Raw genomic sequence first — 115,343 nt, 5'->3', positions numbered from 1 at the left:
TTTATCACATAAATAAAGCCTAAAAGTAATGTTCCCATAAAAATGAACATTTCTATTAAGCCATTTAAACCAAACTCTCTAAAATTAACAGCCCATGGGTACATAAAAATTACCTCAATATCAAACAAAACAAACACAATAGCTACTACAAAATACTTAATAGAGAAAGGCTGACGAGCGTTACCAATTACCTCGATACCTGATTCGAAGGCGGTTAATTTAACATCTGTAGTTTTTCTTTTTGGCCCAATCATGTGCGTTAAAATCATGGTTAATGCCACAAAACCTAAGGCAACGGCTAACTGAATAATGATTGGTAAATAATTAATTGGAGTGCTTATTTGTTCCATATTCTATATTAATGTTGCAAATATAGTGTAAAGCGTACAATATGTAAAATTTGAAAGGTAAATATGTTATAGAGTTAAGTAACTATTTATTAAAATTTGATGTAACCAATCTAAATTATAAACGTCTATGGTAATAATAAACTAATATTGTGAACAAAAACAACTTCATTTAAAAAATTTATACTATGAAAAGATCAATACTTCTATTACTAATCCTATTAGGGTCTTATTTTCAAAATTTTTCACAAACGAGAAAGACAAACTTTGGATTTGAGATTGGAACTTTACAAGGAGTTTCTAATAATAAATTCACAAATCAATTTAATGCTGTTAGGGTAAAATTATCTGGGTATAGAATGACCAATACAAAATACGGCTTTGGTATATCTATAGGTACAGATGCATACCAACGCTCCAATTACAGCTTTGATTTTTATAATACTTTACCTTTTAATTTGAATGGCATTTATTTTTTCAAACCTTCGCAAAAAGGTTTTTTTACTAATGTTCATATTGGTTATGCTGTAAAACTATTCGACAATTTTGAAAAAGGATTTAATTCGGGCATTAATCTAGGGTATGGTTTTGGAATTGGGGGAAAAACAAGATTGAATATTAAAACAGGTTATAATTATCAATCTATTCATAATGGAAAATTTTCTAATTCAGCATATAATGATTTAAAACTTCACAGCATTCCATTAACAGTCGGATTAAGTTTTTAAAATTGAAATTATTATTAGAATAATACTTTTAACGAGTTTTGTTCAAAATTCTATTGGACAAAACTCGTTATATTTTAAGATAGCTAAGCAAATAATTAATGCTGAAAATTTAAGTTTTACAAATACAAAGCCTTTGAGTGCAGAGCTTAGTTATCAATAAAATAAATCTCTAACAGGGTATAGCACTTCAATAACTTTTATTGGAAATATTTATGAACAGTCTGATTTATTAAATTCAATTAATTTTTATGATGAAAATAATGTATTTGTGGTAAATGGTTATTTTGGTGTTTCTTTTGGTCCAGCTTTTAACTTTCCATTATCAAACAGTAATACACTTAGGGTTATTCATGCTTTAAATTTTGAAGCCAACTGATCCCAAATAATCTACATTTTAAACATTATGAAGTTGAAACATCATTTAGAGATGAAATGTTTTTAAGCATTAGAAATCAAATAAAACTAAATCTCCTTAAAACAAAGAAAGGCACCCTCTCGAGCACCTTCTTCCCTATTCTCAAATTTGAGAATTACATTTTTAAACCTATTTCTCTTAGTCTTTCGTCTAAATATTCGCCAGCTGTAATATCAGTAAAAGCTTTAGGATGTTCTGCATCTATACAAGATGGTAAACAAGTTAAATCCATATTAGATTTTGGATGTAAAAAGAATGGAACTGAGTATCTTGAAGTTTTCATTAACTCACGAGGTGGATTAACCACTCTGTGCGTTGTAGAACGCAATTTATTATTTGTTAAACGTTGCAGCATATCGCCTACGTTTACTACAATATCTGCTCCTTGTGCTGTAATTGCAAACCATTCGCCTTCACGGGTTAAAACTTCTAAACCATCGGCACTTGCGCCAATTAATAAAGTAATTAAATTGATGTCTTCATGCGCTCCAGCCCTTACTGCATCAGCAGGAAGCGCATCTGGGTTTTCTATAGGAAAGTAATGAATTCCTCTTAAAATAGAATTTCCGTTATGTACTTTATCTTCAAAATAATTTTCTGACAAACCTAAATAAACAGCTATCGCATTTAAAATATGCTTTCCGGCTTTTTCTAAGCTTTGGTAAGTTTCTTTGGTAACCGAGTTAAATTCTGGAAACTCATCAACTTCTATGTTATCTGGATAATCGGCCTTAATTACATCTCCGTCTTCTACATATTGACCAATTTGCCAAAATTCCTTTAAATCTGGGGTTTTAGCATCTTTTGCTTTTTCTCTTCCTTTTGAAGTATAACCTCTTTGTCCGGCTAGCTCTACTTTTTCATATTTTAACTTGCTATCATCTGGCAAAGAAAAAACATTTTTAACTTGTTGATAAAGCTGTGTAATTAAATCCTGACTTAAACCATGATTAGTAATAGTTACAAAACCAGTATCATTAAAAGCACTTCCAATATCATCAGAAAATTTTTTCTTTTGCTCTGGTGTACCGTTTAAATAATCATTCAAATCTAAACGCGGAATATTTACTTTATTAGCCATAATAAAACATTTTATATAAATTTAAATGTAGCTTAAAATTGTTAATAAGTGCAAATTAAAAAACACTTCATGTGTAAAAATAGTTGATTTATAGGTTTTTATGTTTTCCACATTATTGCAAATAAACGTTTTACTATAGATTAATGAATTTAATAGGATTTTTAAAACTAAAAAAGCCGAAATCAAGAATTATATTCTTGACCTCGGCTCACCCTAAAAATATTTTTATTTATTGTGGTAATAATACTCTATCAATAACATGTACAACTCCGTTTGTAGTTTGCACATCTGGTATTGCCATATTTGCAGCAGTTGCATTGCCTCTTCCTTTAACACTTAAAACACCTTTGTTATAAGCACCTAAGGTAATAACTTGTCCGTTTAATGCAGTAATATCGCTTGCAAATAACTCAGAAGTAAATTTACCACCACCTTGTAAATTAAACACATGTGTTAATAAAACTTGAGTTACAGTAGCTTTATCTAATTTTCTGATATCAGCTGGATTATCAATTGCCACACCTAAAATTTTCCCTAAATCTTTGAAAGCTTGATTAGTTGGTGCAAAAACTGTATAGTTTGCAGTTGGGTCTGCTAAAGCAGCTACCAAATCAGCATATACAACAGCCTCTACTAAAAAGCTTAATTCTGGATTTACAAAGCCTTTACCTTGTGCAAAGAAAATTGCAGTATTTGCAATATCAGCACCAGATGCTAAGATAACTTTATCAATTGCATGGATGGTACCATTATCTGCTTTAACATTAGTTGCGATTATTTTAGAACCGTTAACAAATAAATCACTTCCTCTACTTATGATTCTTTTAGTTGGACCTAATAAAGATGGTACTGCAACACCGTTAGTTAAAGCTGACTCTAAAGTATTACCATTGCTAACATGGTAAACCAAAACGTTTGTTAAAAATGCTTTTTGTAATGCATTTAAATCTTGAGGATTAACTAATCCTAGTTTAGCAAAGGCTTCATTAGTTGGTGCAAAAACAGTATAATTACCGCCAGAATTTGCAGCTGGATTCTTTTCTGATAGCACTCCAGCAACTCCACCCCTAATAGCGGCTGCTTCTAGTTGACTAAATCCCTTTAAGCTAACAGCTACTTGAGAAATTGTTGGGTCAAGGTCATCGTCTTTTTGACAAGATGTTACAACTGTTGACAATACTACTGCAAATAATGCAATAATGAATCCTGATTTTATAAGTTTATAATTTTTCATTTTATTTTTTTAATGAGTTATTAAATGATTGAGTTATTTCCGATAAGCAATCATTGTTTTGAACACATATACGTACGTTGTTTATGTTTAGTTTTTAGGTTTTAAAAAAAAGTTTAAAAAATAAAAACCAAATGTTTATTTAATTTCGTAATTCTGTTCAAACGATGTAATTATACGAACATACATTGAAACAAAAAATTCCGATAAGCAATAAAATTAGATTAATTATTAACAAAAACTCAAATTAAAATAAAATGAAAATATTTACAAAATCAGCAATATTAAGTACTGGCCTTATCATAGGATTAAGTATAAGTTCTTTTGCACAAACGCCATTAAGCGGTTTTATGCAAGGTAAAAAAGGTGGAGGATTAACTTTTTCTTTAACTCACGAAAATTATAAAAGTGTTTACTTAGTTCCAGAAATAGTTGATGAAACTCCAATTTTTGGATCAGTTTCTACCAATAGTTTTAATATTTATGGTAATTATGGCATATCTGATAAATTAGATGCCGTTGTTTCTTTACCTTTTATACAAACAGTTGGATCAGCAAATCCGGCAACATTACAAGGAATTCGTTCTAATGGAGGAGATTATAGCAACCAAATTGAAGGAATGCAAGATATTTCTGCCTTCTTAAAATACGAATTTGCTAAAGTTGGTAACGTTTCTTTTCAAGGATCTTTAGGCTTTACCACACCACTTGGAGATTATAAAGTTGATGACGAATTACAATCTATTATAGCAATTGGTAATAGAGCTACAACTTTAAATGGTATTTTGTTAGCGCATTTTAAAGATGAAAGAGGTTTCTTTATAACAGGACAAGCTGGTTACAGTGCAAGAACAACTGATGTGCCTGATGCAATTTTAAGCGAATTAAAAATTGGTTTTGCAGCAGATAGATTTTATATTGCAGGACAAGTAGGCAACCAAACATCAACTAGTGGTACAGATATTTTAAGACCTGGTTTTAACAACGATTTTACTGCAACAAAAGTTAATTATACTAAAGTAGGAGGAACTATTTACACTCCAATTGACGGTAATTTTGGAATAAGTGTAAGTGGTGGTGGTATTGTTGACGGTAGAAACGTTGGTAAATCTTACTATGGTTCTGCAGGTTTAACTTATAAATTCATTTACAAATCTTTAACTAAATAAGATTTAGAGTATAAAGCTAAAGGCTAAAACTTTCAATATTTTTAAAAATCCTTGGTTAGTCCCAAGGATTTTTTTTTGAAAATACTTTTATATTAATTTAATTTTAACTCAATTACTGTTATTTCTGGCCAAATACCTATTCTACCAGAAAAACCTAAAAAACCAAAGCCTCTGTTAATATATAAGTATCTATTATTTTCTTCTTTTAAACCTGCCCAATGTTTATACCGATATTTCACCGGGCTCCATTTAAAGCCAAAAGCTTCTATCCCAAACTGCATTCCGTGGGTATGCCCACTTAATGTTAAATTTATTTTCGATGCGTGATTTTTTATCTGTGCATCAAAATGAGAAGGATCATGCGATAGCAAAATTTTAAAATCATTTACCTCCGTTCCACGCAATGCTTTATTTAAATCTCCTCTTTCACCAAAGCCAATTCCCCAGTTTTCTACACCTGCTAAAATAATTTTCTGATTATCTTTTTCTAAAACTATGTGCTCATCAAGCAAAAGCTTAAATCCAATTTGATGATGATACTTTTTTAATTGATTAAGATTATCAATTTTACTTTGTGGGTTTTCCCATTGTATATAATCGCCATAATCATGGTTACCTAAAATGGAAAATTGACCATAAGGTGCTCTTATTTGATTAAAATATGGAATCCAAGGTTCAATTTCTGAAGCTTTATTGTTTACTAAATCGCCTGTAAAAACAAATCAATCTGCTTTTTGCTTATTTACTAAATTTATTCCTCTTTGTACTGCTTTTGCGTTATCAAAACTTCCTGCATGAATATCAGATATTTGTATAATCCTAAAACCATCAAATTCTTTAGGCAAATTTTCAAAAAACAACTTTTGCTTAATTACTTTGTAAGCGTACTTCCCTTTAAATATGCCATGAATGAACAAAATTAATATTATTGAAAAGCTGATAAATGCAATTACAGAAAAGCCAAATATTTTAGGTGGTAAAAAATCTCCGTTTTGATGATGGTTACCAAAAATAGCTAAGCCTAAACGAGTAATATCTCCAATTAAATTAATGATGAAAAAAATAATTTGAGCAACAAAAACTGCAAAAAAAACATGAACAGCTATTTTAAAAAACCTATCCATTCCGTTTTTAGGAATTCTAATGAGCGCCGTAATTAAAGCAATTATTATAGCTAGACAAGCAATTATATAAATTGGTTTAAACAAATAAGTTTTAAACAATACACTCATGCCTTCTTGTACATACCAACTGATGAATACTAGCAGAAAGCTAATGAGCATAAAAGGAATTAATTTAACGCTCTTTTTCAAATTTATATGAGTTGGTACAAATTGGTTTATTAAAAAATGGCATCAAATGATTATAATTTGATGGAGATAAATTCGAAAATTTAAAATTTAACGAGGTATTTTAAACATTATACCAAGTGCCAAACTTTGGCTAGATTGTATTTTGCCACTAAAATCATCATCGTATAAAGCTGTTGTAGCTACAGTAACGTTTATTAATCTATTCACTTTTGCAGTTACGGTAACATCTAAACGTTGGTCTATATTATTAAGTTTTTCGTAAGCAGCAAATAGTAAATACCTTGCCTTTAAGTTTAAGTTTGTGGCAACATCTTTATCAAAATTTGCTACACCTTGAAAAGCCAATTCGTTTCTGAACCGCTTGCCAACAGGAACACCAAAGTTTTTAGGATTGTTTCTGTAAAGTGTAGTATCTAATAAAAAAGTTTGTCTTGCGGTACCTGTTCCTAACCTTAAACTAAAAAATTTTTCGGGTTTATATTCAAAACCTACAGATTCTGTAAGGTAACCAGGTGACATAAATTTTGAAATAATTTTACGAGTTTCATTATTTGATGCATCTTTTCCATAACTAAAACCCGCATCAAATTGTGATTCAAAACTGATAGAACCAAAGAAACTCCAATTTTCTGATATGGGTAAACCAGCTTTGTTATCCCAAAATATTCGATCGTTTGTTTTTCTTTCTAACTGATCCTGATTTTTTAGCTTACCATATTGTAGTAAAACCTCAGAGGTGAAGTTTCTACCTTCTTTATTATATTCTGCTTTATAATTCAAAATGGAACTTAAAGCAATGGAATTTACTCCACCTCCGCTCCAATTCTCACTAAATGCGGCCTGATTAAGGTTAATCCCGAAATTAAGTTTGGTTTTCCAATAATTAACTTTTAGGTTAACAAAGCTTTGTTTAAGCTGTCTTTTGTAAATGAAAAAAACAGGTGGCCGGCTATAGAAAGGATTTTTTCTAATTTGAATTTCTTTTACAACAATAGAATCTACTCTGTTAGCTGTTTGTGCAGTTGCACTTTTTGTATTGCCACCTATTAAAGCTAATAAAAGGACAATACAATAAGTTTTAAAGCTATTCATGCCGCAAAAGTGTTAATTTATAAAGTTTAAAAAAAATGAAATGTGAATTTTTGAAAAAGTGTTAACGGAATTGTATGGGGTTTCTTATGAATTTTGGCAAACAAATAAATCAGGATCCTCGAAAAGAGAGACCCTTGGACAAAATCGTTTTTGATAATTTCAGTCTATAAAATTTAAAAACTAACTTTTAATCCTACGCCGTTATTTGAAATTCTAAGGTTATACTGAAGATTGTTTCTACTAGTCTGCCTTAAACCGTTATTATAGATTGAAACCGCCTTGTTAATGTGCTTTACCCTTCCGATTTCAAATGGAATGGATAATCCTAATAAAGCAGTAGCGGCACTAAGCGCTCCCCAATTGGGTGATGACCTAGTGTAGCTACTCGCTAATTGATAACCAAAAATGAAACCAGATGCACCTCCGAATATTGCCGAGAACACCCAATTAGTGTTTACTAATTTTAAATCCGCATGGGTTTCTGGATTTGAACTTAACAGCTTACTTAAGCCTCTTCCGTTACCTATGCTTTTTCCGTCTTTTAAATAAATGGTGCCAAATATGTGTTTTTTAACCTTTATGGTGTCTTTAATTACCTGAGCTTTAGAAAAGCTGGCACTAAAAGCTATTATTAAAATAATGGCTATTAAATTTTTCATACTGTTAATTAGGGTAAAAACAATTTGACTTATGGTAGGTGTTATCACCGTACCATTATATTTGAGTTATCTGAACTTAAAATCTGCTTTATTTCAAATTTTATATTCTTAATTAAAGAACAAATATTTAGTGGTGCGGTGATAACACCGACCACAAGAAGAAATAAAAGGACAATACATTAAGTTTTAAAGCTATTCATGCCGCAAAAGTGTTTATTTATAAAGTTAAAAAAATGAAATGTGAATTTCTAAAAAACTAGTAACGGAATTATGTAGGATTTTTTGTGAATTTTGTGTTTTGAATTGATGAGTTTTACACACGTATCACAAATAATTTTTCAGATTCCAAACTATTTGTTTTTTAGGTTTTGTATATCATCAATGTCCTTAGGGCGAAACGAGGCCTCTTTGGCTCTTATTAAATCATTGAAATTTATACATTTAATTAAAAGTCCATCATCTTCAAAATCCACTGCATTTGGATAACACTCTTTAAAATCTAAACCTTTTAATTTAACCATTACATCAATAGCTGATGGCGGAATACCAAATGTAAAAACATCCCAATTTGGATGAGTTAAAAAATTAGAATCGGTCATGTCAAATACAGGCATTCCGAAATTAGAGAATGCGAGTTTTATCTTTTCATAATTATCAGCACTTCTATCTACCCAAATATCCATATCCCCAGTAGTTCTAGAATATCCATGAAGAATTACTGAATACCCTCCTACCAGAATATATTTAACATTGGCATTATTTAGTGCCTCAATAAAATCTCTAAAATCTTGATTGAAAATATTGCTCATATTAACTTCTTGAGCGAGTTGTAAATTTTGTTCTATCTAACCGTGGAGGGTTATTTTCTGGATAATTAAAAGCAATACTATTTAAATAATTCGCAATCTTAATACGTTCTTGCCAAGTTAAAGATTGATAATAAGTAGCATGATTAGCCGCTTCATCAGCAGTTTGGGCTTTAAATTTTGTTCTATCTAATCTGAATGATGACATGTACAAATTTAGTTATTTCATTCATCAAATCACCACCGGATCTCTCATTTGATCCAAAGCAGAAATTGCATAGTTAATATTACTAATATCCTCTATAGCAATCCTCAAAGTATTTTTAATCTCTTTGACTTATGGTCGGTGTTATCACCGTACCATTATCTATAAATTAAGAGTTATCTGAACTTAAAATCTACTCTGTTGACCTATGGTCGGTGTTATCACCGTACCATTATATTTGAGTTATCTGAACTTAAAATCTGCTTTGTTTCAAATTTCATATTCTTAATTAAAGAACAAACATTTTAGTGGTGCGGTGATAACACCGACCACAAGGAGAATAAGTAGCATGATTAGCCGCTTCATCAGCAGTTTGGGGTTTAAATTTTGTTCTATCTAATCTAATCTGAATGATGACATGTACAAATTTAGTTATTTCATTCATCAAATCACCACCGGATCTCTCATCTGATCCAAAGCAAAAATAGCGTCATCAATATTTCTAATATCCTCAATTGCAATACGCAAAGTATTCTTAATTTCTTTTAAATTTACTTTTCTAGGGTTTTGAGCTGCAAAACTCAATATTTTACCAAAAGCATCTGTTTCAAAATATTTGGATTGTTTATCAGAAATGAAATAACCTCTTAAAATACCTTTTTTCCAACTAATTTTTTCTAAACCAATTTCTTTTCCAATCCATTGCAGCTCAACTGTACGCAATAAATCTTTCACTTGCCTTGGTAATGGGCCAAACCTATCATGTAAGCCTTTTGCAAAAATATCTAATTCGGTTTGAGTTTCAATTTTAGAAAGTTCGGTATATAAATTATAACGTTCTTGGATATTGGTGACATATTCATCCGGAATCATCAGTTCCATATCTGTATCAATTTGCGTAAAGCTCACGAAGGGACGAGGTTTTTCATCGGCAAACAAACCTTTAAATTCGTCTTCTTTTAATTCCTGAATGGCTTCATCCAAAATTTTATGGTACATATCAAAACCAATTTCGGCAATAAAACCGCTTTGTTCTGCACCTAAAAGGTTACCGCTTCCGCGGATGTCCAAATCTCGCATAGCAACGTTAAAACCGCTACCCAAATCAGAAAATTCTTCAATAGCACTCAATCTTTTTCTAGCTTCGGGAGTTAGTGTTGATAATGGCGGACTTAACAAATAACAAAATGCTTTTTTGTTAGAACGCCCAACTCTGCCTCGCATCTGGTGTAAATCACTCAAGCCAAACATGTGGGCGTGGTTAATTAACATGGTGTTAGCATTGGGTACATCTAACCCTGCTTCAATAATAGTGGTAGCAACTAAAACATCGTATTTACCGTCAATAAAATCAAGCATAATATCCTCTAATTGATCTCCCTCTAACTGCCCGTGAGCGATGGCTATACGAGCTTTTGGAACCAATTTTTGAATTAAACCACCCAATTGACGTAAATCGGCCACACGGTTATGGATAAAGAAAACTTGTCCATCTCTATCCAACTCAAATTCTACTGATTCTTTAATTAATTTCTCGTTAAAAACATGTAATTCTGTTTGTACAGGTTGCCTATTTGGTGGCGGCGTTTGCATAATTGATAAATCCCTTGCACCCATTAAAGAAAAATGTAAAGTACGAGGAATTGGTGTTGCTGTTAAAGTTAAGGTATCTACATTAGCTCTAAATTGCTTCAATTTTTCCTTTACAGTAACCCCAAATTTTTGCTCCTCATCAATAATCAGTAAGCCTAAATCTTTAAACTTTACGTCTTTGCTTACCAATTTATGCGTTCCAATAATAATATCCACCTTACCGGCTTTTAAAGCTTCTAAAGTATCTTTTACTTGCTTTGGGGTTTTAAAACGGTTTATATAATCTGTACGGACAGGGAAATCTTTTAAACGTTCATTAAAAGTTTTGTAATGCTGCATGGCTAAAATAGTAGTCGGCACTAAAATAGCGACTTGTTTTCCATCTGTTGCGGCTTTAAATGCTGCTCTTATGGCAATCTCTGTTTTACCGAAACCAACATCACCACAAACCAATCTGTCCATGGGATGCGGAGATTCCATGTCCTTTTTCACATCAGCAGTAGCTTTTTCCTGGTCAGGCGTATCTTCGTAAATAAAGGAAGCTTCTAACTCGTTTTGTAAATAAGTATCGGGCGAAAAAGCCATCCCTTCTTGTGCTTTACGGAGAGCGTAAAGTTTAATCAAATCGCGGGCTATGTCTTTAACTTTTTTTTTTGTTGTTTTCTTTAGTTTCTCCCAAACATCGGTACCTAATTTATTCATTTTAGGTGTGTGCCCATCTTTACCACTATATTTTGAGATACGATTTAGTGAGTTGATATTCACATACAGCAAATCATTATCGGCATAAATAAGCCTAATCATTTCCTGCACTTTATCGTTTACTTCCACTTTTTCTAAACCGGCGTATTTTCCTACTCCATGGTCAATATGGGTAATATAATCGCCTGGTTTTAAATCTCGTAATTCTTTTAAGGTAATGGCTTGTGATTTGGCATAACCACGTTTTAGTTTGTATTTATAATACCTATCAAAAATTTGATGATCTGTGTAGCAAGCTAATTTTTGTTCATAATCAATAAAACCTTCCCTAATAGAAATATTTATAGGGTTAAATTTTATCGCTTTATTCAAGTCATCAAAAATCGCAAACAAACGCTCTTGTTGTTTACTTGAATCTGTTAAAATATAATTATCAATTTTTTGCGCTTCGTTTTGTTGAAGGTTACGCATTAACAAAGTAAAATCTTTGTTAAATGATGGTTGCGGACGGGCATCAAAATTAATGGTATCTGTAGCATGATAAAAAAACTGCTTGCCAAACTCTACAATTGGGAAATCATTAAGCTGATCCGCCAACATTTTATCATCTGTAAAAGCAAACTTTGGGTCAATCCAATCGGGGTTTTGCTGTTTTTGTTGTGTGGATAAAGCTTTCCATAATTCATTTGATTTTTTGTAGCCCGCTTTAATTACATCCAAAGTAAAAGAGACATCTTTAAACCAAACAACGGCATCTTTATCAATAAATTCTAACAAGGAAATATTACTTTCTGTTAAAAATTTAGCTTGTACATTTGGTACTATCGTGATAGATTTTACTTGCTCTACCGATAATTGATCTTCAATTTCAAAAGTTCTGATGCTTTCTATATGATCTCCAAAAAACTCGATACGGTAAGGTAAATCATGTGAAAACGAAAAAATATCTACAATACCACCACGTACAGAAAATTGACCTGGTTCAAAAACAAAATCGGTACGTTCAAAATCATAATCAATTAAAAATTCATTGATAAATTCTATACTTAATTTATTGTTAATAGAAATTTCTAATGTATTTTTTTCTAAAGCATTTCTATCAATTACTTTTTCTGCTAAAGCTTCGGGATAGGTAACAATTAAATTCCCAAATTCTGAAGTGTGGTTTAGTTCGTTTAAAACCTCGGCTCGCATTAAAACATTTGCCGAATCTGTTTGGGTAAAATCGAAAGATTTGCGGTACGATGAAGGAAAAACCAATACATTTTTATCCATTAAACTTTCTAAATCGGCCTGAAAATAATTGGCCTCTTCCCTATCTGGCAATACAAAAACCATATTTCTATGGTTTAAAAAGTAACTAATGGCAACAGCAAAAGCATCTAAAGAACCTATTAATCCTTTTAACTGAATACGAGCCTGTTTAGCTTGCATGGCTTTGGTCAAGCTAATTAAGCGAGCATCAGTTTTATATTGCTCTAATATTGTTTTGATATTCATGTACAAAAGCAAATATAAGGAATGGGAATTATGTTTGCGGAAGATTTGGAAATTGTTGGTTTATAAAATTTTAATTTGGGTGTTTTGACAGCTGGCGAATATCTCTTTTTGCTGCTTGCTAAATGACAAATGCAAAAAGGATTTCGCTTCTATCCTTAACACACCTAAATTGAGTAATTAATTGCCTGTTGTGAATGTTAGCTAATTTAATGGGCTATAATTTTTTAAAAAAAATCAGAATGGTGTCTTTACCATATATTTCCAGTTCTCAATCAGTTTAATTAACCTAATTGAAATAAACTTGTTCTCTATATTAATCAAAACTACTAAATTTAGGTATTAAATAAAGTTATTTGACAAATGAAATGCTTTTAAATTAATAAAAAATGAAATTTCAATTGTATCCTTATTTGCCATTACATCGTATAGTCCTAAAACAATTAACTATGAAAAAACAAATTTTTAAACCTAAAACAATTCTATTCTACTTTTTATTAGGTGTTTTACCTTTCACAAGTATCTATTGTAAAAAAGAAAACAAGGAAATTTTTCCAAACAAAACAATATTGGGTAAATGGAAGGTCACTCATAACATGTTTGGTCCAGTAAACTATAATGAATATATAGAATATTTGCCAGATAGTATTTATTTAGTTCATAATATACAGGAAGATAGTGTATATAAAGGAAAATATTGGATTGCTGATTCTATACTTTATAAACGATATGTTTATTTAGACCAAAATACTGATGCCACGCTTCTAGTAGATATTCTTCCATATAAATTTGAATTCAAAGACATTAATACTTTAGAATTAAACCTACAATTTCCAGCTTTAAATCCTTATTCCCGTTATAAAAGAATAAACTAAATCATTATGAAAAAAAATCTATTTAGTTGCTTAATTACATGCATTGTTTTATTCTCTTTGAGCCAAGCACAAGAAAAGGAATAAATGCCCTTCTAGCCTTTAGATAATTAAAATTTGATAAAAATAACGAGTATGAAACAAGCTAACACAAGCACAAATCAGGCTATGGCTCTAACCAGCCCGCTAAGACTTACGCTATTGGAGGAAATACTAATTTACAATAATTTTGAGACAACAAATTAAAAGACGATGAGTAAATTAAGAAATATAAACCTTGAGCTACTTTTCTCCCTATTGATTGTAATAGCAATAGGTTGTAAAAAAAAATCTAAAGATCAATCTCAGGAACCATGTGTTGGCGGTTGTAGCTCAGCAGATTTTAACCTGATAGATTATCAGGCATCTTGGAGCCCTGACGGTAAATATATTGCTTATTTTCATATAGATGAAGCAGCAAATAAGAGTGGTATTTATCTCATTACACCTGATGGCAAAGAAAATAAATTATGGCATACAGGATTAAGTTCAGAAACTCCTAGTTGGTCTCCAGACGGCCAATGGATTACTTTTTCTCAAGGTGCACAAATATGGAAGAAGAAACTTGACGGTGACAGTTTAACCCAAATAACAAATGTTGGGAGAAACTTTTCCCCATCATGGAGCCCGAATGGAAAGTGGATATCAAATCACAGAAGTTACTCTTACCCTGAACCAGAAAGTGTGCAAGGCATTTGGGTTATGAATATCCATGGCGATGATAAAGAACAAATTTTTGCAGGGAATTCAGGTTATCCAACTTGGAATTATTTAAATGACATAATTTTTGTAAGGGGAGTAACCACATCTACAGGGGAAGTTATTGGAGATTCCTTAAAATCCTTCATGTTCATAAATAAGCGTATTATAAATCTTTTTTTTATTGCAGGAGATAACTCCTTTGCTAAATATTCAAAAAATAATAAGATAAGTTTTACTTCCCAACCGGTAAAAGGTTTACCACAAATATGGGTTATGGATGCAGACGGAAAAAACAAGAAACAAGTTACACAAACAGGTGGGTATAGCAGTGACTGGAGCCTAGATGGAAATAAAATTGTATTTACAGATTCAAGAGCAACTAATGGCAGACTGTGGATAATGAACGCTGATGGTAGTAATAAGCAGCAGCTCACTTTTAAAGAGAATTTTTAACCCTTAAATTATACTTCAATGAAAACAAATTAAATTTTACAAAATTTCTCCTGTTAATAGTTCTTTTTGGTGTAGGTGTTTTTAAAGTTGGGCATGCACAACAGAGAAACCTAAATCATGAATTATTAATTTATATCATGCCTGATTCTTTAGAAATACCTGATAATAATAAAGAAGATTTTAATTATACAAAGGCTAAAATTCTCTCTAAATCGCTTGAATCGACTTTATATAAACTTCAACCGGCAGCAATAAGTAAGGCATTTCCTAATTGGAATAAAGCAGATAGTATCAAATCCCGGACAGATGGTGCAAAGATAAGAACCCCGCAATTTGACCGTATATTTAATTTAACATTTAAAACTGAGTCAGAGGCAAATGCAGCTATTGAAATTTTAAAGAAAAATTCAGCAATACTATTTGCTGAAAAAAATTCAAAACCTCAACTTCATTCAGATCCTGAGTTCTTAAATGGTACTCAATGGCACTTGAATAATGATGGAAGAAACGGAGGGGTAGTTGGTGCAGATATAAACGCTATACAAGCTTGGAATATTTTCACGGGCAGTAATGCTGTTACTATTGCGGTTTTCGATACTGGACTTGAGTTGTCTCATGATGAATTAACTGGAAAATCCTCAGGAGACCCAAGCTTGAGCGGTACGAATGCTCAATATCATGGCACTCATGTAGCTGGTATAGCTGCTGCAAATGCTTTTAATGTAATAGGAGGAAGAGGAGTAGACTGGAATGCTAGACTCCTTTCTAAAAGAATTTTTGAGCCTTCTGGATACATTGGCGATGCTAATGTGGCGCAAAAAATAATAGATGCAGTAAATGCCGGCGCACAAATTTCAAATCATAGCTGGGGTGGGTCATCTTACAGTACAACAATAGCTATGGCTTTTGCTTATTCCTATAAAATGAATAGCACATCAATAGTTTCTATGGGTAATAATAATGGAAACACCACGCAATATCCCGCAGGAAATAACAACCTGATAGCTGTAGGTGCAACTCAAAACAATGACCAACACTCACTATTTTCAAACACGGGTAACCACATTGATGTTTGTGCTCCTGGAGGGATTACAAATTCAGGGACTGATCCAAGAGATATTCGATCGTCTGCCTTAAACAACACTTATGAATTTCACGCTGGAACTTCCCAAGCAGCTCCACAAGTTGCTGGCATTGCCTCTTTATTAAAAGGGTTTAGACCTAATCTGTTTAATGATGATATTGAAAACATTATCAAGATAAGTGCTGACGAAGTGGGTAACGACCCCTATACTAACGGCTTTAATAACACAATGGGTCATGGTCGTGTTAATGCAGCACAGGCTTTAACATTATTACAGCAAAATGCAGTCAACCACTACACTGCAACTGGTGGCACAGTTGCAAGTTCAACAGGGAATTATTCTGCTACATTTTATTCAACACTTGGCTTAGCAGCGGGCAATTATGTTGTTAAAAGACATGAAGTAATAAAAGCAGTTACTTTTCCTTATTCCTTTTGCAACGTGTTGGGAGCTTGGGGTAGGGGAGTTGGAACATCTGGACTTAGTGTTGCAAGCCCTAATTATGGTGAAGGATTTTGCGAAATAGTTCCGGGTACTTTAACAAATACAGGTGCAACATTACGAACCTATGTATATGAAGTATATAATATACTAGGTCAACAAATTGGTTTTTACCCTACTACTCCAGCGAATGTGACTTTTGCTTATTCTGTTTTAGGGAATGCTGATAATTATACAATCCAAGGCTCCAACCTAATCTGCAATACATCAGAAACTTACACTATCCAAAATTTACCAGCAGGTGCAACATTTAATTGGACGGCTAATCTACCTAGCGGTATTGTAAGTTCTAGTACTTCAGGCAATTCCATCACCTTAACAAAAGTGGGAAATGGGCAAATTACTTTAACTGCTACAGTTACTACAGCATGTGGTAATATCAATTTAACTCCTAAAATTATCGGTGTTGGTGCACCTATTCTTGGAATGCCAAATTTTACAAATTTGGATAATCAAAATCCATATTGGTGCTCTAATAATACTGGCAATTCTTTTACGATAGAAACTAATGATTTAAGTGCTACTTATGAAGCAAGACTTTTAGCTTATCCTTCTTTAAACTTATATGCAACTAATAACAATGCTTACCCCGGTAATGATGTTTTTGGTTATGTACCAGCAGGCTATTATGTATTTCAAGTAAGGGCAATTAGTGCTTGCGGTACTTCTGATTGGGTGGAAACAGAAGTAGAATCTTTGGATTGTAGTTGGAATTACCGTAGTAGTAATTATAACATTTACCCTAACCCTGCAAACAATGAACTAAACATAGAATTTCAAAATTATAATAACGCAAGAGATATACAGTTATTAAACAACAAAGGAGATATTTTAATTTCATCTCAAATTAAGAAAGGCGATAAAAAATCTGTTCTTAGCACTAAAGAAATACCAAACGGAACTTATTATCTTCACATAAATGAAGGTAAAGAAACCGTAAAAAAGCAAATTATTATAAAGCATTAGTTTTGCGTAAAATAATTTCTAAATCCTGATAATTTTAAAAATTATCAGGATTTTTCATGTAAAGAAAAAGCTATTTAATCTGAAGGAAGTTCAGTTCGAAATTTTTTACCCTTCCAATATTTTAATTAAATCGTCATTTACATAAAACACTTCTTTCCCATCTTTTCTAACGCTTAAAACTTTGTTTGCTACTAATTCATTAAAATATTTGGTGAGTGTAGTTCTTGAAGAGATATTAAGAAAGTCGCCAATTAATTTTGGTTTAATGTAAGGCTGACTGAACAAAAGTTCGTTTACTTCTTTGCTGTACCATTTTATTTTTTGTTTAGCTTGGCTTAAAGTAGACTCCATTTGTGCCAATATACTTTCAATTAGTTGACTGGTTAGTAAGGCTGTTTTTTCTACAGCATCTAAAAGGTATAAAATCCATTCTTTCCAATTGCCTCTTTGGGTAACTAAGCCTAAATTATAGTAATAATCGTCTTTGTTTAAAATAATATATTTTGAAAGATAAAGAGCCGGTTGCGCTATTAAGCCTTTATTTACCAAATAAAGTAAATTTAATATTCTTCCTGTTCTGCCATTTCCATCTACAAAAGGGTGTATGGCTTCAAATTGATAATGGGCTACACACATTTTCAACAATGGGTCTATTGGGTATTTTTCATCATCATTTAAATAATCAATTAAATTATCCATTAAGTTTTGTAAAACGTCTTCCCCGCGTGGTGGTGTATAAATTACTTCTCCGGCCCTAAATTCACTTTGTCCTCTGCGTATTACAGTTAAAGATTGTGCAGGCCTTAATCCTGCTGTTGTGTTTTTAATTTGCTTAAAAATACCTTTAATAATAGCTAAATCAATTTGCTTTTTATCTTTCATTAAAAGGTAGCCTTCCCATAAAGCTTCGCGGTAACGCAAAACCTCTTTTGTGGCAGCATTTGCATTGTCCTCTTTAATATTGTCAGAAATAGCTTTGTATAATTCATCTTCGGTAGTGAAAATATTTTCTATTGCAGTAGAAGCTTTTGCCTCTTGAAGTGCTATTGTATTAATTAGAATAAAAGGATTTGGCAACCTTTGGATACTCATATTTACTGTAGCAAGCGCTCTTGAAGTTGTAACTAAGGCTTTTAAAATAGTAATATCTTCTTCTATTGCTACTGCTGGAGGCAATAATGGTAAATTATTATAAGGTTTATTTCTATCGTAAGCCATAATATATATGTTCACTTTTTGAAGATAAATTGAACATAATTCAAATGTATTGATTAAAATGGACATATTTAGCACACATGTCCATTTTTACATTAAAAATGAACATTTAAGGTTTTTTATAAAAAATATGAACACATTATGACTATATGTTCATATTTTAATAAAAAATGAACATATACTGTATTTCACTCATTTTTTAATCGCAAATTAATTATGGCGAAAAATCCCAAAATAAATTTAAACGCTAAAAACCTTACATTAGAAAATATTTTCTGGAAACAAATATTTGATTGAATGACTATAGCTAGAAAAATCCCTTTAGAGCTACTATGTTTCACCACTGCTTTGGTATTACTCTATTTTATGGATACCAGCAAAGCACATGTTAGCCTTTGTCCGTTGGCATATTTTAATTTTAAATTTTGCCCAGGTTGTGGCTTGGGGCATTCGCTACATTATTTTATGCATTTTGAATGGTTAAAAGCATGGAAAGCTCACCCTATAGGTTTTTTTGCTTTTTTTGTAATAATTCACCGCATTTACACTCTAACAATAAAAACAATGAAAATATGAACAATCAATACTATTATTCTTTACCAAACATTAGCACTACAGAAATTGCTTTTTTACAACAAATTACCCAAAACTTAGATGAGGAAGGGCAAAAAAGATTTATGATGTTTTACAGTGGAAAAAGAAAAGATCCGCAACATTTATTACTTTTTACTTTATTAGGCTTTTTAGGCTTTGCAGGTATTCAACGCTTTGTTACCAACCAAATGGGTATGGGTATTGTGTATTTTTTAACTGCTGGCTTATGCTTTATTGGAACCATTATAGATTTAATAAACTATAAAAGCATGGCCGATGAGTTCAATCATAAAATGGCAATAGAAAGTCGTCAGTTTATGGATATGATGCGTTAAAAAAGCAAAAGGCTGAAAGCTAAAGGCAAAAGGCTAAAAGCAAAAGGCTAAAAGCAAAATAAATCGATACATGATACTGGTTTAGCTGATTGCAATTATTTAGGAGGTTTTAAGCCAATAAATCTTTAATTTTGGAACACATGCAAATAAAAGATTTAACAAACTATTTAGAAAGCCTTGCACCTTTAAATTATCAGGAAAGTTATGATAATGCTGGCTTAATTGTTGGCCATCCAGATAGAGAAATAAAAAAAGCTTTAATTAGTTTAGATTGTACAGAGACCATTGTTGACGAAGCTATTGCTACAGATTGCGATATTATAATTTCTCACCACCCAATAGTTTTTAAAGGCTTAAAAAAGTTTAACGGCAAAAATTATGTTGAACGAGTGGTGATTAAAGCAATTGAAAATAAAATTGCATTATACGCTATCCACACCAATTTAGACAGTATTATTGAAGGTGTAAATGCTAAAATTTGCGAAAAAATTGGTTTAACAAACTGTAAAATTTTAGCTCCTAAAGATGGCTTGTTAAAAAAGTTATCTTTTTTTGTGCCTTTGGCTCAAGCTAATGAAGTAAAAGATGCTATTTTTAATGCGGGTGCGGGTGCTATTGGTAATTATAGCAATTGTAGTTTTAGTGTTATTGGGCAAGGCACTTTTAAAGCAAATGATAAAGCAAAACCTTTTGTTGGAGAAAAACACAAACTACATACCGAAGAGGAAGTAAAAATAGAAGTTATTTTTCCTGTTCAAGCAGAAAATAAAATCATCTCTGCTTTATTAAAAGCGCATCCTTACGAAACAGTTGCTTATGACTTATATGCAATTACTAACAAAAATGAGGAAGTTGGAAGTGGAATGGTTGGTGAACTAGCAGAAGGAATTGATGCTTTAAGCTTTTTAAAAGAGCTAAAAGATAAAATGAATGTTGCTGTAATTAGACACACAGAAATTTTACCTAAAAAAATTAAACGAGTTGCCGTTTGCGGAGGCTCTGGCAGTTTTTTACTAAAAAATGCGATACAAGCTAATGCCGACGTATTTATAACCAGCGATTTTAAATATCATGAGTTTTTTAATGCAGAAGATAAACTGATAATAGCCGACATTGGACATTTTGAAAGTGAGCAATTTACACAAGATTTACTATTGGATGTTATTACGAAAAAATTTCCTAACTTTGCAATCCGAATAACTGAAAATAGTACAAACCCAATAAAATATTTGTCTTAATGGAACAAACCGTAGAACAAAAGCTTGAAGCTTTATACGAGCTACAGACCATCCACACTAAAGTTGATAAAATCCGTCAAACCCGTGGAGAGCTTCCAATGGAAGTAGCTGATTTAGAAGATGACGTTGCCGGATTAGAAACTCGTATCCAAAAGATAAAGTCTGATTTAGATGATTTAGAAGATACGATTGTTAATCGTAAAAACATGATTAAAGAATCTTTAGCTTTAGTTAAAAAATACGAAACTCAGCAAAACAACGTAAAAAACAATCGTGAGTTTGAAGCTATTTCAAAAGAAATTGAAATTCAAGGCTTAGATGTTCAAGTTTCTGAGAAGAAAATTAAAGAATATCAGTTTGAAATTAACAACAAAACTGAGGTTTATGAGAAAGCATTAGTTGCACTTGAAGAAAGAAACAAAGATTTAGAACTTAAAAAAGCTGAGTTAGAAGCTATTACTGGTGAAACTCAAAAAGAAGAAGAAGCTTTATTAAAAGATGCTAGTAAAGCAGCTGAAAAAATTGAAGACCGTTTAATTATTGCTTACAACCGATTAAGAGGTAACTTTAAAAATGGTTTAGCAGTTGTGACTATTGAGCGTGATTCTTGTTCTGGTTGTTTCAATCAAATTCCACCTCAACGCCAGTCTGATATTCGCCAACGTAAAAAAATTATTGTTTGCGAACACTGTGGAAGAATTTTAGTTGATGAAACCATGTCTGAAGAAATAAAAAGCGTAGCAGTATAGTATTTGGTATTCTTATTGCGCAATAAAAAACATCTTGAAAAAATATTTCAAGATGTTTTTTCTTTTTAAAGACATTTAAAAATACTTCTAAATAATGATAAAAAAAACACTCTTTATATTTATTTTAATAACTACAACCGCATTAACAAGCAAGGCAAATTTTGATTTTAACAGTAATTGTATTAGAGCTTACCAAGCAATTTTTGATTTAAAATTAAAAGAAGCAGAAGCAATTATTGCCCGTGAAAAAGCGCAAAATCCTAAAAATGCTATCCCTGTTTTATTAGATAATTATATTGATTTTTTTTCGCTATTAGCTTCAGAAAACAAAGCTGATTATGAACGTTTAAAAGAAAAAAGAAATGCTCGTCTTGCATATCTTGAAAAACAAGATAGAAATTCACCATACTATCTTTTTGCACAAGCCGAAGTTTATTTGCAATGGGGTTTATTAAAAAGCAGATTTCAAGATTTTATGTCTTCTGGTTTTGATGTTAAAAAAGCCGACAATCTATTAAATGAAAATCTGAAAAAATTCCCTTCTTTTTTACCCAATAAAAAAAGCGCTGGTTTAATAGATGTTGTTTTAGGTTCTATCCCATCTAATATGAAAAGCATTGCAAGTAGTTTCGGTTTTAGTGGCAACGCAAATAATGGCATTAAAACGTTGCAATATTTAGCAGATTCTTTGCCTAAAACAAGTTATAGTTTTTACAACGATGAGGTAATTTTCTTTTTATGTTATATAGAAACGGATCTTCTTCATAACAAAGCGAACTATAAAAAAACCATGGCTTACACCAATAGTTTAGGTAATGGTAGTTTATTAAAGACCTATTTACAGGGCTATGTATCCTATAAAAATGCTAAAAACGATACAGCAATTGCTTATTTGCTAAAGCGTCCTCAAAGTTCAAGTTTTATAAATTTCCCAAAATTTAATTACTTGTTGGGCAATGCAAAACTTAACCGTATGGATTCTGATGCTAATTTGTATTTGATAAATTATTTAAAAGAATATAAAGGAATTAATTATGTTAAGGATGCCTATTTAAAATTAGCTTATTATTATTTTTTACGTGGTGATAATAACCGTTATCATGCTTTTATAAAAATGGTTAAAAGCCAAGGAAACACCATTGATGAAAAAGACAAACAAGCCTTAAAAGAAGCTAACGATACGGCACCAGACATCAATTTATTAAAAGCCAGATTACAGTTTGATGGTGGTTACTTTTCTAAAGCTTTGCAAACATTAGCAGGAAAAGATGCTGGTGATTTTAAATTGAAAAGAGACCAAATAGAGGTTTATTACAGGTTAGGGAGAATTTATGATGAATTATCAAAAGATAGCGATGCTATAAATAATTATCAAAAAGCCATAAATAGCGGTAAACTTACAAGTTATTATTATGCAGCAAACGCAGCACTAAGTATTGGTAATATTTACGAAAAGAGAAATGAAAAAGCGAATGCGGCCAACTTCTATAGACAAGCTATTGCAATGAAAAACCACGAATACGAAAACAGCATTGAATCTAAAGCTAAAGAAGGATTGAAAAGAATGGGATACTAAGAAAGGTTTGAGGTTTACGGTTTAAAATTTCTAAAAAAAATTCGGCACTAAAAGAAATCTTAATTATTGACTCATGATTCTTGGCTCTTGATACTTGACACTTGATACTAAGATCTTGATACTCTTTACTAATACCCATATTTCTTCCACAAATTCTTTAAATATTCTCTAATTTTTAATTCAGCAGGGTTTTGCTGAGGGTCATATAGTTTAGTGCCACTTAATTCTTCAGGGAAAAACTCTTGGTCGGCAAAGTTGTTTTCAAAAGCATGGGCGTATTTGTAATTTTTACCATAATCCATGTTTTTCATGAGTTTGGTTGGTGCATTACGCAAATGTAAAGGCACAGCTAAATCTCCAGTTTGTTTAACCAAAGCTTGTGCTTTTCCAATTGCCTCGTAAGCTGCATTGCTTTTTGCAGATGAAGCCATGTAGGTAACCGCTTGCGAAAGTATAATTCTCGACTCGGGCCAACCAATTACATTTACTGCTTGAAAGCAATTATTAGCCAATAAAAGTGCATTAGGATTGGCATTTCCAATATCCTCGGATGCTAAAATTAACAACCTGCGGGCAATAAACTTTGGGTCTTCGCCACCTTCAATCATCCTAGCTAACCAATAAACAGCAGCATTAGGATCGCTACCTCTAATAGATTTAATAAATGCGGAGATGATGTCATAATGTTGTTCTCCAGTTTTATCATACAAAGCCATATTTTGTTGTACATGACTCAAAACATAATCATTAGTGATGGTTACTTTTTTATTGTTTGCTGCATTTACCAACAATTCGAAAATATTTAAAAGCTTACGTCCATCTCCACCAGAAAGCCTAATTAAAGCTTCAGTTTCTTTTAATTCTATGTTTTTTTGCTTAATCAGCTCATCGTTTTTTATTGCATTGTTTAACAAATTGATCAGCTCGTTTTCACTTAAATTTTTTAATACATATACTTGGCAACGAGATAATAATGCCGAAATGACTTCAAAAGATGGGTTTTCTGTTGTTGCACCAATTAAAGTAACCAAACCTCGTTCAACAGCACCTAGTAAAGAATCTTGTTGCGATTTAGAAAAACGGTGAATCTCATCAATAAACAAAACGGGCACAATACCACCTTTTTTATATTGAGCCGCTTTTTCTATCATATCCCTTACATCTTTAACTCCCGAATTAATGGCACTTAAAGAGAAAAAAGGACGGTCTAAATTTTGAGAGATAATAAAAGCTAAGGTAGTTTTACCAACTCCCGGAGGACCCCAAAAAATCATTGATGGGATATGCCCATTCTCAATAGCCTTGCGCAAAACTGCCCCCTCGCCTACCAAATGCTGCTGCCCAGTATATTGAGCTAAAGAATTTGGACGCATACGTTCTGCTAGTGGATCTGATAATGCCATTGCTTAAAATTTTATAGTTTTTTGTATGGGTTGATTGTTAAAAAGAGATTTTGTTCCTTTCAAATGATTCAATAAATTATCATCTGGTTTTTGCATATAAATAGCTACCAAATAGTATTCCGCTTTTTTGAAAGGTTGACTTGGTCTAAAAACAATGTTATTTTTTACAATAGCGTACTTACCTGCCAAAGGGTTTTCCAAATCTTGTAAATCTTCCTCTACCTTTTTATAAACTGCTATGTTGCTTTGCCATTGTGCGGTGCTTAAAGTGTCAGCAGCTAATTCTTTAATAATATATTCATCAATATTTTTTAATATTAATGCCGAAGAATCTTTAGAAACAATAATTTCAATTTTATTGGCTAATAAATTGCTAGAATTATTTTGGCAAGCAACTGCTAAGAATAAAATAATTACTAAATTGTATTTCCACATTTTATAAAATTAAAAAATGAAACTGATTATAGAAATTTTGATGATGGGATTAGCTGTTTTATTGGCAGCATATTTAATTCCGGGTGTAAGCGTAGATGGGTTTGGTAGCGCAATTATTGCTGGTATATTAATTGCCTTGGCAAATGCCACAATTGGCTTTATTTTACGACTGTTAACTTTCCCAATTAATTTTTTAACCTTAGGATTAATGTCGTTTATTATTACGGTATTAATGGTTTTATTGGTTGATAATGTGATGGATAGCTTTCATACTGCAGGTTTTTTCTCTGCAATGATATTTGCGATTGTTTTAGCAATTATTAAAATGATTTTTGGTGCCTTTAATACCGAAAAAAATTAGCATTGAAACCAATAGACGCTTTTTATCTTAAACAAGAAGAACCCATACAAAGTTGTATGATGGCATTAAGAGCTATTATTCTAAAACAAGACCAAAACATCACCACACAACTAAAGTATGGCTTACCATTTTTCTGTTATAAAGATAAAATGTTTTGTTATTTGTGGTATCATAATAAATACAGAAAACCATATATTGGTTTTGTAGAAGGACATAGGTTTGAAGAAACGTATCTGCTACAAGAAAAACGTAAAAGAATGAAAATAATGCTGATTAATTCTGATGAAGATTTACCTATCCAAAACCTTAATCACATTTTAAAACAAGCTTTAGATTTATACAGGAATGGAATTATAAGAGTTAAAGAGTAATATAACAGTACTTACTCTTTTATCATATCATCTATCAGTTTTTCAAATTCCTGAGTAAATTCAAGGTAATGTTTACCTGTACCGGGTCCGCTAAAACCAGTATGAATTTTACGGACATCTCCTTTTTTATCTAAAATAATCATAGTTGGAAAAGCAATAACTTTATTTAGCATGGGTAAACTTTTGGCAGCATCTTCCTTATCATTGGTGAAACCGGTTATCAGTAAATCATAATCCATATCAAACCTATTTTTCATACGTTCAACATTCTTTTTCGATTTCTCAAAGTCTCTTGTTCTTTCATAAGCCAAGCCTAAAATTTCTACACCTCTATTTTTATATTTACTGTAAAACTTTGCCAAATACGCAGATTCATCCATACAGTTAGGACACCATGAACCGAACATTTGTAGAATGACTACTTTATTTTTGAATTTCTCATCAGATAAGGATACTTGTTCTTTATTTAAATTAGGAAAACTAAAATGCAGTTTTTCATCATTATTTTTTAAGAATGTGAGTCCGTAAGCATCTGGTAATTTAGCTGTTGAATCTTTTTTAGCAGTAAAATTTTCAATGTATGACAATCCTGAATAGAATTTGCCATCACTTAAAGTGCTATCTGGGTTAATGGTTGCGGTAAATAAAAACGCATGTGAGCCATCAAAAGTGGATAGCGAAAGTTTATTACCGCTTACAGCGCCATCTAAATACCTATAATCACCGGTACTTGTTAAAAAAGTACCGGTTACTTTAGCTTGTTTTTGGTGAAACTCACCAACAGCATAAGTGGTGTCTTTGCCATCATCAGTAATAAAAGTGGTTGCCCATTTACCGTTAACATTAAATTTTGAAGAAGAGAGTTTTTCGCTTATGCGCCAATTGGTGTTGGTTTTGGCATAAAAAGGCATTTCAACATTGGTATCGGCTAGGAATTTTGTCCAAACACCTTCAATTTTATTGTCTTTTAGAATGCCTTTAATTTCAGAATCAAAAAGTGGCATTTTAATATGAATAGAATCTCCATCTGTAGAAATTTCTTTAACCTCAAATCTTTCCTCGCCATTAATAATATAAATAGTATAAGCATTTAAACTATCAATAACTTCAAAATTAAAAGGTATTTCTGCGCCAGAAGCAGTAATCAATGCACCACGCCAAACACCGGTACTTAATTGATGTGAAGGTTTATCGCAAGCGCTTAAGAATATAAACGTTAAAAGAAATAAACTTAGGGCATGTGTTTTTAATTTCATACCCTAAAGATTAAAAAATATTTTGTTATTATTTTAAAATGCTTCTAGAAATGACAACTTTCTGTATTTCTGAAGTACCTTCATATATCTGCGTAATTTTGGCGTCACGCATTAATCGCTCTACATGGTATTCTTTAACAAAACCATAACCACCATGTATTTGCACCGCTTCAACAGTAGTTTTCATAGCTACTTCAGATGCAAATAATTTTGCCATTGAGCTTGCTTTGGCATAAGGTAAACCTTTATCTTTTAACCAAGCAGCGTTAAAAACCATCAATCTTGCGGCCTCAATTTCTGTAGCCATATCTGCTAATTTAAAAGCTATAGCTTGATGTTCTGCAATTGGTTTTCCAAAAGTTTTACGCTCTTTAGCATATTGGGTAGCCAGTTCAAAAGCACCCGATGCAATTCCTAATGCTTGTGCGGCAATTCCTATTCGACCGCCTTCTAAAGTTTTCATCGCAAACTTAAATCCAAAACCATCCTCTCCAATACGGTTTTCTTTTGGTACTTTAACATCGCTAAACATTAAAGAATGGGTATCTGAACCTCTTATACCTAATTTATTTTCTTTTGGACCAATGGTAAAGCCTTCCATTCCTTTTTCAAGGATTAGGGCATTAATTCCATGGCTTCCTTCATTGGCATCTGTTTGTGCAATTACTATATAAGTTGATGCGCTACTCCCATTGGTAATCCAGTTTTTTGTACCATTCACCAAATAATAATCCCCCATATCAATGGCAGTTGTATGTTGCGATGTAGCATCGGATCCTGCTTCTGGTTCTGATAAACAAAAAGCTCCTATCTTTTCTCCTAAGGCCAAAGGTTTTAAATATTTTTCCTTTTGAGCCTCATTTCCATATTTTTCTAAACCAAAACAAACCAAAGAATTATTAACAGAAACTATAACAGATGCAGATGCATCAATTTTAGACAGTTCTTCCATCACCAACACATAAGAAATTGCATCCATCCCTGCACCTCCGTATTTTGGGTCAACCATCATTCCTAAAAAACCTAGTTCACCTAACTTTTTAACTTGTTCTGCAGGAAATTTCTGATGTTCATCTCTATCAATTACGCCTGGTTTTAATTCTGTTTGCGCAAAATCTCTGGCAGCTTGTTGTATAAGTAGGTGTTCTTCTGATAATTGAAAATCCATAATTTATATTTTTGGTTCTAGAGGTTTAAAGCCTAATAAAATAAGCACTATGTAAGCCTAAAAACAAATATAATGATTTTTAAATATATTATGCAAGCATAGTATATTTACGTTTTACATTATTATAATTAGAGGACTATTAAAATTTATATTAACACGCGAAAAGGAAGTAATAATTTATGGATAAATCGCATTTTTTCTACAACTAAGGGAGATATAACAAAAGGATAAACATCTGGAATACCCATTGCTCTATTGATACTATTCATTGCAAAAGAAAGTGGGACACAGGTGTTAATTACAGCATCAAAGTCATTTTTTGTGTAGGGATCAAATGTGGCTGTAGTATTCATTTTTTGCTGCATATCATTTGGCGCAACTTGTAAATTAAAGAAGTAAGCTGTTTCTACCATATCCATTATATGTAAGTAGTGTGCCCAAGTTTCTGCCCAATCTTCCCAAGGGTGTGATGCTGCATACTTACTGATAAAAGAAAGTTGCCAATTAGCAGGCGCTCCGTTTGCGTAATAATTTTGTAAGGCAAAAGAGTAATTTTCTCGTTCATCTCCAAAAACTTGTCTGAATTGATTTAGCTCATCTTGTTTGGTGAAAATCAATTGATCCCAAAAATAATGGCCCACTTCATGCCTTAAATGGCCTATTAAAGTGCGGTAAGGTTCTCTCAATTGCCTTCTAGTTTGTTCACGCAATACAGAATCTGCCTCACTTAAAAGTATGGTAATTACACCATCGGCATGCCCTGTCATTAAGTTTGGGTTGTTTTGTTTTGCCACAAAATCAAAACATAAGCCTCTTTTCTCTGCTAATTTGCTGGGTAATTCCAATCCTATTTTATGTAATTGATAAACCAAGCGATGCTTTGCAATTTCTAAATTTCTCCATTTATCAAAATTTTCTGCTTCCGCTAAATTCGGAATTGTTCTGTTGAGTTGACAGGCAGAACAAAACTCAGCTTCATCATTTTCATCTAATACCCAGTTACAAATTTCATAAGTTTTGTTTTTACAATATTTATAACCCTTATTTTCTCCATCTGCAACAAATTTACTGTTAGCCGGATTAAATGTGAGCATTTTAAGATCAGCGTCTCTGTAGCCAGATAAATGACCACAGCTTTCACATTGCACATTTTCAAAATATAAAGGGTGGTTGCAAAAACCACATTGAAATATTTTCATAAATTTTATTCTGAAGTTCACCTACATAAAACAAAGTTTAACAATTAACAACCCTGCTTTTAAAGATAAATAACACTTATGATAAATATTATACCAGAAAAGGAAATAGTGCAACAAATATAAAATACAAGTGGAAAAGGGGGTAGTTTGAGCATTGTTGCAAATACAGCTTTATATTAAAACCCAAAAGTAATATGCGCAAAGCTTAAAGCTAAAAAACTATTCTACTACATATTAACTTGATTATTATTTAATTTAATTAATAGGTTATGCATAACGCTTTAAATGAGTTTGAAAGCGATTACTCCCTAATTATGATTTTAGTTATTCTAATAAGCGAATCGTTTTTTTAAGCTGTTAGCGTGAGTTTAAGGTTAGTCTATAAATTTATTTTGATTAAAAGTGATCATCTATTTTGTTATTTAGATTTATTTACTTTAAGTTTATAGAATGCTATGCTAACATAGCAAACCAATTATAAACTAATACAATTTTATATGGAAAAATTAATACGATTTGGCGTACTCATGCTATGCCTTGTTTCGTTAGCTTTTACTTCGCTTGCGCAAAACGTAAAAGGTAAAGTAACTTCGAGTGACAACCAACCAATTATTGGCGCTAGTGTTGTATTACAAGGGAAATTTATTGGTACAACTACAAACGTGAACGGAGAGTTTGCTTTAAACTTGGATTTTCAAAACAGTCCATTAGTTGTAGTTATATCCTATTTAGGTTTCGAAACACAAAAAATTACTTTAAATGCGCCATCAACAACTATCAATGTAAAATTAATAGAAAGCACAATTTCTTTTAATGAAGTTGTAGTATCTGCTTCTAGAGTAGAAGAACGCATTTTAGAAGCACCAGTTACAGTAACTAAGGTCTCAAGTAAGCAAATTTTAAACAGTAGCGGAGCCGATATTTACGCAACACTAAGTAAATTTCAAGGTATTGATATTAATAGTTCTTCTATGTTATTAACCTCGGTTTCTACCAGAGGTTTTAACAGTCCAAAATCTGAAAGGATTATCCAATTAGCAGATTATGTAGATATACAAGTACCAAGTTTAAATTTAAACGCAGGTAATATGTTGGGCGTTGCCGAACTTGACATTAGCAATGTTGAGATTATACATGGCCCTGCATCTGCACTATATGGCGCCAATGCTTTTAACGGAGTTATCTTAACAAATTCTAAAGATCCTTTTTACACAGAAGGTTTGTCTTTAAAATTAAAAGGTGGCAACAGAAGTTTATTTGACGGACAAGTTAGGTATGCAAAAAAATTGAACGATAAATTAGCCTTTAAAATTAATGCTTCTTACTTTACAGCTGATGACTGGTTGGCAAATGATTTTTCTGCAAAAAGAATAACATCTGCAAAAAATTATCAACCGGGTTCTGGTTTTGGCTATGATGCTTTAAACAAATACGGTGAAATAAGCACAGCACAAGCCGGCACAAGTATAGTACCTAATGAGCAAGTTTACACACCGGGTTGGAGCGAAGCTGGTTTAATTGGCGATGACAATAAAACAAATTCTTACCGTATTAATCCAAGTATATCTTACTTAATTACCGATAAATTAAAAGCCACCATAGATTATAAAAGAGCTGGAGGAACTACCACTTACCAATCTACAAGTAGATATCGTTTAAAGAATTTATATGTAGATCAGTTTAAAGCCGAATTGAAAAGTGATAATTGGTTTATCCGTGGGTTTAGAACAGAAGATAACGGTGCAGATTCTTACGATTTAAGCTTTTTAGGAGCAAGAATGGCTACCATTAACCCAACTGCGGCAGGATTGCCAGCTTTACCTAATAACCCAACAACAGGACAGCCATACACCAGTTATACTCAACAATTTTTCACTACTTATGGAGGTGCTTTACAACAAGGTGCTACACCAGTACAAGCTTATGCAGCAGCAGAAGCAACTTGGCCAAAAGAAGGTACCGCAAGTTTTAACGCATTAAAAAAATACAATGCAGAACTAAACCAACCAGCAGGTTCTAGGTTACCTGTAAACTCTATCATGTCTGATATTAGTGGGCAGTATAACTTTAAATTTAAGCCAGTTGATGTTATTGTTGGTGCTGCTTACCGTTCTTTTGGTTTAGCATCTGAAGGTGCGGTATTTGAAGACACTCCGGGTGGCGATAGAATACAAAATTACGAGTATGGCTTTTACGGACAGGCTGCAAAAACTTTATTTAACGAAGCTTTAAAAATTCAAGTTGCAGGTAGATTAGATAATTTTAAAAATTTCGACTCTAAGTTTTCACCAAGAGCTTCTGCTGTTTACACATTTGGAGAGCAAAGACAAAATAACTTTAGAGCGAGTTACGGAACTGCTTTTAGAAGTCCAACACAAATAGACCAGTTTATTAGATTAGACATTGGTAGTGCATTGCTTTTAGGTAACGTAAGAAATGGTTTCCAAGGTTATAACACCACTCTTTTAACAGCTTCACCAGGTGCTGCTGCAAATATTGGCGCTGTGGCAGGTGGTTCAACAGCATTCAATTATGAGGCTAAAAAGTTAGATTTAGAACAGGTTAATACTTTTGAGATTGGTTACAAAACCATTTTATTGGACAAGCTGTTTTTTGATATAGCTTATTTCAACAGTAGATATACAAATTTTATAGGTGCCCAACCCTTTGTAGGTAATACAGATGGAACACGACCAACGGTTGGTCAGTTAGCGGTAGCAGTAGGTGCTGCACCTGGACCTGTGTCTGATCCGCAGCCAAGAAATCGCCTTAGCGACCCAACAAGCCCAACCAGAATAATACAAGTTTGGTTTAACAGCGAACAAGAAGTAACCACACAAGGTGTTAGTTTTGGTTTAAACTATAACTTTAAACGCGAACTTAACTTTAGTGGTAACTACAGCTACAATAAAATTGGCGATTTACCAGCTGGTTTCTTGGCTTTCTTTAATACCCCAGAAAACAAATTTAACTTAGGTATTGATGGTGAGTTGAAAAAGAAAATCAGTTATAACGTAAATTACAGATGGCAACAAGGCTTCATTTATGAGTTTCCATTTGATATTGGCCCTATTGACAACATAGGAACTTTAGATGCATCTTTAAGTTATAAGTTTGAAAAACAAAAATCAACCATACAAATTGGTGGCACCAACTTAACCAATTCTTACAACACGCAAATTTGGGGCGGTCCACAATTAGGCCGTATGATTTTTACAGGTATTTTGGTTGATATTAAATAATATACAAAAAAATTTAAATATTAAAAGCTGTTTCAGAAATGAAGCAGCTTTTTTTGTGGAAAATGATTTAGAAACAAAAAACCTGCAAACTTATGATTTGCAGGTTTTTATGATTAATCGTGTAGCCCGTAGGGGAATCGAACCTATGCTTTTAAACTCTGTAAATCAGTTTTTTGTGACTTTTTGAATCAAGTACTCACCAAGTACTCACTTTAATCTTGATATATTTTAATTGAAAATGTTATTAAAGCTAGCAAAATTAAGACATTAATAAAAATATTTTTGTCTGTATTTATTAATTTAGATTCAATAACTTAATGGTTTTTTCGCGAAATATGATAATAAAATAATATATAAATCCTCATTTATTTAGCTGATTATATTAGATGATACTGCACATATTTTCTCTGTAATTGTTAATTTGCTAAAAATCAAAAATAGGTTTTCTGGTTTTTAAATCTTTAAGATCCAAATCTCATTTCTAATCGAGTTATGTATGAAGAATTTAAGGAATTATCGCTAGAAAAGACATTATTTAATTCGGAAAATCAGATTACATTACCCAAATCACAATGACTTTAATCAAGAGTTAAGATTAAATATCATCTCTGATTCAAAGAGCGAACTTTTTATAGGAAATAATAGCTTCTGAAAGACTAAGTGGAACAGAAAGATTAACTAGGTGCTGTTGTTCAATTCCTTCCCAGTAAAATTCTAAATCAGAGAAAAATAGTTGAGGAAATTTATTATTTGAAAAACAATTTTCAATTCTTTTTAAGAGTAAAAACAATTTTATAGAACGGTGTGCTTTAGGAAAATTTCCCTCTGCTAAAGCAATATTCCTCAGTGCGTTAATACAAATACTAGTTAAATTATTAAAATAATCGAATTTAATTTCAGGGTCATATGAAAGAATTAGGAGTTCCAATATAGAATGTACCATTGAAATCTTTTTTAATTGATACAGAGGATTGGTTTGAGAAGAATCGTCTGGAACCTGCTTGCTTTTTTGAATATATTCGATGTAATATTTTATTCCCTTTTTATCTTGCAATTTTATAAGAGATTTTGCTAAACATAACTTTTCCTTAATATCAAGTTCGGTTTTAAAACGATTATTTAAATAGTTAAGAATGATGGAACTTTGGTGAGTAATAAATTGTTCAATGAGATAATCCCGAAAATAACCTGTAGATGAAAGTAAAACTACTTCCAGATCATCTATTTTACCACTTAGAGACAAATAACTTTTAAGGAGATCATAATTATCCTTAAAAACCTCAAAATATTTTTTAAGATAAGGCAGAGACTGAACAATTTTATGTGCAGTTACATAATTTAAGTGATTGCTGAAGCATGAGAAATTGTCTATGCCATTATGTAAATTTTGAAGAACCTGATAAGTGATTTCTGCTTTTGAACATACTGTTTCCACAAACTCAAATATCTTAATGATGGACTCTCCATATTCAGTAAATGAAAGCATATCTAGATAAAGAATTTTAGAATATGTTTGTAAATTGAATCGTCTAATAAAAAATGATAATAATAAAGCATCAGTGTTATAAGACCATTCTAATTCTGATTCCTTTATAATCGCCTTTTTAAAATCAACGATTTTTACTTTATCATCACACCAACCTACAATTTCCTCTAATTGTACATCATTTAAAACAGCCTCATTATATTGTTTAACGTATTCGTAAATTTGGAAATAATCTTTGTCAGAACTATTTATTAAACTTTGAATCACTTCTTCTAAAATAACCTCATTAGAATCTGATCGAATGTCCAAAAAATCACGAGCTACATTACAAAAGTCACTACTCCAATAATCAGGATCTGTGTCACTATAAATAGCATTTTTGTTTAATTTGTCAGTGTTAAATGCCTTAAAAATCAATTTCACTTCCTCTATAAAAATATTTTTATTAAAAAGTGCATTCAGATCTCTTTTCCTAGCCTTTTCTTCTTGTTTTTTATAGTCTGTATAATTTTTGACTGGAGTAACTTTAATATTGAATTGACTTCTTAAATAACTGATATTTTCATTTTTCGCATTGCGCATAAAATGTTCCAAACGAGTGATTGAATTTTGATCTATTAGTCCATTATAAAAATCATTCTTTAATAAATCTATAAACTTAGGGGTTGCTAACGCTCCTAATCGACTTATCATTTCTGCACTTTTAATATTTGTTGGATCATAAATCAATTTACATAGCTGATCAACACATTGAGCCTGTTTAAAAAAATCAATAAAAACTATTCTAAACTTCTCCTGATTGATTATGTAGGTTTGGTTTAGTAAGAATACCTCTTGAAGCGATCGAATCATTTCCTGACTACTGACAAATAAACTAGCACGCTCTATTGACTTGATTAAAGCGGCATTAAAAAAATTAGAACTCGCTAAAGAAACAAGCTTTGTTTTCAACGTTTCAAACAACTTTAGTAATCCTTTTTCAGAATCTATATGTTCAATACAATGCTTTATTTCTGTATTTTCATTGGAGAGTCTCAGATTTGAGGAATTGCTTTTATTGAAATTCTTCTTTTCTTCATTAATTAGGAAATTTGCCTGCGACAAAATATAATCAATATACTCATTTGCATGACCTTTATTCCAAATTGCATAGAATAAACTATACCTAATCCAGGTATCATCATGATATTTAAATTTTTGAAAAATAACCTCGAACTCTGTTGGTGTTAACTTGAAAACGCTGGTATATCCTCTTAGTGCGAGGTATTGCAAATCAACATCATCTTTGAATATAATACGTCCATAAAACTCTTTAAATCTTTGCTCATATATTGGATAAAGTTGAATCTGAAAAGAATTGATAATATCTAGAATATTGGCAATAATCTCCTTTTTACTAATGGACTTTGTTTCCCGCCATAAAAATTCTAAGGTGGATTCGCTCTCTCCAAATCTTGCTAGTTGCTCTGGTTTATAAATGGTTCTGTTGATTCTCCTTTTTTTCTTTTTGAAAAAATTGAAAATATTCTTGAATGTTTGATCCCTTAACTCATTTGTTAATAATTCAGGCTCTAGTTTAATCACCTGATCTTGATTATGTTTTGTTAGCCAAATTGTGATATTAGTTTTAAGGGTGCTATCTGTATCTAAAATGCCACTTAAAAAAGAAATGGTATTCAACCATACAGGTGATATTTTAAGTAATTTGGGCTGAATCCCAACATGTTTTTTTAAAGAGATATAATTATGGTGAGATAAAACTTCGGCTGCCAGATATTCATGAATACTTTGTTGATTGAATTTCCAGCTTTTCTCAGTTTTATCTGTAGCTTGTAGAAGACTTCCAGCTTCTCTTAATAATTTAAAATCATCTCTTGAAATAATTTCCAATAAATCCTGATTCGCTATGACGGTTTGTCCAGATGCTTTCATGGTAAAAGCAACTTTACAAAGCAAGGTTCTTAACTCCGATTCCTTTTGCTCCTGATCAGTTCTATAAACCCGATGAATGTCCTTTTTTATTAATCTACCAACTTCCCTTTTAAAAAATGCCGCTTTACTATTGGTGACTTTTCCTGTTTCTTGAAATTCTTTAGCAAATCCAATCAGATAATATGGTGTTTTGAGCGTATCAGAAAGTCCTTTTTTAACTATTTCATTCAAAAAAATTTCTTTGTTCTCATTAAGGTGTTGGTTCAAGAAGTTTTGAATGGAATCGTATTTTAGTTCATCCAGACGAAAGGAACTAAATCCTGTGACCGTATTTAGTGATTTATCCTCTTCAAAAGAAGTGTAAAAATTTGTTCTACACGAAACCACTATACTACAGTTCGGAAAATCCCCAGCAAACTTTCCGATTTTCTTTGACGTTACTTCAAAATGTAGAGATGACACTTCGTCTAAACCATCAATTAAAATCACCAGTTTATCTTGAGGAATCTTATTAATATCAGGTATATAAGAAATAATATCCTCATCTGTATAGTCCCCTAATCTAATCAGATACGGAAACATATCATCTTCTTTTGATAGTGATGCTGCAAAAAATTGTAACTCTGTCGATTTCCCATGTTGTCCCCAAGCTAATAATGCTATTCTTTTATTTTCTAAAAGTGCTTCTTTTAGTGAAGAACCTGCGTTAAATGAAGAGAGGACTGAACCTTCCTCTGTGCTAGAGACCTCTCTTGGAATGTAATCTTCGGGAAAGTCATAATGATTTCTTTTGGGATATGTTACATTAGAAAGCGAATCAGCTATACCTTTTCCACAAAAAACTCTAACCCAGTCTCTTCCAAAAAACTCATCAACGAGCTGCGGCTTTTCCCTAAGCTTATCATTCAATCTCAATGAATCCCAAATTTCAAACGTAAGATTCCGATCTTTAAAAATTTGACGCTGTCTTATTATTTCGTCTTCACGATTTCGTTTGTTAAGTGCCTCTCGAGTGCAAAGCACAAATTTTTGTGCATTATTTGCCCATTTTCCCGCAAAAAACTCCTCTCCAGCCTTTTTAATTTTTGCAGGAATAAAACCCTTTTCGTTTTTACATTGATATACAATATATTTTCCATTCCCGTCGTAAGCATAAATATCTATTCCTTCCTGTTTATCTCCTTTTGTACCATAAGACCTCACATCCTTTACGTTTCCTTCACTATTTGCAAGTCGAAAACATAATTTTTCAAAATATTCCCATGAAATTTCAGAAAATGGCAGCTCTTGTTGCCTTGTTTCGACAGGTGGTGAAAAATATTCAGGTGAAAAAGAAGCTGATAAAGAATGAATTAAGTTGTTCACAAATTTGATTTGAATAAGGAGCTAAAGATTTTATAAAGTTAATGAATAGCCTTTGAAATTATAATTGTAGTAGGCCCATCAATTTAGTGATCTTTTCATAGCCATAAGAACTCCAATTATATGATGAAAACAGATGTCTTCAATATTTATGTAGTCACTTGAACAATGTATCTTTGGGAGAAAGTCAAAATTGCAGTAACATGGTCACCTTTGAAAATCCTTTATTTAAAAAAGAATCACTTAGTGGAGATTTCGCTGAAACTGACCACCACATTTCGGTTTAAACTGACCACCTATTCCGCTGGAAATTGACCATCCGATTTCGGAGGAAATTGACCAGTTCGAACGATAGTCAAATGCAATAGCGGTAAGCCTATTTTTGATGGATATATAACCCATCGAAATGGCAAATTCCACTATAAGCATGAGCAAGATAAGACAGATACTCAGAATGTACACCCAGGGCCGTAGCAAGCTTTCCATTGCTACCCATACTGGCGTTTCCCGTAATACGGTTAAAGTTTACTTAAAGGCATTCATTTCCAGTGGTTGCAGTTTTCAGCAGATCGATGCTCTTAACGACAAGCAGCTGGAGGATTTCTTCGGCAAGAGTCGTGAGCATGTACCCAATAGCCGTTTGTTATCTCTTCAGCGCTGTTTTCCCAGTATAGACCGGGAGTTGAAACGTACCGGAGTTACCCGAATGCTGCTGTGGGAATCCTATATAAAAGAGTTTCCGGACGGCTTCCAATATACCCAGTTCTGCTTTTACTACAACCAATGGAAAAACAGAGTTAACCCCGTTATGCACCTAGACCATAAGGCTGGTGATAAGCTATTTATCGATTTTGCAGGCCAAAAGCTTACCGTCGTAGATAAAGATACCGGCGAGGTGTCCGAGGTGGAGGTTTTCGTTGCTATCCTAGCCGCTAGTCAGCTTACCTATGTAGAAGCGGTGATGAGTCAGCAGAAAGAGGACTTTATCTCGGCCTGTGAGAATACACTCCACTATCTTGGCGGTGTACCTGCAGCCATCGTACCCGATAACCTTAAAGCGGCCGTTACCAAGAGCAACCGTTACGAACCTACTCTTAACGATACCTTTGCCGATTTTGCGGATCATTACGGAACGACCATACTTCCAGCCAGAGCCTACCGCCCAAGAGACAAGGCTTTGGTGGAGGGAGCAGTAAAGATAGCCTACAGCCGTATCTACGCTCCATTGAATAAACAGGTATTTCATTCGCTATCCGAACTCAATTCAGCCATATTAGTGGCACTGGAATCTCATAACACAAAGCTACTGAAAGGGAGGAACTATAGCAGGAGGCTACAGTTCGAAGAAATTGAGCGTGAGGCACTCAATCCTCTTCCTGTACTTCGCTATGCTTTCAAAAAGCAACATTATGCTACCGTTATGAAGAACGGGCATGTGAACCTTGGGGTTGACAAACACTATTACAGCGTACCATTCCGATTCATCGGCAAAAAGGTCAAGATCCTGTACAGTAGTTCAAATGTTGAAGTATTCTACCATTATGAGCGCATTGCGATGCATAAGCGGATGAAGAGCCCATACAACTATACTACCGACCGGGAGCATATGGCTACCACTCACAGGTTCGTGACCGATTGGACTCCAGAGCGCTTTCTGGAATGGGCAACTAGCATCCATGACGATGTGAGACTCTATATAGTGAAAGTACTGGAACGCAAACAACATCCCGAACAGGCCTACAAATCGTGTGTTGGTATCCTTGGTTTTGCCAAAAAAGCTGGCAACGAGCGTTTGATCAATGCATGTAGAAGAGCACTGGGCTTTGGTATTTACTCCTACAAAACCATACAGATGATATTAGAGAAGAATATGGACCAGCATCCCGAAAGCCTTTTTGCGGATGAATTGACAATGCCCACCCATGATAATATCCGTGGCGAAGACTATTATCAATAACCCTTAAAATAGATAAAAAATGAACACGAACACACTCGACAAATTGAGAAAACTAAAGTTCTATGGCATGTTCCATGCCTTTAAGAGCAGTATAGAAACCGGGCAGACCGACCAATATACCTCAGACGAACTATTGGCGCACCTTATCGATTCCGAATGGGACTACCGCCAGAACAGACGCATCGAACGACAGATTCTGTACGCCAGATTCCGTTATAAAGCTTCGATAGAGGAACTCCATTACCATGTAGAACGAAGTATTGACAGAAATCAGGTCATGAGGCTGGCCGACTGCACTTTTATTGACCGATTTGAGAATCTGCTCATTACCGGAAGTACGGGGATTGGAAAAAGTTACCTTGCTTCGGCAATCGGGTATCAGGCATGCATGTTGGGCTACAGGGTACTGTATGCCAGTACACCAAAGCTTTTTGCCAGATTGAAAATGGCAAAGGCTGATGGTTCTTACATCAAAGAGATTGCAAAGATTGAAAAACAGCAATTACTGATACTTGATGACTTTGGCATACAACCTTTCGATGCACAAAGTAGGGCGGCATTGATGGAGATTATAGAGGACAGACATGCCAAGACTTCATTGATCATTACCTCTCAGCTACCGTTAAGTAAATGGCATGAGGTAATTCGCGAAAAAACTATTGCAGACGCTATATTGGACAGGATTGTTCATGACGCACACCGTATGGAACTCCAGGGAGAATCGATGCGAAAGAAAAGGGCTTCAGCAATAGAAAATAGCTCAAATAAAAAATACTTTTAAATCACTACTTTTATTAACGCAGCTATAGCATTTGAATCGTTCGTTCGCCAGCAAATTAGGTGGTCAGTTTGCCACGGAATCACATGGTCAGTTTCTCCGAAATATACATATTACCCTTCGATCTTCCAGCATGAGGATTCCAGCTTGAAGGTAGACAAGAGCGCCCAATAGAGATTTCTGAGCGCTTACCGTCCACGCTGATTCGTAAATAAATAGGCATTGGACCAGATAAATAATGCTTAGGCTTTTTAAGGTAAAAAAGCACTTGAAAATTAGTTAGCATAATAACATGATTTAAAGGTTAACAAATCTACATTTGCAACTATTTTTAATCAAGATGTTTAGTGATTAAACTAATTATAAATCAATTAGTTACGCTACTTCTGGTGAGTACCTTTTAAGTAATCCTAAGTACTCACCAATTACTCACTAGAATAGTGTGAAAATATGAATAATTTAGGCATTTAAGTAAAACAAAAAAGCCTGCAATCATTTGATTTGCAGGCTTTTAAGCTTTTTTGTTATTGTTATAAGTAGCCCGTAGGGGAATCGAACCCCTGTTTCTAGAATGAAAATCTAACGTCCTAACCCCTAGACGAACGGGCCATAAAAAAGAGTTGTCTTTCAAACTCCTTTTGGTAGCGGGGACAGGACTCGAACCTATGTCCGCCTGCTGGCGGATATGAGCCCGATGAGTATTTAAACTCTATCGCTGCTTTCCTTTAACCTCTCTTTGGTAGCGGGAACAGGACTCGAACCTATGTCCGCCTGCTGGCGGATATGAGCCCGATGAGTATTTAAACTCTATCGCTGCTTTCCTTTAACCTCTCTTTGGTAGCGGGGACAGGACTCGAACCTATGTCCGCCTGCTGGCGGATATGAGCCCGATGAGTATTTAAACTCTATCGCTGCTTTCCTTTAACCTCTCTTTGGTAGCGGGGACAGGACTCGAACTTATGTCCGCCTGCTGGCGGATATGAGCCCGATGAGTATTTAAACTCTATCGCTGCTTTCCTTTAACCTCTCTTTGGTAGCGGGGACAGGACTCGAACCTATGACCTTCGGGTTATGAGCCCGACGAGCTACCAACTGCTCCACCCCGCACTGTATTTTTAATCTTCTTACAGAAACTTTCTTTCTGTATTGGTATTATTTTTTAAAACCTATAGGTTTTAATTTGTAGCCCGTAGGGGAATCGAACCCCTGTTTCTAGAATGAAAATCTAACGTCCTAACCCCTAGACGAACGGGCCATTAAATGAAAACTTGCCTAGCTTCTAGCGTTTAGCTTAAAGCCTTTAGCTTTCTTTGGTAGCGGGGACAGGACTCGAACTTATGTCCGCCTGCTGGCGGATATGAGCCCGATGAGCATTTAAACTCTATCGCTGCTTTCCTTTAACCTCTCTCTGGTAGCGGGGACAGGACTCGAACCTATGTCCGCCTGCTGGCGGATATGAGCCTGATGAGTGTTTAAACTCTATCGCTGCTTTCCTTTAACCTCTCTTAGGTAGCGGGGACAGGACTCGAACCTATGACCTTCGGGTTATGAGCCCGACGAGCTACCAACTGCTCCACCCCGCACTATATTTTAACTTTTAATATTTCAAATTTTTATAAGAAACACTTTCTATTTCTTATCTTCTTAAGAACAAATACTCATTCTTAATTGGTCTGCAAAGATATAATTCGTTTCTTTGTACTCCAAATCTTTTTTAAAATAATTTACATGACACATAAAGCAGGTTTTGTTAGCATTATTGGTAAGCCAAACGCGGGTAAATCTACCCTTATGAATCAGCTTGTAGGCGAGCGTATGGCTATTATTACGCCAAAAGCTCAAACTACTAGGCACCGTATTTTAGGTATAGTAAACCATGATGATTATCAAATAGTTTTTTCTGATACACCAGGAATTATTAAACCCAACTACAAATTGCAGGAAAATATGATGCATTTTGTGGATGATGCTTTAGTGGATGCCGACATTTTAGTTTTTGTAACTGATATTAATGAGAAGCAAGACGAAGAAGATGTTTTAGAAAAATTAAAGAAAAGTACAGCTAAGGTTTTAGTAGTAATTAATAAAATTGATGAGTCTAAAAACGAATTGATTGATGAGAAAATAAATTATTGGAAAGAAAAGTTAAATCCTGAGGGGATTGTTGGTTGCTCTGCATTGCATGCCTACAACACAGAGCCAATCATGAGCTTTATATTAGAAAACCTACCAGAACACCCTGCTTATTACGAAAAAGATGAATTAACGGACAGGTCTGAACGTTTTTTTGTATCGGAGATGATTAGGGAAAAGATTTTTAAATTCTATAAGAAAGAGATTCCTTACAGTACCGAAGTATTGATTACTTCTTTTAAAGAATCTAAAGACATTATAAAAATAAGTGCAGAGATTGTAGTTGAGCGAGATTCGCAAAAAAACATTTTAATTGGTGCAGCAGGTTCAATGCTTAAAAAAGTTGGTACTTACGCTCGCCAAGACATGGAAGAATTTTTAAAGAAAAAAGTGTTTTTAGAAATGTTTGTGAAAGTGATTCCTGATTGGAGAAACCGTGAGAATTATTTAAAGAGCTTTGGATATTCGGAATAAATTTGAGTCGGAGGATGGGTGCCCGATTCCGCTGATAGAAGTCGAGCGAGCGACGCAGACCTCCTGCGGACATTTGACTATTTTCCAGTTTATAGATACATCTGACTGCCACCACGGACATCTGAGTCTTAAAAGTTAACAAACAAAACTCTGCCGTCTTCCGAGACCTGACTTCAGTCTCACCAAGCATTAAGGATAGAAATGGATACCGGCCCGTGGATAATGCTTAGAGCAGTATGAATGGATAGCCTGACCCCAGCAATGGGTTTGTAAAATGGGAAGGGAAATGCCCTAAATAAAAATCTCAGAATTTTAACTAACTTTGCAAAAAAATTATGCCGGTAAGATAAGACCGGGAAACCCCACATTATGAGTAATATATTAGCGATCGTCGGGAGACCGAACGTAGGAAAATCTACACTTTACAACCGTTTAACAGAAACTAGAAAGGCAATTGTAGATGACCAAAGCGGTGTAACCCGCGACAGACATTACGGCATTGCCGAATGGACCCATAAAAGTTTTACTGTTATTGACACTGGTGGTTATGTAGCCAACTCTGAAGATGTGTTTGAAAAAGCAATAAGAGAGCAGGTGCATATTGCTATTGAAGAGGCCAATGTGGTTCTTTTTATGGTTGATGTAACTACAGGAATTACAGATTTGGATGCAGATATTGCCCAAATTTTAAGAAAAAGCACTAAACCAGTTTATGTTGCTGTAAATAAAGTGGATAACCACCAATTACAATCAGACGCTACAGAATTTTACAGTTTAGGTTTAGGCGAGATTTATTGCCTTTCTTCTATGAGTGGTTCTGGAACTGGAGAATTGTTAGATGCGGTAATTACCCATTTTGATGAGGTTCCTGAAGAAGAGAATAAATTGCCAGTTTATGCAATTGTTGGTCGCCCAAATGTGGGTAAATCTTCAATGATTAATGCTTTGATTGGTAACGATAGAAATATTGTGACTGAAATTGCTGGTACAACAAGAGACTCTATTCATATCCACTACAACCAATTTGGGCATGAGTTTATGCTGATTGATACTGCGGGTTTAAGAAAGAAAACCAAAGTGCATGAAAACATTGAGTTTTACAGTGTTATGCGTACCATTAAAGCTTTAGAAGAAGCTGATGTTGTTATTTTAATGATTGATGCGCTAGATAATATCGAATCTCAGGATGTAAATATTTTTCATTTAGCAGAAAAGAATAAAAAAGGGGTTGTTATTGTTGTAAATAAATGGGATTTGGTAGAAAAAGACCACAAAACCATTCTTGAATTTACCGATAAGATTAAAGAAAAATTAGCTCCTTTTACTGATATTCCAATCATTTTTACATCGGTTACAGAGAAACAAAGAATTTTTAAAACAATTGAAGCAGCTGCTAAGGTTTATGTAAATAAAATCAAAAAAGTACCTACTTCTAAATTAAATGATATTTTGTTGCCAATTATTGAGAAAACACCTCCACCGGCAATGAAAGGAAAGCACATTAAAATTAAATACATTACGCAAATTAATGCTACATCGCCAATGTTTGCTTTCTTCTGTAATTTACCTCAATACATTAAAGAACCTTACAAAAGGTTTATTGAGAATAAATTAAGAGAGCATTTTGATTTTGAAGGAGTGCCAATTCAGATTTTCTTTAGACAGAAGTAAGTCCGAGGTTTAGGAGTCCGTTGTCCGAAGTGGAGAGCGACAACCTGAAATGAGGATTATAAAAGTAAGTCCGAGGTTTAGGAGTCCGTTGTCCGAAGTGGAGAGCGATAACCTGAAATGAGGATTATAAAAGTAAGTCCGAAGTTTAAAGTTTGCTGTCAAATTGCTGACTATCGAACTTAAACTTCGGACTTAAAAAAATTAATTGAAGGCAATTATAAGTATGCCCCCAAACAACGGACAGCTGACTTTTGACTGCTGACTTAACATTAATAACCATAAAACAAATCAACATGAAAAAATTTACAACCATTTTTGTACTAGCTGTGGCTTTAGCTTTTACAGCTTGTAATAGTGACAAAAAATCAGAACAAGAAATTGATTCTTTAAACCAAACTTCTGCAGATTCTTTATTGAATGCTGCTTTAGAAGCAGATACTACATTAACTGATAGTGTAGTAGTTGATAGTTTAGCTAATTAGTTAAAAACACACAACATTTTTTAATAAGAAAGCAGCTTAAGCTGCTTTCTTTATTTTATTTAAGGCCGTATTTACGAAGTCATCATTAATTGAGTAAACACTATAAAAACCAGTTTCTCCGTAATAATATCTTGCTAACATGGCTTTAATTTGACTTGCAATTAAAGATTTTGATGTTGTTGCATCTTTTAAATTAATAACCAATTTTTTATTGTTGCAATAATTTAAAAAGGCTTGATAATCTTCTGCACTAAATTTAAAATTATCTCTAAAATCTTTTAAGCTCTTGAATTTATTAATTTTTACACTTGTAGTCATTTTACCATAAACAAATTCTTGAATTAAACCCATCGTCATTATTTTCTGATACATAGGACTATATTTTGAAGTATCTAAAGAAATAAAAATATCCGGCATTATACCACCGCCTCCGTAAACGACCCTTCCTTTTGCGGTTTTAAAAATTTGTTTGTTATTTTTTTGATTAACAAAAGCACTATCATTTAAAGCGCTGTCTAAAGAAGTGTAATCTCCGTGTTCAAACCTTCGGTTAATTTCTTCTTTATAAGCTTCTTTTCCTTTACTGTAAGATTTTTGGATAGACCTACCGCTTGGGGTATAATACCTTGCAATGGTTAAGTTCATGGCAGAACCATCTCCAAAACCAAACTGCTCTTGTACTAAACCTTTACCAAAAGAACGCCTCCCAATAACTAAACCTCTATCTAAATCTTGTATAGCTCCAGCTAAAATTTCACTAGCAGATGCGGTGCCTTCGTCTATTAAAACCACCAAGCTTCCTTTTTCAAACATCCCATCAGCCGTGGCTTTATAGTCTGTACGGGGCTCATGCAATCCTTTGGTATAAACTATTAATTGGTTATCAGTTAAAAACTGATCTGCCAAGGCAGTTGCCGCATTCAAATATCCACCACCGTTTCCTCGTAAATCTAGAATTAGGTTTTTCATTCCCGCTTTTTGTAAAGCATTCAATTCATCAGCAAAATCCTCGGCAGTATTTGCACCAAACCTGCTAATTTTTATAAATCCAACTTGCGGTTCAATCATAAAAGCAACATCAATACTGCTCACAGTAATTTTTCCTCTTACAATATCTATTGATAGTGGTTTTTCTGCTCCGTAACGTAAAATACTCACATTTACTTTGCTTCCACTTTTTCCTCTCAACTTGTTTACAATCTCCGCCTGCTTCCCCTTTACTACTAAACTTTCGCCGTTTACGGCAATTATTTTATCGCCCCTATTTAAGCCCGCTTTTTCTGACGGTCCTTTTTCTCTTACATGCGTTACAAAAAGCGTATCATTTAAAACAAAATACTCTATCCCAATGCCATCAAAATTACCTTCTAAACTTTCGTTTTGAATTTTTGCTTGTACTGGTGGTAAGTAAACGGTATGAGGGTCTAAACTATTTAAAATATCGTTTATAGCTAGTTCTTGCAAAGAATCTGTATTTACAGAATCTACATAGTTACTTTTTATAACTCTTAAAATTTTATCTAGTTTTTCATCGTTTTTAAAAGAAAAATTAGGAAAACCATTTTGAAAATTATTAACCCTGTTTTGTTGATAAGTTGCACCTAAAATAACCCCAAATGTTACGGCAATAATTGTAATTAAAAAATAAGTAAAAAAGTGATTGTTTTTTGAGTTCATTTAAATACAAAATAACTAATAATTACGCTGCTAATCAGAAAATAATGCATAATTGTTGTTTTTATTTTCGTTTGTGTGCTAAAATTTGAGTTTTGAAAAAACACAGGTAATATTTAATAGAAATACTCCATAAAATCAATTATAAAAAGCAAGGCAATCAAAAATGATTTCGATGATGTTTTAAAATGTAATTAACTTAAACTTGATTATTAAGCATTAATTTCCTTCGTTTAGTAAAAGTACAAACATTAATTACCGTTAATTCGCCCTTGTCTGGTGCGGTTGAGATAAAAAAAGTAAAAGCACTTCCATTCATAGCATCAGGCGCAGGCGAGAGTTTTTGGGAACTTTTTTCGGAAAAAAGTGCCTGCCAATGCCCGGCATGAGGGCAGGAAAGCTTGTGCGGTTTTGGGTTTAACTTCAAATGTAAGATTGGTAGCACTTTAAGTATAAATTAATAATCGAACTGAGGTAATTAGCGAAAATTTGGACAGCTTATTATTAATATTTTTTTTAGTGTATATATTTTACGATTTTTGTAGCCTTATAACATCATTCTTATGACCATCGAAATTACAGAGCAGGATTCAACTTATACTGATTTAGAAAAAAAATCTACCAAAGAGATTTTAAAAAACATTAATCAAGAAGATAAAACTGTTCCATTAGCTGTTGAAAAGGTAATTTCAAAAATTGAGGCTTTTGTAGATGCCGCAGCAATTAAAATGCAGAAAGGCGGACGTATATTTTATATAGGTGCTGGCACAAGTGGTAGATTAGGGATTTTAGATGCATCTGAATGCCCTCCAACATTTGGTGTGCCTGCAAGCATGGTTGTTGGGATTATTGCTGGTGGTGATACTGCCATAAGAAAAGCAGTAGAAAACGCCGAAGATGATAAAGAACAAGCTTGGAAAGATTTATTATTATGCAATATTACCGCTAACGATGTTTTGTTAGGGATTGCTGCATCTGGAAAAACGCCTTACGTAATAGGTGGTTTAAATAAAGCCAACGAAAAGGGCATTTTAACAGGCTGCATAGTTTGTAATGAAAATAGCCCAATTGCCAAAGCTGCCCAATACCCAATTGAAGTAATTGTTGGTCCCGAATATCTTACCGGATCCACAAGAATGAAAGCCGGAACTGCACAAAAATTAGTTTTAAACATGATTAGCACTACTTTAATGATAAAGTTAGGACGTGTTAAAGGCAATAAAATGGTTGATATGCAGTTAACAAATACAAAGCTGGTGAACAGAGGAACTAAAATGATTATGGCAGAAATTGATGTTGATGAAAAAACTGCTTCAAAACTTTTAGATCAATTTGGTAGTGTTAGAAAAGCGGTTGAAGCCTATTTGGCAAGCTTACAATAAGAAAAAATATGCATGAAATAGAGCCGTATTTTAAATGGCGAGATGATTATATAGCGGCAGAAGATGAGCGTTCTCCGTTTTATGAAACCCAATACAACGAGTTTAGTTTTGATAAACAAATTTACAATTACCTACTACACCCACAGTGGGATTTCTTTGGCTCAAATACTTTATACCTAAAAATTATTTTTGTTGACTATGACCGCAATTATGCCATTATTGAATTAATTGGCGAATGGAATGATGCTATTGATAATGACATTATGTTGTTGAAAAGAGAGATTTTAGAGTCGGTTATGGGGGAAGGGATTGATAAGTTTATTTTAATTGGCGAAAACATTTTAAACTTTCATACTTCTGATGATTGTTATTACGAAGAATGGTTTCAAGAAATTGAGGACGGCTGGATTGCTGGTGTAAACTTTAGGCAACACGTTATTGATGAATTTAAAACTAATAATATAGATTATTACATCAATTTTGGTGGTGAGCTTGACGAGCTAAATTGGCGACAGTTAAAACCTTTGCAATTCTTTAAAAAAGTTGAAGAACTATTAATGAAAAGGCTGGGTTAGAAGACTGAAAGCTTATAAAGCTGAAGGCAAAAAGCTGAAGGCATAAAGCTGAAGACTTATTGGCAATTTTCTAATTTACCTTTACGAAGATAACCTTTTTATCAACTCCGCACTTTGCGCCCTCCCCTTTTCTAACAATGGTTCAAAGAAAGTTTTGGCTTGCATAAAGTGCGATTTATAACCCTCCATATCTTTATAATGGATTAAAGAAGCCCATTCTCTTACTGCGGTATGAAACTCTAAATCATCGCCCCTAATGCTTTTATCGTACAATGCTGCTTCAATAGTTCGCTCCAATAAATCATCGTTTTTAAACAAGTATTCTACAATACCCAAACGCAGTTTAAAGGGCGGCGTTTGGCAAACCATATTATCGTAAGGATTTATATTTAACTGATGCCAAGCATCAACCATAGCTAATAAACTTAAGTGAGAGTTTGCTTTTTCTAATGCTTGGTTAGTGCCAATGCTAAACTCTTTCATGATGGCATCATCAAACAAAATTAAATTAGTTTGCCCATGAAAAACAAAATCTCTGGCTTTATAAATACGTTCCCTAAAATTTTGCTCATCTTCCTGAATCATCATTTTAAATAAAGCAGATTCTGAAGCGGCATAAGCCTGTATTTGTTTGGATGCATACGGATTCAATATCGCCAAACCGGCATAAATATGTGCTTTATAGCTAAATATGCGTAAAGTGGTTAAAATTTTTACATTATCAATCCCCGATACATATGCGCCACTTTCCCAAGGATAAGTTCCTGCGTTTTTCCAAGCGGTACCCATACTTTCAAAACCCATGTGGGTAACAGCTTGCGTATCGGCCATTATTTGGTCATGCTGATGGTAATCTTCTAACTCTATAATTTCTGACTCTAATAGTCTTAAAATTTCTAAAGCTTTCTGGTAATTATCTGCACTGATGCGATGTGGCGCAACTATTAGTTTTTGTCCTTTGGTGGAAAAACCTGGTCCATGCAAAGCGTGGGTAAGTATAATTTCGGTATCGTGGTTTAAGTATTTTTCAAATGCAGCAACTTCTGGTGTTTTTACAGAAGTCATACCCGTTACTAAAGCGCCTTTTTTAACAGATAAAGCTGTTTTGGCAACTACATCCGCAATTTTTTCTGCCTCCACGGCGTAAAATATAAAATCGCTGGTTTGGGCAACTTCATTGGCACCTTTCAAAACAGTTACACCCTGTGTTAAAAGTTCTTGGTTTAATGCGTCAAATCTATCGGGTAAATCACAACCTTGTACACTTAATCCTGCTTTAGCAAAAGTAAGGGCATACAGTTTTCCCATGTCTCCTAATCCTATAATCCCAATTTTCATGTGGCTAAGATAATATAAAAGAGAAAAAAAAATTACTGGAGATGAAACTCATTCACAATATCTAAAAATATTAAGTTAATAGAAATAAAAATGTCTATTTTTTTTTATAAGATTATTTAATTAACTGTATTTTTAATAAATTTATTTATTAAAAAATGTTTTTTTTTGTAAATACCTATAATTAAGTTTGTTATAGGTTAATCATCTGGCCAGAAAAAAATTTACCTAGCTGAATCCGAAAAGCTAAAGAGTAGGAGAAAAACATTTATTAAAGAATAATGAAAAAAGTATTTATTGTAACATTTATGCTAGTAGGTTTGAGTGCTGTTTCTTTTGCGGAAGAGGTTAATAATGATCTAGATAAAAAGCATTTAAAAGAAGCTCTAAAAAATGTTCCTCTTCAAAAAGAGGACGAAGTGGATTGCGTTGCTGGTATGACAAGTTGTGGGGAAGGATATATGTACTGTGGCGATGCAATAGGAGGTAACGACGAAATTGATTTGTGGATGTGGGAAGATTTTGTACTCTGCGGATTTAACTAACATATTCTGCTAAAGCTTTAATCAAGCTTTAGCAGAATTATTAAACTAAGAAATTGACTTATGAAAAATAAAACTATTTATTTAATATTTACACTATTACCAACATTACTTTATTCTCAATCAAAAGATTCAGTTTTAGCTATTGCTTCCTATAAACTTACTCATCAATATGACACCTCCGGAATTGGAAAAGTTAATGTTGAAGTTTTTGATTTATTTATGTCAAAGCATTCTTCTCACTATAAAAGTCATGAAATTAGTATTCAAGATTCAATTATGAAATCTGAATACAACAAAAGTAAAATAATGATGCCTCCTATAAATAGAAGAGCAAGTGATGAAGAGGTGTTTACATTTACTTCAAACAAACAACAGTTTGTTAAAGTTTCAAGGATTATGGGAGATTATGTTGTTCAAAGAAGCTACCCTAACATTAATTGGAAAATTTTACCAGATATTAAAGTAATTTTAGGCTTAAAATGTCAAAAAGCTACAGGTAATTTTCATGGGAGGGAATACGTAGTTTGGTTTTCTAAGGATACACCGTTTAAACTAGGTCCTTGGAAATTAAACGGACTTCCAGGATTAATAGTTAACGCTGAAGACATTACCGGAAATATAAAGTTTGAGTTAATAGAATTAAAAAACAATAGCATTACTTCAAATCAACAAATTTTTTGGAGTAAAAAAAGCCAATTAATAGAATGGGAAGAATTTAAAAGATTAGCAAAAGCAATTGAAGATGATCCTCTTGGATTTGCAGAAAGAAAATTTGGAGGAAAAATTACAACTACTTCAAAGAACGCTCCTACAAATCATATTAACATTATGTTGCCAAGGAAATCCATAAATTTCCCACTTGAAGCGTTTGATTTTTACACAATACGATAATAAGCTAACTCGACATACTACTTCACTGTTAATATTTTATTTAAACTGAGAATTGTCTATGAAAAAACTAACACTCTACTTATTCAGCCTATTATCAAGTGCGAACTTATTTGCACAAACCCCAGAAAACATAATAGCGCAAGCGAGGTACAAGCTCACCCATTATTATGATACCACTAATACAACTTTGAATACACAAGAAAACTACGACTTACTACTTGGAAAAAATAGTTCTGTTTTTAAAAGCTATGATAAATTTATTCAAGATTCTATCATGAGGGCTGAATTTGCCAGAACAAAAGCTGTGGCACCGCCACAAGGAAGGAAAGCAAATAGAGAAGAGATTTATTTTTATAAACTAGAACAAAAACTATTTACAACTACAAGCCTACTTGTAGGTAACTATATGGTAGAACGCAGTAATCCTAAAATTAAATGGGAAATTTTGCCCGAAAATAAAGTAATTGCTGGCTACCAAGCACAAAAAGCAGTGGGAGATTTTAATGGAAGAAACTATACAGCTTGGTTTACGCTAGAGTTGCCATTTAATGCAGGGCCTTGGAAATTAAATAATTTACCTGGGTTAATTTTAGAAGCAATTGACAGTACCAATAGAATTAAGTTTGAATTGATTTCTTTCAAGAACATTAGTAATAGCCAAGAAACAACAATTTGGGACAAAAAGCTCAGCACCATCACTTGGGACGAGTATAAAAAACTAGCTAAAGCCTATCAGGATGACCCAAAAGGATTTACAGAAAAAAGGATTGGTGCCGTAATTACTTCTGTTAACGGTAAACCAATTCCTACACAAAATCCACTAATGCCAAAAAAAGCTTTCAATTTCCCTTTAGAGGCATTAGAATTTTATACTATACAACAATAAATTAACTCAATGTAATTCTTAACTATTAGTATTTAATTTGATAATTACCTATGAAAAAAATGACACTCTACTTATTCAGTTTAATGTTCTGTGTCAAATTAATCGCACAAACTCCAGAAAACATCACTGCTAAAGCTAAATATACGTTAACACATAATTATGATACTGCCAACACATCATTAATCATATCAGAAAATTATATTTTACTGCTCGGTAAAAACACCTCGCTTTATAAAAGCTTGGATAGGCAAATCCAAGATTCAATAATGTATGCAAATTTTAAGAAAACTAAATCTATGAGTCCACCTAGTGGAAAAAGATTTAGTGACGAACAAATATTTTTTAATTTTAAACAAAAGAAAATTTTTAGCGCAACAAATTCCATAGTAGGTAAATATTATGTTGAAAGAAGTTTTGAAAATATAGTATGGAATATTCAATCAGAAACTAAAATAATAAGCAATTTGAATTGTCAGAAAGCAGTAGGCGAGTTTCATGGAAGAAATTTTACTGCTTGGTTTTGTAAAGACCTACCTTTTAAAGCCGGACCTTGGAAATTAGTTGGGTTACCTGGATTAATTATCGAAGCTAAAGATATTACTAATAGAATAGAATTTTCATTAACAAGTTTTGAATCTATCGCTAATTCGTCGGAAACAACTTTTTTCGACACGAAGTTTGAAGAAATTAGCTGGGATAGCTATGTGAAAATGTCAAAATCAATTCAAGATGACCCAATAGGTTATATAGATAAAAAGTTTGGTTTAAAAACTACCTTACCTAACAATTCTCCTCTTAGCCATCATAACCCATTATTACCTAAAAAGATGATTAATTTTCCTTTAGAGGCTGTAAAGTTTTATACCATCCAATAAAATAAGGTAAAATATTATTACTTGAATAACATTGCAAAATCTATCTATGGTTAAAATTCTCCCTTCCTATAAAACTTTACTATTATCAGGTTTTTTAAGCCTAATTATCTGTTTTATAGAAGGTTTAAACGCACAAGATTTATCCATCATTAAAGGCACAGTAACAGATAACAAAAAGGTTAAGCAAGCGGGTATTTCTGTACTTTTGCTGCAAAAATCAGATTCTACCATTGTGGCTTTTAGTGAAACCAATAAAGATGGAAGTTTTCAAATTAACTACGCTTTAAAACAAAAAACCTCAGAAAACTTTTTATTAAAGGTACAGGCTTTGGGTTATGTTACTCAAATAATTAACATTGCTACAAACCAATCTGAATATCATTTTATTTTAGAAGAAGGGCTATTTGAACTAAAGGAAGTAATTGTTAAGAACAAACAACCTATTGTTAAATTTAAAGGAGATACTACCACTTATAGAGCAGATGATTTTGCCACTGCACAAGATAGAACCATTGGCGATGTTTTAAAAAAAATACCCGGAATTACAGTAGCAGATAATGGGCAATTAAAATTTAATGGGCAAAATGTAGGTAAACTGTATTTGGATGGAGATGATTTATTGGAAAGCAAGTATAATTTAGCTACCAAAACATTACCAAATGATGTGGTAAACCAAATACAAATTTTAGAAAATCACCAAAGTATAAAAGCTTTAGAAGGAAAAGTTTTTAGTGATGATGTTGACATTAACCTCACATTTAAAAATAAGGCTCAATTAAAATTATTTGGCAGGGCAGATATTGGTGCAGGCTTACCAAATTTGTACGAAGAGGAAGCTAATTTGATTTCTTTAAAAAATAATTATAAAGCAATTCATTCTGTAAAGTTTAATAATACTGCAAATTCTTTGGGTAACGATATTTTATCATTAAATGAGGTTAAAGAAAATGCAAAAAGAGGCTATGTTTCTCCAAATTCGGCGTTAAGTATAGGCGGTAATGCTAAAATACCCATTAGTGAAGATCGTTATTTATTTAACCATTCTGGTTTAGCTACAAGTGCCAACTTATGGAAATTAAAACAAGATGTGGTTTTAAAGTCTAAAGTTTATTATGAGTATGACCAAAGAAAACAAGAGGCAAATAACCAAATAAACATTTTACTGCCAAATAACTTAATAAACTATACTGAGCAAATAGACCAGTCAGTTTTGCCACAAAATTTGTACAGTGATATCATTATTTATAAAAACAAAAGTGATTATTATTTAAATAATAAAACTTCTTTTGTGTATTTCAACAAGGATGCAAATTCAAATATTTTAGCCAATCAGTTTAATAATTCGCAAAGTTATACCGCACAAAATTTTAGTTTCTCAAATGAATTTGATCAACTTAAAACACCTAAAGGAAAATTACTTGTACAATACTATTCTTTCTTAAGTTTTGAAAATAAACCAGAAGACTTTTCTATTGATAGCGGAAGATTTAATTCTTTATTTGTAACTGATGATTTATTAACTCAAATAAATCAAACAGTAAATATTCCTACCTTTTTTACCAACAACTATATCACTTTGCAAAAAGGAGGTAAACATATCATTCAAAGTTACAAAATAGGAACATCTGCTAACTTTCAAAAATTTAAAACTTCGCTACAAGCTATTGATGAAAGTATGCAAATGTTGCAACCCGATTCTTCTGCTAATGATTTAAGATGGAACGAGTACAAAATATTTTTAGAGCCAGAATTTGAATGGAAAAAAGGGGATTTTAGAATTACGGCAAAAGTTCCTTTAAGGTATCAAATAATTGAAGCGACAGATGCAAATTTCCAATCTGACTTAAATGACAACCGACTGCTAATTAATCATAATTTTAATATAAGATATAAAAGAGACAAAGGAATCTCTGCTAATTTATATTATATCAAAACAAATTCAGCAGGTAGGTTATCAGAAGCTTATGAAGGCATTGTACTAAATAATTATCGTTCTCTGTCACAAAATAAAGAGGTGTTTACTATAACAAAAAAACATATTACAGGACTTATATTGAACTATAAAAACCCTATTAAAATGATATTTTTCAACTTCTCTACGCTGTATCAGAAAAACAATTTAAATACAATAAGTGTAGGTGAAATTAGTAGAGATTTATCTTTTAATAGAACCATAAATTTGAACAACCAACAAACTACATTCAATTTCTCGGCAGATATTAGTAAATATTTTTATGATTTAAGATCATCGGTAACGCTATCTTACAGCCAAAATTTAGCGGATAGAAGCCAATTTAATAATGCGCAGCTTTACCTTTTTACCAGTAAATCGAATGTAGTTGGCGCAAAATGGAACGGTAAAATAGGTGATAAATTAAATTATGACTACGAGCTTCAATACTTTGATTATACCAACAAACCAGAGCAAACAGCAGCCAGTTTAGCACCAATAAAAACAAGTAATTTGCAACATAAAATGGATGTATATTACACCGCAACCGAGAGATTATATTTTAAAGCTAACTCATCTGTTTTCAATAACAAAAATAACAGAGGTTTAAATAGCAACTATTGTTTTATTGATTTTAAGAGTACTTATAAATTTAAAAAACATCGTATAGACTGTTCACTTGAGGTAAGAAACATCACTAATATTAAAAATTATGAAGTGGCAATTTCTTCCTTAGAAACACAAACAACTTTTCAATACCCATTACGCGGAAGAATGTTAGTATCTAAAATTCAGTTTAATTTTTAGCACAAAAAAAAGCGATTCAGTTTTAACCAAATCGCTTTAAAAATAATATTTATAACCTTACTGATATTGAATATAGATAGGTTTTGGTGTTAGTTTCATTAACTCATCAGGAGTCATCAACCTGTTAGGTGCTTTTTTCAAATCATTTTTGTAAAATATTTTAAAACCTACAAACTGCACTGGCTCTCTGTATAAATAATGACGGTAAGTCCCTTTTTTCAATTCAGGTTCGCCCCAACCGTCCATGTGCATTACAATTTGAATTTCTTTTTGCTTTTTAATATCCTGGTAATTTTTTACCATTCCTTGCGTAAAACGATGTACCACCAATATTTTAGCAGGCAAATTATTCTCCTTTACCAATTTAGCCAAATATCCGGTTACGTAATTTATATCTGCAGCATCATAATATCCTATTTTTCTACCTGGTTTGTCGCCGGTTTTCATAGAAAACTCCGGGTCTATACCTAAATGTACATGCGGCATTTTTAAATACTTTTCTAACCTTGGTAATTCTTTTTGTATGGTGCTTAAAGCAACCTGAATATCTAAAAACACAATGGCATTGTGCATTTTAGCAATAGCTAAAGCAGAATCTATTTGGCTATCTGGCATGCGGTTAATGTAATAATTATCTTTGCCTGGTGTACCACTTGCTACTGTTGCAATGTAATGGATTGCAGCAATTGATTTAATTACGGTATCTGCCTTATTCCATTTAGCTACCTCGGCATGTAGCATTTTCCACATTTCTTTGGGAGCATACTCTCCTAAAGCACCCATTTTTTTAGAATACAGGTTACCGTAGTAAACAATAATTCTGTTAAAAGGTAAAATAGCGCCATCAATTGGTAAAACATCGTTTTTTACTGGCCATTTGCCGGTGGTATCGCCATTAGCTAAATATTTTTGTAATTGAAAGTATTTTGCAGAATCAACTGGTTTAGTGATATCTTCCTGTGTTTGTCCAACATTTTCTACATTGGAAGAATCTATTTTTCCACCCGAAGCAGATTGTGAAGTTTTACCATCTGTACCATTGCAAGCGCAAAACAAAGCTGCTACAATTACCAATTGCGGCAAAAAGATGTATTTATTATGATTTAACATTCTGAATTATTTATGGTGAAAATTAAGACTAACTATTGGTGTTTTTTACAAAAGATTTCAACAATTAAATAAACTAAATTTACCAAAAACCCCTAATGGTAAGTTAATTCCGCTACGGCCTTTCAAATATAGTTCTCCAATGTTTAAATTTTGCACTTGCGGATAAGCTCCTCTAATTAAATTCTCTACAATTATGGAAGAAAAGCCTAAAGAATAAGTGTTTAAAATCAAGAAATGTTCTTGAGGGTCTAATAACTGAACCACATCTCTCATCATTTCTTTTATTAAATCTTCTAGCTTCCATTTTTCGCCTTTTGGGCCATGGCCATAAGCCGGAGGATCTAAAATAATTCCGTGGTAAGTTTTCCCTCTCTTTAATTCGCGTTGCACAAACTTTAAAGCATCTTCAACCACCCAACGGATATCTTTTAATTCAGAAATTTCTTGATTTTCATTTGCCCAACTTACCACCTGTTTAATAGAATCAACATGTGTGGTATCTGCACCGGCAGCTTTGGCAATTAAAGATGCACCACCTGTGTAGGCAAATAAGTTTAATACCCTAGGATTAGGCGTTTTAAATTTTTTGATGGAGGAGGAGATAAAATCCCAGTTTACAGATTGTTCTGGAAAAATACCGACATGTTTAAAAGAAGTTAAAGCTAAACGGAATTTAATTTTAACATCCTCATTTTTATATTCTATGTGCCAACGGTCTGGTGTTTTAGGGTTCTTTTTTACCCATTCGCCAGAAGTAGCCGACCTTCCTTTGAATTTAATATGATGCAGTTTTTGCCATTCCGTTTCCGGCAGTAACTTACTCCATACGGCTTGGGGTTCTGGTCTTATCAATATTACATCGCCAAACCTTTCTAATTTCTCAAAATCTCCACAATCTATCAATTCGTAATCTTTCCAATGTGTTGGGGTTAAGGCTTGTATATTTGGCTGCATGTTTAATTGATTTGAAAATGTGACGATTTGAAGATTTGATGATGCTTTTATTGTGTTTAATTGATTTGATGATTTGAATGTTCGATTTGAAAATGTGACGATTTGAATGTTCGATTTGAAGATTTGATGATGCTTTTATTGTGTTTAATTGATTTGATGATTTGAATGTTCGATTTGAAAATGTGACGATTTGAAGATTTGATGATGCTTGTTTTGTTTTTACTAAATGATGATGCTTATTTTGTGTTTGCATTAATGACTTTGTTCAAAATTACGCAAATCATCTTCAAATTAACTCATCTTCAAATATTCAAATTAATAATCTTCAAATTAACTCATCTTCAAATATTCGAATTGAACTATCTTCAAATTAAAACTACTTTTTCAAAAGCGTTTCCATCAGTTTAGTGGCAAAAACAAATTCATTTAACTCTTTATTATCTGTTGATGTAATTTCGTCTTTAGAACCTTCCCACCATTTTTGCCCTTGATGTAAGAAAATAATATGATCTCCAATTCCCATTACCGAGTTCATATCATGGGTAACTATAGCCGTTGTGATATCATACTCTTCCGTAATTTCTTTTATCAATTCATCAATCATAATAGAACTTTTAGGGTCTAAGCCCGAGTTTGGCTCATCACAAAACAAATATTTAGGGCGCATAGCAATAGCTCTTGCAATACCAACCCTTTTCATCATCCCACCAGAAAGCTCTGCCGGATACAATTTGTTTTTGCCTGCTAAATTCACTCGCTCCAAAACAAAATTTACGCGTTCTAATTTTTCTGCTTTAGATTGATCGGTAAACATATCTAAAGGAAAACGAATATTTTTTTCAACAGTCATAGAATCAAAGAGTGCCGAACCTTGGAAAAGCATTCCAATTTCTTTTCTAATTTCTATCCTTTCTTGCATATTCATAGAAGTAAAATCTCTTCCATCATAAGTAACCGTACCCTTATTAGGCTCATGCAAGCCTACCATGTTTTTCATCAAGGTAGTTTTTCCAGAACCCGATCCTCCAATAATTAATGTAGTAACTCCAGGTTTAAAATCGGCACTTATCCCTTTTAAAACCTCATTATCTCCAAAGCTTTTGTATATATCTTTTACCTCTATCATAATAAAAGTTGTGCAATTACATAATCAGAAACCAATATGGCAATACAGCTAACAACAACTGCTTTAGTGCTTGAAGCGCCAACTTCTAAAGCTCCACCTTTTGTATAAAAACCTTGGTAGGCAGAAACTGTTGTTATAATAAATGCAAAAATAAGTGCTTTTACCATGGCTACTACAACTGTAAACGGAATAAAATCTGTGGTTAAACCTTGAATAAATTCTGCCGCTGTAACCGCTCCAGATGCCGTACCCGCTAAGTAACCACCAGTAATACTTAATGCAATGGCAACAATAACAAGCATCGGAATCATAATTACACCGCCCAATAACTTAGGTAAAATTAAATATCCTGGTGCATTAATTCCCATAATCTCTAAAGCATCAATTTGTTCGGTAACACGCATGGTACCAATTTGCGATGCAATACTACTCCCAACTTTACCTGCCAAAACTAAAGAACAAATTGTAGGGCTTAACTCTAATATGGTTGAATCTCTGGTAATACCTCCAATAATTGATTTAGGAATTAAATCACTGGTAAGCTGAAAAGCGGTTTGAACCGTGGTTACAGCACCAATAAAAACAGAAATGATGCTTATAATGCCTAAAGAACCCAAGCCTATATCAACCATTTCTTTAAAAACTTCGTTTTTATAGATGCTCATTTTCTCTGGCCGTCTAAAAACAGCCTTAAGCATTAAAATATATTTCCCGAAACTATAAAATACCATATTATTAAATTTGTGTAAAAATAAGCTTTTTTATCAATTGCAATTATTAAACCTAAATTGCCTTAAATTAAAAAACAATGAATATTTTAATAACAGGAGCTACAAAAGGTATAGGAAAAGCCATTGCCTTAGAAATGACAAAGCAAAACCACGCCTTAGCTTTATGCGCCCGAGACCAAAAAGATTTAGATGCTTTAAAAAAAGAAATCATAACAATAAACCCTAAAAGCCAAATATACTTATCAAAAACTGATTGTAGTAATAAGGAGCAACTTTTAAGCTTTATAAGTAATGTGATAAACCAAATTGGTATTATTGACGTTTTAATTAACAATGTGGGGGTATTTTCTCCATCAAATATTTTAGATGAAGATGATGATCAATTAGATTTTCATTTTAAAACAAATGTTTTTGCCTCTTACATTTTGTATAAAAAACTAGCTCCATTGATGATTAAACAACAAAAGGGGCATATTTTCAATATCTGTTCTGTAGCCAGTTTACAAACAATTGTAAATGCTGGCTCCTATTGTGTAACAAAAGCAGCGATGCTCAGTCTTAACAATATCATGAGAGAAGAAACCAAACCATTTAAAGTTAAAGTAACCGCAATTTTGCCGGGCTCTACCTTAACTTCATCTTGGGATGGTACAACTATTTCTCCTGATCAATTTATACAAGCAGAAGATGTAGCAAAAAGTATCCATCACATTATGCAATTAAGTGATGGCGCCAATGTTGATCAACTGTTAATTACACCTCAAAGTGGACAGATTTAAATTAAAAAAATATGGAAAAGAAATTAACTAGAGATACCCATAATAAAATGGTAGCAGGTGTTGCTGCGGGTATTGCCAATTACTTTCAGTTAGATGTTACTTGGGTTAGGGTTGCCTTTGCATTAGCTGCCTTTTTTGGTGGTAGCGGATTGTGGATTTATATTATTTTATGGATTGCAGTGCCAAAAGAATACAAATCTCCTTTTACCTATACAGATTACAGGGTTGATAAAGACCAACCTTTTACTCCACCTGCATTTAAAGCAAAGAATAAAAACAACGTTAACTTCTTGTTTGGCTTTCTTTTAATTGCAATGGGTACGTATTTTATGTTAAGCGAGTTTGAACTATTACCCTACTGGTTCAAATTAAGAAAATTATGGCCTTTGGTTTTAGTAGTTATAGGTATAACCATTTTATTTAAAGGGAAAAAACTGGTAGATGTTAATAATGTGACCGAAGAAGAAAAACCAGATGAAAAACCAGATGAACCAATTGTAAATCATAACAATCCAGAAAACTATAATAAATAAGCCATGAAAGCAGACAAAATATTTTGGGGAATTGTATTCATTTTTGTTGGAACAGTTTTCCTTTTAGAAAACTTTGGTGTTATTGATTTTAGTTGGAGAGATATTTGGAGATTTTGGCCATTATTACTGGTAATAACTGGGGTAAACATTGTTTTTAAAGACTCTAAATCAAACACCGGAGTAATCATCATCGTTTTAATAACCACGGCAACCTTAGCTTTTTTAACATTTAAAGGTTTAACAGGAACACAAAAAACAGATGATGTGCCATGGGAATGGTCGCATAATGAGGATGAAGTAAATAATGAGGAAAATAAAGAATTTAGCACCAATATTTATAATGAAGATTACAATGCAAAATATAAAAACGCAACATTAAGTATTAATGGTGGTGCAAGTAAATTTAGTATTGAAAGCGGCAGCGAAAAACTTTTTGAATCTAAAATCAAAGAGACCATTAGCAGGTATTATTTAAAGAAAACCGATACCGATAGTACTGTTGTATTAAGCTTTAACTCTAAAAATAAAAAGAACGGTTTCAATTTTAAGGATACAGAATTTAGTGATGTAAAAATTAAGCTCCATACACAACCTACTTGGGATGTTAATTTAAACATGGGTGCTGGCAAAGTAAATTTTGATTTATCTAACAACAAAATAAACACTATTAATTTAAAAGGTGGTGCTGCAGATTTCAATATTAAATTAGGCAGTTTAAGTGAGCAAATTAATTTAAACGCCGAAACTGGAATTGCAAAAGTAAGTATTGAAATACCCCAAGATGCTGCTTGCGAGATAAAAACTAGTACAGGTTTATCATCAAAAGATTTTGAAGATTTTGTTAAAAAAAGTGATGGAATATATGTTTCCCCTAATTTTGATACCGCAAAAAATAAAATTTACATCAACTTAAAAGGTGGCTTAAGCGATTTTGAAGTGACCCGATACTAAATGGAAGAAAAAACATATACGCTGGTAATTAACGGTAAACCAGAAGGCCCGTTTACCTTAGCAGCGTTAAAAGAAAAAAATATAAAACCCGATTCATTTATACGTACCGCAGGTATGGACGATTATAAAGAAGCCCACGAGTTAAAAGAACTGCGGGCTTTTTTTGGGTTTAATGAATCATTTACTAGTCCGCAATATTTTGCAGGGTTTGATTTAAGGCTTTTAGCCACCGTAATAGATTGGTTTATTTTATTTGCTATTGCTGCTTTTATAGAGCTATTGCTTGCCCTTTATTTTGAGCAGCAAAGCACCACCCTTTTTATTATTTTAATGGGCGCAATTTTATTACCCATTATAAAAATGATTTATCAAATTTACATGGAACATAACCACCAAGCTACTTTTGGTAAAAAATTACTGCAAATTAAGGTGGTAAATTTGCAAGGTTTAAAACCTAGCCTTCAACAGGTTGTCATCAGAAATTTAGCTAAAATTATCAGTACCGTTACTGTTTTCTTTGGTTATTTGTATCTATTTTTAAATAAACAACAACAGGCCCTGCATGATAAAATTGCGGATACTATGGTAATTAAGGATAGGTTGATTTAGATTAAAATCAATAGCTATACTTTTTTAGCGGTTTTTCTCCGGATTTCACTTTTAAAAAAAATTGAATCGGTAAATTGAAACCTCTATCGCCAAATCTTTGGTTTGCTTAAATCCAAACCTTATAGGTTTCTAAAACCTATAAGGTTGTCCGCTATCGTTTAAAAATGTAGCCTAAGTTCACAGCCACTAAACCTGATAGGTTTTTTATAGAGCACAGCCACCCAAGCTATGATACCCGCAGAAAAAAATTACTGAATTGGCAAAAGCGAGATCCCTAAAGGTTTTTCCTCCACTAACAGAGATCTAATTATTTTGCTATAAACTGCATTCTTAATATAACTTGAACATTATTTACATAAACAATTAAAAGATGTGCAACTTACTTTGTAAATCTTAAAGGCTATTCTTTAAATTTCATCCGCAAAACCCTCAAAACTTTCTTGATCTAGTAAGTTCAGTTTTTTAAGTAAACGAGACCTAATGTTACGCACACTCTGAATAGATATACCCAAAACAGCGGCCATCTCTTTATTGGATAATTGAAGTTTATTTAAAGCCATAAACCGGGTTTCAGCAGGCGTTAGATCTGGTATTTTATCCTTTAAACGCTGGAAGTAGCCTACATGTACCTGACTAAAAATTATTCGAAAACGCTCCCAACCTTCATCAGTAATAATAGTATGTTGTCTTAGTTTTTCAAGTATCGTATTATCACTCATTTTACCAAACTCTTTCTCTAACAACTCTATCTGCTGTTTTTTTTCGATGATATTATTTGCAAAAGCATATAGCTGTTGTTTAAGGTCTTTTAGCTTTCTTTCTTTGTTCTCAAGTTCAAGGTTTGCAATTAGCGCCTGTTGTTGATGTCTTTTGGTTTGGTTATAATAAACGTAAATGGCTAATATGATTAAGCTTACCAAAATCATTAGCAATAAATTACGCTCAAAGGTTTTCATCCTTTTATCCGAAACCACTTTATCTAGCTCTAAGTGGTGTTTTTGTAATGCTAACTTTTGCTGAGCCCTAAATAATTGCATAGCACTAAATTTTCTAGCCAAACTGTCTTTAACATATATCGCAGAATCTACATAGAGATTTGATAATGATAACTCTCCTTTTGCGGCATACATTTTACTCATTACCGGATATAACGTAGCGTAACGATGGTACTGTTTAGAAAGTTCGGCATAGCTTTTAGCTTGGAAGACTAATTTTTCGGCTTTGTCTCTCAAGCCTAACTTTAAATAAATGTCGGCTAATGGAATTAACGATCCAGAAGCCAAGCCCCAATCATACCTCGCTACAGCAGCTTTCACATCAGCCTCTAATAAAGGGACGGCCTGCTTGTAATCTCCCCTTAGGTAGCAATTATAACCTAAATTTCCTTTAGCAATCGCCTCCCAGTCAGCGTTATAACTAGGGTCATTTTTGTTTAATAATTTTTTTAAATAATAATCAGAAGAATCTAATTTCCCCATTAATTGGTAGCAAAGTCCAATAGTATTACGGGCATTATTATAAGTTCCATTATTAATTAGCGCTGGTTTTAAAGCTACAGCCTTCTTACTATATGCTAAAGCTTTTTCATATTCTCCAAAGTAATAATAGCACTCTCCAATTAAATAAGTAATTACCAGTTTGTCTGGCAATTGCGCTGCTGGCACCTTTTCCAAAAATTTTTCGAGTTCAAAATACACTTCAAAACCTAGCTCATAATAGTTTTTATCCCTAAAATAGTAGTTGGCTAGTAAAGCTCTAGCCCTGGCCTCTATCACTATATTGTCCTCACCATTTGCCTTTTCTATTATAGTCTTTAAAGTTTTAACCACCAAAGCAGTATTTTCTCCTCTGTGCCAAACTACATAGTAACCCACCAATAAATCTGCTTCTAAAATCAACTCTTCATCTTTATGGGCTAGTGCAAATTTTTTGAATTTAGCAATGTTAGCAAAAGCAACTGCCGAATCTGGTACGTCCACCACATCTCCATCAATTATCGCTTTAAGCTGGAATATTCTTTGTGCGAAGGTTTTATTTAATAACTGCTCATACTTAGCTTGCGCCAATAAGGGTTGACAAAAAAAACCGTAAAAAACCAAAAAAGGTATTAATGTTTTAAAAAGATGCTTGTAAAGGTGTGTCATTAAATAGATGGCGTGATTTGGGATATCCGAACGTTGCCAAATATAATAAAACTGGGTAATATACACCACGAAAATGATATTACGGACAAAGATAGCGCATACAAACATGACAATAAGCGAGTTGTGTGCTTTAGGATGATGGATTGCTTTTAATTTTTATCTCAACCGCACCAGACAAGGGCGAATTTTACGTTAAATAAGGTTTGTACATTGACTAAAAGAAGGAAATTAATGCTTAATAATAATCGAGTTCAGGTTATTCAATAAATTTTAAATAGGCTCTTAGAATCTTCAAATATTTACGATAGTGTTATAAAACAAAAAAGCCTCTAAAAAGAGGCTTTTTTGTATTTGAAACGATTTCCTATTGTTTAATCAATAATTTGGAAACACTTTCATTATTTCCAGTCAACCTAATCAGGTAAGTACCGCTACTGAGCTGTGTTAAATTAAAGCTGATTACATCACTTTCTTTACCAATAGATTTACTTTGTAAAATTCTGCCGCTTAAATCCAGTAAAGCTACTTTTTCATATACTCCTGCAGTAAATTTTACATGAGCAATAGTTGTACTTGGATTTGGATAAATTAGCAATTCCTTACTTTGAGCTAAGCTAAGGTTTACTACTTTAACGCCTAACTGTTTTACTTTACCATCTAAATCTACTTGAACTAATTTATAGTAGTTATTGCCTTTTGAAGCTGATAAATCTAAGAAAGTGTAATTGCTTAAACTATTACTATCACCTTTTCCATTCACATTACCAATAGCTTCGAAGTTTATACCATCTATACTGCGGCTAATGATAAATAATTTGCTGTTTTGCTCACTTGCAGTTTGCCAGTTTAATCTCGCTCCATTGGCTTCGGCTTTTGCAGTATAGCTTAGTAAATTAACAGGTAAAGCACTTTCTTTTTCATAAGCACCCATATCAACAATAGTATTTAACCTTGGTTTACCAGCTAAATCAGTAGTTATTAATACTAGGCTTGGTGTTTGACCGGCAGCATAAAAGGTATTGCTACCGGTATTTAAAGCCGGACTGGCTAATTGTAAAGTATAATCACCGCCAATAAATGGTGCTGTAGAGAAATTTGGTGCATTGGTAAACATAGGGTCAACATCTAAGTTATTTCCACCATCGGTTGCTTTGCTAGCTGTCCAAGCACTGCTGCCTCCACTTCCTTGTAATATGCTGTAACTAATAATAGGTTTTGAATCGCCATTATCAACACCAGAACTATTGCCATATATGATGCTATTACGAATTTTTACGCTACCAATATGGTTAAATAAACCTCCTCCATTGGCAGCAGCATTGCCGCTCATGGTTAAATTGGTAATGGTTACTGTTCCATCTCCGTTTTGTAAACCCCCACCAGATACTCCTGCAACGTTTCCACTAATGATCGCATTTGTGATGATAATTGTTCCACTATCATTATAAATTCCTCCACCAATGTTTCCAGCTTGGTTACCACTGATGATTACATTTATAAGGATAGGATTGCTATTGGTCCCACTATATCTGTTATAAATACCACCGCCATTGCTAGCAGCATGATTACCTATAACGGTTAAGTTAGTTAAGGTTGGATTGCTACCGCTTAAAAATATTCCACCACCACTTGAGCTAGCATCTGCATTTCCACCGCTGATGGTGAAACCATTTAGCAAAGCTGTACCCACATTACCTTCAGCATAAACTACGTGTTTAGCGTTTTCTGCATTATGAGCAAATATGTCCACATCATCTCCATCAAAATCTCCACTCAAAATACTCTTGTTGGTTGAGCTTGCGCTGGTATCTCTTAAACTTGGGTTAGCTTCTGGCATTGTAGCACTAAAGCCTCCGTAAATTTTGATGTTATTTTTAAGTACAAAAGAATTATCTCTGTTTTTAGGAGTTTGTAGGGTCAAATCATTAGGAGTATAGTTAGGCATATAAATACCTGCCGCCACATATACTTTAGCAGTGGTTTGTTGTATAGCTTGTTGCAAATCTCCAGTAGCATTTGCCCAGCTGCTACCATCTCCTGTTCCTGTTGAAGCGGTTTTTACATAAACAATCCCATTTGCATCTGGTTTTAAAGCCATATCATAAGGACTTTCATAGGCTCCCAAATCTATTTTTACTTTTTGAATACGGGTATTCCCTGCTATATCTGTTGTTATACTAGAAAGGTCTGGAGTTTGTGCTGCCGCATAATAGCTGTTACTGCCTTTGTTAATAGCCGCACTATTAATCTGCAGTTGATAATCTGATGAACTCACAAACATAGGGTTTGTAGCGCCGTCTAAATTATAATTTGTGGCATCGGCAGCTAAACCTTGTACTAAACTGTAAGTAATTACAGGTGAAGAAGAATTATTATGTACACCTGTATTATTTCCATAAATAATACTGTTTTTAATTATAAGATTAGAAGAGCCCGCATTGTAAATTGCACCACCCTCACCATTACTATTAAAAAAAGAACTTGTTAATGCCGAGTTATTAGCAATAGTTACATTGGTTAAAACAGGTATAGACGCACCTTGATTATTGATGCCTCCACCTTGGCCATAACCACCAGCACCGCCAAAACCACCTTGGGCTTTGTTATTACTAACGATCACATTGGTTAAAATGGGTGATGAAGATGCAGTATTATAAATTCCTCCACCAAAACCATGGGAGCCACCATTAATATAAGAAACTCCATTAGCCTCATTGCCCTTAATAGTTACGTTGGTTATTTTGGGAGACGAATTAGAATTATATATTCCACCTCCAAAACCACTACCAGGAAATGAACTATAAGCACCGTTAAAAGCTCCATCCCCGCCCTTTGCGGTATTATTTCTAATGATAAGATTATTAAAAGTGGCTGAAGAACGGTCATTATAAATACCCCCTCCATAACCATTGCCTCCATTTCTAATGGTAGGAAAATTACTACCTGGGTTCATAGGGTTGAAAGGAGGAGATGTTATGGTACCGTTTTCTCCAAAAGCATTACCACCAGTAACAGTAAAACCATCTAAAACAGCAGTAGCATCTAAATTTAAGTTTTTAATTACCGAGGCATTATTTCCTTTTAATATAGATTCATTTGCTGTCGTATTGCGGTCTGCAAATACAGGTGTTCCTGTATTAGGGAAACCACCATAAATAGCTACACCGTTTTTCATGTTATAGGAAATCCCACTAGCTGTTTGATAAGTACCTGCCGCAACATATACTTTGCTAACACCTGTGGCATTTATAGCTTCCTGCACATTATCGGTAGCATTTGCCCAGCTGCTACCGTTACTTAACCCTGTTGCAGAAGTTTTAACATAAATAACACCATTTGCATCTGGTTTGATGACGATCTCGAAAGGACTTTCGTAAGCACCTAAATCAATTTTTCCTTTTTGGATACGGACATTTCCTGCTAAATCAAGATTAATGGCAGAAAGATTTGGAGTTTGCCCTGCTGCATAATAGGTATGGTTACCTAAATTAACAGCCGGACTACCTATTTTCACAGTAAAATCTGATACGCTTGTAAACAATGGATCATTAACTCCATCTATATTGTGGTTTACTGCATCCGCAGCTAAACCTTGTACTAAACTATACGTAATTACTGGGGTAGAAGCAGAATTAGTAATTCCTGTATTATTTCCGTAAACAATACAGTTTCTAATGATAGGATTAGATGAATTCTCATTAATTATTGCTCCGCCATTTGTATTTTGTGTCCCCCCATTATTAGTCCCCACGAGTGCTTTATTATTTACAATAGTTACATTGGTTAATATAGGAGATGAAGAGGTTTGATTTTTTATTGCACCACCATTTGCACTGCCAAAATTTTCACCACTTTGGGCTGTATTATCGCTTAGCACCACATTGGTTAAAATAGGCGAAGATGAATTGGTATTTAAAATACCTCCACCACCACCAAAACCACCACCACTTATAAAATTTCCTCCTAAAGCAGTATTGTTTTTTATAATTACATAAGTTAGTGTTGGCGATGAATTAGAATTATACATTCCACCACCTAAACCAGCACCAGGTGTTCCAGAACCATTACCTAAAAAACCATTACCACCTTTTGCAGTATTGTTGCTAATGATAAGATTGCTAAAGCTGGCCGAGGAGTTTTCATTATAAATCCCACCGCCTACACCATTCTCTCCATTTTTAACAATGTCAGGGCCAGGAAATCCAGGAAACAAAGGCGGACCAGCTGATGTTGTGCCATTTGCTCCAAAAGCATTACCACCAGTAATGGTAAACCCATCCAAAACAGCAGTAGCATCTAAATTTAAGTTTTTAATTACCGAGGCATTATTTCCTTGTAATATAGTTTCATTTGCTGTGGTATTTCGGTCTGCAAATACAGGTGTTCCTGTATTAGGAAAGCCACCATAAATAGCTACACCGTTTTTCATGTTATAGGAAACCCCACTAGCTGTTTGATAAGTACCTGCCGCTACATATACTTTGCTAACGCCTGTGGCATTTATAGCATTTTGTAAATTACCAGTAGCATTTGCCCAGTTACTCCCGTTGCCAGAACCTACCGCCGTAGCCTTCACATAAACAATTCCATTGCCATTGGGAACAATTTGTGCCCACAATGCAATGCTTGTTAAACAAATTATACAGGATAGTAGTAGTTTTTTCATCATTTGATATTGTATTTATTATTGAATTATATTTGAGCTTTAAAGCCTGTTTATTGAATTTTTACAATTAAATATTCTCATTCTTCATAAATTTTAATCATCTTAAAGTAAGATGAGAATTAGCGAATAATGGACGATTCTTCTTCTTGAATTTCATGATCAAGTTTATTCAATTGACGTTCATACCAGCACCAAATTAACCACCCTGTTAGCAATGCAAAAACAATGAACAGGATGAGGACATACTTTTTCATATAAACCCATATTTAATTATCGTTGAAAGTAAATAAAAGAGTGATTAAGTAAAATTATTAGGCAACTCAAAAACAACTCAATTTAAAAAAACAGTATTTAAACCCTTATAAACGCTATTATCCCAGTTTCTGCTGATACAGGTTTTAAAATAATATGGGTTACTAATTATTCAATTTTAGTTTATCTATAAACAAAAAAGCCTCTCCTGAAAATCAGAAGAGGCTTAAATTGTTAACATATTTGGATTATTTTTTTGTCAAAGCAGGTCTCGCTTTAACTATCTTGTGGTTTAATCCTAATGTGAGTTTTGGTTCTTTTCCATAAATAGCATCTTGCTTAAAATTATGTTAACTGGAGATTTTTCCAAAGAAAGTTCCCAAACCCGAGCGAAGCGAACCCATGAAAGCTATCAAGAAACAATATATAAATGAATAAACTCTCGCCTGCGACATTTGCTACAATGTTAGTGCTATTAGTTCTTCATCATTTCCTCCGCCGGCTGGCGGACAAGGGCGAAAAGAGCTCAATTAAGGCCAGTGCTTAGGCTGGATAACCGACAGAACCAAAACTCACGTTATCTTAGTTAAAAACACTTAAATTCTATTAAGCCTTAAATATCATAACAGGTACTTTATTTAGTCTGCCAATTGCCTACTAAAAGTCAATTGCGTAAAATCGTTGGGTTCATCCAAACAAACCGTTAAGGCCAACCTACTTGTTTTGTTTAAGATATCTTCCGCAGTCATTGTTTTTCCCAAGCCAATCTGTACTCGATAAGCATCTGCAGCGGTTTCACCCTTTAAATCTCCTGCCTCCCACAAGCCATACAAATAAATATCCACCAGATACTCCATATTTAGCCAGGTGGAATAGGTATTCGGTGCAAAAATAAACTGCTGAAACAGAAAATCCACATTACTTTTTATGGCATCCTTTACCAAAACAAAAGGCTCACCATTTAAGTTCACACTAAGGGGTGCAAATTTGGGTAAAACTGTTGTTAATTGATAGGCTAAAGACGGTTTGTAAGTGGTTCCTAAAGACTGAAACAAGGCTGCCCACTCCGCTTGCGTTTTAGCTAAGTTCACAATTTTCACTTCTGCGCTGTCAGCTGTTAAATACTTTATATTCCCTTGCGGACTAATAAACCGAAAGTAATCAGCCACTTTTGTTAAGTGATTGATGGATACTGAATGTTCCAAAAAATTAATGGTCACCAACAGTTTTGCGATCAAAGCGATATCGTTTCCCTCTTCTTGCCCATAACGCATATTCACCAATTGCAACACCACTTTATTTTGAGCTGCTACACTAAGTGAACCATCCGCTTCTGCCAGTGTGGCCAATATCACCAAATCTTCCTTGCACATTCGTTACAGATTTCATATAGCGATTCAAATCTGCTACCAATAAAGAAATTTGTGTAACTAGGACGTCTGCATTTTTTGTAAAAGCAATATTTTCTAGCTCGGTGATGTAAACACCGGGGGTTTTCCTATTCATATTCAATTTAATAGATGATAATTTATTTTACTTTTTAAACCCCGAAAAAAGCTTCCCCGCATAAGCTTCATACTCTTCAATCAATGATACGAGTTTGTGCCAATTCTGGGTTTTCTATTTCGGCAATACGTTCTGCACCTACTTGTGCCAGCCATTGTTTAAAAGGTTCGGCTTTAGGCGAAGGTATTGATTGAACGATACGCAAAAGACCTTGTTTAGTGGCGCAATCAGTTTTATATTTTTTACCCTCGTTAGCTACTAATTTGAGTTTTCGACAAATTGTCGATAAATCAAAACCAGAAACCTTTTCACGCTTTTTCATGCGGTACCAATAGTCTTTCGCATCTGCGCTATCGGTTAAAACTGCTACAACATCTACCACGGCAAAATACCACTCCTGTTCTTCTTCATTCCAATCAGAACGAATTTGCTTATTCTCAAATAACTTCAAATTTGTCATAAGTATTTTTATTTAAAAATTAAATCATCTTCCGCTATCATTTTCAATTGTACGATTTTATCGTACGATTGATTTCCTTCCTTTGCTAATTTCTTTTTTAAATCGCTCCAATAACGTTTAGGAATACTACTATCTGTTAATACTTGTATGATATCAATTACTGAAAAATATCATTTCTGTTATTCATTGTTCCATAAAGAACAGACTTGTTTTAATCTTAATAGCACAGGGTCCTCGAAAAGAGAGACCCTGCTAGGACTAAATCGTCGAAAAGACGGAGTTAAATTAATACTGCCCAGTAGCTAACATTACCAAAGTACAAGCTTCTAAAGTTTCAATACCTGCTGCATTAGCTTTTTCTTCTAATTCAGCGTTTTCTGTACCGGGGTTAAAAATGATGCGCTTTGGCTTGGTAGCTAAAATATAGTTATACAAATCTTTCTGGTTATCCGGATTTACATAAAGTGTTATCGTATCAATATCTGTATAAACAGTTTCAGGTTTTTCTATGGGTTGGTTAGCGGCTTCTCCAGTTTTAATCCCAACATTCACTATCTGGTGACCATGTAGTACCAAACTATTTGCTGCCTTATTGGCATAACGTTTAGGGTTTGGAGTTGCTCCTATTATTAAAGTCTTTTTCATAGCTATTTATTTTATCTGATTAATAAGGGTTATGTTCTTTGATAATTCTATTTAAATTAAAAATAAAGTCCAAAACCTCACAGCCTTTCCTGCCCTCATGCCGGGCAATGGCAGATACTTTTTTCATTTTTTGTTTATTTCCTTTTTATGCATTCAAGAGTGCTTCGCAATTTTTTCCGCAAAAAAGTATCCAAAACCCGAGCGAAAGCGAACACATGAAAACCTATAAAAACAATAAACAAATTGAATAAACTCTCGCCTACGCCTGATGCTGTGAAAGTTAGTGCTATAGCAGTTTCATCTGTTCCGCACCAGACAAGGGCGAATTTTGCGGTAATTAATGTTTCTACTTTAGCTAAAATTATGAAAGTTAATACTCAATAAAATTTAAAAAGTAATTATTTAACCTTTATTTTATCTGATTAAATGCCGCATCGGCACAAGCTTGCCCATCTATAGCAGCAGAAATAATGCCACCAGCATAACCCGCTCCTTCGGCACAAGGAAACATTTTTTTAATTTGTGGATGCTGTAAAGTTTCTTTATCCCTGGGAATACGAACTGGGGAAGAGGTACGAGATTCTACGCCAACCAAAACCGCCTCGTTGGTGTAATAACCGGTATTCCCAAATACACTTGGTATTTTTTTTCCAAATTGCGGTAAAGCTTTTTGCAAGCGTTTAGCAATGAAACTTGGCAAAACATCATGTAAATTAGCCGAAGTTAAACCCGGTAAATAAGAGTTTTCTGGCAAGTCTGATGAAATTTTATGGTTCACAAAATCCACCATTCTTTGTGCGGGTGCTTTTAGTTTACCTCCACCAGCGTAAAATGCTTTCTTCTCAATTTCTGCCTGAAAATTCAGCAACCTAAAAGGGTCTGTTTCTTTTCCGGCAACATCGTTTAAATTTATTTGCACCACCGTACCAGAGTTTGCATAAGGATTATTCCTTTTAGACGGACTCCAACCGTTTACCACAATTTCTTCATCAGCGGTAGCGCATGGCGCTATAATCCCGCCAGGGCACATGCAAAAAGAAAAAACACCCCTATCTTCTACCTGTGTTACCAAACTATAATAAGATGGCGGTAGGTTTGGATGGCGGGTTTCGCAGTTATATTGTGCTTGGTCAATAATATATTGTGGGTGTTCTATCCTTACGCCTAAAGCAAAAGGTTTTGCTTCTAATAAAATATCCTTTTGTTGTAAAAGATGATAAATATCTTTGGCCGAATGCCCCGTTGCTAAAATTAATCCCTCTCCCTTAAAATCGCCTTGGTTAGTAATAGCAGCATTAAATTGCTGATTTTTTAGGTCTATATCAATCAGTTTGGTATTAAAATGCACTTCGCCACCGGCATTTAAAATGGTTTCTCTAATGGCGGTTATAATTTGAGGCAATTTATTGGTGCCAATATGCGGACGAGCATCTACCAAAATATCTTCTGTTGCGCCATGAGCCACCAAAATTTGGAGCATTTTAGTTACATCGCCTCTTTTATCAGATCGGGTGTATAGTTTTCCGTCAGAATAGGTTCCTGCACCACCTTCGCCAAAACAATAATTAGATTCTGGATTTAAAATTCCTTCTTTATTAATGGCTGCTAAATCTCGTCTTCGGTCTTTTACGTCTTTACCACGCTCAATAATGATCGGCTTTAAGCCTAACTCTATTAACCTTAATGCTGCAAATAAACCTGCTGGTCCAGCACCTACCACAATTACTGGTTTGGCATCTTTTACAGATGGATAATTAACATTAAATATTTCTGTTTGCGGATTTTCATCGATATACAAAAGCACTTTAAGCCTATAAACAGGGAATTTACTTCGAGCATCAATAGACCTTTTACGGATGGTGTAATGCTTTAATTGATCTGCTTTAAGCCTTTCTTGCTTAAGAATAGCTGTTTTAATGAATTCTATATCCAGAATAAAATCGGGACTGATGACGAGGTCAATTTCTTTTACCATGATAATTTGTCGGGTTTTTATCCCAAAGTGTAACAAAGGTATGAAATTTGTGTCCAAATGATTAAATTGGAAAAAACTTAAAATTGATATGAAAAAATTAGTATTAGGCATAGTTGCCTTGTTTGCTGTAGCTTCTTTAAGCTCTTGTGGATACAACAGCTCAGTAACATTAGATGAAAAAGTAAAAGCGCAATGGGGCGAGGTTGAAAACCAATACCAAAGAAGAGCTGACTTAATAGACAACTTAGTTGCAACTGTTAAAGGTGCTGCAAATTTCGAAAAAGAAACCTTAACTCAGGTTATAGAAGCCAGAGCAAAAGCTACTTCTATACAGGTTGATCCAAATAAATTAACACCAGAAACATTAGAAAAATTTCAGGCTTCACAGGGACAATTATCTCAGGCTTTGGGCAGATTAATGGTGGTTTCTGAGCAATACCCTGAGTTAAAAGCAAACCAAAACTTTTTAGAGTTACAAGCTCAAATTGAAGGTACAGAAAATAGAATTGCGGTTGCCCGTAAAGATTTTAATACTGCTGTGCAAGAATACAATACCAATATTAGAACTTTCCCTAACAACTTGTTTTCTGGAATGTTTGGTTTTCAACAAAAAGGTAGTTTTGCTGCTGAAGCTGGCGCTGATAAAGCTCCAAAAGTTGAATTTTAATTGAGGATTAATAGTTATTAAATTGAGCCCTATATTTGACTATTAATTTTCAATAATTTCGGCTTTGCATAAACATTAATTGCCATCAAATTCGCCCTTGGCTGGTGCGGTACAGATGAAATTGCTAAAGCACTGACTTTCATAGCATCAGGCGTAGGCGAGAGTTTTTTGGATACTTTTTTGCGGAAAAAATTGCGAAGCACTCTTGAATGCATAAAAAGGAAATAAACAAAAAATGAAAAAAGTATCTGCCATTGCTCGGCATGAGGGCAGGAAAGCCTTTACGGCTTGGGTTGAATTTTAATAAAAATATTTTAGCTATTTCATTTTTAAATTATGAGTTCATTAAGCGATAAAGAGCAGGAAAAAATAAAACATTCTATTGAATGGGCAGAAAAAGCGACCAGTGGCGAGATTAGAGTTTGTGTAGAAAACAACTGCAAAATTGATGCTTATGAAAGAGCAATTGAATGCTTTTACGATTTAAAAATGGAAGAAACAAAGTTGAGAAATGGCGTTTTAGTTTATGTGGCGTTAGATGATCATAAATTTGCTATCATTGGCGATGAAGGTATAAATACTTTAGTTGCCGATGATTTTTGGAATAGCACCAAAGAACTAATGCTTGAGAAATTTAAAGCCAAAGATATTGCAGAAGGTATAAGCGTAGGCATTATTGAAGCTGGAAAACAACTCAAAAAATATTTCCCTTACCAAAGCGATGATACCAACGAATTATCAGATGATATTGTTTTCTTAAACTAATAAAGAAAAATACATGAAGAATTTCTTTTTAATTACATGCTTAAGCTTATTTTCTTTTTTAGGTTATGCGCAAAAATTTCCGTCTAAACCAAACACTTTAGTTAACGATTACACCAATACTTTAAGCAGTGCACAAATTGCACAATTAGAGCAAAAATTGGTTGCTTTTGACGACTCTACATCTATACAAGTTGCGGTTGTTATTATTGCAAGCTTAGATGGTTATGATATTAATGATTATGGCTACCAATTAGGTAGAGCTTGGGGCATTGGTGGAAGTGAAAAAAATACAGGTATATTAGTTTTAACTTCTATTGGTGATAGAAAAGTAAGTATCCAAACTGGTTACGGGATGGAAGGTGCTTTGCCAGATGCAATTACCAAAAGAATTATAGAAAATGAAATTAAGCCTAATTATAAAAATGGTGACTATGCCGCTGGCTTAAATGCTGGTACTGATGCAATTATAAGTTATACCAAAGGCGAATATAAAAATGATAAGGTTAAAAAAACAGGAAAAAAGGGTTTTCCGGTTGGGTTAATTATAATAGTGGTAGTTGGAATTATTTTCTTGATAAGTAGAGGTGGCAAAGGCGGCGGTGGCGGAAGAAATGTAATTGGTAGCCGTGGTGCAGCAGATATTGTGTTTTGGTCATTACTTTCTGGCTTAGGTGGCAGAGGTGGTGGCGGAGGAGGATTTGGTGGTGGCTCATCTGGCGGCGGTGGATTCGGTGGTTTTGGAGGCGGAAGTTTTGGAGGAGGTGGTTCTAGCGGAAGTTGGTAGGCTCCTAAATTCCCTTTGAGGGGACTTGCTTATATGGTAAGTTTGAGTTTGAGTAGTGAAATATAATATTTTATAAATCCCGATATTGTTTCGGGATTTTTTATTTTTAGAGCATGAGCATTTTAAAGTGGAAAACAATTTCTTCGGAATATATAGTACAAAAACCTTGGGCAACTTTAAGGGTTGATGAATGTGAACTTCCAGATGGCCGTGTAGCCAGCGAATATTACGTTTTGGAGTACCCTAACTGGGTAAATGTGGTTGCCATTACCGAAGATGAAAAAGTGATTATGGTGAAGCAATACCGCCATAGCGGTGGTTTTGTTTCTTTAGAAATACCTGGTGGTGTTATTGATGGTGATGAAAACCCAGTTGACGGCGCTAAAAGAGAACTATTGGAAGAAACAGGTTATTTATTTGAAGATTTTGAGTTGGTAAGTACCATTTACCCAAACCCAGCAACTTCTAATAATGTTACTTATTGCTATTTGGCTAAAGGTGGTATTAAAGTACAAGAACAAGATTTAGACGAACATGAAGATATTGACATTGAGTTTTATACCATTGATGAAGTAAAACAAATGTTAGTTAAAAATGAAATTCCGCAAGCCTTACATGTTACTGGTTTGTTATACGCTTTTTTAAAAATGGGGGTATTGAAATAGAGGTATTATTTTGAAGTAAAGGCCGAGAGGTTGAATTTGAAGATGCAATGTTTAAGAAATTTTTAACGCTAGTATGTGTTTTACTAAGTAGCATTTATGTTGTTGCACAAGTATGTAACGGGAGTTTAGGAGACCCTACTGTTGTTATAAATTTTGGACAAGGCGCAGGAGTTGGACCTCCTTTATCTGGCGTAAGTACAGGCTATCAGTTTAAAAATGGAGATTGCCCAGATGATGGTTTTTACAGTATTTTAAACCGAACGAATAATTGCTTTAGTAATTCATGGCATACTCTTACAGAAGACCATACTCCAGATGATACAAATGGCTATATGATGGTGGTTAATGCAACAAATAATTCTGGTATTTTTTACTCATTTTCTGTGGTTAATTTATGTCCAAAAACAAATTACGAATTTTCCTCTTTTATTATTAACCTTATAAAACCTACTGCTCCTTGTGGTTTTATTACAAAGCCTAACATTACGTTTTCAGTTGAAAAAACAGACGGAACTGTGATTAAAACTTTTGATACCGGCTTTATAAATGAAGGTAATAACCCCGAGTGGAAAAAATATGGTTTCTTCTTTGAAACACCTACTGGTGTTTCGGAAGTGGTTTTAAAAATGATCAATAATTCTGGTGGAGGTTGCGGAAACGATGTTGCAATTGACGATATTACATTTAGACCATGCGGGCCAGTAATTTTAGCAGGTTCGTCCAGTAATATCAGTTCAAACACTTTAAGGATTTGTGAAAATGAGGATGATATTTTTTCTTTGAGTGCGGTAGTTTCTAGCGGCTTTAGCACTCCTGCTTATCAATGGCAAATAAATTTAAACAATGGAGATGGTTGGAATGATATTGCAAATTCAACCAATCTAAACTATGCTGCCGAAATAAAAAATGCAAATTTAAATGGCTACCAATTTAGGTTGGCTGTTGCCGAGCGAGAGAATATGAATAGTAAAAGTTGTAGGGTTTTTTCTGAACCAATTACTATTGAAACTGAACCTAAATTTACTGTAAATGCTGGCACAAATTTATCAGTACTCGAAAATCAATCAATAAATTTAAATGCTATTGCGCCAACAGGCTTGCAGTATCAATGGTCTCCAAGTGTTTATTTATCAAACCCAAACATTCTTAACCCAATAGTTAAACCATTACAAAGCACAAATTATACATTAACGGTTACCAATTTAAGCACTAGTTGCACCGCCCAAGACGATGTTTTTGTAAGTGTAGAAACGGTAATAAAAATACCAAATACTTTTACGCCTAATGATGATGGTGTAAACGACTTATGGGTAATACCAACATTAATTGGCAACCAACAAGTTGACATTAAAGTTTTTAATAGGTACGGGGTAATAGTTTATAAGTCTAAAGGTTACCAAAAAGCTTGGGATGCAAAACTGAATGGTAAAATATTACCTGCTGGCATGTATTATTATATAATTGACACCAAAGCTCCTACTAATAATTTGTATAAAGGGAGTGTTTTAATTGTGAAATAGGGCTTCTCAGTTTTAAGAAACTGAGCAAGGAAAAAGACCGCTGTTTTGCAACAAGCGGTCTTTTTACAACCAACCTAAACAAAATTTTTAATCTTTTTTATGCGAGAATAACCAAGGTAATAAGTCCTTTTCTGCAAAAGCCGAATCCCAACTATTATGATTGGCTTTTAGGTAAAGGTTAAACTTTGGCACATGTCCTAAGTCCCTTAATTTTTTATAAATATTATAGGAGAATTGTGGCGTAACCACATCATCTAATCCACCATGGAAAATCCATAAAGGCACATTTTTATACTTTTTGCAATTTTTAATATTATCTCCTCCGCAAATGGCAAAAGCAGCTGCAAAGGTTTTAGGTTCGCGACGTAGTATTTCATAAGTTCCCATTCCGCCCATAGACAAACCACCTACATAAATCTTACTATTATCAACAAAATCTTTCTTAAAAAAATCTTTGGTAAAGGCTGTTAAAAGCTTCATGGCTTTAGTGGGCTTTGCTCCTTTTTTAAAAGTAAAAAAGCGTTTGGTATTCACTGTTTCAATCTCAACATTTGCCCAATAGCTATCACTGCCACACTGAGGAAAAATCACTACTGCTGGATAGTTTTTTCTAAACTCTGGATCTAAAAACATTTTTGAGCCATTTGCCAATTGCCTTTCATTATCATTACCACTTTCACCACGTCCGTGTAAAAACAGCATTACTGGATATTTCTTGTTAGCATCAAAATTTTCGGGATATAAAATCCTTACTGGTAAAGTATCGCCATCCATCACAAAGGCAGTTTTAACAAAATCGCTTTTTGTTTGTGCATTTAAGCTAATGAAGCCTACGCAAAATATAGTTAATGCTATTAGTTTTTTCATTTTACGAGTCTAAAATCAGCCTCCTTAACATTTGCAGAACTGTTTCCAACAAACACTTTAAAATCACCTGGTTCGGCTACAAAATCTAAATTAGCATTGTAAAATTTAAGGTCGTTTTCTGTTAAAGTAAAAGTTACTTTTTTAGACTCGCCTGCTTTTAAAAATATTTTTTGGAAGCCTTTTAATTCTTTTACTGGGCGAGTGATTGAGCCTACTAAATCTCTAATATAAAGTTGTACCACTTCTTCTCCGTCTTTAGTACCTGTGTTTTTAACAGTTGTTGAAACCGTTATGTTTCCGCCTGATGTAATGGTAGTTTTATCCAAAATTGGTGCAGCAATATCAAAGGTAGTATAGCTTAATCCATAACCAAATGGATACAGCGGTTCATTGGTAACATCTAAATAATTTGAAGTAAACTTTTTAAACCACTCATCTTTTTGCATTGGGCGTCCAGTATTTTTATGACTGTAATAAATTGGAATTTGACCAACATTTTGTGGGAAAGTTGCACTCAATTTTCCTGATGGATTAACATCTCCAAATAAAACATCTGCAATAGCATTACCTGTTTCTGTACCGCCAAACCAAACATTTAATATTGCAGGTACAGTTTCATTTTCCCAAGATAAATCTAAAGGACGGCCATCAAAAACCACCAATACCACTGGTTTACCAGTTGCTAATAAAGCTTTTAGCAAACGTTGTTGGATAGCCGGAATTTTAATATCTGTACGGCTAGAGCTTTCGCCACTCATTTCAGAACTTTCACCTAAAGCAGCAACAACAACATCAGCTTTATTTGCAGCATCTACAGCTTCTTTAATAATTACAGCTTCGGGGCGGGTATCTCTTTTGATATCACGTCCAAACATGGTAGCTCTTGTTTGATATGCTGCATCTTCTACTAAATTAGAACCTACCGCATAAATAATTTTAGCATTGCTGCCAACAGCATTTTCTAAACCTGCTTTTACAGAAATGGCTTTACTTAAATCTGTAGATACAGACCAAGTTCCAGGCATATTTACTTTAGAATCTGCCAATGGACCAATTAATGCAATGGTACCTGATTTCTTTAATGGCAATAAATTATTCTGGTTTTTTAATAATACAAAACTTTTAGTAGCTGCTTCACGAGCAAACTTTAAATTTTCTGCTGTAAAGATTTTAGTTTTTGCTCTTTCATCATTACAATATTTATAAGGATCTTCAAACAAACCTAATTTGTATTTTGCTTCTAAAATATAACGGCAAGCCCTGTTAATATCTTCAATTTTAACCTTTCCTTCCTCTAAAGATTTTTTTAAAGTGGTTAAAAAGCCTTCGCCCACCATATCCATATCAACACCTGCGTTTAAAGCTAAAGCAGAAACTTGTTGTAAATCTCCTAAACCATGTGCTGTAAGTTCGTTAATGCCTGTATAATCAGTTACAACCATCCCTTTAAAACCCCATTCATTTCTTAACACATCTGTTAAAAGCCATTTATTGGCTGTGGCCGGAGTTCCGTTGATATCGTTAAAAGAAACCATTACTGTACCTGCACCTGCATCAATAGCAGCTTTGTAAGGAGGCAAATATTCGTTATACATTTTCACCAAACTCATATCGGTAGTGTTATAATCTCTACCAGCTTCGGCTGCACCATATAAAGCAAAATGTTTTACACAAGCCATTAAAGTGTTGATTTTTGTTAAATCATCTCCTTGGTAACCTTGCACCATTGCTTTTGCAATTTCAGATCCTAAAAAAGTATCTTCTCCACTACCTTCAGAAAAACGTCCCCAACGCGGATCACGCGAAACATCCACCATGGGCGAAAATGTCCAGTTAATACCATCTGCGGCAGCTTCTTCGGCAGCAATTTGTGCTGTACGCTTTATTAAAGCCATATCCCAAGTTGCGGCCATACCTAAAGGAATTGGGAAAACAGTTTTATAACCATGTATCACATCCATCCCAAAAATTAATGGAATTTTTAAACGCGTATTGTTTACTGCTAATTCTTGTGCGGTACGTATTTTTTTTGGAGTACTTAAACTAAAAAAACCACCTACTTGGCCTGCTTTAACTTTCTTCTCGATGTCTGAATTACCAGTTGAACCTGTAATGGCTTCGCCACCTGTTAATAGGTTCAATTGCCCAATTTTTTCTTCTACCGTCATTTTGGACATCAAATCTGAAATGAAAACATCCATTTTAGAATTTGAGGCGATGGATGCTGTTTGCGCAATAGGTTTTTGTTGTGCACATGCTACTACGGCTGTTAATGCACCAATGGTAAAAATATATTTTAGTACTTTCATAATTTTAATTGTTCTTTAGCAAGTATGGGGTAATTATTTTAATCCAGATATCGTAACCTTTGGCATTCATGTGTAGGTTATCAGCAACAAAAATATCGGTTAAAGGCTTTCCGTTTTCTTGCAACATGGCATCATATACATTAATATAACTGGTGTTTGGTTGCGCTGCCATAAATCTTTCTATCAACTGGTTGGTGTAAGAAAACTCGGGCATCATTTTCTCTCTGGCTACACTTGGTTTCATAGATACAAAACTGATGAGTGCATTTGGCAAATGCTTACGTGTTAAGTTGAAAAGTATTTTAAACCTATCAACCGTAATTTCTGGCGAATTACCTTCTGCAATATCATTCTCGCCACAATAAATCACCACTTGCCTTGGTTGGTAAGGGTATAAAATATCATCGGCATAATGGATCACTTCTGCCAAAGTTGATCCTCCAAAACCTCTGTTAATAGGTTGGTAGCTGGCAAAAGTATTTTCTAAAGCTTTCCAAAAAGTAAAAGACGAACTGCCTATAAAGAGAATACCTCCTTTTGGTGTTTTATTTTGCTGGTCTAATTTTTTAAAATCAACCATGGCATTATCAAAACGGTGTTTTACTTGTGCTTCCGATAAAAAAGCTACAAATAAAAGCATTATTAAAAGATTTATTTTTTTCATACTAATTTGCTTTTAATGGATTTAAAGACTTAGAAACGCCGTTTTGGTTAAAAGATTCGATGCTGAAATAATAAGTTTGGTCAATATTTAAACTTTTTAAATCCAATTGGTTTTCATCATAAACTAACCAAGAATTATACAGCTTATCTGGCGCAATGCCCCATTTAATATTATAACCTTGTGCATCTTTTACTTTATCCCAAGTAAGCATGGCATCTCTTTTATCTGCTTGTCTTATTACTTTGTAATTTTTAACGGTAGCAGGTAATTTTCCTTCTCCTTTTCCAAAAACCCTAAAACCAGAAATGGCTAAATTTGTAGTCGGTACTTTGATATTGTTATATCTTACATACCTTACTTTTTTAGGATTTTCTAATTCTACATAATCATTAGGAACGTCTTTAAAACTGTTTCTTTTATCAATTAAATTGAACCAAGTTTTACCATCTAAAGAACCTTCAACCGTATATCTGTGATACATGCTATCTGGTCTGCCGTATAAATTAGATTTATAATCGTGGTAATTGATTTGAACGGCATACACGTTAGACGCTTTTTCTAAATCAATTTGTAACCATTGTTTAGCATCATTTTTTTGAGCTACCCAAAAAGATTTTACATTTTCATCCGTTACGTGACTTGCTTTGAAAGTATCAATGGTAGATGAAGTGGTTACTGGTTTTTTGTAAGATAATAACATCCAACCTGTAAAATCGCCTTGTTTGCCAGGCAATGAAGGTGCGTAATGCGGATAATCGCCAAAAGAAGTATTGCTATACATTAAGCCATCTTTATCAAACCAAGTTGGAAAAACACATAACCTACGTTCCCAGTTTACATTTACCGATAAAGCCATTGAAGCAAAATGCCAATATTGCCCACCCGGACCAACCACGGTACTTCCATGCCCCGCACCATTGATATAACCTCCTGGTTTGTAAAAAACCGGATTGTTTGGTGCATAAGTATAAGGACCTAAAGGTTTATCGGCCATGTAAACACCATCGCCATACACATTAAATTCTGTGCCTGGTGCGGCATATTGCATATAATATTTTCCGTTATGTTTGGTTAACCAAGCGCCTTCCATATAACCTTCCATTGTGGAGACATGGTTATCTCCAAAACGTTCCCAACCGTGTTTTTCTTCTACCAAATTAAACAGCTCGGCTCTTTTTCCAATTGGAATAAATCTTTCATTTTTATTAAGTTCGATTCCATAAATTGGGTAAAGGTTGGATGAACCCCAAAACATATAAGCTTTATTATCGTCATCAATAAAAAAACTTGGGTCTTGTAAATTAGTTAAAATGGACGGAACCGCTTTCCAATCTCCTTTTTTAGGATTATCGGTATATAATAAACTCATCGCACCAGAGGGATCTCCGGTTACATACAGTACAGAGTCTTTATAATTATGTGCTGCCGGCGCATTAGAACCTTGGAAATACCATTTCTCGGGTTTAATAAAATCCCAATTGGCTAAATCTGATGAATGCCAATAACCTAAAGAGCGAGTGACGAACATATAATATTCTCCACGAAATTCAACTACTGCTGGGTCGGCACCAGAGCGGTAAGAAATGTTTTTGTCCGAATTATAAATCATGTAGGTATAATCCAGATTTATAGGATTGCAATAGGTTTGCATTTGCTGTTGTTGGGCTTTTGTAGTACTTAAAGCACTGCAAAATATTGCGACAAAAAATATATATTTTAATACCCTCATATTTTAATTTTTAAGATGCGGGCTTTCAAATCCAAGTTTTTTTAACCCTGCTTGTACATCTTCATCTTGCATAAAAAGTTTCCATAACAAGCCTGTTCTATAATTTTCTATCATTACCACCTGTGGCCCTTGGTCTATACCCAAATATTTTGTGGGATACCAGTTCTCGGTATCACTAAAGGCATCATAAAAACCATATTTGCCCCACAGCTTATCTTTTTTATTCTCATACCAATAACGCATAGCCGCCATAGATTCTTTTGGGGTATAAACAATTGATGAGATGGCTGCTGTTGGTGCAATTACGCCTTTGTCTTTTTCTGTTTGTGGCGCATGGCCTGCATAACCTTTAACAGAATAGCTAGAGGTTAAACCCCAACTTTGAGAATGATAACCTTTATAACTCAAAGGATTATCTACACACCACTGGTAATTTATTAAAGATTGATTCTTAGCTTCAATACCATAGTCTCCGTAAGCATCTTTTAAACCGTTTGGGTTTAAACCTAAGAAAGAATAGTGTGCCCAAAATAATGGGCCTCCGTTTTTAGATCCTTGATGCTTGAATTGTAACGGAGTATTTTTATAGTTTGATGGCGATTTGATTGCCCCATTTTTAGCCCAACCTTCATCATAAACAATTTTATTTATACCATGTGTAGGCGATGCGGCCGCCATCACATACATCACTAAACATTCGTTAAAACCATATACTGGTAAGTTCATTTTCCATTCGTTTTTTGGGCTCCAGTGCCAATACAAAACGTTTTTTTCATTTCTATACCAATCAAAATCAATTTCCTTCCAAAGTTTATCTGCCAAAGCAGCTAATTCTTTTTCTTTTTGATTGCCGTTTTTGAAGTATTGTTTTACACAAACCAAACCTTGCGCAACAAAAGCAGTTTCTACTAAATCTCCACCATCGTCAAACTTAGAAAATGGTTTAGTTTTACCAGTATCGCCATAAATCCAATGTGGCCAAGCCCCATGAAATCTATCGGCTTTTTCTAAAAAATTTAAGATTTTTGTTAACCTTTCAACTCCAGCATCTCTACTTACAAATTTTCTATCTATACCAGCAATAATGCCCATGATGCCAAAACCCGTAGCACCTGTGGTTACCACAGTGTTTTCATAATCAGGTTGGTCTATATGTAAACGTTCTCTTGCAGCTCCAGAGTTTACTTCTGCACCATCCCAAAAATATTGGAAAGTATGGTACTGAATGGTATCTAAAAGTTGGTTATCTGTTAGTGGTACATTCAGTTTTTTTTTATTAATACTACATGCTGTTAAACAAACAATTAAAACCAAATAAAATATATTCTTCATAATCTAAACTAAATTTTAGGACTTTTAAATCCTAGTTTTACAAGTCCAAGTTTCACCTCTGGACAACTCATAAATAAATCCCAAATAAGTCCAGTACGGTAATTTTCTATCATTACAATTTGTGGTCCTTGGTCAATAGCTAAAAACGAATTTGCAAACCAAGGGTCGCTTAAAGAAAAAGCATCTTTAAAACCATACTCTCCCCAAAGCTTATCACCAAGTTTGTAATAAAAAAATCTTATTGCCTGCAGAGACTCTTGTGGGGTGTAAGGTATAGAACCAATAGCTGCTGTAGGAGCAATATAGCCTCTATCATTGTTTGGAGAGCTTGCGGTATAGCCTCCGTTTATATCACTTGCAGTTAGCCCCCAACAATTTTCACTATAACCGGTAAAGTTTTTAGGATTTACCACACAGTAGTTGTAATTGATTTTACTGTGGGCGACGGTTTGCGTTTCATAATTGGCATAAGCATCTGTTAAACCAATTGGGTTTAAGCCTAAAAAAGAGTAATGTTCAAAAAATAGAGGTCCGCCATTATCGCTACCTAATGGTAAAGTGGTGTTATAAAAAGTACGCCCGTTCCGCATACTGCCATTACCTGCCCAGCCTTCATCATAAACAACTTTAGGGATGGTGTAAGTGCTTGATGATGCAGCCAAAACGTAAACCATTAAAGACTCGTTCCAGCCCCTAATGCGCAAATTAATATCCCAGCCAAAATTTGGGCTCCAGTGCCAATACAAATTGTTTCCTGTACCTTTTGTAAACCAGTTCCACTCCACGTTATTGTACATTTGATTAATGTCTGCCCGCAATTGGGTTTCGATAGGGTTGATACCATTAAAAAACTGTCTTGCAACTAACAATCCTTGCATCAAAAATGAAGTTTCTACCAAATCGGCACCATTATCTTTTGCGCTAAAAGCGATGACCTTACCGGTATTACCGTTAAGCCAATGAGGAAAAACTCCGAGGAAGGTATCGGCAGTTTTTAAGAACCCTACAATTTTTTGTAAGCGAGCCAAGCCTTCGGCTTTGGTAATAAAGTTTCTGTTGATGCCTACCACAATGGACATTATGCCAAAGCCAGAGCCGCCAGTGGTTACCAAGTCTCCAGAGGTGTTTCTTTCTCTGGCTAAACCACTATTAGGATGCCCAAAATCCCAAAAATATTTAAAGGTTTGCCTCTGTATAAGTGTTAGTAATTCATTATCTGTAATACGAGGGAATTTATCATTATCGTTTAAACCAGCCTGTAAAGAAATACGCAAAGGGTTTATTAGTTTTCCTCCACTTTGAGTGGTTAGGGATGCTGGCACCTGAAGTTCATAATTATTAAAAGACTCTAAAGTATTTTGGGTACTTATGCTAAGCACCAAACCATCTGGAGATAAGGTATAATTAATAGGTACATTTTGATTACTAGCTGCTTTTAAGGTAATAAGTGGTAATACTGTTTGTATAATTGGCGCAGTAAAAGTTATCCTTATAATAGGATTTACCTTAACATCTTTATAGGTTAAGGTGCCGTTATAAACTCCATCAACAGTAAATGAAATACTTGCATCTTGTGACTCGGGTGTTTCTGCTTGTTTTTTGCAATTTGTGAAAGCCAAAAAACAAAAAAAAACGATAAGCTTAAAACCTGTTAGACTGCTATTTTTCATTAGATGAGTTATAAATATAAGGCTGCCTAAAACTTTTTTAGACAGCCTTATTAAGTAAATATTTATTTACCTGCTATACCTAAGTTGTAAAGGGCTTTAATATGAGCATCTGGTAATATTGTATTGTAAACACGCATTTCATCTATCTTACCAGTCATGGCCGCAAATGTTACATCGGCATTGGTAGATTTACCTGGTATATTATTGTAATGTGCACCAATAATAATCTCTCCTGGTTCGTAGGATTTAAATAAATTATTACCTACACCACGGTTATTAAAAGAACCAATATTCACACCGTCGCCAAAAATATTAAATACACCTGTTGTACCATCGTAACGTAATACCAAATGAGTCCATTTATCAGCACCAATTATAGGTGATAAACTATTGTTTAAATTATCTTGTGACCCACCACCAACAGTTGTAAATCTTGGACCTACTCTTAATATATTTGTAGTTGTAGACGGGAAACTATTTGTGTTTAACCTAAAATCTAAACTCCCGTTAAAAATACCGGGACGAGCTATAGTAAATAGCATCGTTCTTTTAGATCCGTTATTCAAAATCTGAACCCAAGAACTTATTGTAAAACTTTTTAAAGAATCGGTTTTAAAGGCGTTTAATTGTGTAGCATAATAAAGATAGCCAGCGCTTAAATTTAATGCTTTCCCTTTTACGCCGCCATCTACTAGGGAGCTATTTACAGCTGTTGTAGGTGCAACACCACTTTTAGTCTCTTTATTATCAGTATCAAAACTCCAATAAGCCACCAAGTTTTTGGGATAAACTTCATCCGAACTTAAATAACCATCAATTTTACCTTCGTAACTGCTTGCCGACACACTTGGTAAATTGTTTGGGTTACCATCCTTTTTACAAGATGAAACAGCAATAACCATTGCACCTAGTACAAATAAATTATATATATTATATTTTAAATTTCTCATTTTTTTAAAATTAATAGCCAGGATTTTGAGTTAAAACACCTCTACTTAAATCTCTTTGAACTTGCGGTACGGGTAAAAGCTCATGTTTATTTGGAACAAACGCTTTACCATGGTTTTGCATCACAACAGCAACAGTTCCCCATCTTACCAAATCAAAAAAGCGTTCATGCTCCATTGCAAATTCTATTCTGCGTTCGAAATGAATTGCATCACGTAAGAGCGTTTGATCTCTTGTGGTAACATCTGGTAAAGTACCTGCAACTGCCCCTCTTCTTGCTCTTGCTCTTATGCTATTTAAAGCAGCAAGTGCATCTGTAGTATTTTGTGTACCACCAATTTCATTACTTGCTTCTGCATACATCAAAACAACATCTGCATAACGTAAAAGCCTAACATTGTTCCAAAAAGCAGAGCGACTATTTACTTGAGTTTGACGGGATCTAGGGCTTGAAACTTTATTGTTGTATCTTGGGTTTGGTAAGCCTGCCGGAACAGCTTCGCCGTAAAGAGAAGTACCACCGCTGTATAAAATAGTTCTCGCCTTACGCGGATCGTTTGGCTCATAAGCAGCATCTAAAGCTGTGCTAGGTACGTTAAAGCCCCATCCTAAATTCCAATCACCAGCGCCCCTTACTCCTTGAACTTGAGAATATTGAGAGCCGAAAATCGTAGGGTTTGCAGCATCTGCAGTAGCTTGCACTTCTAATATAGACTCTCTAGAATTTTCGCCAGCTTCTTCAAAAATATCACGATACGAAACAGATAAGTCATACTCTCCAGATTTCATTACCAAATCTGCAGCAGCTTGTGCTTGCGCCCATTTACCCTGTGTTAAATACACCTTGGCTAACAATCCATTTGCAGCACCAGCTGTAATTCTGCCAATAAACCTTCTATCATAGGCAGATTTTTGCAATAAATTTGCAGCGGCAAAGCGTAAATCGTTTTCAATAAATGCGTAAACTAAAGAAGGCGCACTACGTGGCACATTGGTTGAACCTACGGTACCAGTTGTTACGCTATCTATAATAGGTACTGCACCAAAAGAACGTACCATCATAAAATAAGCATAGGCTCTAAAAAATTTAGCTTGTGCTTCTGCATCTATTTTAAGAGATGGAGCCGTATTTGGATTTGGATCATTTTTAATCCTGTCCAAAATAAAGTTAGCACTAGAAATTAATCTAAAATGGCCTAACCAAAAACCATTAATTAAACCGTTAGCAGGAGTCATGGTAAAAGCATCCATTTCTTGTAATGTTGCACCATCTGATGGAGTGCTACCTTTATCAGCATCATCACTTCTTATATTGGTTATACCAACAAATGCCTGCACTGTAACATCAAAATTTCTAAGGTCTGAATATGCTCCGTTTATAAACTGATCATAAGGACCAGCGCCACCAGGAAAAGGATAATTGTCTATATTGTACTCACCTTGAGTGCGCAGATCTAAGAAGTTTCTTTGACAAGCACCAAGAGTTAGAGCAACCACCAATGTACCAAGTACAAAATGGCCAAATTTCAGCTTTAAAAATGTTTTCATTTTATATCTTATTTTAATGATTAAAAATTCAAATTAAGTCCAACGGTATAAATAGCTGGAATTGGATATACGCCATTATCAGCACCACCACCTAAAATGCTACCCACAGAAGCTTCAGGTGTGTAACCCGTTGCTTTGGTCCAAGTTTTTAAGTTTTGACCACTTACAAAAACACGAATATTTGATAATCCTAATGCTGTTAATTGCTTCTTATTAAAAGTATAACCTAATTGCAATGTTCTTAACCTAAAGTAGTCTCCTGGCTCTAAAAAATAACTACTCATAAAATAATTATTTGGTCTAGTACTATCTAAAATTGGCTCAATATTGCTAGAACCAGGTGTGGTATAAGCATTAAGTCGGTTACTTTCATAATTTACTACAGCAAAACGCTGGGTTCTGCGTTGAGTATATATAAAATTACCTGCAACACCTTGTCCTTCTGCAAGAAAATCAAAATTTTTGTAGCTAAATGATAAGTTTATTCCGTATAAAAAATCTGGTAATGGCGAACCTAAATTTATCCGATCATCTTGTGTAAGTACCCCATCACCATTAGTATCTTCATATGAAATATCGCCCGGTAGAGAATTTGGGAAAGTGGCTACATTATCCATATCAGCTGTTGATTGATAGATGCCTGTTTGGCGGAAGCCAAAGAAGTGACCAATGGATTCTCCACTAACAGTTCTGTTTACGCCTCCGTTACCGAATAAGCCAAAATTGAAGTTATTACCAATAGACTCTACTTTGTTTTTATTATAACTAAAATTAGGATTTACACTATATGTAAAATCATTTCCAACTTTATCTTTCCAACCTAAAGCAACTTCTATACCTTTATTACTAATATTTCCCATATTTGTTCTTAAATTTAATGACTCACTTGGCTGTATAACATTGGTTAAAATATCTTTAGTTGTTCTGTTATAAATTGCAACGTCAAAGTTCAATCTACTATTAAGTGCAAGTCCTTCAAAACCAAAATCAATACCTCTTACTACTTCCCATCGTAAATTAGGATCGGCAATGTAAGCAGGAGAAACAGAAGTAAACACGTTATCTCCAAAAACACCAACATCAGTAATGCTTACACCAGGTAAATACAAGTTTTCAGCGAAACCTTGTGCGTTACCTAAAGTACCCCAAGAACCTCTGAACTTTAAAAAATCAATCCCTTTAATATTAGATTTAAAAAAACCTTCTTCACTAATAACCCAACCTAAACCAACGCTACCAAAAGTCCCCCATCTGTTTTGTGGCGCAAATTTCGAAATACCATCTCTCCTTACCGAAGCGTTTACAAGGTACTTATTATCAAAAGCATAATTTACTCTACCAAAATAAGAAAGTTGGGAAGTTTCTGTACCTCCGCCACCAAGAGAAGGCGCTGGATTTGAGTTATTCACTATATCAATATACCAAAAATCTGGATGGTTTGGAATATTTAGTGTGGTGTCTCTTCTGCTACCGCTAACGTTTTGGCCAGCCCTATATAAAGAACTGAAACCTGCTAAAGTGGTAACTTTATGTTTTTCTTTAAATGTTTTATCGTACGTTATTGTATGATCTTGCTGATAACTCCTAGACTCTCCCTGATTCTGATTAACGCTAGTTCTAACATTTCTATCAAAAAAGCTTTCCGTTTGCGCCAAACCTTCACCTAAATTTATCAACGTAAACGGTAAAGGGCTATAGCCTCTAGACCCAGTAAAACGCATGTCCGCATTAAAAGATGACCTAATCTTAAAATCTTTTAACACTTTTAACTCGCCATAAACCGTACCTATTGCAAAGTAATTTTTGTTAACAGATGTTCTGTCATTACGGTTTAAGTTAGCAATTGGGTTACCAACTTGTGCCCTTTGAAAACTTGGCATGCTGTAATAAGTGTTTTCATCTAACTGTACGGGTGCAATTGGCGCTGCCCATAATGCGTTACTTAAACTTACAGCCGTTGGATTAAAAGAGGTACGAGAACCAGTAAAATTTGCTCCCAACTTAAAATTATCTGTTGGACGTATTTCTTGGTTAAATCTCACATTGTAACGATCGTAACTTCCGTTTTTAACCACTCCATCTTGTGTATTATAACCCAAATTTATAAGGGTTGAAGATTTACCTGAATTTGTAGAAACCGTTAAATTATTATTAGACATTGGTGCAGTTTGCATGATCAAATCTTGCCAGTCTGTGTCTGCTGTATAATTTGTATAATCGAACGGAGCAGCATTAAGGTTTGCCAATTGTGCGTTATACAAACGCTTAAAATCAGCTGCGTTTACTACATCAATTTTATCCACAATTTTTTGGATACCAGCAGAAGATTGGAAAGCAATAGTAGTTTTGCCTTCTCCCGCTTTTTTAGTAGTAATAACTATAACACCGTTACCACCTTGTACACCAAAAATTGCAGTTGAAGATGGATCTTTTAAAACCTCAATGCTTTCAATATCATTTTGGTTAAGATAATCAATCGTATTTTGAATAATACCATCAACCACATAAATTGGATTAGCAGAGTTGGTGCTATTTACACCTCTAATACGAACCACAGGTGAAGCACCAGGTGAGCCCCCATTTACGATAGTTAAACCTGCAACCTTTCCTTGTAAACTTGCAATTGGACTTAAGTTAGGAGATTTGCTAATCTCTTCTCCGCTTATTGAAGTGATTGAACCAGTTAAATCTCTCTTGCGTTGAGAACCGTAACCGATAACCACTACTTGATCTAATGCTTGATTTGAAGACATCAATTGAACATTGATGGAGGTTTTTCCACTCACCGAGATTTCTTGAGTTGTAAAGCCAAGATAGGTGAATACCAATGTGCCATTGCTAGGCACTGTAATAGCGTAATTACCATTTACATCTGTTTGTGTGCCAATGGTTGAATTTTTAACGCTTACGCTTACTCCAATAAGTGTTTCATTTCTTGCATCAGTTACCTTACCGGTAATTCTAACATCTTGTGCCGAAACATAAATAAAAGAGAAAAGACATAGCAGTAATAGTAAAGCTTTTCGTTTCATAATTTTTGTTGAATTAATATTAATTGGTTATGTAAAATTGATACCATTTACACTATAAACCAAAAAAACCACCTCAACATCACTACATCATGCTTTAATTTGTTGCAAAAAATACGACTTAAAAAGTGGTCATAAATAGAAATAAAGCCTTTTTAAGAACCAATGAAAGTTTTTTTAACTACATCAAGCATTACAGTTAAATCTTAATAAAAAAATATTTAGTGTACACATTTGAGAGGTAATGATGTAGTGCTAAAGCTCGATTAAAAACTCGTTCAAGTTTTTATCATGAGGTAAATTTAATTTTTTTCTTAACCTGTACCTTCTAATTTCAACTCCTCTAACACTAATATTTAATAAGGAAGCCATCTCTTTGCTGCTCATATTCATTCTTAAATAAGCGCAAAGTTTTAAGTCATTCGGCACAAGATCTGGGTGTTCTGCTTTTAGTTTTTTAAAGAAGTTTTCGTGGGTTTCGTTAAAGCTGGTTTCAAATAAATTCCAATCTCTTTCGTCATTCATTCCTTCGTCAATAATCTTTTGGAGGCGTTTTAATTGGTCATCTCCAAGTTTTTTGCCTTGGGCATCTTTCAGGTTGGCTATATCTTCTTTAATTTTTTGCAATAATTCATTTTTATAAACAATGTTCATTGCCGAGTTGGTCACTTCTCTGCCTTTACTATCTATCTCGGCTTGTAACTTTTCAGTTTTTAACTTAATCAATTTTTGCTCGTTAATTAAAGCCTCTTCTTTTAAATGTTCATCTCGCTCTTTTTGAAGCTTTAACTGAATTTCTGCTTCATGTTTACTCAACTTTTTAAAATACCATACTCTAATATAATAAACTGCTATTATCAGTAGTAAAAAGTAAAAAAGCATAGCCCAAACTGTGGCATAAAAAGGTGGTAATACCTCAAAACTAAAGCTCGATATTTCAGATAAAGAACCATCATTCACAACTGCCCTTACTTTAAAAGTGTAATTGCCATAAGGTAAATTGGTAAAGTCCTTTTGGGTAGCGTTTGTCCATGATGACCAGTTATTGGTAAAACCATCTAAAAGATATTGGTACTTAATTTTCCCCTGCCTGTAAAAAGGCAAACTATAAGTTATTCTAATGCTGTTTTGCGCATACTTAAGCTCTATTTGTTTTGAAAATGTTGGGTTTTCTGTAATGAGGTAGTTATTTGCAGCTATGTTTTCTACCCTACCAATAATAAGCTTAGGCAATACTTTCGGTTTTTGCATTAAACTTTGTTTGTTATAAATCACAAAACCATCATCAACACTTATTAAAAAAAGATTATCGTTTATTTTCGAAATGTTTTCATAATCTTGAACCATTCTTCCGTTTAAAACATTAAACATGCTAGAATCTAAAGTAAATTTTCCGGATTGTGTAAAATTGGCTAATGCTACTTTGCCATGGTCTATAAACCAATATCTTTTATCATCAGCTTTAATCACTTTATTGGATGGTGCAAAGCTTTTTAATTTTGAATTCAGTTCTCCGTATGGCGTAAAAAAATCACTTATATCGTTGTAAACATAAAATCCTTTTGATGATGAAAATATAATTTTACCATCTAAATTAAAAGTATTGGTTTGATAAGTAGTTGGTAATCCAGCTGTTTCATCGTAGGCTTTTACACGCTTAGCAGTTAGTAAATCTTCGGTTAAGTTTATTTTATAAACTCCTTTGTAAGGATGGCTTACCCAAATGTTGCCCCTATCGTCCTGTTCAACATACCTACTGGGTTCTCTAAATCCTGCAACCTTATGCGAAAAGGAATATCCGTTGGCCGTTTTGTTGTAAATAATTAGACCTGTATATGTTCCCTGTATCAGCTTATCTGGATATAGTTTCATCCGTTTAATTGTCCAGCCACCGCTTATATCAGCAATTTTTTGAATAACACCGTCTTTAACCAAATAAGTACCGTTATTATGACCACAAAAAAGTTGATTGTCAAAAACGGATAAATCCCAAACCTGGCCTTGAGAATTAGGAATAAATTTAAAATTAAATGATTGGCGATTGTTTTTAGCAGTATTCCAACTGCTATAATATAAACCTTGGTTTGTACCTAAATAGATATTGCCATTATAAATTATACTAGAATAAACGGTTCCAAATTCCCCATTTTTATCAAAAAAGAAATATAATGGGGAGTTTAATTCAACCCTATCAATGCCATTATCTAAACCTACCCAAAGGTTTTCTAAACTATCTGCATATAAACTTAAAGCAGTATTATTTTGCAAACCGCTTGATTTATTGATATGCTGCAAAATATTACCGTTTTGATTTACAATAATTATACCGTTTAAAATAGTACCGTAGGCATAGTATTTACCGAAAACTTTTACCCCATTATTTAGTTGATAGGTTTTTAGAAAATCACTTGCTTCATTTTTCCACGCAGTAAAGTTTAACCCATCATATATAAAAAGTCCATTTTTTGCAGTGCCAATAATAAATTTATTATCTCCAAAAGGCATTACGGAAAGTACTCCGTTAATTTCTGAACGGTTATTGTTTGGTATTTGAAAAAGTTTTTTTCCTTTAAGCTCGTAAAGCCCATTTTTAGATACTTCTACAAAAAACCTATTTCCAGCTTTTAATAAAAACAGAAAAGATCCTTTACCTTCTACCAATTCTATTTTATTGTTTTGATAGATATAAATATTAGCAAAGCTTTGAAAAATAACCCGGTCGCCATCTACATAAATCTTCCAAATTTCGTTGTTTAGTGTGGTTTTATCTTTCACCAAATTTTTTAACGAATGATATTTAAGTATGCCTTCCTGATTATATTCCCAGTAACCGAATTCTCCAAAACTACCGGTATAAATTCTTCCTTTGTGATCAGTAGCAACAGACCGAACGATTAAATCATTTGGCAATTCATGTGTTTGCCAAAACTTGCCATCAAAAGATAGCAGTCCGTCTGCATTACCAAAATAAACAATGCCATTATTACCTTTAGCAATTGCCCAATTTTGGTTACCCGCTTGGTAGCTTGACTTAAAAAAATTTTCAACATAAGGCACTCCAATATTTTGTATGTTTTGTGCAAAAACATGCAATACTGAAATAAAGATATAAATGGCAAAAGCTAAAACTCTAAGCTTCATTGGTTATTAAATGAATACTAATTTACAATTTTAACCCAAATATGGTATATCATTGGAGTAAAACACACTCAAAATATTTTATTTAAGCGCAGGTGCTAATTTGCTCCACACGTTTTCTGCTAATATTTTTTGTCCTTCTTTTGTGGGGTGTATCCCGTCTTTTTGGTTAAGCGATGCAATTCCACCAACATTTTCTAATAAAAAAGGAACAAAAATCATATCGTTCTTTTTTGCTAGCAAACTAAAAGTCTCCTTAAAATCTTGAGTATATTTTTGGCCCATGTTAGGAGGCATTTGCATACCTTCCATCACCAAAATTGCATTAGGATATTTCTGCTTAACCTTGTCAATTATAGCTTGTAGGTTTGCCCTAGTTTCATCTGTTGATATTCCTCTTAAACCATCGTTTGCTCCTAATTCTAATACAAAAACATCAATAGGTTGTTTTAAAAGCCAATCTATTCTACTTTTACCCCCGGCAGATGTTTCACCACTTAAACCACCATTAATTACTTTATAGTTTAGGTTTAAAGAATCAATTTTTTGCTGAATTAATGCAGGATAAGCCTCAGATTGTTCTAAACCTAAGCCAGCAGTTAAGCTTGTTCCAAAAAATAATATATTCTTGGCTGCAACGTTAGCTGTTTTCTGGCTTTCGGCCTGTGCTTTTTCTTCGTTCTGGGATTTATTAGATTGATTTCCACAAGCCACAGCAAACAAAGTGATGAATAATAAAGTTGAAGTAATTCGTAACATAATTATATATTAAAATCAAAAATGAGCTTTAAATGTTAAAACCTATCATTTAAACAGATATTTTAGCCATTAGTTTAAATAATCATCGTATCAATAATCTGACCGAATGCAAGATTTCAATATTTTAGACATCAGAAACGTTAATAAAACATATATAAGCGCAGGAAAATCTTTGCAAGTGCTCCATAATATCAATTTTTTTGTAAAAAAAGGATCGTCTCTTGCTATTACAGGTGCATCCGGAAGTGGAAAAACAACTTTATTAGGTTTGTGTGCAGGTTTGGATAAAGCTACAGAAGGCAACGTTATTTTAAACGGTATTGATTTAAAAGGCTTAACTGAAGATGAGTTAGCCGCTGTAAGAAACCAGCATATTGGCTTTATTTTCCAAAATTTTCAGTTAATGCCCACTTTAACCGCATTAGAAAACGTGATGGTTCCGTTAGAATTGCGTAGAGAAAAGAATATTAAAACTATTGCTTTAGACTTATTGGATAAAGTTGGACTGGCAGATCGTTCTCATCATTACCCTATTCAACTTTCAGGCGGTGAGCAACAGCGGGTTTCTTTGGCCAGAGCTTTTTCTACCAAGCCGGCAATTTTATTTGCCGATGAACCTACCGGGAATTTAGATGGTGAAACCAGTGTTAAGATTGAGCAACTTTTGTTTGATTTAAATACCCAAGCAGGCACAACTTTGGTAATTGTTACCCACGATTTAGAACTTGCCGCTAAAACCAATAGAATCATCAAAATTAAAAATGGCGAAATTATTAGCGATGAACCTACTCTTGAAAATCCTACAATCATCAATCAAACTGTTTAAATTGTGAATAATCAGAGAAAAGGAATTGATTTTGCTTGGGTTTTAAAAATGGCCTGGCGAGATAGTCGGAAAAATAAATCAAGGTTATTACTATTTATATCTTCTATTGTTTTGGGAATAGCCGCTTTGGTGGCGGTATATTCTTTTAGAGATAATTTAGAGCGAGATATTGATAGCCAAGCCAAATCTTTAGCTGGTGCCGATTTAACTTTTGAAAGTAGAAAACCCGCTGAAAAAGATTTCGCTAAATTATTAGATACGCTAGGCGATGAGAGAAGTACCGAAAGAAGCTTTGCATCTATGGTTTACTTTATTAAAAACCAAAATAGCAGGCTGGTACAAATAAAAGCATTACAAGGAAATTACCCATTTTATGGCGAAATAGAAACCAAACCAATATCCGCAGCAAGAGCTTTTCAGAAAGGAAGAAGTGCCATTGTTGACCAAACATTGATGCTTCAATACGGTGCTAATGTTGGCGATTCTATTAAAGTTGGGTCACTCAATTTCGAAATTGCTGGGGCCTTAGAAAAAGCACCAGGTCAAACCGGTATCACTGCTGCTGTTGCGCCAGTGGTTTACATTCCATTACAATATTTAGAAGAAACAGGCTTAACACAAATTGGTAGTAGAATTCAGTACAAATACTATTTCAAGTTTAAAGATGCAAAAGCGGTTGATAAAGTTATAAAAAGCTTAGAGCCAAAAGCAGAAAAAGCTGGTTTTGAGATAGAAACCATTGCCTCAACAAAAGAAAGTACAGGGCGGTCTTTTAAAGATTTAAGTAAGTTTTTAGCCTTAGCAGGCTTTATTGCCCTTTTATTAGGCTGTATTGGTGTTGGTAGCGCTATCCATGTTTATATCAAAGAAAAACTGAGTGCCATTGCTACTTTGCGCTGTTTAGGCGTAAAAGCAAAAGAAGCGTTTTTAATCTTTTTATTACAGGTTTTCTTTTTAGGTTTATTAGGCGGCATTTTAGGAACCGCTTTAGGCACCGCAATCCAATTTTTACTGCCTACCGTTTTAAAAGATTTTTTACCAGTAGAAATTTCCATGCAAATTTCATGGTCGGCAATTGCGCAAGGCATAGGTTTGGGTATTGTTATTTCCATTTTGTTTGCCTTACCCGCATTATTAAGTGTGCGTAAGATATCACCATTAAATGCACTAAGAGCATCTTTTGAGAGTAATAACAACAAATTCGATTTGCAAAAAGGATTGGTTTATGCACTCATTTTTTTGTTTGTATTTGGCTTTACCTATTTACAAATGGGCAGTTGGTTGCAGGCATTAGCGTTTACGGGAAGTATAATTATTGCCTTTATACTGCTATTTATCATTTCGCAATTGTTAATGTGGTTGCTAAAAAAATCCATTCCGCAGTCTTTAGCTTATGTGTGGCGACAAGGTTTTGCAAATCTATATCGGCCAAATAATCAAACTTTAATGCTAACAGTGTCAATTGGTTTATCTACTGCATTTATTTGTACGCTGTTTTTTGTACAGGGAATTTTAATTAAAAGTGTAACGCTTGCATCCGGAAATGACCAGCCAAATATGGTTTTGTTTGATATTCAGCCCGACCAAAAAGATAGCATAGCAAAAGTTACCAAGCAATTTAATTTGCCAGTTATCAATCAAGTTCCAATTGTTACCGTAAGAATTGAATCTATAAATGGCAAAAACGCTACAGATTTAGCTGTTGCTGATAGCTTATCTTCAGAAAAAAACAAAAAAGAAGAAGGCGAACCATCACAAAGAGCTTTTAGAGGCGAATTGAGAGTAACTTTTCAAGATACTTTAACACAGGCAGAAAAAATAACAGATGGTGAATGGGTTGGCAAGATTACAAAGCCAACAGAACCGGTTTACGTTTCTTTAGAACAAAAATACGCCGAAAGAATTAAAGTAGAAGTTGGCGATAAGATAGTATTCAACGTTCAGGGAGTATTGTTGCCCACCGTAGTTGGAAGTTTAAGAGAAGTAAACTGGAACCGCATGCAAACCAATTTTAGGGTTGTTTTTCCGGCAGGAGTTTTGGAAGAAGCACCACAATTTCATGTATTGATGACTAACCTACCTGATAGCAAAGCCTCTGCAGGCTATCAAACAGCTATTGTAAAAGCTTTTCCAAATGTTTCTATGATTGATTTAAAACTCATTCTAAAAGTTTTGGACGAATTGCTTTCTAAAATTGGTTTTGTTATTAGATTTATGACCGCTTTTAGCATGGCAACAGGCTGGATTGTATTAATAGCCTCAGTTATGATTAGTAAAAACCAAAGATTACAAGAAAGCATTTTGCTACGAACATTAGGTGCAAGCAGAAAACAAATATTAACCATTACGGCATTAGAGTATTTATTTTTGGGAATAATTGCAAGTGCAACCGGAATAATACTGGCACTTGTTGGTAGTTGGGCTTTAGCTGTATTTAGTTTTAATAGCACTTTCACACCAGATATATTGCCCATTCTTGTACTGTTTTTAATTATTTTGGCTTTGGTAGTGCTAACGGGAGTTCTAAGTAGCAGAAAAGTATTGTATCGCCCGCCTTTAGAAGTATTAAGAAATCAATAACGTAACCTAAATTTAATTTTTAGTTTTATTTTATAAACTAAATTTGGACTATTATTTATCAAATTTTAAATCAAAACACCATGAAAAAAATTACGCTCACTAGTTTGTTGTTTTTAGTTATCCTATCTGTAAATGCACAAAACTTTACAGTAGGTACTTTTAATTTACGTTTACAAAACACATCTGATGTTGGTAATTTATGGGCCGATAGATCAAATGCGGTAAGTGATTTAATCAGATTTCATGATTTTGATGTTTTAGGCACACAAGAAGCTTTTAAAAACCAATTACAAGATGTTTTAACTGCTTTACCAGATTATGTTGTTTATGGCAAAGGGCGTGATGACGGAAAGGATGCTGGTGAGCACTCTGCAATTTTATACAAAAAAGACAAATTTGAACTACTAAACCAAGGAGATTTTTGGTTATCAGAAACGCCAGAACAACCAAGTTTAGGTTGGGATGCTACTTGTTGCAAAAGAATATGCTCTTGGGTTTTATTAAAAGACAAAAAAACCAAAAAGTCGTTTTATGTTTTTAATGCCCATTATGATCATCAAGGAGTAATTGCTCGTAAAGAAAGCAGTAAACTTATTTTGGCAAAAATAAAAGAAATAGCGGGTAACAAACCTGCTATTTTTATGGGCGATTTAAACGGAAACCACAGTAGCGACCCCTATAAAATAATTGCAGAAAGTAATTTATTAACCGATAGCTACACGCAAGTAAAATATCCTTATGCAAATAATAATTCTTTTCAAAATTTTGGTAAATCAGTAAAAGGCACAGCTATTATAGACCATGTTTTTGTGAGTAAGCATTTTATTACTAATAAATGGGGTGTTTTAAGTGATACTTATCAAGGTAAATATCCATCGGATCATTGCCCTGTTTTGGTTAAATTGGCTTTAAAATAGAGCTTTTAGGGTTATTTAACCACAGAGAAACGGAGTTTTTATTTAACCACAGAGGGAACAAAGTTTTACACAGAGTGAACAAAGTTTTGAAGGATTATCCGACTGTTAAGAATCTGCGAAAATCTGCGAGATCTGCGGGAGAAAAATTAACACACCTCTATTTCTTTTTGGTGAAAATGTTTTAACCACAGAGAACTCGGAGGGCACAGAGTTGGGTGTTTAAAGATTCATTCAACCGCAAAGGAAATGGAGTTTTTTGAAGGATTATCCGACTGTTAAGAATCTGCGAAAATCTGTGAGATCCGAGGGAGAAAAATTAACACACATCTATTTCTTTTTGGTGAAAATGTTTTAACCACAAAGAACTCGGAGAACACAGAGTTGGGTGTTTTAACTAATACAAGGAAATAAACGTTACAAAATAGGTATCCATAAAACAAAAAAACCTTAATTTCTTAAGGTTTTTTTGTTTTTATACTCTAGCAACTTTAGGTGCTACCGGTTGCGGAATTTTAACATAATAACCAGTACCATCATAAGGACGTTTACGCGGATGCTCTTTACAATGAATAGAGCAAGCGCCGTCTAATTCTTCTCCACATGCTGCACATTGTGTAAAGTGCTTATTACACTCTGGGTTTGCACAGTTAATCATTTTTGGAGTAGTTGTACCGCAATTGCCGCAAGTAGAAATAAGCACAGGGTTTACCTTATTCACATCAACCGCTAAACGGTTATCAAAAACATAACATTTACCTTCAAAATCTTTTCCATCGGCTTCCTTTCCATATTTTACTATACCTCCATGTAACTGGTAAACATCGTTAAAACCTTCTTTCAATAATAGTGCAGATGCTTTTTCGCATTTAATGCCACCAGTACAATAGGTTAAAATCTTTTTGTCTTTATATTGAGCCAGCTCATTTATCATGGCTGGAAAATCTCTAAAATTATCAATATCTAAAGTGACTGCATTTTTAAATTTGCCCATTTTATGCTCATAATTTGAGCGTACATCTAAAACAACCACGTCATCGCGGTCTTTCATTTCTGCAAATTCTTTAGGCTCTAAATATTTACCAGTTTGCTTAGTTGGGTCAATATAATTAGGGTTCTTTAAACCCGAATAAACTATTTCAGATTTATACCTTACATGTATTTTAATAAAAGAAGGTTCATTAACCTCATCAATTTTAAACTCGGTAGCATTAAATCTGCCATCGGCATAAACATAATCCATGTAAGCCTTACAAGCTTCAACAGTACCAGAAACGGTTCCGTTAATACCTTCATCGGCAATAATTACACGACCTTTTAAGCCATGTGCTTTACAAAATTTTAAATGTTGTGCGGTGTATTGCTCCCCATCCTGGATGTGGCTATAGCAATAATAAAGAAGTGTTTGGTAAGCTTTCATATTTCATTGATATCGCTGTAAACGATGTTAAATGAGCAGCAAAGATATTAAAAACGTTATAAACCAACCAAATATTTATGTGTTACTCGTCACTTTTGATGATTTAGCACTGAAAACAAAAATCAGCCCTTAATTAATTACTTAAAAATCTTATTTTAAAAACCTAATTATAACGATATTTAAAACCTAGGTAAATACATCATAAAATGAACAATCAAATACAACTCACCCAAGATTTTGTAATAGAAGAATTAAAAAATGCTGAAGCAGGACATGATTGGTGGCATATAGAACGAGTATGGGAAAGCGCAAGAGAAATTGCAAAGCAAGAGAAAGTAAATTTAAAGGTTGTAGAATTGGCAGCTTTACTGCATGACATTGCCGACGCAAAATTCCACGATGGTGATGAAGAAATAGGGCCACAAAAAGCAGGCGATTTCCTTAAATCAATTAATGTTGATGAAGAAACGGTTGTGCATGTGCAAGAAATTATCAGAAACATGTCTTTTAAAAGCAGTTTAGGGGAGGTTAAATTTACATCGCCAGAAATGTTAGTGGTGCAAGATGCTGATAGATTAGATGCTATTGGTGCTATTGGGATAGCTAGAGCTTTTACTTATGGTGGTTTCAAAAACAGAGAATTATATGACCCAGCAATTAAACCAGCAATAAACCAAAGTAAAGAGGCTTATAAAAACACTACAGCCCCAACCATCAATCATTTTTATGAAAAATTACTGCTATTAAAAGATAAAATGAATACCTTAACCGGGAAGCAAATTGCCAAACAACGTCATGATTTTATGGTACTGTATTTGGAACAGTTTTTTGCAGAATGGGAAGGGAAACGATAATGGAAAATACTTTTTTATATTTTGGATACGGTAGTGGTTTAAACCTTACGATGGTAGAGTTTAGGGTAAACGAGCCTGTTAAGTTAATGGATAAAGGCGAATTGAAAAATTATGCTTTTAGGTTTAGTCGTAAAAACCCTGATGGTAGTGCAAGAGGCAATTTACAACCTGCTGAAAATGAATACACTTTAGGCTTATTATATCAAATTGATGAAAAAAAGTTTGAGCAGTTATCACAAACAGAACCAGAATACAATTTAAAAGAGTTTGATATTATTACAGAAAATGGAGTTGTAAAAGCCTTCGCATTTATTTGCTCGCATTGCGAAACAGGAATATATCCCGATTTAAAATATGTAGAAAATATTATTTCAGATGCAATAGCTCACAATTTTCCAGAAGATTATATTGAAAAAATTAGGTCGCAAGCACCAGCCAAGTAAAATAGCCAAGCATGGTAATACCACTTAATAAAGTCATGCGCATTGCATTAACAAAGTTTGCGGCTTTATTATCTTTTATCACTTTAAAAAACCACCAATTAAAATAAGCAAACAAAGGCAAACAGCAAGCGGCAAAAACATAAAAATTAAATAATTGCTCCTGCTTTAACCAAAAGTAACACATCAGGCTTAAGCCTAAAAAAAACACCAAGCCTGCAAACACAAAAGAGCCTTTGTAACCAAGCAATATACTTAACGTTTTATCGCCTCTTTTACCATCCTCACTGTGTTGGTAAATTTGAGTAAGCGGGTAAGAGGCTCCAATCAAACAACTACAAATTAAAGCAGGTATAAAATCATCGGCAGTAAATGCTATAAAGTCTGATGCAACGGCGGTATAAACTGTATAATAAATAAACCCTCCTTGAAAAATAAACACCACCAAAAAGCTAATAATTGGGTATTTCTTAAGCCTAATACTAGGGTGGCTGTATGCTTTAGAAAGGAAATTATACATTAAAACACAAACACCAAACTTAATATTTACCAATAAAGCCAAGAGCACACCAACCCATTCTAAACTAATTGCCGTAATGTATAAGGAGTAATTAACTTTAGGCGGCATTTTAATTAAAGCAATACTGCCTTCGTCTTTATCAAAAAAACTATTGTAGCCATTACTTGCAGGGTAAATAAATAAATGTAATATTAAAAAAACCAGTACGGCACTAGTATTGTTAACAATAGTAACATTAGCTATTGCAAACAAAAATACAGGCAACAACAGTAAAGAGAATGGCAACCTAAGGTGCAGTAATACAGATTTAAATCCTTTAGTCATTTAAAATATTAATAATCAAAATTATAAAAATAGATTAGATGACCAGCATCATATCAGCAATTGGAACAAGCAATCCTAAAAATAAGTTTTCTCAAGAGCAAATTTTTGAGTTTATGAAAGATGCACACCAATTAGATGAACAAAACGCAAGACGCTTACATAAACTTTATCAGGTTTCGGGTATTGATAAAAGACATTCTGTTTTAAATGATTTTGGATCAAAAAGAGGCAACTACAGCTTTTTTGGGAATGATTTAGGTTTAATGCCGTTCCCTACAACTGCACAAAGGGGCGCAATTTTTCAATCAAATGCTTTAAGTTTAAGCCTTTCGGCGATTGATGATTGCTTAAAAAAGCTCCCTGATTTTAAAATAAAAGAAGTTACACATTTAATCACCGTAAGCTGTACCGGCATGTATGCACCCGGTTTAGATATTGAACTTGTGGAAAGCTTAGGCTTAAATAAAGCTGTAGAACGTACTTGCATTAATTTTATGGGTTGCTATGGTGCTTTTAACGCATTAAAATTTGCCGATTATATTTGTAAAGCACAAAAAAAAGCCAATGTTTTAATTGTTAATATAGAGCTTTGTACCTTACATTTTCAAAAAGAAAATACTTTAGATAATTGGTTGGCTAATTCGCTTTTTGCTGATGGTGCATCGGCAATGATTGTTCAAAATGAAGAGAATACACAAAAAAAAGTATTTGAACTGCATACTTTTTACACAGAAGTAGTAACTACAGCAAAAAATGAAATGGCTTGGAAAATTGGCGATTTTGGTTATGAAATGCAACTCACCAATAAAGTTTCTAAAGAAATACAAACCGGTATTAAAAGCATTGCCAATAAACTGCTAGAAAAAGCTAATTTAACATTTAAAGATATTACATCTTATGCCATACACCCCGGCGGACGTAAAATTTTAGAAGTTTGCGACCAAGTTTTTGAACTTAAGAACAATGAAAATGATGTTGCGTATTCGGTTTTGAAAAATTATGGTAACATGTCATCTGCCACAGTAGTTTTTGTTTTGGATGAATTAAGTAAGAAATTAAAATCAAAAAAAGAGGAAGAATACATTTTGAGTTTTGCTTTTGGTCCGGGATTAACTTTTGAAAGTATGATTTTAAAACATGCCTAATTTTAGCCAAAGAAGTACCGAAGAAGAAATTATGGATAATTTCTCTTTACCTAAAGAGGAGATTGACCCAGTTTTAAAGGAGTTGGAAACCATTAATAAATTATTAGGCGGTTTTTCTGTTTTTTACGATGCCTTTGATAAAATTAACATCAGGATTGGTGATAGCATTTGCGATTGGGGTTGTGGCGGTGGCGATAGCTTAAAAGTATTAGACAGCTATTTTAGAAAAAAAGGTTTAAAATTAAATTTTATAGGTGTTGATGCTACGGCAGCAGCAGTTGATTATGCAAATAATGCCAATAAAAACTATCCAAATTTAAAATTTAGGTTGGCCAATGTTTTAACTGAACCTTTTAAAGAAAACGAGTTTGATGTGGTAATTAGTTCTCTATTTACACATCATTTTGATGATGATGCTTGGGTAGAACTGGTAAAGAAAATGATTGCTGCTTCAAAAACAGCGGTAGTCATCAATGATTTACATCGCCATCCTTTGGCATACCATTCTATAGGTTGGTTAACGCAATTGTTTTCTAAATCGGCAATGGTAAAACATGACAGTAAGCTTTCTGTATTAAGAAGTTTTAAGCGTACAGAATTAGCATATTTATTACAAAAAGTTGGTGCAAAAGACTATACCATTAAATGGATGTGGGCTTTTAGGTGGCAAATTATCATTTATAAATAAGGCGGAAAGCTGAAAGCAGAAAACCTTTATGGCGACTAATTGATTGAATATACAAATGAGTGCAAAAAAACCTAAAATTATAATTGTTGGTGGTGGCTTGGCAGGTTTAACCAGTGCAATTTTATTGGCAAAAAAGGATTTTGAAGTTGTACTTATTGAGCGTAAAAGCTATCCTTTTAATAGAGTTTGTGGTGAATATGTAAGTAACGAAGTTTTACCTTTTTTACAAAGCATCGGCTTTAAGCCTAATGATTATGGAGCCGCAAAAATCAATAAATTAGTCATTACATCGCCAAAAGGAAATTCGCTAAAAACTAATCTAGATTTAGGCGCTTTTGGCATAAGTAGGTTTGAGCTTGACATTGCTTTGTACCAAATAGCTTTAAAAGCTGGAGTTACTTTTTTATTAGAGCAAAAAGTTAACAACGTCACTTTCAAAGATCAAATTTTGGAAGTTGAACTAAATAATAAAACTTTACAGGCCGATTTAGTTATCGGAGCCTTTGGAAAAAGATCAAACTTAGATCAAAAATTGAAGCGTAATTTCTTTTATCAACGTAGTCCTTACGTTGGCGTTAAATATCATATCAAAACAGATTTTGCTAAAGACCTTATTCAACTCGATAATTTTAAAGGCGGATATTGTGGATTGAGTAAAATAGAAAAAGATTTATACTGTTTATGTTATTTAGCAGAGAATAAATACTTAAAACAATACGGTAGTATTGCTGCAATGGAAGAGAATATCCTCTACCAAAACCCACTTTTAAAAAATCATTTTAAAAATTCTCAATTTATTTGGGAAAAGCCCGAAACCATCAATGAAATATCTTTCGAAAAAAAATCTTTAATAGAAAACCATATATTAATGTGTGGCGATACCGCAGGAATGATTGCCCCACTTTGCGGAAACGGAATGGCAATAGCCATACATTCGGGAAAAATATTAGCTGAAGAAATTATTGCTAATTGCAGTAATGGTTTAACACCACAAAAAAGATTAAACCTAGAGGCGGCTTACGTTAAAAACTGGAATAATCAATTTGCATTACGCCTAAAAATTGGTCGAGGAATTCAAAATTTATTTGGCAATAACATATTGACTGAAATTGCTGTAGCAAGCTTGAAAAAACTCCCTTTTCTTACGCAAGAAATTGTGAAGAAAACTCATGGTAATTCATTCTAAAATAATATTTACCTTGCATTATGAAGTTACGTACCCTTGTTTTCATTAATGCCTTTGCGGTTGGTATTTCCATAGCTGCGGTTAACCTTTATTTCCAACATAATTGGTATTATTCTGGCGTATCTTTGGTAAGTGCAACCATTGTAAGCTACTTTGTTTTCTATTTTTTGATAGAAAAATACGTTTACTCCAAAATTAAAATCATTTATAAAATGATACATACTTTAAAACTAGGTAAAGATTTAAAGGATGCTTTAGGGGAATATGTTAGTCCAGACCCGATAAATGATGTTGAACAAGAAGTTAAAGAATGGGCTAGAGACAAAAAAATTGAAATAGACGATTTAAAAAAGCAGGAGAAATTTAGAAGAGAATTTCTTTCAAATATATCTCACGAATTTAAAACTCCACTTTTTGCAATCGAAGGTTATGTAGATGCTTTACAAGATGGGGGTTTAGAAGACCATGATTTGGCACACAAGTTTTTAGATAAAGTTTCTAAAAATGTAGAACGCCTAAGTTTCTTAATTAAAGATTTAAACGAAATATCTAAGCTAGAAAGTGGTGAAATACCCATTAACTATCAAAAATTTGAATTAACTGCCTTAATTAAAGAGGTAAAAGAATCTTTAGAGTTAAAAGCGGCAAAAAATAACATTTCCTTAATTTTTAAAGAAAAATACGATGTACCCACTTGGGTTTATGCAGATAGGGAAAAAATCAGGCAGGTATTGGTAAACCTCATTAATAATTCATATAAATATGGTAAACCAAACGGTACAACTGCCATATCTATATTTAGTTTACACGATCAGTATTTGGTAGAAATAACTGATGATGGTATTGGAATTAATGAAGAACATTTACCTCGGTTATTTGAACGCTTTTACCGTACAGACAGTAGCCGATCAAGAGAAATTGGCGGTTCTGGCTTAGGTTTAGCAATCGTAAAACATATTGTAGAGGCGCATCATCAAACTATAAATGTGAGAAGTACCCATAAATTAGGGTCAACTTTTGGCTTTACCATTCAAAAACATAAGGATGTTTTAAATATTCCGTTAATTAATCAAGACTAATACTAAAACTTAACATTCTGTTAACATTGGCGTGGTACTTTTGCAGTTCATAATATTGAACTAAAAATGAATAATATTTTTTCTTATTTCATCCCTAAAGACAGAAAATTTTTTCCTCTTTTCGAAAACGCAAGTGCTAACTTGGTAGAGATGTCTGTGTTACTTAAGCTTTTGGTAGAAACAGATGATTTAAAAGTTAGGTTGCCGCTGCACAAGCAAATTGAGCAATTAGAGCATAAAGGAGATGAAATTACTCATCAAGTTTATTTAGAGTTAAGCAAAACCTTTATCACCCCGTTTGATAGAGAAGATATTCATGCTTTAGCTACAGCTTTAGATGATGTTGCTGATTATATGCATGGCAGTTCAAACCGTATTTTATTATATAACGTTAACGAATCTACCGAGGCTATTAAAAAATTAGCTGAGTTAGTAGGACAAGCATGTGTTGATGTTGATAAAGCCATTAAAGAGCTTAAAAACTTAAAAAACATAAGACTTATTGCAGATTCTTGCGTACGTATTAACAGTATTGAAAACCAAGCTGATTACGTTTTTGACAAAGCAATTGGAGATTTATTTGACTTTGAAGACGATGCTAAAGTAATTATGAAGTATAAAGAAGTACTTAGTGGTTTAGAATCAGCCACGGATATGTGCGAAGATGTTGCTAATGTTTTAGAAACCATTTTGGTTAAAAACGCTTAAATTTTAAATATTAAAACAAAAAATGGTTACTACGCTTCTTGTTATTGTTATAATTTTAGCTATAGTTTTTGACTTTATAAATGGTTTTCACGATGCGGCAAACTCAATAGCCACCATTGTGTCAACAAAAGTATTAACGCCCTTTCAGGCAGTTTTATGGGCAGCAACTTTCAACTTTGCCGCTTATTTTTATTTTACAGATCATAAAGTTGCCGATACCGTTGCCAAAACGGTTTTTGCGCAATATATTACGCTAGAAGTTGTTTTATCAGGCTTAATTGCTGCAATTTCTTGGAATTTATTGACTTGGTATTACGGAATTCCATCTAGTTCTTCGCATACATTAATTGGTGGCTTTGCTGGCGCAGGTATGGCAAAAGCTTTAACACTAGGCGAAACTGCATTTAATGCGGTTAACTTTACCCCAATTATTAAAGTGGTATCTTTTATTGTCTTGGCGCCTATTATAGGTATGATAATAGCTGTAATTATTAATTTAATTATTATAAATCTCTCTAAAAATGCCAGACCATCTACTGCCGAAAAATGGTTTAAAAGACTTCAATTGGTATCTTCTGCTGCATTAAGTTTTACGCATGGCGGTAATGATGCTCAAAAAGTAATGGGTATTATTTTTATGGCTTTGGTGGCAAATAATGTATTAGATGTTAATTCGCCAATGCCGGAATGGATACCGCTATCTTGTTATGCTGCAATAGCATTAGGAACCATGAGTGGTGGATGGAAAATTGTGAAAACAATGGGTACAAAAATTACTAAAGTAACATCATTAGAAGGCGTAAGTGCTGAAACAGCGGGTGCGTTAACCTTGGGTATTACAGAACATTTTGGTATTCCGGTATCTACAACACATACCATAACAGGTTCTATTATTGGTGTTGGTTTAACAAAAAGAATATCAGCAGTAAGATGGGGAGTTACTTACAGCTTATTATGGGCTTGGGTATTAACTATACCTGTATCAGCAACTTTAGCAGGTGTTGTATTTGCAGTTGTTCATTACGTATTTTAAATAAAAATACCCCAATTATCTTCAATCCTTGCTTTTAAAAAAGCAGGGATTTTTTTTGTTAAAAGGTGCTCATTTTCTTATCCTTTAAACTAAGTAAGCCAAATATAGGACCTACTGCCAAAACCAAAAATAAATACTGAATACTCAAAAATCCTGAAAGCATTTGCATCAATTGAATGCTAAATATTGTAATGGAAAAGCCTATACAATTAACAATAGTTAGGGAAGTTCCTTTATTCTGAGGAGGGCAATTTTGTGCAACTAATGTGGAAAACAATGGAGAATCTGCGATAACAACGATAGCCCAAAAAACTAAAAACATTAATAATAAAATGCTATTTCCTAAAATAAACAGAGGCGAAAGCAAGCAACAAATTCCTGATAGAAATAAAGCTGATTTGGCAGTAAATTTTACGCCTAAACGCTGCGAAATAATACCACTAAAACCACAGGCCAAAAAGCCAGAACCAATAATAATAGCACTTAAAATACTAACATTTAATACGGATTGATTTAACTTGAAATTAGTGGAGAGTATTAATGGTAAAAAAGCCCAAAAAGCATATAACTCCCACATGTGTCCAAAATAACCTAAGGCGGCCTTTCTAAACTCTATCGTTTTAAAACTGGTGAATATTGCCTTCAATTTTATCTTACTGCCTGCTTTTCTAAATGGTCCATCTGGCACAAAAAAAGCAATTAATAAACCACCTAAAACAGTTAATATTGAAGTGCCGTAAATCACGTATTCCCAATTTAAAACTCCATTAAATAAGCCTTTAAGTAAATGCGGAAAAGCAGTACCTAATACCAAAGCACCCACCAAAAAGCCTAAAGATTTACCTAATCCTTTTTCTTCATAATCAGCAACTATTTTCATTCCCACGGGGTAAATTCCCGCTAAAAAGAAACCTGTAAAGAACCTGAATATTAAAAATGAGTAATCTTGCAAGTTGCTTATTGCCATTGCTAAATTAAAAACAGCTGCAAATAATGCGCTCACACTAAAAACTAAGGAGGGCGAAAACCTATCGGAAATACCTAATAAAGCAAAAACTAAGGTGCCAGCTATAAACCCAAATTGTACAGCACTGGTTAAATGAGCTAAAAAAGCACTATTAAAATTATAGGCTATAATTAAATCGGGCAAAACTGCATTACCCGCAAACCACAAAGAAGTACAAAGAAATTGCGCTAAAATAACAAGGTAAATATTGCGCTTCATTTAAATTGTTTGCAACATTTTTTCAATTCTTTTAATTTGCCTTTGGTGGTGTTTACTATGCACTAAAATAAAACGTAACCAAGCTTTGGCATCTAAATACCCTAACCGGGGATGTTTAACTTTATAATGAGGATTAAATTTAGAAAAGCCAACATGAATATCTTCTATTCGCTTTTGCAATTTAACCAATTGGTTAGCAGCATCTTCTTTACTAATTTTCTTTACCGCATCTGCCAAAACAGCTGGTACTTTATACTTTACAGGCGGAAAACGCCCAAAAAACAAAATTAACCTTACTCGCCAATCGGGTTTTCTAATTTTCAACTCTGCTGTTTTATTTAAGCATTTTTCAATAGCAATTACCGATAGAATATGAGCACTAAAAATATGAGCATAAACTTCTGAATAAGACCACTCACCTTGTTGCGGAGTTTTCAAGAAAACTTCCTCATTTACAGTTTTTAAAAAAGAACTATAAAATTTCAAAGATTGTAAGATGTTGTTCTGATCAGATTTTACACTCATAATAAGCTGGTTAACTCTTTTAAATGATTAATTTGCCAATTAACATCATGTGGTGCTTCGGCAAAATTAGGGTTAAAGTAAATGGCATCCATCCCAAAATTTAATGCACCACGTATATCGGCCTCAATACTATCTCCAATCATTAAACTCCCAATAACATCTGCCTGGGCGGTGTCTATTGCATGTTGAAAAATAGCTTTATCAGGCTTGTTAATGCCTATAATTTCTGATATAAATACGTTTTTAAAATAGGGGGTTAAACCAGTATTTAAAACTTTATGCTCCGTAGATTCTTTAAAACCGTTAGATATTAAATGTAAATGATACTTGCCTTGTAAATAACTTAACGTTTCATGTGTATGCGGAAAAAGATTGGTTTTAGTAGGACAAATATTGATGTAATCATCTTCAAACTGGTATGGAATTACCTCTTCTGAAAGCCCTAAATCTATAAATGTTTTTTTAAAACGGGTTTCTCTTAATATTTCTTTACTTATTTTACCCAAATGATAATCTGCCCAAAGCTGGTGGTTATTTCTGGTGTATGTTTCTATAAAAGTATCGCAAGAATTTAAGCCTAAATTAATTAACTTATAGCTGTGGTAAAGCTCGTTTAAAGTCTCTTCTGCGTTTTTATCAAAATCCCAAAGTGTATGGTCTAAATCAAAAAAGATGTGGTTGTATTTTTTCAAAACTAATTATTTTTCTGTTATGTAAATTTAAGATAAAATACCAAATCAAGCTCATATTTGAAATAAACCTTACATTTACTTTTGTAACAAAATCACAAAAGAAATTGGCTAAAACTAAAACTTCTTATTTCTGCCAGAGTTGCGGATTTGAATCTGCTAAATGGTTAGGGAAATGCCCATCATGCCAGCAATGGAATACATTTGTAGAAGAAATTGTTGAAAAAGCATCTAAAAACGTACCCGATTGGAAAACAAGTACGCAAATATCAAGGGTTAATAAACCTGCTAAAATACAAGAGATTGTTTATACCGAAGACCATCGGTTAATAACACCTGATAAAGAATTAAACAGGGTTTTAGGTGGCGGAATTGTTAGTGGATCTTTGGTTTTAATTGGTGGCGAACCAGGTATTGGTAAATCAACGTTAATGTTACAATTGGCTTTAATTATTCCAAATATTAAGGTTTTATATGTTTCTGGCGAAGAAAGTGAACAACAAATAAAATTAAGAGCAGAAAGAATTTTGCCAAAACCGGTTTCTGATTGCTACATTCTAACAGAAACATCAACCCAAAATATTTTTAAGCAAATTGAGGTTTTAGAACCTAATATTGTGATCATAGATTCTATTCAAACCCTTCATTCGGCACACATAGAATCTACTCCGGGTAGCGTTTCACAGGTTAAAGAATGTACTGCCGAATTATTACGTTTTGCAAAAGAAAGTAATACACCTGTTTTTTTAATTGGGCACATCACAAAAGACGGTATGATTGCTGGACCAAAAATATTAGAACACATGGTTGATACTGTTTTGCAATTTGAAGGCGATAGACATCATGTTTACAGAATTTTAAGAGCTATTAAAAACAGGTTTGGCGCAGCTTCTGAACTTGGTATTTACGAAATGCAAGGAAGCGGTTTAAGGGAAGTTTCCAATCCATCAGAAATATTGTTATCGCAAAGAGATGAACCTTTAAGTGGTGTTACTATTTCTGCTACCATGGAAGGGATGCGCCCAATGTTGATAGAAACGCAAGCTTTGGTAAGCACTTCGCCTTATGGTACTCCACAAAGATCTGCAACGGGTTTTGATACCAAAAGGATGAATATGCTTTTGGCTGTTTTAGAAAAAAGATGTGGATTTAAATTAGGCGCAAAAGATGTTTTTTTAAATATTGCTGGTGGAATAAAAGTAGAAGACCCAAGTATTGATTTAGGTTTAGCCGCGGCAATCATATCATCAAACGAAGATATGCCTGTACCATATAAAGTTTGCTTTGCAGCAGAAATTGGTTTATCAGGAGAAATTAGAGCGGTTACACGTATTGAACAACGCATTGCAGAAGCTCAAAAATTAGGTTTCGAGCAGATTTTTATATCAAGCTATAATAAAAAAGGACTTGATTTATCTAAATATACAATAGAGATAAAAACAGTATCTAAAATAGAAGAGGTTTTTAGTTTGTTGTTTGGGTAAAGTTATTTAAATCAAAAATTTCTTTTGACATTAAATAACTTTACCTAGCCCACAGTCTTGCCTGCTCTCATGCCGAGCAATGGCAGATACTTTTTTTCGGCAAAAAAGTATCCAAAACCCAAGCGTAAGCGAACACATGAAATCCTATAAAAACAATAAATAAATTGAATAAACTCTCGCCTACGCCTGATGCTATGAATGGGAGTACTTTAACTTCTTCATCTTAACCGCACCAGACAAGGGCGAACTTTAAGGTAATTAAAGTTTCTGTTAAAACTTAAACGAGTAATAAAGTTTAATGAGATAGTTGAAGTATCTACTTATTACTTACAAAAAACGCTGTTAAAATTCATGCAAACATCAACAGAATTTTCTAATACCCTAATAGTCAGACTACTCTTCTTCTTGTTATTGTTGTTGTTGCTCTTGCTGCATTTCTATAAATTTTCTGTAAGAATTTGACGGAGCATCTTGTTCTATTAACTCAATTTTTGCTTGCTCTAATGATGGTATTTCTTCGTTTTCATAAGCAACGGTTACTTTTACTTCTAAAGAATGTTTTGATGTACCCTTATAAGTTCCTTTAACAGGACTACAGTCTATGAAATTACGACCCACAGCTAACCTTACATGCATATCTTCAACAACACAATTATTTGTGGGATCCAAACCTAACCAACCATAATTTGGTAAGTAAGCCTCTACCCAAGCATGTGTTGCACCCTCTCCCCTCATTCCGTTTTTATTTGCGCAAATGTAACCACTAACATACCTTGCGGGGATACCCATGTAGCGCAACATTACTAATAAAATATGGGCAAAATCTTGACAAACACCCGATTTTAATTTCCAAATTTCATCAACAGTTGTTTCTACAGTGGTAATTCCTTTAATGTATTTAAAATTTTTGAAAATGTAACTGCTCAGGTATTTAGCAACTTCTAAAGGAGATTTGGTTTCCTTTTGTTGTAAGTTAATTGCACTTAATATTTCTGCTTGTACATTAAAACTTTCTTGCTTTAAAAAATTGATATATGGTATTTCCTGTGCAGATCTTCTTAAGCTTTCCCAATG

94 protein-coding genes, 4 tRNA genes and 1 pseudogene (2 of these 99 only partly in view) are annotated in these 115,343 nt (G+C 33.7%); 47 read left to right on the top strand and 52 right to left on the bottom strand.

The annotated features are described in order from the left end of the window. On the bottom strand, positions 1-350 hold the 5' portion of the coding sequence (locus ACFSSE_RS01970; protein WP_379040790.1) for an NADH-quinone oxidoreductase subunit A. 25 nt of this gene lie to the left of the window's left edge; the window shows 350 of its 375 coding nt (coding positions 1-350); its start codon is at positions 348-350; the stop codon falls past the left edge of the window. A gap of 185 nt (positions 351-535) precedes the next feature. On the opposite strand from ACFSSE_RS01970, the gene ACFSSE_RS01965 reads away from it, so the two are divergent. Further along, positions 536-1,075 carry a hypothetical protein gene (locus ACFSSE_RS01965; protein WP_379040791.1) on the top strand — a complete coding sequence of 180 codons (540 nt, stop codon included), beginning with the start codon at positions 536-538 and terminating at the stop codon, positions 1,073-1,075. Between the two features lie 530 nt (positions 1,076-1,605). Here the strand turns inward: ACFSSE_RS01965 and ACFSSE_RS01960 are convergent. Both ACFSSE_RS01960 and ACFSSE_RS01955 read right to left on the bottom strand, forming a co-directional pair. Then, a complete protein-coding gene (locus tag ACFSSE_RS01960; protein WP_379040792.1) occupies positions 1,606-2,571 on the bottom strand; it encodes an isopenicillin N synthase family dioxygenase in 966 nt (321 codons plus the stop codon). Between the two features lie 229 nt (positions 2,572-2,800). Beyond that, entirely contained in the window at positions 2,801-3,805 is a 1,005-nt protein-coding gene (locus ACFSSE_RS01955; protein WP_379040794.1) for a fasciclin domain-containing protein, read from the bottom strand. Between the two features lie 254 nt (positions 3,806-4,059). Between ACFSSE_RS01955 and ACFSSE_RS01950 the strand changes: the two genes are divergently transcribed. Further along, the gene (locus ACFSSE_RS01950) at positions 4,060-4,971 is read left to right on the top strand and encodes a hypothetical protein (RefSeq protein ID WP_379040795.1); all 912 of its coding nucleotides are present in this window, start codon (positions 4,060-4,062) and stop codon (positions 4,969-4,971) included. Positions 4,972-5,063: 92 nt separating this feature from the next. Here ACFSSE_RS01950 and ACFSSE_RS01945 read toward each other — a convergent pair. From ACFSSE_RS01945 to mfd, 7 genes and pseudogenes are all read right to left on the bottom strand, one after another. Beyond that, a pseudogene (locus tag ACFSSE_RS01945) lies at positions 5,064-5,681 on the bottom strand (metallophosphoesterase); the annotation flags it as partial. A gap of 12 nt (positions 5,682-5,693) precedes the next feature. After that, positions 5,694-6,284 (bottom strand): hypothetical protein, encoded by a 591-nt coding sequence (locus ACFSSE_RS01940; RefSeq protein WP_379040796.1) that lies wholly within the window; start codon positions 6,282-6,284, stop codon positions 5,694-5,696. 87 nt (positions 6,285-6,371) lie between these two features. Beyond that, positions 6,372-7,376: a DUF3078 domain-containing protein gene (locus tag ACFSSE_RS01935; RefSeq protein WP_379040797.1), complete on the bottom strand. Its 1,005-nt coding sequence runs from the start codon at positions 7,374-7,376 to the stop codon at positions 6,372-6,374. A 173-nt stretch (positions 7,377-7,549) separates the two neighbouring features. Beyond that, on the bottom strand, positions 7,550-8,035 hold the full coding sequence (locus tag ACFSSE_RS01930; protein WP_379040799.1) for a hypothetical protein: 486 nt from the start codon (positions 8,033-8,035) through the stop codon (positions 7,550-7,552). 350 nt (positions 8,036-8,385) lie between these two features. Then, complete coding sequence (locus ACFSSE_RS01925) at positions 8,386-8,844, bottom strand: DUF6036 family nucleotidyltransferase (RefSeq protein WP_379040800.1); 459 nt, start codon at positions 8,842-8,844, stop codon at positions 8,386-8,388. A gap of 1 nt (position 8,845) precedes the next feature. Next, on the bottom strand, positions 8,846-9,049 hold the full coding sequence (locus ACFSSE_RS01920; protein ID WP_379040801.1) for a hypothetical protein: 204 nt from the start codon (positions 9,047-9,049) through the stop codon (positions 8,846-8,848). A gap of 441 nt (positions 9,050-9,490) precedes the next feature. Then, positions 9,491-12,841: a transcription-repair coupling factor gene (gene mfd / locus ACFSSE_RS01915; protein WP_379040802.1), complete on the bottom strand. Its 3,351-nt coding sequence runs from the start codon at positions 12,839-12,841 to the stop codon at positions 9,491-9,493. Positions 12,842-13,227: 386 nt separating this feature from the next. On the opposite strand from mfd, the gene ACFSSE_RS01910 reads away from it, so the two are divergent. The 3 genes from ACFSSE_RS01910 (at position 13,228) to ACFSSE_RS01900 (ending at position 17,456) form a co-directional block, all read left to right on the top strand. Next, positions 13,228-13,713, top strand: a complete 486-nt coding sequence (locus ACFSSE_RS01910; RefSeq protein ID WP_379100678.1) for a hypothetical protein — start codon at positions 13,228-13,230, stop codon at positions 13,711-13,713. A 249-nt stretch (positions 13,714-13,962) separates the two neighbouring features. Continuing rightward, the gene (locus ACFSSE_RS01905; RefSeq protein WP_379040805.1) at positions 13,963-14,904 is read left to right on the top strand and encodes a TolB family protein; all 942 of its coding nucleotides are present in this window, start codon (positions 13,963-13,965) and stop codon (positions 14,902-14,904) included. 137 nt (positions 14,905-15,041) lie between these two features. Further along, the gene (locus ACFSSE_RS01900; protein ID WP_379040807.1) at positions 15,042-17,456 is read left to right on the top strand and encodes a S8 family serine peptidase; all 2,415 of its coding nucleotides are present in this window, start codon (positions 15,042-15,044) and stop codon (positions 17,454-17,456) included. Between the two features lie 105 nt (positions 17,457-17,561). Here ACFSSE_RS01900 and ACFSSE_RS01895 read toward each other — a convergent pair whose 3' ends face one another. Further along, positions 17,562-18,689: a Fic family protein gene (locus tag ACFSSE_RS01895; RefSeq protein WP_379040808.1), complete on the bottom strand. Its 1,128-nt coding sequence runs from the start codon at positions 18,687-18,689 to the stop codon at positions 17,562-17,564. Positions 18,690-18,968: 279 nt separating this feature from the next. On the opposite strand from ACFSSE_RS01895, the gene ACFSSE_RS01890 reads away from it, so the two are divergent. The 5 genes from ACFSSE_RS01890 to ACFSSE_RS01870 all read left to right on the top strand — a co-directional run bounded on the left by ACFSSE_RS01890 (position 18,969) and on the right by ACFSSE_RS01870 (position 23,163). Next, complete coding sequence (locus ACFSSE_RS01890; RefSeq protein WP_379100675.1) at positions 18,969-19,247, top strand: DUF2752 domain-containing protein; 279 nt, start codon at positions 18,969-18,971, stop codon at positions 19,245-19,247. After that, positions 19,244-19,600, top strand: a complete 357-nt coding sequence (locus tag ACFSSE_RS01885; RefSeq protein ID WP_379040809.1) for an NINE protein — start codon at positions 19,244-19,246, stop codon at positions 19,598-19,600. Before ACFSSE_RS01890 ends, ACFSSE_RS01885 begins: the two co-directional genes overlap by 4 nt. A 140-nt stretch (positions 19,601-19,740) precedes the next feature. Continuing rightward, positions 19,741-20,838, top strand: coding sequence for a Nif3-like dinuclear metal center hexameric protein (locus ACFSSE_RS01880; RefSeq protein WP_379040810.1), 1,098 nt, complete (start codon positions 19,741-19,743; stop codon positions 20,836-20,838). After that, on the top strand, positions 20,838-21,587 hold the full coding sequence (locus ACFSSE_RS01875; protein ID WP_379040812.1) for a zinc ribbon domain-containing protein: 750 nt from the start codon (positions 20,838-20,840) through the stop codon (positions 21,585-21,587). Before ACFSSE_RS01880 ends, ACFSSE_RS01875 begins: the two co-directional genes overlap by 1 nt. Before the next feature lie 94 nt (positions 21,588-21,681). Further along, positions 21,682-23,163 carry a tetratricopeptide repeat protein gene (locus tag ACFSSE_RS01870; protein WP_379040814.1) on the top strand — a complete coding sequence of 494 codons (1,482 nt, stop codon included), beginning with the start codon at positions 21,682-21,684 and terminating at the stop codon, positions 23,161-23,163. 128 nt (positions 23,164-23,291) lie between these two features. Here ACFSSE_RS01870 and ACFSSE_RS01865 read toward each other — a convergent pair whose 3' ends face one another. Next, on the bottom strand, positions 23,292-24,566 hold the full coding sequence (locus ACFSSE_RS01865; protein ID WP_379040815.1) for a replication-associated recombination protein A: 1,275 nt from the start codon (positions 24,564-24,566) through the stop codon (positions 23,292-23,294). A gap of 3 nt (positions 24,567-24,569) precedes the next feature. Next, positions 24,570-25,001: a hypothetical protein gene (locus tag ACFSSE_RS01860; protein WP_379040816.1), complete on the bottom strand. Its 432-nt coding sequence runs from the start codon at positions 24,999-25,001 to the stop codon at positions 24,570-24,572. 16 nt (positions 25,002-25,017) lie between these two features. Between ACFSSE_RS01860 and ACFSSE_RS01855 the strand changes: the two genes are divergently transcribed. Both ACFSSE_RS01855 and ACFSSE_RS01850 read left to right on the top strand, forming a co-directional pair. Next, positions 25,018-25,362 (top strand): phage holin family protein, encoded by a 345-nt coding sequence (locus ACFSSE_RS01855; RefSeq protein WP_379040817.1) that lies wholly within the window; start codon positions 25,018-25,020, stop codon positions 25,360-25,362. Positions 25,363-25,364: 2 nt separating this feature from the next. After that, entirely contained in the window at positions 25,365-25,733 is a 369-nt protein-coding gene (locus ACFSSE_RS01850; RefSeq protein WP_379040818.1) for a DUF1801 domain-containing protein, read from the top strand. Positions 25,734-25,744: 11 nt separating this feature from the next. Here the strand turns inward: ACFSSE_RS01850 and ACFSSE_RS01845 are convergent, their stop codons facing one another. The 3 genes from ACFSSE_RS01845 to ACFSSE_RS01835 all read right to left on the bottom strand — a co-directional run bounded on the left by ACFSSE_RS01845 (position 25,745) and on the right by ACFSSE_RS01835 (position 29,356). After that, a complete protein-coding gene (locus tag ACFSSE_RS01845) occupies positions 25,745-26,989 on the bottom strand; it encodes a peroxiredoxin family protein (RefSeq protein ID WP_379040819.1) in 1,245 nt (414 codons plus the stop codon). Between the two features lie 28 nt (positions 26,990-27,017). After that, entirely contained in the window at positions 27,018-28,157 is a 1,140-nt protein-coding gene (locus ACFSSE_RS01840) for an acyl-CoA dehydrogenase (protein WP_379040821.1), read from the bottom strand. Between the two features lie 146 nt (positions 28,158-28,303). Further along, complete coding sequence (locus ACFSSE_RS01835; protein ID WP_379040822.1) at positions 28,304-29,356, bottom strand: zinc-binding metallopeptidase family protein; 1,053 nt, start codon at positions 29,354-29,356, stop codon at positions 28,304-28,306. 497 nt (positions 29,357-29,853) lie between these two features. Here ACFSSE_RS01835 and ACFSSE_RS01830 point away from each other — a divergent pair, with 497 nt between their 5' ends. Further along, positions 29,854-32,598, top strand: a complete 2,745-nt coding sequence (locus tag ACFSSE_RS01830) for a TonB-dependent receptor (RefSeq protein ID WP_379040823.1) — start codon at positions 29,854-29,856, stop codon at positions 32,596-32,598. A gap of 613 nt (positions 32,599-33,211) precedes the next feature. Here the strand turns inward: ACFSSE_RS01830 and ACFSSE_RS01825 are convergent. Beyond that, positions 33,212-37,381 (bottom strand): NACHT domain-containing protein, encoded by a 4,170-nt coding sequence (locus ACFSSE_RS01825; protein ID WP_379040824.1) that lies wholly within the window; start codon positions 37,379-37,381, stop codon positions 33,212-33,214. Positions 37,382-37,805: 424 nt separating this feature from the next. Between ACFSSE_RS01825 and istA the strand changes: the two genes are divergently transcribed. Then, positions 37,806-39,335 (top strand): IS21 family transposase, encoded by a 1,530-nt coding sequence (gene istA, locus ACFSSE_RS01820; protein WP_379040825.1) that lies wholly within the window; start codon positions 37,806-37,808, stop codon positions 39,333-39,335. Positions 39,336-39,354: 19 nt separating this feature from the next. Continuing rightward, positions 39,355-40,116 carry an IS21-like element helper ATPase IstB gene (gene istB / locus ACFSSE_RS01815; RefSeq protein ID WP_379040827.1) on the top strand — a complete coding sequence of 254 codons (762 nt, stop codon included), beginning with the start codon at positions 39,355-39,357 and terminating at the stop codon, positions 40,114-40,116. Between the two features lie 79 nt (positions 40,117-40,195). Here the strand turns inward: istB and ACFSSE_RS01810 are convergent, their stop codons facing one another. The 5 genes from ACFSSE_RS01810 to ACFSSE_RS01790 all read right to left on the bottom strand — a co-directional run bounded on the left by ACFSSE_RS01810 (position 40,196) and on the right by ACFSSE_RS01790 (position 41,696). After that, the gene (locus ACFSSE_RS01810) at positions 40,196-40,399 is read right to left on the bottom strand and encodes an Arm DNA-binding domain-containing protein (RefSeq protein ID WP_379040828.1); all 204 of its coding nucleotides are present in this window, start codon (positions 40,397-40,399) and stop codon (positions 40,196-40,198) included. A gap of 251 nt (positions 40,400-40,650) precedes the next feature. Beyond that, positions 40,651-40,722: transfer RNA gene (locus ACFSSE_RS01805), tRNA-Glu, on the bottom strand. 422 nt (positions 40,723-41,144) lie between these two features. After that, positions 41,145-41,220, bottom strand: a tRNA-Met gene (locus tag ACFSSE_RS01800). A gap of 76 nt (positions 41,221-41,296) precedes the next feature. Further along, positions 41,297-41,368: transfer RNA gene (locus tag ACFSSE_RS01795), tRNA-Glu, on the bottom strand. A 255-nt stretch (positions 41,369-41,623) separates the two neighbouring features. Continuing rightward, positions 41,624-41,696: transfer RNA gene (locus tag ACFSSE_RS01790), tRNA-Met, on the bottom strand. A 145-nt stretch (positions 41,697-41,841) separates the two neighbouring features. Here ACFSSE_RS01790 and era point away from each other — a divergent pair. The 3 genes from era (at position 41,842) to ACFSSE_RS01775 (ending at position 44,873) form a co-directional block, all read left to right on the top strand. Beyond that, positions 41,842-42,720 carry a GTPase Era gene (era, locus tag ACFSSE_RS01785; RefSeq protein WP_379040830.1) on the top strand — a complete coding sequence of 293 codons (879 nt, stop codon included), beginning with the start codon at positions 41,842-41,844 and terminating at the stop codon, positions 42,718-42,720. 369 nt (positions 42,721-43,089) lie between these two features. After that, complete coding sequence (gene der / locus ACFSSE_RS01780; protein WP_379040832.1) at positions 43,090-44,391, top strand: ribosome biogenesis GTPase Der; 1,302 nt, start codon at positions 43,090-43,092, stop codon at positions 44,389-44,391. 293 nt (positions 44,392-44,684) lie between these two features. After that, positions 44,685-44,873, top strand: a complete 189-nt coding sequence (locus tag ACFSSE_RS01775; protein ID WP_379040833.1) for a hypothetical protein — start codon at positions 44,685-44,687, stop codon at positions 44,871-44,873. Between the two features lie 36 nt (positions 44,874-44,909). On the opposite strand, the gene ACFSSE_RS01770 is transcribed toward ACFSSE_RS01775, so the two are convergent. Next, a complete protein-coding gene (locus tag ACFSSE_RS01770; protein WP_379040834.1) occupies positions 44,910-46,550 on the bottom strand; it encodes a S41 family peptidase in 1,641 nt (546 codons plus the stop codon). Positions 46,551-47,110: 560 nt separating this feature from the next. On the opposite strand from ACFSSE_RS01770, the gene murQ reads away from it, so the two are divergent. Both murQ and ACFSSE_RS01760 read left to right on the top strand, forming a co-directional pair. Beyond that, the gene (gene murQ, locus ACFSSE_RS01765) at positions 47,111-47,929 is read left to right on the top strand and encodes an N-acetylmuramic acid 6-phosphate etherase (protein ID WP_379040835.1); all 819 of its coding nucleotides are present in this window, start codon (positions 47,111-47,113) and stop codon (positions 47,927-47,929) included. 8 nt (positions 47,930-47,937) lie between these two features. Next, complete coding sequence (locus ACFSSE_RS01760) at positions 47,938-48,504, top strand: hypothetical protein (protein ID WP_379040836.1); 567 nt, start codon at positions 47,938-47,940, stop codon at positions 48,502-48,504. A gap of 81 nt (positions 48,505-48,585) precedes the next feature. On the opposite strand, the gene ACFSSE_RS01755 is transcribed toward ACFSSE_RS01760, so the two are convergent. Continuing rightward, positions 48,586-49,842, bottom strand: coding sequence for a prephenate dehydrogenase/arogenate dehydrogenase family protein (locus ACFSSE_RS01755; protein WP_379040838.1), 1,257 nt, complete (start codon positions 49,840-49,842; stop codon positions 48,586-48,588). Positions 49,843-50,120: 278 nt separating this feature from the next. Here ACFSSE_RS01755 and ACFSSE_RS01750 point away from each other — a divergent pair, with 278 nt between their 5' ends. From ACFSSE_RS01750 to ACFSSE_RS01730, 5 genes are read left to right on the top strand one after another with little or no spacing between them, the layout of a single operon-like run. Continuing rightward, entirely contained in the window at positions 50,121-50,384 is a 264-nt protein-coding gene (locus tag ACFSSE_RS01750; protein WP_379040840.1) for a hypothetical protein, read from the top strand. Between the two features lie 60 nt (positions 50,385-50,444). Further along, positions 50,445-51,275 (top strand): GLPGLI family protein, encoded by an 831-nt coding sequence (locus ACFSSE_RS01745; RefSeq protein WP_379040841.1) that lies wholly within the window; start codon positions 50,445-50,447, stop codon positions 51,273-51,275. A gap of 58 nt (positions 51,276-51,333) precedes the next feature. Continuing rightward, positions 51,334-52,161: a GLPGLI family protein gene (locus ACFSSE_RS01740; protein WP_379040843.1), complete on the top strand. Its 828-nt coding sequence runs from the start codon at positions 51,334-51,336 to the stop codon at positions 52,159-52,161. A 50-nt stretch (positions 52,162-52,211) separates the two neighbouring features. Next, positions 52,212-53,036 (top strand): GLPGLI family protein, encoded by an 825-nt coding sequence (locus ACFSSE_RS01735; RefSeq protein ID WP_379100672.1) that lies wholly within the window; start codon positions 52,212-52,214, stop codon positions 53,034-53,036. A 46-nt stretch (positions 53,037-53,082) separates the two neighbouring features. After that, positions 53,083-55,794: a hypothetical protein gene (locus ACFSSE_RS01730; protein ID WP_379040847.1), complete on the top strand. Its 2,712-nt coding sequence runs from the start codon at positions 53,083-53,085 to the stop codon at positions 55,792-55,794. A 57-nt stretch (positions 55,795-55,851) separates the two neighbouring features. Here the strand turns inward: ACFSSE_RS01730 and ACFSSE_RS01725 are convergent, their stop codons facing one another. From ACFSSE_RS01725 to ACFSSE_RS01710, 4 genes are all read right to left on the bottom strand, one after another. Beyond that, positions 55,852-56,904, bottom strand: a complete 1,053-nt coding sequence (locus ACFSSE_RS01725; RefSeq protein ID WP_379040848.1) for a hypothetical protein — start codon at positions 56,902-56,904, stop codon at positions 55,852-55,854. A 57-nt stretch (positions 56,905-56,961) separates the two neighbouring features. Then, positions 56,962-57,858: a class I SAM-dependent methyltransferase gene (locus ACFSSE_RS01720; RefSeq protein WP_379040849.1), complete on the bottom strand. Its 897-nt coding sequence runs from the start codon at positions 57,856-57,858 to the stop codon at positions 56,962-56,964. A 376-nt stretch (positions 57,859-58,234) separates the two neighbouring features. Beyond that, positions 58,235-58,984, bottom strand: a complete 750-nt coding sequence (locus ACFSSE_RS01715) for an ABC transporter ATP-binding protein (protein ID WP_379040851.1) — start codon at positions 58,982-58,984, stop codon at positions 58,235-58,237. Continuing rightward, positions 58,981-59,715 (bottom strand): MlaE family ABC transporter permease, encoded by a 735-nt coding sequence (locus tag ACFSSE_RS01710; protein WP_379040852.1) that lies wholly within the window; start codon positions 59,713-59,715, stop codon positions 58,981-58,983. The genes ACFSSE_RS01715 and ACFSSE_RS01710 overlap by 4 nt, the downstream gene beginning before the upstream one ends. Positions 59,716-59,792: 77 nt before the next feature. Between ACFSSE_RS01710 and ACFSSE_RS01705 the strand changes: the two genes are divergently transcribed. Genes ACFSSE_RS01705 through ACFSSE_RS01690 form a run of 4 tightly spaced genes read left to right on the top strand, consistent with a single transcriptional unit; the run spans position 59,793 to position 62,587 of the window. Beyond that, positions 59,793-60,494, top strand: coding sequence for an SDR family oxidoreductase (locus tag ACFSSE_RS01705; RefSeq protein ID WP_379040853.1), 702 nt, complete (start codon positions 59,793-59,795; stop codon positions 60,492-60,494). Positions 60,495-60,505: 11 nt separating this feature from the next. Further along, a complete protein-coding gene (locus ACFSSE_RS01700) occupies positions 60,506-61,027 on the top strand; it encodes a PspC domain-containing protein (protein WP_379040855.1) in 522 nt (173 codons plus the stop codon). Between the two features lie 3 nt (positions 61,028-61,030). After that, positions 61,031-61,978 carry a LiaI-LiaF-like domain-containing protein gene (locus tag ACFSSE_RS01695; RefSeq protein ID WP_379040856.1) on the top strand — a complete coding sequence of 316 codons (948 nt, stop codon included), beginning with the start codon at positions 61,031-61,033 and terminating at the stop codon, positions 61,976-61,978. Then, positions 61,979-62,587 carry an RDD family protein gene (locus ACFSSE_RS01690; protein WP_379040858.1) on the top strand — a complete coding sequence of 203 codons (609 nt, stop codon included), beginning with the start codon at positions 61,979-61,981 and terminating at the stop codon, positions 62,585-62,587. Between the two features lie 407 nt (positions 62,588-62,994). On the opposite strand, the gene ACFSSE_RS01685 is transcribed toward ACFSSE_RS01690, so the two are convergent. The 6 genes from ACFSSE_RS01685 to ACFSSE_RS01660 form a co-directional block, all read right to left on the bottom strand. Beyond that, entirely contained in the window at positions 62,995-64,653 is a 1,659-nt protein-coding gene (locus tag ACFSSE_RS01685) for a hypothetical protein (protein ID WP_379100669.1), read from the bottom strand. A 442-nt stretch (positions 64,654-65,095) separates the two neighbouring features. Then, positions 65,096-69,400 carry a choice-of-anchor Q domain-containing protein gene (locus ACFSSE_RS01680; RefSeq protein ID WP_379040860.1) on the bottom strand — a complete coding sequence of 1,435 codons (4,305 nt, stop codon included), beginning with the start codon at positions 69,398-69,400 and terminating at the stop codon, positions 65,096-65,098. An 887-nt stretch (positions 69,401-70,287) separates the two neighbouring features. Beyond that, entirely contained in the window at positions 70,288-70,998 is a 711-nt protein-coding gene (locus tag ACFSSE_RS01675) for a hypothetical protein (RefSeq protein WP_379040862.1), read from the bottom strand. After that, positions 70,964-71,155 (bottom strand): hypothetical protein, encoded by a 192-nt coding sequence (locus ACFSSE_RS01670; protein ID WP_379040863.1) that lies wholly within the window; start codon positions 71,153-71,155, stop codon positions 70,964-70,966. The genes ACFSSE_RS01675 and ACFSSE_RS01670 overlap by 35 nt, the downstream gene beginning before the upstream one ends. Positions 71,156-71,231: 76 nt before the next feature. Further along, the gene (locus tag ACFSSE_RS01665; RefSeq protein ID WP_379040864.1) at positions 71,232-71,615 is read right to left on the bottom strand and encodes a BRO-N domain-containing protein; all 384 of its coding nucleotides are present in this window, start codon (positions 71,613-71,615) and stop codon (positions 71,232-71,234) included. A 285-nt stretch (positions 71,616-71,900) separates the two neighbouring features. Then, positions 71,901-72,260, bottom strand: a complete 360-nt coding sequence (locus ACFSSE_RS01660; RefSeq protein WP_379040866.1) for a CoA-binding protein — start codon at positions 72,258-72,260, stop codon at positions 71,901-71,903. 243 nt (positions 72,261-72,503) lie between these two features. Between ACFSSE_RS01660 and ACFSSE_RS01655 the strand changes: the two genes are divergently transcribed. Further along, entirely contained in the window at positions 72,504-72,644 is a 141-nt protein-coding gene (locus tag ACFSSE_RS01655; RefSeq protein WP_379040867.1) for a hypothetical protein, read from the top strand. 25 nt (positions 72,645-72,669) lie between these two features. On the opposite strand, the gene ACFSSE_RS01650 is transcribed toward ACFSSE_RS01655, so the two are convergent. Further along, complete coding sequence (locus tag ACFSSE_RS01650; RefSeq protein ID WP_379040868.1) at positions 72,670-74,235, bottom strand: NAD(P)/FAD-dependent oxidoreductase; 1,566 nt, start codon at positions 74,233-74,235, stop codon at positions 72,670-72,672. Between the two features lie 88 nt (positions 74,236-74,323). Here ACFSSE_RS01650 and ACFSSE_RS01645 point away from each other — a divergent pair, with 88 nt between their 5' ends. The 5 genes from ACFSSE_RS01645 (at position 74,324) to ACFSSE_RS01625 (ending at position 78,636) form a co-directional block, all read left to right on the top strand. Continuing rightward, on the top strand, positions 74,324-74,902 hold the full coding sequence (locus ACFSSE_RS01645) for a LemA family protein (RefSeq protein ID WP_379040869.1): 579 nt from the start codon (positions 74,324-74,326) through the stop codon (positions 74,900-74,902). A 336-nt stretch (positions 74,903-75,238) separates the two neighbouring features. Then, complete coding sequence (locus ACFSSE_RS01640) at positions 75,239-75,667, top strand: TPM domain-containing protein (protein ID WP_379040871.1); 429 nt, start codon at positions 75,239-75,241, stop codon at positions 75,665-75,667. 13 nt (positions 75,668-75,680) lie between these two features. Continuing rightward, entirely contained in the window at positions 75,681-76,451 is a 771-nt protein-coding gene (locus ACFSSE_RS01635; protein WP_379040872.1) for a TPM domain-containing protein, read from the top strand. Positions 76,452-76,564: 113 nt separating this feature from the next. Beyond that, a complete protein-coding gene (locus ACFSSE_RS01630) occupies positions 76,565-77,116 on the top strand; it encodes an NUDIX hydrolase (protein ID WP_379040873.1) in 552 nt (183 codons plus the stop codon). Between the two features lie 47 nt (positions 77,117-77,163). Beyond that, on the top strand, positions 77,164-78,636 hold the full coding sequence (locus ACFSSE_RS01625) for a gliding motility-associated C-terminal domain-containing protein (RefSeq protein ID WP_379040874.1): 1,473 nt from the start codon (positions 77,164-77,166) through the stop codon (positions 78,634-78,636). 87 nt (positions 78,637-78,723) lie between these two features. Here ACFSSE_RS01625 and ACFSSE_RS01620 read toward each other — a convergent pair whose 3' ends face one another. The 11 genes from ACFSSE_RS01620 to ACFSSE_RS01570 all read right to left on the bottom strand — a co-directional run bounded on the left by ACFSSE_RS01620 (position 78,724) and on the right by ACFSSE_RS01570 (position 96,629). After that, positions 78,724-79,503 (bottom strand): carboxylesterase family protein, encoded by a 780-nt coding sequence (locus ACFSSE_RS01620; protein WP_379040875.1) that lies wholly within the window; start codon positions 79,501-79,503, stop codon positions 78,724-78,726. Next, the gene (gene bglX, locus ACFSSE_RS01615; protein WP_379040876.1) at positions 79,500-81,812 is read right to left on the bottom strand and encodes a beta-glucosidase BglX; all 2,313 of its coding nucleotides are present in this window, start codon (positions 81,810-81,812) and stop codon (positions 79,500-79,502) included. The genes ACFSSE_RS01620 and bglX overlap by 4 nt, the downstream gene beginning before the upstream one ends. Before the next feature lie 4 nt (positions 81,813-81,816). Next, positions 81,817-82,476, bottom strand: a complete 660-nt coding sequence (locus tag ACFSSE_RS01610; protein WP_379040877.1) for a GDSL-type esterase/lipase family protein — start codon at positions 82,474-82,476, stop codon at positions 81,817-81,819. A 1-nt stretch (position 82,477) separates the two neighbouring features. Next, the gene (locus ACFSSE_RS01605; RefSeq protein WP_379040878.1) at positions 82,478-84,205 is read right to left on the bottom strand and encodes a family 43 glycosylhydrolase; all 1,728 of its coding nucleotides are present in this window, start codon (positions 84,203-84,205) and stop codon (positions 82,478-82,480) included. A gap of 3 nt (positions 84,206-84,208) precedes the next feature. Further along, on the bottom strand, positions 84,209-85,537 hold the full coding sequence (locus ACFSSE_RS01600) for a glucoamylase family protein (protein ID WP_379040879.1): 1,329 nt from the start codon (positions 85,535-85,537) through the stop codon (positions 84,209-84,211). A gap of 8 nt (positions 85,538-85,545) precedes the next feature. Next, entirely contained in the window at positions 85,546-87,207 is a 1,662-nt protein-coding gene (locus tag ACFSSE_RS01595; RefSeq protein ID WP_379040880.1) for a glucoamylase family protein, read from the bottom strand. Positions 87,208-87,269: 62 nt separating this feature from the next. Next, positions 87,270-88,157 (bottom strand): LamG-like jellyroll fold domain-containing protein, encoded by an 888-nt coding sequence (locus ACFSSE_RS01590; protein WP_379040881.1) that lies wholly within the window; start codon positions 88,155-88,157, stop codon positions 87,270-87,272. A 10-nt stretch (positions 88,158-88,167) separates the two neighbouring features. Next, positions 88,168-89,703, bottom strand: a complete 1,536-nt coding sequence (locus ACFSSE_RS01585) for a RagB/SusD family nutrient uptake outer membrane protein (RefSeq protein ID WP_379040882.1) — start codon at positions 89,701-89,703, stop codon at positions 88,168-88,170. 20 nt (positions 89,704-89,723) lie between these two features. Then, positions 89,724-92,735, bottom strand: a complete 3,012-nt coding sequence (locus ACFSSE_RS01580) for a SusC/RagA family TonB-linked outer membrane protein (RefSeq protein WP_379040883.1) — start codon at positions 92,733-92,735, stop codon at positions 89,724-89,726. A 252-nt stretch (positions 92,736-92,987) separates the two neighbouring features. Continuing rightward, the gene (locus ACFSSE_RS01575) at positions 92,988-95,873 is read right to left on the bottom strand and encodes a triple tyrosine motif-containing protein (protein ID WP_379040885.1); all 2,886 of its coding nucleotides are present in this window, start codon (positions 95,871-95,873) and stop codon (positions 92,988-92,990) included. 78 nt (positions 95,874-95,951) lie between these two features. After that, positions 95,952-96,629, bottom strand: coding sequence for an arylesterase (locus ACFSSE_RS01570; protein ID WP_379040886.1), 678 nt, complete (start codon positions 96,627-96,629; stop codon positions 95,952-95,954). A 106-nt stretch (positions 96,630-96,735) separates the two neighbouring features. On the opposite strand from ACFSSE_RS01570, the gene ACFSSE_RS01565 reads away from it, so the two are divergent. The 3 genes from ACFSSE_RS01565 to ACFSSE_RS01555 all read left to right on the top strand — a co-directional run bounded on the left by ACFSSE_RS01565 (position 96,736) and on the right by ACFSSE_RS01555 (position 100,952). Continuing rightward, positions 96,736-97,455 (top strand): ABC transporter ATP-binding protein, encoded by a 720-nt coding sequence (locus ACFSSE_RS01565; RefSeq protein ID WP_379040888.1) that lies wholly within the window; start codon positions 96,736-96,738, stop codon positions 97,453-97,455. Positions 97,456-97,458: 3 nt separating this feature from the next. Further along, positions 97,459-100,035, top strand: coding sequence for an ABC transporter permease (locus ACFSSE_RS01560; protein WP_379040889.1), 2,577 nt, complete (start codon positions 97,459-97,461; stop codon positions 100,033-100,035). A gap of 80 nt (positions 100,036-100,115) precedes the next feature. After that, complete coding sequence (locus ACFSSE_RS01555) at positions 100,116-100,952, top strand: endonuclease/exonuclease/phosphatase family protein (protein WP_379040891.1); 837 nt, start codon at positions 100,116-100,118, stop codon at positions 100,950-100,952. Positions 100,953-101,424: 472 nt separating this feature from the next. Here ACFSSE_RS01555 and trhO read toward each other — a convergent pair whose 3' ends face one another. Further along, complete coding sequence (gene trhO, locus ACFSSE_RS01550; RefSeq protein ID WP_379040892.1) at positions 101,425-102,369, bottom strand: oxygen-dependent tRNA uridine(34) hydroxylase TrhO; 945 nt, start codon at positions 102,367-102,369, stop codon at positions 101,425-101,427. A 206-nt stretch (positions 102,370-102,575) separates the two neighbouring features. On the opposite strand from trhO, the gene ACFSSE_RS01545 reads away from it, so the two are divergent. Beyond that, a complete protein-coding gene (locus tag ACFSSE_RS01545; RefSeq protein ID WP_379040893.1) occupies positions 102,576-103,223 on the top strand; it encodes an HD domain-containing protein in 648 nt (215 codons plus the stop codon). Further along, the gene (locus ACFSSE_RS01540; RefSeq protein WP_379100666.1) at positions 103,205-103,666 is read left to right on the top strand and encodes a gamma-glutamylcyclotransferase family protein; all 462 of its coding nucleotides are present in this window, start codon (positions 103,205-103,207) and stop codon (positions 103,664-103,666) included. The genes ACFSSE_RS01545 and ACFSSE_RS01540 overlap by 19 nt, the downstream gene beginning before the upstream one ends. Here ACFSSE_RS01540 and ACFSSE_RS01535 read toward each other — a convergent pair. Then, positions 103,641-104,507 carry a UbiA family prenyltransferase gene (locus ACFSSE_RS01535; protein WP_379040895.1) on the bottom strand — a complete coding sequence of 289 codons (867 nt, stop codon included), beginning with the start codon at positions 104,505-104,507 and terminating at the stop codon, positions 103,641-103,643. The genes ACFSSE_RS01540 and ACFSSE_RS01535 overlap by 26 nt on opposite strands. A gap of 38 nt (positions 104,508-104,545) precedes the next feature. Between ACFSSE_RS01535 and ACFSSE_RS01530 the strand changes: the two genes are divergently transcribed. From ACFSSE_RS01530 to ACFSSE_RS01505, 6 genes are all read left to right on the top strand, one after another. After that, positions 104,546-105,652: a type III polyketide synthase gene (locus ACFSSE_RS01530; protein WP_379040897.1), complete on the top strand. Its 1,107-nt coding sequence runs from the start codon at positions 104,546-104,548 to the stop codon at positions 105,650-105,652. Continuing rightward, complete coding sequence (locus ACFSSE_RS01525) at positions 105,645-106,340, top strand: methyltransferase domain-containing protein (protein WP_379040898.1); 696 nt, start codon at positions 105,645-105,647, stop codon at positions 106,338-106,340. The genes ACFSSE_RS01530 and ACFSSE_RS01525 overlap by 8 nt, the downstream gene beginning before the upstream one ends. Positions 106,341-106,395: 55 nt before the next feature. After that, positions 106,396-107,526, top strand: a complete 1,131-nt coding sequence (locus ACFSSE_RS01520; protein ID WP_379040899.1) for an NAD(P)/FAD-dependent oxidoreductase — start codon at positions 106,396-106,398, stop codon at positions 107,524-107,526. Between the two features lie 20 nt (positions 107,527-107,546). Continuing rightward, the gene (locus tag ACFSSE_RS01515) at positions 107,547-108,605 is read left to right on the top strand and encodes a sensor histidine kinase (RefSeq protein WP_379040901.1); all 1,059 of its coding nucleotides are present in this window, start codon (positions 107,547-107,549) and stop codon (positions 108,603-108,605) included. Positions 108,606-108,671: 66 nt separating this feature from the next. Next, a complete protein-coding gene (locus ACFSSE_RS01510) occupies positions 108,672-109,313 on the top strand; it encodes a DUF47 domain-containing protein (protein WP_379040903.1) in 642 nt (213 codons plus the stop codon). A gap of 22 nt (positions 109,314-109,335) precedes the next feature. Continuing rightward, positions 109,336-110,346: an inorganic phosphate transporter gene (locus ACFSSE_RS01505; protein WP_379040905.1), complete on the top strand. Its 1,011-nt coding sequence runs from the start codon at positions 109,336-109,338 to the stop codon at positions 110,344-110,346. A 58-nt stretch (positions 110,347-110,404) separates the two neighbouring features. Here the strand turns inward: ACFSSE_RS01505 and ACFSSE_RS01500 are convergent, their stop codons facing one another. The 3 genes from ACFSSE_RS01500 to ACFSSE_RS01490 are packed head-to-tail and all read right to left on the bottom strand — an operon-like array spanning position 110,405 to position 112,788. After that, complete coding sequence (locus ACFSSE_RS01500; protein WP_379040907.1) at positions 110,405-111,571, bottom strand: MFS transporter; 1,167 nt, start codon at positions 111,569-111,571, stop codon at positions 110,405-110,407. Further along, a complete protein-coding gene (locus tag ACFSSE_RS01495; RefSeq protein WP_379040908.1) occupies positions 111,572-112,096 on the bottom strand; it encodes a DinB family protein in 525 nt (174 codons plus the stop codon). Beyond that, on the bottom strand, positions 112,093-112,788 hold the full coding sequence (locus ACFSSE_RS01490) for a YjjG family noncanonical pyrimidine nucleotidase (protein WP_379040909.1): 696 nt from the start codon (positions 112,786-112,788) through the stop codon (positions 112,093-112,095). Before ACFSSE_RS01490 ends, ACFSSE_RS01495 begins: the two co-directional genes overlap by 4 nt. A gap of 104 nt (positions 112,789-112,892) precedes the next feature. On the opposite strand from ACFSSE_RS01490, the gene radA reads away from it, so the two are divergent. Continuing rightward, complete coding sequence (radA, locus tag ACFSSE_RS01485; protein WP_379040910.1) at positions 112,893-114,269, top strand: DNA repair protein RadA; 1,377 nt, start codon at positions 112,893-112,895, stop codon at positions 114,267-114,269. A 408-nt stretch (positions 114,270-114,677) separates the two neighbouring features. Here radA and ACFSSE_RS01480 read toward each other — a convergent pair whose 3' ends face one another. Continuing rightward, on the bottom strand, positions 114,678-115,343 hold the 3' portion of the coding sequence (locus ACFSSE_RS01480; RefSeq protein ID WP_379040911.1) for a transglutaminase family protein. Its footprint extends 291 nt past the window's final position; the window shows 666 of its 957 coding nt (coding positions 292-957); its start codon lies beyond the right edge, outside the window — the gene reads right to left on this strand; it ends in the stop codon at positions 114,678-114,680.

The organism is Pedobacter alpinus (genome assembly GCF_042684645.1).
Classification (GTDB): Bacteria; Bacteroidota; Bacteroidia; order Sphingobacteriales; family Sphingobacteriaceae; genus Pseudopedobacter; species Pseudopedobacter alpinus.
Note: the sequence above shows the minus strand (reverse complement) of the source record. Positions and strands in the feature narration are given on the sequence as shown.

What these genes read in the sequence shown, in the direction of transcription:
- ACFSSE_RS01750 (WP_379040840.1), top strand. Translation starts at nt 50,121, where the DNA reads ATGAAAAAAGTATTTATTGTAACATTTATGCTAGTAGGTTTGAGTGCT.
- ACFSSE_RS01950 (WP_379040795.1), top strand. Translation starts at nt 4,060, where the DNA reads ATGAAAATATTTACAAAATCAGCAATATTAAGTACTGGCCTTATCATA.
- ACFSSE_RS01910 (WP_379100678.1), top strand. Translation starts at nt 13,228, where the DNA reads ATGAAATTTCAATTGTATCCTTATTTGCCATTACATCGTATAGTCCTA.
- ACFSSE_RS01835 (WP_379040822.1), bottom strand. Translation starts at nt 29,356, where the DNA reads ATGAAAATATTTCAATGTGGTTTTTGCAACCACCCTTTATATTTTGAA.
- ACFSSE_RS01900 (WP_379040807.1), top strand. Translation starts at nt 15,042, where the DNA reads ATGCCTGATTCTTTAGAAATACCTGATAATAATAAAGAAGATTTTAAT.
- trhO (WP_379040892.1), bottom strand. Translation starts at nt 102,369, where the DNA reads ATGAAAGCTTACCAAACACTTCTTTATTATTGCTATAGCCACATCCAG.
- ACFSSE_RS01600 (WP_379040879.1), bottom strand. Translation starts at nt 85,537, where the DNA reads ATGAAGAATATATTTTATTTGGTTTTAATTGTTTGTTTAACAGCATGT.
- ACFSSE_RS01730 (WP_379040847.1), top strand. Translation starts at nt 53,083, where the DNA reads ATGGTTAAAATTCTCCCTTCCTATAAAACTTTACTATTATCAGGTTTT.
- ACFSSE_RS01710 (WP_379040852.1), bottom strand. Translation starts at nt 59,715, where the DNA reads ATGGTATTTTATAGTTTCGGGAAATATATTTTAATGCTTAAGGCTGTT.
- ACFSSE_RS01705 (WP_379040853.1), top strand. Translation starts at nt 59,793, where the DNA reads ATGAATATTTTAATAACAGGAGCTACAAAAGGTATAGGAAAAGCCATT.
- mfd (WP_379040802.1), bottom strand. Translation starts at nt 12,841, where the DNA reads ATGAATATCAAAACAATATTAGAGCAATATAAAACTGATGCTCGCTTA.
- ACFSSE_RS01830 (WP_379040823.1), top strand. Translation starts at nt 29,854, where the DNA reads ATGGAAAAATTAATACGATTTGGCGTACTCATGCTATGCCTTGTTTCG.
- ACFSSE_RS01595 (WP_379040880.1), bottom strand. Translation starts at nt 87,207, where the DNA reads ATGAAAAATAGCAGTCTAACAGGTTTTAAGCTTATCGTTTTTTTTTGT.
- ACFSSE_RS01715 (WP_379040851.1), bottom strand. Translation starts at nt 58,984, where the DNA reads ATGATAGAGGTAAAAGATATATACAAAAGCTTTGGAGATAATGAGGTT.
- ACFSSE_RS01845 (WP_379040819.1), bottom strand. Translation starts at nt 26,989, where the DNA reads ATGAAATTAAAAACACATGCCCTAAGTTTATTTCTTTTAACGTTTATA.
- ACFSSE_RS01520 (WP_379040899.1), top strand. Translation starts at nt 106,396, where the DNA reads ATGAGTGCAAAAAAACCTAAAATTATAATTGTTGGTGGTGGCTTGGCA.
- ACFSSE_RS01775 (WP_379040833.1), top strand. Translation starts at nt 44,685, where the DNA reads ATGAAAAAATTTACAACCATTTTTGTACTAGCTGTGGCTTTAGCTTTT.
- ACFSSE_RS01500 (WP_379040907.1), bottom strand. Translation starts at nt 111,571, where the DNA reads ATGAAGCGCAATATTTACCTTGTTATTTTAGCGCAATTTCTTTGTACT.
- ACFSSE_RS01700 (WP_379040855.1), top strand. Translation starts at nt 60,506, where the DNA reads ATGGAAAAGAAATTAACTAGAGATACCCATAATAAAATGGTAGCAGGT.
- ACFSSE_RS01920 (WP_379040801.1), bottom strand. Translation starts at nt 9,049, where the DNA reads ATGTCATCATTCAGATTAGATAGAACAAAATTTAAAGCCCAAACTGCT.
- ACFSSE_RS01505 (WP_379040905.1), top strand. Translation starts at nt 109,336, where the DNA reads ATGGTTACTACGCTTCTTGTTATTGTTATAATTTTAGCTATAGTTTTT.
- ACFSSE_RS01965 (WP_379040791.1), top strand. Translation starts at nt 536, where the DNA reads ATGAAAAGATCAATACTTCTATTACTAATCCTATTAGGGTCTTATTTT.
- ACFSSE_RS01625 (WP_379040874.1), top strand. Translation starts at nt 77,164, where the DNA reads ATGTTTAAGAAATTTTTAACGCTAGTATGTGTTTTACTAAGTAGCATT.
- ACFSSE_RS01530 (WP_379040897.1), top strand. Translation starts at nt 104,546, where the DNA reads ATGACCAGCATCATATCAGCAATTGGAACAAGCAATCCTAAAAATAAG.
- ACFSSE_RS01955 (WP_379040794.1), bottom strand. Translation starts at nt 3,805, where the DNA reads ATGAAAAATTATAAACTTATAAAATCAGGATTCATTATTGCATTATTT.
- ACFSSE_RS01650 (WP_379040868.1), bottom strand. Translation starts at nt 74,235, where the DNA reads ATGGTAAAAGAAATTGACCTCGTCATCAGTCCCGATTTTATTCTGGAT.
- murQ (WP_379040835.1), top strand. Translation starts at nt 47,111, where the DNA reads ATGACCATCGAAATTACAGAGCAGGATTCAACTTATACTGATTTAGAA.
- ACFSSE_RS01630 (WP_379040873.1), top strand. Translation starts at nt 76,565, where the DNA reads ATGAGCATTTTAAAGTGGAAAACAATTTCTTCGGAATATATAGTACAA.
- ACFSSE_RS01725 (WP_379040848.1), bottom strand. Translation starts at nt 56,904, where the DNA reads ATGTTAAATCATAATAAATACATCTTTTTGCCGCAATTGGTAATTGTA.
- ACFSSE_RS01510 (WP_379040903.1), top strand. Translation starts at nt 108,672, where the DNA reads ATGAATAATATTTTTTCTTATTTCATCCCTAAAGACAGAAAATTTTTT.
- ACFSSE_RS01690 (WP_379040858.1), top strand. Translation starts at nt 61,979, where the DNA reads ATGGAAGAAAAAACATATACGCTGGTAATTAACGGTAAACCAGAAGGC.
- ACFSSE_RS01495 (WP_379040908.1), bottom strand. Translation starts at nt 112,096, where the DNA reads ATGAGTGTAAAATCTGATCAGAACAACATCTTACAATCTTTGAAATTT.
- ACFSSE_RS01860 (WP_379040816.1), bottom strand. Translation starts at nt 25,001, where the DNA reads ATGTGGAAATACAATTTAGTAATTATTTTATTCTTAGCAGTTGCTTGC.
- ACFSSE_RS01635 (WP_379040872.1), top strand. Translation starts at nt 75,681, where the DNA reads ATGAAGAATTTCTTTTTAATTACATGCTTAAGCTTATTTTCTTTTTTA.
- ACFSSE_RS01755 (WP_379040838.1), bottom strand. Translation starts at nt 49,842, where the DNA reads ATGAAAATTGGGATTATAGGATTAGGAGACATGGGAAAACTGTATGCC.
- ACFSSE_RS01810 (WP_379040828.1), bottom strand. Translation starts at nt 40,399, where the DNA reads ATGCTAACTAATTTTCAAGTGCTTTTTTACCTTAAAAAGCCTAAGCAT.
- ACFSSE_RS01720 (WP_379040849.1), bottom strand. Translation starts at nt 57,858, where the DNA reads ATGCAGCCAAATATACAAGCCTTAACCCCAACACATTGGAAAGATTAC.
- ACFSSE_RS01590 (WP_379040881.1), bottom strand. Translation starts at nt 88,157, where the DNA reads ATGAGAAATTTAAAATATAATATATATAATTTATTTGTACTAGGTGCA.
- istA (WP_379040825.1), top strand. Translation starts at nt 37,806, where the DNA reads ATGAGCAAGATAAGACAGATACTCAGAATGTACACCCAGGGCCGTAGC.
- ACFSSE_RS01885 (WP_379040809.1), top strand. Translation starts at nt 19,244, where the DNA reads ATGAACAATCAATACTATTATTCTTTACCAAACATTAGCACTACAGAA.
- ACFSSE_RS01935 (WP_379040797.1), bottom strand. Translation starts at nt 7,376, where the DNA reads ATGAATAGCTTTAAAACTTATTGTATTGTCCTTTTATTAGCTTTAATA.
- ACFSSE_RS01870 (WP_379040814.1), top strand. Translation starts at nt 21,682, where the DNA reads ATGATAAAAAAAACACTCTTTATATTTATTTTAATAACTACAACCGCA.
- ACFSSE_RS01540 (WP_379100666.1), top strand. Translation starts at nt 103,205, where the DNA reads ATGGGAAGGGAAACGATAATGGAAAATACTTTTTTATATTTTGGATAC.
- ACFSSE_RS01745 (WP_379040841.1), top strand. Translation starts at nt 50,445, where the DNA reads ATGAAAAATAAAACTATTTATTTAATATTTACACTATTACCAACATTA.
- ACFSSE_RS01605 (WP_379040878.1), bottom strand. Translation starts at nt 84,205, where the DNA reads ATGAGGGTATTAAAATATATATTTTTTGTCGCAATATTTTGCAGTGCT.
- ACFSSE_RS01680 (WP_379040860.1), bottom strand. Translation starts at nt 69,400, where the DNA reads ATGATGAAAAAACTACTACTATCCTGTATAATTTGTTTAACAAGCATT.
- ACFSSE_RS01570 (WP_379040886.1), bottom strand. Translation starts at nt 96,629, where the DNA reads ATGTTACGAATTACTTCAACTTTATTATTCATCACTTTGTTTGCTGTG.
- ACFSSE_RS01610 (WP_379040877.1), bottom strand. Translation starts at nt 82,476, where the DNA reads ATGAAAAAAATAAATCTTTTAATAATGCTTTTATTTGTAGCTTTTTTA.
- ACFSSE_RS01695 (WP_379040856.1), top strand. Translation starts at nt 61,031, where the DNA reads ATGAAAGCAGACAAAATATTTTGGGGAATTGTATTCATTTTTGTTGGA.
- ACFSSE_RS01535 (WP_379040895.1), bottom strand. Translation starts at nt 104,507, where the DNA reads ATGACTAAAGGATTTAAATCTGTATTACTGCACCTTAGGTTGCCATTC.
- der (WP_379040832.1), top strand. Translation starts at nt 43,090, where the DNA reads ATGAGTAATATATTAGCGATCGTCGGGAGACCGAACGTAGGAAAATCT.
- ACFSSE_RS01875 (WP_379040812.1), top strand. Translation starts at nt 20,838, where the DNA reads ATGGAACAAACCGTAGAACAAAAGCTTGAAGCTTTATACGAGCTACAG.
- ACFSSE_RS01770 (WP_379040834.1), bottom strand. Translation starts at nt 46,550, where the DNA reads ATGAACTCAAAAAACAATCACTTTTTTACTTATTTTTTAATTACAATT.
- ACFSSE_RS01840 (WP_379040821.1), bottom strand. Translation starts at nt 28,157, where the DNA reads ATGGATTTTCAATTATCAGAAGAACACCTACTTATACAACAAGCTGCC.
- ACFSSE_RS01515 (WP_379040901.1), top strand. Translation starts at nt 107,547, where the DNA reads ATGAAGTTACGTACCCTTGTTTTCATTAATGCCTTTGCGGTTGGTATT.
- istB (WP_379040827.1), top strand. Translation starts at nt 39,355, where the DNA reads ATGAACACGAACACACTCGACAAATTGAGAAAACTAAAGTTCTATGGC.
- ACFSSE_RS01585 (WP_379040882.1), bottom strand. Translation starts at nt 89,703, where the DNA reads ATGAAAACATTTTTAAAGCTGAAATTTGGCCATTTTGTACTTGGTACA.
- ACFSSE_RS01890 (WP_379100675.1), top strand. Translation starts at nt 18,969, where the DNA reads ATGACTATAGCTAGAAAAATCCCTTTAGAGCTACTATGTTTCACCACT.
- ACFSSE_RS01925 (WP_379040800.1), bottom strand. Translation starts at nt 8,844, where the DNA reads ATGAGCAATATTTTCAATCAAGATTTTAGAGATTTTATTGAGGCACTA.
- ACFSSE_RS01525 (WP_379040898.1), top strand. Translation starts at nt 105,645, where the DNA reads ATGCCTAATTTTAGCCAAAGAAGTACCGAAGAAGAAATTATGGATAAT.
- ACFSSE_RS01865 (WP_379040815.1), bottom strand. Translation starts at nt 24,566, where the DNA reads ATGGCATTATCAGATCCACTAGCAGAACGTATGCGTCCAAATTCTTTA.
- ACFSSE_RS01545 (WP_379040893.1), top strand. Translation starts at nt 102,576, where the DNA reads ATGAACAATCAAATACAACTCACCCAAGATTTTGTAATAGAAGAATTA.
- ACFSSE_RS01760 (WP_379040836.1), top strand. Translation starts at nt 47,938, where the DNA reads ATGCATGAAATAGAGCCGTATTTTAAATGGCGAGATGATTATATAGCG.
- bglX (WP_379040876.1), bottom strand. Translation starts at nt 81,812, where the DNA reads ATGAAAGTACTAAAATATATTTTTACCATTGGTGCATTAACAGCCGTA.
- ACFSSE_RS01905 (WP_379040805.1), top strand. Translation starts at nt 13,963, where the DNA reads ATGAGTAAATTAAGAAATATAAACCTTGAGCTACTTTTCTCCCTATTG.
- ACFSSE_RS01665 (WP_379040864.1), bottom strand. Translation starts at nt 71,615, where the DNA reads ATGACAAATTTGAAGTTATTTGAGAATAAGCAAATTCGTTCTGATTGG.
- ACFSSE_RS01930 (WP_379040799.1), bottom strand. Translation starts at nt 8,035, where the DNA reads ATGAAAAATTTAATAGCCATTATTTTAATAATAGCTTTTAGTGCCAGC.
- ACFSSE_RS01880 (WP_379040810.1), top strand. Translation starts at nt 19,741, where the DNA reads ATGCAAATAAAAGATTTAACAAACTATTTAGAAAGCCTTGCACCTTTA.
- ACFSSE_RS01855 (WP_379040817.1), top strand. Translation starts at nt 25,018, where the DNA reads ATGAAACTGATTATAGAAATTTTGATGATGGGATTAGCTGTTTTATTG.
- ACFSSE_RS01670 (WP_379040863.1), bottom strand. Translation starts at nt 71,155, where the DNA reads ATGAATAGGAAAACCCCCGGTGTTTACATCACCGAGCTAGAAAATATT.
- era (WP_379040830.1), top strand. Translation starts at nt 41,842, where the DNA reads ATGACACATAAAGCAGGTTTTGTTAGCATTATTGGTAAGCCAAACGCG.
- ACFSSE_RS01660 (WP_379040866.1), bottom strand. Translation starts at nt 72,260, where the DNA reads ATGAAAAAGACTTTAATAATAGGAGCAACTCCAAACCCTAAACGTTAT.
- ACFSSE_RS01640 (WP_379040871.1), top strand. Translation starts at nt 75,239, where the DNA reads ATGAGTTCATTAAGCGATAAAGAGCAGGAAAAAATAAAACATTCTATT.
- ACFSSE_RS01620 (WP_379040875.1), bottom strand. Translation starts at nt 79,503, where the DNA reads ATGAAAAAACTAATAGCATTAACTATATTTTGCGTAGGCTTCATTAGC.
- ACFSSE_RS01555 (WP_379040891.1), top strand. Translation starts at nt 100,116, where the DNA reads ATGAAAAAAATTACGCTCACTAGTTTGTTGTTTTTAGTTATCCTATCT.
- ACFSSE_RS01565 (WP_379040888.1), top strand. Translation starts at nt 96,736, where the DNA reads ATGCAAGATTTCAATATTTTAGACATCAGAAACGTTAATAAAACATAT.
- ACFSSE_RS01575 (WP_379040885.1), bottom strand. Translation starts at nt 95,873, where the DNA reads ATGAAGCTTAGAGTTTTAGCTTTTGCCATTTATATCTTTATTTCAGTA.
- ACFSSE_RS01735 (WP_379100672.1), top strand. Translation starts at nt 52,212, where the DNA reads ATGAAAAAAATGACACTCTACTTATTCAGTTTAATGTTCTGTGTCAAA.
- ACFSSE_RS01740 (WP_379040843.1), top strand. Translation starts at nt 51,334, where the DNA reads ATGAAAAAACTAACACTCTACTTATTCAGCCTATTATCAAGTGCGAAC.
- ACFSSE_RS01580 (WP_379040883.1), bottom strand. Translation starts at nt 92,735, where the DNA reads ATGAAACGAAAAGCTTTACTATTACTGCTATGTCTTTTCTCTTTTATT.
- ACFSSE_RS01645 (WP_379040869.1), top strand. Translation starts at nt 74,324, where the DNA reads ATGAAAAAATTAGTATTAGGCATAGTTGCCTTGTTTGCTGTAGCTTCT.
- ACFSSE_RS01960 (WP_379040792.1), bottom strand. Translation starts at nt 2,571, where the DNA reads ATGGCTAATAAAGTAAATATTCCGCGTTTAGATTTGAATGATTATTTA.